General features: G+C 64.2%; 99 protein-coding genes, 2 tRNA genes, 1 other RNA gene and 1 riboswitch (1 of these 103 only partly in view). Of the genes, 62 read left to right on the top strand and 40 right to left on the bottom strand.

Annotated features, from left to right (window positions below; all coding sequences use genetic code 11):
• A protein-coding gene (locus FAS41_RS18040) for an OPT family oligopeptide transporter (RefSeq protein WP_138524607.1) crosses the window boundary here: on the top strand, positions 1–1,846 show its 3' portion. The gene continues 194 nt to the left of window position 1, outside the view; the window shows 1,846 of its 2,040 coding nt (coding positions 195–2,040); the start codon falls outside the window, past its left edge; its stop codon occupies positions 1,844–1,846.
• 105 nt (positions 1,847–1,951) lie between these two features.
• Here FAS41_RS18040 and betT read toward each other — a convergent pair whose 3' ends face one another.
• Positions 1,952–3,910: a choline BCCT transporter BetT gene (gene betT, locus FAS41_RS18035; protein ID WP_138524679.1), complete on the bottom strand. Its 1,959-nt coding sequence runs from the start codon at positions 3,908–3,910 to the stop codon at positions 1,952–1,954.
• Positions 3,911–4,683: 773 nt separating this feature from the next.
• On the opposite strand from betT, the gene FAS41_RS18030 reads away from it, so the two are divergent.
• The gene (locus FAS41_RS18030) at positions 4,684–5,019 is read left to right on the top strand and encodes a hypothetical protein (protein WP_138214175.1); all 336 of its coding nucleotides are present in this window, start codon (positions 4,684–4,686) and stop codon (positions 5,017–5,019) included.
• Between the two features lie 55 nt (positions 5,020–5,074).
• Here FAS41_RS18030 and FAS41_RS18025 read toward each other — a convergent pair whose 3' ends face one another.
• The 3 genes from FAS41_RS18025 to FAS41_RS18015 form a co-directional block, all read right to left on the bottom strand.
• Positions 5,075–6,031, bottom strand: coding sequence for a sigma 54-interacting transcriptional regulator (locus FAS41_RS18025; RefSeq protein WP_138524605.1), 957 nt, complete (start codon positions 6,029–6,031; stop codon positions 5,075–5,077).
• Between the two features lie 19 nt (positions 6,032–6,050).
• Entirely contained in the window at positions 6,051–7,241 is a 1,191-nt protein-coding gene (locus FAS41_RS18020) for a trans-sulfuration enzyme family protein (RefSeq protein ID WP_138524603.1), read from the bottom strand.
• Positions 7,242–7,359: 118 nt separating this feature from the next.
• Positions 7,360–8,139, bottom strand: coding sequence for a MetQ/NlpA family ABC transporter substrate-binding protein (locus FAS41_RS18015; protein ID WP_138524602.1), 780 nt, complete (start codon positions 8,137–8,139; stop codon positions 7,360–7,362).
• A 462-nt stretch (positions 8,140–8,601) separates the two neighbouring features.
• On the opposite strand from FAS41_RS18015, the gene FAS41_RS18010 reads away from it, so the two are divergent.
• From FAS41_RS18010 to FAS41_RS18000, 3 genes are read left to right on the top strand one after another with little or no spacing between them, the layout of a single operon-like run.
• On the top strand, positions 8,602–10,038 hold the full coding sequence (locus tag FAS41_RS18010; protein ID WP_138524601.1) for a cytochrome ubiquinol oxidase subunit I: 1,437 nt from the start codon (positions 8,602–8,604) through the stop codon (positions 10,036–10,038).
• A gap of 3 nt (positions 10,039–10,041) precedes the next feature.
• Positions 10,042–11,049: a cytochrome d ubiquinol oxidase subunit II gene (gene cydB / locus FAS41_RS18005; RefSeq protein WP_138524600.1), complete on the top strand. Its 1,008-nt coding sequence runs from the start codon at positions 10,042–10,044 to the stop codon at positions 11,047–11,049.
• 11 nt (positions 11,050–11,060) lie between these two features.
• Positions 11,061–11,210, top strand: a complete 150-nt coding sequence (locus FAS41_RS18000; protein WP_037007166.1) for a DUF2474 domain-containing protein — start codon at positions 11,061–11,063, stop codon at positions 11,208–11,210.
• 281 nt (positions 11,211–11,491) lie between these two features.
• Here the strand turns inward: FAS41_RS18000 and FAS41_RS17995 are convergent, their stop codons facing one another.
• On the bottom strand, positions 11,492–12,703 hold the full coding sequence (locus FAS41_RS17995; protein WP_138524599.1) for an MFS transporter: 1,212 nt from the start codon (positions 12,701–12,703) through the stop codon (positions 11,492–11,494).
• A 332-nt stretch (positions 12,704–13,035) separates the two neighbouring features.
• On the opposite strand from FAS41_RS17995, the gene FAS41_RS17990 reads away from it, so the two are divergent.
• From FAS41_RS17990 to FAS41_RS17970, 5 genes are read left to right on the top strand one after another with little or no spacing between them, the layout of a single operon-like run.
• Positions 13,036–15,867, top strand: coding sequence for a xanthine dehydrogenase family protein molybdopterin-binding subunit (locus FAS41_RS17990; RefSeq protein WP_138524597.1), 2,832 nt, complete (start codon positions 13,036–13,038; stop codon positions 15,865–15,867).
• Positions 15,860–16,399, top strand: a complete 540-nt coding sequence (locus FAS41_RS17985; RefSeq protein WP_024764769.1) for a (2Fe-2S)-binding protein — start codon at positions 15,860–15,862, stop codon at positions 16,397–16,399. Before FAS41_RS17990 ends, FAS41_RS17985 begins: the two co-directional genes overlap by 8 nt.
• A gap of 2 nt (positions 16,400–16,401) precedes the next feature.
• A complete protein-coding gene (locus tag FAS41_RS17980) occupies positions 16,402–17,613 on the top strand; it encodes a cytochrome c (protein WP_138524595.1) in 1,212 nt (403 codons plus the stop codon).
• A 3-nt stretch (positions 17,614–17,616) separates the two neighbouring features.
• Positions 17,617–18,588, top strand: a complete 972-nt coding sequence (locus FAS41_RS17975) for an XdhC family protein (RefSeq protein ID WP_138524593.1) — start codon at positions 17,617–17,619, stop codon at positions 18,586–18,588.
• Entirely contained in the window at positions 18,585–19,151 is a 567-nt protein-coding gene (locus FAS41_RS17970) for a nucleotidyltransferase family protein (protein ID WP_138524591.1), read from the top strand. Before FAS41_RS17975 ends, FAS41_RS17970 begins: the two co-directional genes overlap by 4 nt.
• Positions 19,152–19,250: 99 nt before the next feature.
• On the opposite strand, the gene FAS41_RS17965 is transcribed toward FAS41_RS17970, so the two are convergent.
• On the bottom strand, positions 19,251–20,114 hold the full coding sequence (locus FAS41_RS17965; RefSeq protein ID WP_246084893.1) for an alpha/beta fold hydrolase: 864 nt from the start codon (positions 20,112–20,114) through the stop codon (positions 19,251–19,253).
• Positions 20,115–20,179: 65 nt separating this feature from the next.
• A complete protein-coding gene (locus FAS41_RS17960; protein ID WP_138524587.1) occupies positions 20,180–21,304 on the bottom strand; it encodes a methyltransferase in 1,125 nt (374 codons plus the stop codon).
• A 343-nt stretch (positions 21,305–21,647) separates the two neighbouring features.
• Between FAS41_RS17960 and FAS41_RS17955 the strand changes: the two genes are divergently transcribed.
• The 3 genes from FAS41_RS17955 to FAS41_RS17945 all read left to right on the top strand — a co-directional run bounded on the left by FAS41_RS17955 (position 21,648) and on the right by FAS41_RS17945 (position 25,318).
• Positions 21,648–22,640: a TRAP transporter substrate-binding protein gene (locus FAS41_RS17955; protein WP_138524585.1), complete on the top strand. Its 993-nt coding sequence runs from the start codon at positions 21,648–21,650 to the stop codon at positions 22,638–22,640.
• A 121-nt stretch (positions 22,641–22,761) separates the two neighbouring features.
• Positions 22,762–23,538 (top strand): ferredoxin--NADP reductase, encoded by a 777-nt coding sequence (locus tag FAS41_RS17950; RefSeq protein WP_138524583.1) that lies wholly within the window; start codon positions 22,762–22,764, stop codon positions 23,536–23,538.
• A gap of 229 nt (positions 23,539–23,767) precedes the next feature.
• On the top strand, positions 23,768–25,318 hold the full coding sequence (locus FAS41_RS17945; RefSeq protein WP_138524581.1) for a TerC family protein: 1,551 nt from the start codon (positions 23,768–23,770) through the stop codon (positions 25,316–25,318).
• Positions 25,319–25,357: 39 nt separating this feature from the next.
• Here the strand turns inward: FAS41_RS17945 and mscL are convergent, their stop codons facing one another.
• A complete protein-coding gene (gene mscL, locus FAS41_RS17940) occupies positions 25,358–25,774 on the bottom strand; it encodes a large-conductance mechanosensitive channel protein MscL (RefSeq protein ID WP_138524579.1) in 417 nt (138 codons plus the stop codon).
• A 185-nt stretch (positions 25,775–25,959) separates the two neighbouring features.
• On the opposite strand from mscL, the gene FAS41_RS17935 reads away from it, so the two are divergent.
• The 3 genes from FAS41_RS17935 to radA all read left to right on the top strand — a co-directional run bounded on the left by FAS41_RS17935 (position 25,960) and on the right by radA (position 27,955).
• The gene (locus FAS41_RS17935) at positions 25,960–26,202 is read left to right on the top strand and encodes an HP1242/YdcH family protein (protein WP_081520069.1); all 243 of its coding nucleotides are present in this window, start codon (positions 25,960–25,962) and stop codon (positions 26,200–26,202) included.
• A 76-nt stretch (positions 26,203–26,278) separates the two neighbouring features.
• Positions 26,279–26,521, top strand: coding sequence for a hypothetical protein (locus FAS41_RS17930; protein ID WP_138524577.1), 243 nt, complete (start codon positions 26,279–26,281; stop codon positions 26,519–26,521).
• A 54-nt stretch (positions 26,522–26,575) separates the two neighbouring features.
• Positions 26,576–27,955 (top strand): DNA repair protein RadA, encoded by a 1,380-nt coding sequence (gene radA, locus FAS41_RS17925; RefSeq protein WP_037015294.1) that lies wholly within the window; start codon positions 26,576–26,578, stop codon positions 27,953–27,955.
• A 63-nt stretch (positions 27,956–28,018) separates the two neighbouring features.
• On the opposite strand, the gene FAS41_RS17920 is transcribed toward radA, so the two are convergent.
• A complete protein-coding gene (locus tag FAS41_RS17920; protein WP_045216617.1) occupies positions 28,019–28,387 on the bottom strand; it encodes a PilZ domain-containing protein in 369 nt (122 codons plus the stop codon).
• Positions 28,388–28,566: 179 nt separating this feature from the next.
• Here FAS41_RS17920 and FAS41_RS17915 point away from each other — a divergent pair, with 179 nt between their 5' ends.
• From FAS41_RS17915 to yjiA, 4 genes are all read left to right on the top strand, one after another.
• Positions 28,567–29,076, top strand: coding sequence for a DUF3015 domain-containing protein (locus FAS41_RS17915; protein WP_138524575.1), 510 nt, complete (start codon positions 28,567–28,569; stop codon positions 29,074–29,076).
• Between the two features lie 188 nt (positions 29,077–29,264).
• Positions 29,265–31,331, top strand: coding sequence for a carbon starvation CstA family protein (locus tag FAS41_RS17910; protein WP_138524572.1), 2,067 nt, complete (start codon positions 29,265–29,267; stop codon positions 31,329–31,331).
• Between the two features lie 12 nt (positions 31,332–31,343).
• A complete protein-coding gene (locus tag FAS41_RS17905; RefSeq protein WP_015478970.1) occupies positions 31,344–31,547 on the top strand; it encodes a YbdD/YjiX family protein in 204 nt (67 codons plus the stop codon).
• A gap of 77 nt (positions 31,548–31,624) precedes the next feature.
• Complete coding sequence (gene yjiA / locus FAS41_RS17900; RefSeq protein ID WP_138524570.1) at positions 31,625–32,623, top strand: GTPase; 999 nt, start codon at positions 31,625–31,627, stop codon at positions 32,621–32,623.
• A gap of 224 nt (positions 32,624–32,847) precedes the next feature.
• Here the strand turns inward: yjiA and FAS41_RS17895 are convergent, their stop codons facing one another.
• A complete protein-coding gene (locus FAS41_RS17895; RefSeq protein WP_088416334.1) occupies positions 32,848–33,534 on the bottom strand; it encodes a GntR family transcriptional regulator in 687 nt (228 codons plus the stop codon).
• A 140-nt stretch (positions 33,535–33,674) separates the two neighbouring features.
• On the opposite strand from FAS41_RS17895, the gene FAS41_RS17890 reads away from it, so the two are divergent.
• The 7 genes from FAS41_RS17890 to FAS41_RS17860 all read left to right on the top strand — a co-directional run bounded on the left by FAS41_RS17890 (position 33,675) and on the right by FAS41_RS17860 (position 41,100).
• On the top strand, positions 33,675–34,745 hold the full coding sequence (locus tag FAS41_RS17890) for an ABC transporter ATP-binding protein (RefSeq protein WP_017516843.1): 1,071 nt from the start codon (positions 33,675–33,677) through the stop codon (positions 34,743–34,745).
• Positions 34,746–34,747: 2 nt separating this feature from the next.
• On the top strand, positions 34,748–35,659 hold the full coding sequence (locus FAS41_RS17885; protein ID WP_171049504.1) for an ABC transporter permease: 912 nt from the start codon (positions 34,748–34,750) through the stop codon (positions 35,657–35,659).
• Complete coding sequence (locus FAS41_RS17880) at positions 35,656–36,447, top strand: ABC transporter permease (RefSeq protein ID WP_038803366.1); 792 nt, start codon at positions 35,656–35,658, stop codon at positions 36,445–36,447. Before FAS41_RS17885 ends, FAS41_RS17880 begins: the two co-directional genes overlap by 4 nt.
• Positions 36,448–36,520: 73 nt before the next feature.
• The gene (locus tag FAS41_RS17875) at positions 36,521–37,573 is read left to right on the top strand and encodes an extracellular solute-binding protein (RefSeq protein ID WP_138524568.1); all 1,053 of its coding nucleotides are present in this window, start codon (positions 36,521–36,523) and stop codon (positions 37,571–37,573) included.
• Between the two features lie 148 nt (positions 37,574–37,721).
• Positions 37,722–38,921: an amidohydrolase family protein gene (locus FAS41_RS17870; RefSeq protein ID WP_138524566.1), complete on the top strand. Its 1,200-nt coding sequence runs from the start codon at positions 37,722–37,724 to the stop codon at positions 38,919–38,921.
• Positions 38,918–40,417: an amidohydrolase family protein gene (locus FAS41_RS17865; RefSeq protein WP_138524564.1), complete on the top strand. Its 1,500-nt coding sequence runs from the start codon at positions 38,918–38,920 to the stop codon at positions 40,415–40,417. Before FAS41_RS17870 ends, FAS41_RS17865 begins: the two co-directional genes overlap by 4 nt.
• Positions 40,418–40,428: 11 nt before the next feature.
• Positions 40,429–41,100, top strand: coding sequence for a flavin reductase family protein (locus FAS41_RS17860; protein ID WP_138524562.1), 672 nt, complete (start codon positions 40,429–40,431; stop codon positions 41,098–41,100).
• Between the two features lie 151 nt (positions 41,101–41,251).
• Here the strand turns inward: FAS41_RS17860 and FAS41_RS17855 are convergent, their stop codons facing one another.
• Complete coding sequence (locus FAS41_RS17855; protein ID WP_138524560.1) at positions 41,252–42,736, bottom strand: APC family permease; 1,485 nt, start codon at positions 42,734–42,736, stop codon at positions 41,252–41,254.
• Between the two features lie 131 nt (positions 42,737–42,867).
• On the bottom strand, positions 42,868–44,361 hold the full coding sequence (locus tag FAS41_RS17850) for an aldehyde dehydrogenase (protein ID WP_138524558.1): 1,494 nt from the start codon (positions 44,359–44,361) through the stop codon (positions 42,868–42,870).
• Positions 44,362–44,657: 296 nt separating this feature from the next.
• Between FAS41_RS17850 and FAS41_RS17845 the strand changes: the two genes are divergently transcribed.
• The 4 genes from FAS41_RS17845 to FAS41_RS17830 all read left to right on the top strand — a co-directional run bounded on the left by FAS41_RS17845 (position 44,658) and on the right by FAS41_RS17830 (position 47,439).
• A complete protein-coding gene (locus FAS41_RS17845; protein ID WP_246084892.1) occupies positions 44,658–45,404 on the top strand; it encodes a FadR/GntR family transcriptional regulator in 747 nt (248 codons plus the stop codon).
• A gap of 91 nt (positions 45,405–45,495) precedes the next feature.
• Complete coding sequence (locus FAS41_RS17840; RefSeq protein ID WP_246084891.1) at positions 45,496–46,290, top strand: cache domain-containing protein; 795 nt, start codon at positions 45,496–45,498, stop codon at positions 46,288–46,290.
• A 61-nt stretch (positions 46,291–46,351) separates the two neighbouring features.
• Positions 46,352–47,023 carry a YceH family protein gene (locus FAS41_RS17835; RefSeq protein ID WP_138524556.1) on the top strand — a complete coding sequence of 224 codons (672 nt, stop codon included), beginning with the start codon at positions 46,352–46,354 and terminating at the stop codon, positions 47,021–47,023.
• A 113-nt stretch (positions 47,024–47,136) separates the two neighbouring features.
• Positions 47,137–47,439 carry a hypothetical protein gene (locus FAS41_RS17830; protein WP_138524554.1) on the top strand — a complete coding sequence of 101 codons (303 nt, stop codon included), beginning with the start codon at positions 47,137–47,139 and terminating at the stop codon, positions 47,437–47,439.
• Between the two features lie 61 nt (positions 47,440–47,500).
• Here FAS41_RS17830 and ssrA read toward each other — a convergent pair.
• From ssrA to FAS41_RS17780, 10 genes are all read right to left on the bottom strand, one after another.
• Positions 47,501–47,858: a transfer-messenger RNA gene (ssrA, locus tag FAS41_RS17825) on the bottom strand.
• Positions 47,859–47,932: 74 nt separating this feature from the next.
• Complete coding sequence (locus FAS41_RS17820; RefSeq protein ID WP_138524552.1) at positions 47,933–48,610, bottom strand: type 1 glutamine amidotransferase domain-containing protein; 678 nt, start codon at positions 48,608–48,610, stop codon at positions 47,933–47,935.
• A gap of 86 nt (positions 48,611–48,696) precedes the next feature.
• Complete coding sequence (locus FAS41_RS17815; protein WP_138524550.1) at positions 48,697–49,710, bottom strand: sodium:calcium antiporter; 1,014 nt, start codon at positions 49,708–49,710, stop codon at positions 48,697–48,699.
• Positions 49,711–49,766: 56 nt separating this feature from the next.
• A riboswitch (yybP-ykoY riboswitch) is annotated at positions 49,767–49,935 on the bottom strand.
• A gap of 37 nt (positions 49,936–49,972) precedes the next feature.
• Complete coding sequence (locus tag FAS41_RS17810) at positions 49,973–53,257, bottom strand: acetyl-CoA carboxylase family protein (protein ID WP_138524548.1); 3,285 nt, start codon at positions 53,255–53,257, stop codon at positions 49,973–49,975.
• Between the two features lie 150 nt (positions 53,258–53,407).
• The gene (locus tag FAS41_RS17805) at positions 53,408–53,674 is read right to left on the bottom strand and encodes a hypothetical protein (protein ID WP_138524546.1); all 267 of its coding nucleotides are present in this window, start codon (positions 53,672–53,674) and stop codon (positions 53,408–53,410) included.
• Between the two features lie 83 nt (positions 53,675–53,757).
• Complete coding sequence (locus FAS41_RS17800; protein ID WP_138524544.1) at positions 53,758–55,161, bottom strand: sensor histidine kinase; 1,404 nt, start codon at positions 55,159–55,161, stop codon at positions 53,758–53,760.
• Positions 55,158–55,835, bottom strand: a complete 678-nt coding sequence (locus tag FAS41_RS17795) for a response regulator (RefSeq protein ID WP_138524541.1) — start codon at positions 55,833–55,835, stop codon at positions 55,158–55,160. The genes FAS41_RS17800 and FAS41_RS17795 overlap by 4 nt, the downstream gene beginning before the upstream one ends.
• Before the next feature lie 180 nt (positions 55,836–56,015).
• Entirely contained in the window at positions 56,016–58,838 is a 2,823-nt protein-coding gene (locus FAS41_RS17790; protein WP_138524538.1) for an FAD-binding and (Fe-S)-binding domain-containing protein, read from the bottom strand.
• Between the two features lie 171 nt (positions 58,839–59,009).
• The gene (lldD, locus tag FAS41_RS17785) at positions 59,010–60,155 is read right to left on the bottom strand and encodes an FMN-dependent L-lactate dehydrogenase LldD (RefSeq protein WP_138524536.1); all 1,146 of its coding nucleotides are present in this window, start codon (positions 60,153–60,155) and stop codon (positions 59,010–59,012) included.
• 159 nt (positions 60,156–60,314) lie between these two features.
• Positions 60,315–61,991: a lactate permease LctP family transporter gene (locus tag FAS41_RS17780; protein ID WP_138524534.1), complete on the bottom strand. Its 1,677-nt coding sequence runs from the start codon at positions 61,989–61,991 to the stop codon at positions 60,315–60,317.
• 356 nt (positions 61,992–62,347) lie between these two features.
• On the opposite strand from FAS41_RS17780, the gene FAS41_RS17775 reads away from it, so the two are divergent.
• Positions 62,348–63,124 carry an FCD domain-containing protein gene (locus FAS41_RS17775; RefSeq protein WP_138524532.1) on the top strand — a complete coding sequence of 259 codons (777 nt, stop codon included), beginning with the start codon at positions 62,348–62,350 and terminating at the stop codon, positions 63,122–63,124.
• Between the two features lie 37 nt (positions 63,125–63,161).
• Here FAS41_RS17775 and smpB read toward each other — a convergent pair whose 3' ends face one another.
• The gene (gene smpB, locus FAS41_RS17770) at positions 63,162–63,641 is read right to left on the bottom strand and encodes an SsrA-binding protein SmpB (RefSeq protein WP_017518965.1); all 480 of its coding nucleotides are present in this window, start codon (positions 63,639–63,641) and stop codon (positions 63,162–63,164) included.
• A gap of 154 nt (positions 63,642–63,795) precedes the next feature.
• Between smpB and FAS41_RS17765 the strand changes: the two genes are divergently transcribed.
• Together FAS41_RS17765 and FAS41_RS17760 are read left to right on the top strand one after the other, a co-directional pair.
• Positions 63,796–64,230 carry a type II toxin-antitoxin system RatA family toxin gene (locus FAS41_RS17765; RefSeq protein ID WP_138524530.1) on the top strand — a complete coding sequence of 145 codons (435 nt, stop codon included), beginning with the start codon at positions 63,796–63,798 and terminating at the stop codon, positions 64,228–64,230.
• Entirely contained in the window at positions 64,223–64,531 is a 309-nt protein-coding gene (locus tag FAS41_RS17760; RefSeq protein WP_138524528.1) for an RnfH family protein, read from the top strand. Before FAS41_RS17765 ends, FAS41_RS17760 begins: the two co-directional genes overlap by 8 nt.
• Before the next feature lie 89 nt (positions 64,532–64,620).
• Here FAS41_RS17760 and FAS41_RS17755 read toward each other — a convergent pair whose 3' ends face one another.
• On the bottom strand, positions 64,621–65,157 hold the full coding sequence (locus FAS41_RS17755; RefSeq protein WP_138524526.1) for an outer membrane protein assembly factor BamE: 537 nt from the start codon (positions 65,155–65,157) through the stop codon (positions 64,621–64,623).
• Positions 65,158–65,253: 96 nt separating this feature from the next.
• Between FAS41_RS17755 and fur the strand changes: the two genes are divergently transcribed.
• Positions 65,254–65,658: a ferric iron uptake transcriptional regulator gene (gene fur, locus FAS41_RS17750; protein ID WP_009613072.1), complete on the top strand. Its 405-nt coding sequence runs from the start codon at positions 65,254–65,256 to the stop codon at positions 65,656–65,658.
• Positions 65,659–65,730: 72 nt separating this feature from the next.
• Here fur and recN read toward each other — a convergent pair whose 3' ends face one another.
• Entirely contained in the window at positions 65,731–67,407 is a 1,677-nt protein-coding gene (gene recN, locus FAS41_RS17745) for a DNA repair protein RecN (RefSeq protein WP_138524524.1), read from the bottom strand.
• 200 nt (positions 67,408–67,607) lie between these two features.
• Between recN and grpE the strand changes: the two genes are divergently transcribed.
• From grpE to FAS41_RS17700, 9 genes are all read left to right on the top strand, one after another.
• Positions 67,608–68,171, top strand: a complete 564-nt coding sequence (gene grpE, locus FAS41_RS17740; protein ID WP_081520689.1) for a nucleotide exchange factor GrpE — start codon at positions 67,608–67,610, stop codon at positions 68,169–68,171.
• 90 nt (positions 68,172–68,261) lie between these two features.
• Positions 68,262–70,178, top strand: coding sequence for a molecular chaperone DnaK (gene dnaK, locus FAS41_RS17735; RefSeq protein WP_045216722.1), 1,917 nt, complete (start codon positions 68,262–68,264; stop codon positions 70,176–70,178).
• A gap of 122 nt (positions 70,179–70,300) precedes the next feature.
• Positions 70,301–71,431 carry a molecular chaperone DnaJ gene (gene dnaJ, locus FAS41_RS17730; RefSeq protein ID WP_038803372.1) on the top strand — a complete coding sequence of 377 codons (1,131 nt, stop codon included), beginning with the start codon at positions 70,301–70,303 and terminating at the stop codon, positions 71,429–71,431.
• Positions 71,432–71,488: 57 nt separating this feature from the next.
• On the top strand, positions 71,489–72,295 hold the full coding sequence (gene dapB, locus FAS41_RS17725; RefSeq protein ID WP_138524522.1) for a 4-hydroxy-tetrahydrodipicolinate reductase: 807 nt from the start codon (positions 71,489–71,491) through the stop codon (positions 72,293–72,295).
• A gap of 188 nt (positions 72,296–72,483) precedes the next feature.
• A complete protein-coding gene (gene carA, locus FAS41_RS17720; protein ID WP_138524520.1) occupies positions 72,484–73,620 on the top strand; it encodes a glutamine-hydrolyzing carbamoyl-phosphate synthase small subunit in 1,137 nt (378 codons plus the stop codon).
• Positions 73,621–73,648: 28 nt separating this feature from the next.
• Positions 73,649–74,302 carry a leucine efflux protein LeuE gene (gene leuE, locus FAS41_RS17715; protein WP_138524518.1) on the top strand — a complete coding sequence of 218 codons (654 nt, stop codon included), beginning with the start codon at positions 73,649–73,651 and terminating at the stop codon, positions 74,300–74,302.
• Positions 74,303–74,321: 19 nt separating this feature from the next.
• Positions 74,322–77,543, top strand: coding sequence for a carbamoyl-phosphate synthase large subunit (carB, locus tag FAS41_RS17710; protein WP_138524516.1), 3,222 nt, complete (start codon positions 74,322–74,324; stop codon positions 77,541–77,543).
• Positions 77,540–78,016 carry a transcription elongation factor GreA gene (greA, locus tag FAS41_RS17705; protein ID WP_015478940.1) on the top strand — a complete coding sequence of 159 codons (477 nt, stop codon included), beginning with the start codon at positions 77,540–77,542 and terminating at the stop codon, positions 78,014–78,016. Before carB ends, greA begins: the two co-directional genes overlap by 4 nt.
• Positions 78,017–78,026: 10 nt before the next feature.
• Entirely contained in the window at positions 78,027–78,431 is a 405-nt protein-coding gene (locus tag FAS41_RS17700) for a DUF4149 domain-containing protein (RefSeq protein WP_171049506.1), read from the top strand.
• Between the two features lie 42 nt (positions 78,432–78,473).
• On the opposite strand, the gene FAS41_RS17695 is transcribed toward FAS41_RS17700, so the two are convergent.
• Positions 78,474–78,788 (bottom strand): YhbY family RNA-binding protein, encoded by a 315-nt coding sequence (locus FAS41_RS17695; RefSeq protein ID WP_015478938.1) that lies wholly within the window; start codon positions 78,786–78,788, stop codon positions 78,474–78,476.
• A gap of 79 nt (positions 78,789–78,867) precedes the next feature.
• On the opposite strand from FAS41_RS17695, the gene rlmE reads away from it, so the two are divergent.
• From rlmE to FAS41_RS17605, 18 genes are all read left to right on the top strand, one after another.
• Positions 78,868–79,491, top strand: a complete 624-nt coding sequence (gene rlmE / locus FAS41_RS17690; RefSeq protein WP_045216738.1) for a 23S rRNA (uridine(2552)-2'-O)-methyltransferase RlmE — start codon at positions 78,868–78,870, stop codon at positions 79,489–79,491.
• Between the two features lie 201 nt (positions 79,492–79,692).
• The gene (gene ftsH / locus FAS41_RS17685; protein WP_045216741.1) at positions 79,693–81,609 is read left to right on the top strand and encodes an ATP-dependent zinc metalloprotease FtsH; all 1,917 of its coding nucleotides are present in this window, start codon (positions 79,693–79,695) and stop codon (positions 81,607–81,609) included.
• A 9-nt stretch (positions 81,610–81,618) separates the two neighbouring features.
• On the top strand, positions 81,619–82,488 hold the full coding sequence (folP, locus tag FAS41_RS17680) for a dihydropteroate synthase (protein WP_138524512.1): 870 nt from the start codon (positions 81,619–81,621) through the stop codon (positions 82,486–82,488).
• Positions 82,485–83,825, top strand: a complete 1,341-nt coding sequence (glmM, locus tag FAS41_RS17675; protein ID WP_138524510.1) for a phosphoglucosamine mutase — start codon at positions 82,485–82,487, stop codon at positions 83,823–83,825. The genes folP and glmM overlap by 4 nt, the downstream gene beginning before the upstream one ends.
• 65 nt (positions 83,826–83,890) lie before the next feature.
• Positions 83,891–84,646, top strand: coding sequence for a triose-phosphate isomerase (tpiA, locus tag FAS41_RS17670; RefSeq protein WP_138524508.1), 756 nt, complete (start codon positions 83,891–83,893; stop codon positions 84,644–84,646).
• Positions 84,647–84,648: 2 nt separating this feature from the next.
• A complete protein-coding gene (gene secG, locus FAS41_RS17665; protein ID WP_081520701.1) occupies positions 84,649–85,041 on the top strand; it encodes a preprotein translocase subunit SecG in 393 nt (130 codons plus the stop codon).
• A 16-nt stretch (positions 85,042–85,057) separates the two neighbouring features.
• Positions 85,058–85,143 (top strand) — tRNA-Leu (locus tag FAS41_RS17660).
• 92 nt (positions 85,144–85,235) lie between these two features.
• Positions 85,236–85,312 (top strand) — tRNA-Met (locus FAS41_RS17655).
• A gap of 127 nt (positions 85,313–85,439) precedes the next feature.
• On the top strand, positions 85,440–85,898 hold the full coding sequence (gene rimP, locus FAS41_RS17650; protein WP_138524506.1) for a ribosome maturation factor RimP: 459 nt from the start codon (positions 85,440–85,442) through the stop codon (positions 85,896–85,898).
• A gap of 45 nt (positions 85,899–85,943) precedes the next feature.
• Complete coding sequence (gene nusA / locus FAS41_RS17645) at positions 85,944–87,425, top strand: transcription termination factor NusA (RefSeq protein WP_017518943.1); 1,482 nt, start codon at positions 85,944–85,946, stop codon at positions 87,423–87,425.
• A gap of 27 nt (positions 87,426–87,452) precedes the next feature.
• Complete coding sequence (infB, locus tag FAS41_RS17640) at positions 87,453–89,987, top strand: translation initiation factor IF-2 (protein ID WP_138524504.1); 2,535 nt, start codon at positions 87,453–87,455, stop codon at positions 89,985–89,987.
• Positions 89,988–90,093: 106 nt separating this feature from the next.
• Positions 90,094–90,480: a 30S ribosome-binding factor RbfA gene (rbfA, locus tag FAS41_RS17635; RefSeq protein ID WP_045216758.1), complete on the top strand. Its 387-nt coding sequence runs from the start codon at positions 90,094–90,096 to the stop codon at positions 90,478–90,480.
• A gap of 3 nt (positions 90,481–90,483) precedes the next feature.
• Entirely contained in the window at positions 90,484–91,398 is a 915-nt protein-coding gene (gene truB, locus FAS41_RS17630; protein WP_138524502.1) for a tRNA pseudouridine(55) synthase TruB, read from the top strand.
• A gap of 98 nt (positions 91,399–91,496) precedes the next feature.
• Entirely contained in the window at positions 91,497–91,766 is a 270-nt protein-coding gene (gene rpsO, locus FAS41_RS17625) for a 30S ribosomal protein S15 (protein ID WP_017518939.1), read from the top strand.
• A 169-nt stretch (positions 91,767–91,935) separates the two neighbouring features.
• Positions 91,936–94,041, top strand: coding sequence for a polyribonucleotide nucleotidyltransferase (gene pnp / locus FAS41_RS17620; protein ID WP_045216766.1), 2,106 nt, complete (start codon positions 91,936–91,938; stop codon positions 94,039–94,041).
• 94 nt (positions 94,042–94,135) lie between these two features.
• A complete protein-coding gene (locus tag FAS41_RS17615) occupies positions 94,136–95,557 on the top strand; it encodes a DUF4013 domain-containing protein (RefSeq protein WP_138524500.1) in 1,422 nt (473 codons plus the stop codon).
• Positions 95,558–95,750: 193 nt separating this feature from the next.
• On the top strand, positions 95,751–96,098 hold the full coding sequence (locus FAS41_RS17610) for a BON domain-containing protein (protein ID WP_138524498.1): 348 nt from the start codon (positions 95,751–95,753) through the stop codon (positions 96,096–96,098).
• Between the two features lie 52 nt (positions 96,099–96,150).
• On the top strand, positions 96,151–96,348 hold the full coding sequence (locus FAS41_RS17605) for a CsbD family protein (protein ID WP_138524496.1): 198 nt from the start codon (positions 96,151–96,153) through the stop codon (positions 96,346–96,348).
• Positions 96,349–96,411: 63 nt separating this feature from the next.
• Here FAS41_RS17605 and FAS41_RS17600 read toward each other — a convergent pair whose 3' ends face one another.
• From FAS41_RS17600 to FAS41_RS17535, 14 genes are all read right to left on the bottom strand, one after another.
• Positions 96,412–97,866 carry a rhomboid family intramembrane serine protease gene (locus FAS41_RS17600; RefSeq protein ID WP_138524494.1) on the bottom strand — a complete coding sequence of 485 codons (1,455 nt, stop codon included), beginning with the start codon at positions 97,864–97,866 and terminating at the stop codon, positions 96,412–96,414.
• A gap of 73 nt (positions 97,867–97,939) precedes the next feature.
• Positions 97,940–98,263: a DUF2845 domain-containing protein gene (locus FAS41_RS17595; protein ID WP_138524492.1), complete on the bottom strand. Its 324-nt coding sequence runs from the start codon at positions 98,261–98,263 to the stop codon at positions 97,940–97,942.
• Positions 98,260–98,550, bottom strand: coding sequence for a DUF2845 domain-containing protein (locus tag FAS41_RS17590; protein WP_138524490.1), 291 nt, complete (start codon positions 98,548–98,550; stop codon positions 98,260–98,262). The genes FAS41_RS17595 and FAS41_RS17590 overlap by 4 nt, the downstream gene beginning before the upstream one ends.
• A gap of 11 nt (positions 98,551–98,561) precedes the next feature.
• Complete coding sequence (locus tag FAS41_RS17585) at positions 98,562–101,690, bottom strand: DUF748 domain-containing protein (protein WP_138524488.1); 3,129 nt, start codon at positions 101,688–101,690, stop codon at positions 98,562–98,564.
• A gap of 100 nt (positions 101,691–101,790) precedes the next feature.
• Positions 101,791–102,405, bottom strand: a complete 615-nt coding sequence (locus FAS41_RS17580; protein WP_045216783.1) for a response regulator transcription factor — start codon at positions 102,403–102,405, stop codon at positions 101,791–101,793.
• A 191-nt stretch (positions 102,406–102,596) separates the two neighbouring features.
• A complete protein-coding gene (locus tag FAS41_RS17575) occupies positions 102,597–103,775 on the bottom strand; it encodes an acetyl-CoA C-acetyltransferase (RefSeq protein WP_138524486.1) in 1,179 nt (392 codons plus the stop codon).
• 98 nt (positions 103,776–103,873) lie between these two features.
• Positions 103,874–104,752, bottom strand: a complete 879-nt coding sequence (locus tag FAS41_RS17570) for an oxygenase MpaB family protein (RefSeq protein WP_138524484.1) — start codon at positions 104,750–104,752, stop codon at positions 103,874–103,876.
• A gap of 82 nt (positions 104,753–104,834) precedes the next feature.
• On the bottom strand, positions 104,835–106,772 hold the full coding sequence (gene acs, locus FAS41_RS17565) for an acetate--CoA ligase (RefSeq protein WP_138524482.1): 1,938 nt from the start codon (positions 106,770–106,772) through the stop codon (positions 104,835–104,837).
• Positions 106,773–107,007: 235 nt separating this feature from the next.
• Complete coding sequence (gene pgi / locus FAS41_RS17560; RefSeq protein WP_138524480.1) at positions 107,008–108,672, bottom strand: glucose-6-phosphate isomerase; 1,665 nt, start codon at positions 108,670–108,672, stop codon at positions 107,008–107,010.
• Between the two features lie 84 nt (positions 108,673–108,756).
• Positions 108,757–109,137, bottom strand: coding sequence for an aspartate 1-decarboxylase (gene panD / locus FAS41_RS17555; RefSeq protein ID WP_017518923.1), 381 nt, complete (start codon positions 109,135–109,137; stop codon positions 108,757–108,759).
• Positions 109,138–109,259: 122 nt separating this feature from the next.
• On the bottom strand, positions 109,260–110,111 hold the full coding sequence (panC, locus tag FAS41_RS17550) for a pantoate--beta-alanine ligase (protein ID WP_138524478.1): 852 nt from the start codon (positions 110,109–110,111) through the stop codon (positions 109,260–109,262).
• Positions 110,111–110,908 carry a 3-methyl-2-oxobutanoate hydroxymethyltransferase gene (panB, locus tag FAS41_RS17545; RefSeq protein WP_081520719.1) on the bottom strand — a complete coding sequence of 266 codons (798 nt, stop codon included), beginning with the start codon at positions 110,906–110,908 and terminating at the stop codon, positions 110,111–110,113. Before panB ends, panC begins: the two co-directional genes overlap by 1 nt.
• A gap of 141 nt (positions 110,909–111,049) precedes the next feature.
• The gene (gene folK / locus FAS41_RS17540; protein WP_138524476.1) at positions 111,050–111,535 is read right to left on the bottom strand and encodes a 2-amino-4-hydroxy-6-hydroxymethyldihydropteridine diphosphokinase; all 486 of its coding nucleotides are present in this window, start codon (positions 111,533–111,535) and stop codon (positions 111,050–111,052) included.
• On the bottom strand, positions 111,532–112,941 hold the full coding sequence (locus FAS41_RS17535; protein ID WP_138524474.1) for a polynucleotide adenylyltransferase PcnB: 1,410 nt from the start codon (positions 112,939–112,941) through the stop codon (positions 111,532–111,534). Before FAS41_RS17535 ends, folK begins: the two co-directional genes overlap by 4 nt.
• Positions 112,942–113,322 lie beyond the last annotated feature (381 nt).

Raw genomic sequence — 113,322 nt, 5'->3', positions numbered from 1 at the left:
CATCCTCGAGAACAACATGGTGCAGACCCAGGCCTCGGCGGCCGGCACCCTGTCCTCGATCATCTTCATCCTTCCGGGTCTCCTGATGATCGGCTACTGGAGCGGCTTCCCGTTCTGGCAGACCGCGGCGATCTGCTCCATCGGCGGCATTCTCGGCGTGCTCTACACCATTCCGCTGCGTCGGGTAATGGTGGTGCAGAGCAGCCTGCCCTATCCCGAAGGCGTGGCGGCAGCGGAGATCCTTCGCGTCGGCAGCCAGGACGAGGAGGAGGAGAAAGCCGGCAAGCCTGCGAAAGCCGGTGGCCCCGGCCTGCGCGACATCATTGCCGGCGGCGTGGTTGCCGCTGCTTTCAGCCTGCTCAGCAGTGGCTTCAAGGTGCTCGCCGAAGGTTTCAGCTTCTGGATCACCGCCGGGCAGGCGGCGTTCCGCCTGTCCACCGGCTTCTCCCTGGCCCTTGTCGGCGCCGGGTACCTGATGGGTATCACCGCCGGCATCGCCATCCTGATCGGCGTGGTCATCGCCTGGGGCGTGGCCGTGCCGCTGCTCTCGGTGAACAGCGTGCTGGCCGCCGGGCAGAGCCTGCCGGAGCTGGCCACCAAGCTGTGGAGCAGCCAGGTCCGCTTCCTCGGCGCCGGCACTATCGGGATCGCTGCGCTGTGGACCCTGGCTACCCTGTTCAAACCCATGGTGCAGGGTGTCTGGTCGTCGCTGAGCGCCGTGCGCGGGCGTGGTGAGGTGAGTGACCTGCGCACCGAGCAGGACCTCTCCGCGAAGTGGATCGTCGCCATCGCCGGTTTCCTGCTCGTGGCGCTGTTCGTGGTGTTCTCCTACTTCCTCGGCGAGGCCGCACCGGACCTCAAGGGCTTCGGCTTCTGGGGCCTGGTGGCGGTCTGCGTGATCTTCGCCTTCTTCTTCGGCTTCCTGATCGCCGCCGCCTGTGGATACATGGCTGGCCTGGTGGGCTCGTCGAGCAGCCCGATCTCCGGCATCGGCATCATCGCGGTGATCCTGGTGTCGCTGCTGATCCTGGGCGTCGGCTCGCTGGAAACCGGCTTCCTCGACCAGCAGGGCGGCAAGCTGGCCATCGCCCTGGCGCTGTTCACGACCTCCGTGGTGATCGCCATCGCGGCGATTTCCAACGACAACCTGCAGGACCTGAAGACCGGCTACCTGGTCGGCGCCACGCCGTGGCGCCAGCAGGTCGCGCTGATCGTCGGCTGCCTCGTGGGTGCACTGGTGATCCCGCCGGTGCTGGAGCTGCTGTTCAACGCCTACGGCTTCACCGGAGCCTTGCCGCGCGAGGGCATGGACCCGAATGCTGCGCTGGCTGCACCGCAAGCGACGCTGATGACGGCGATTGCCAGCGGGATTTTCCACAACGCGCTGAACTGGAACATGATCCTGATCGGCGTGGCGTTGGGCATCGCGCTGATCCTGGTGGACGTGCTGCTGCGCCGCACCGGCAAGGCCAGCCTGCCGGTGCTGGCGGTCGGTCTGGGCATCTACCTGCCGCCGACCATCGGCATGACCCTGGTGGTCGGTGCGGTGATCGGCTGGCTGCTGGAGACCGCGCTGGCCAAGCGCGCCGCGGCAGCCGGTGTCGACGCGGAGAAATTCTCCGACGAGCCCAGGCGCCGGGGCGTGCTGCTGGCCTCCGGCCTGATCGTTGGCGAGAGCCTGATGGGCATCCTGCTCGCCGCCATCATCGGCACCACTGGCTCTGCCTCGCCCCTGGCCCTGGTCGGGGGAAGTTTCGAGGACACCGCGCAGTGGCTGGGGTTGGTGGTCTTCGTGGCGATCTGCGTGCTGTTCTACCGCAAGGTACTGGGCGGCACGCGCGGCTGATCCTTCGCCTCGATGTGAAAAAGGCGCCTGCGGGCGCCTTTTCCATGTGGGTTTTTCGTAGGAGCGAGCAAGCTCGCTCCTACAAGGGCATGTGCAAGTCCGGACCTAGCGCACCAGATGCAGGAACTGCAGGTGGCGCTCGTACTGGTCGAGCATGTCGTTGATGATCTGCTCCTTGCTGTACCCCATCAGGTCGTAGTCCTGGCTGCCTTCGGAGAGGTGCACCTCGGCGCGGAAGTAGCGGCGGTTCTTCAGGTGCAACCCGCCCATGCCGGCACGGGCGAAGGAGGGGGTGAAGTAGCCGCGCATCGAGACCTGGTAGAGGAACGGATGCTGCGCGCCGTGGCCGATCTCCAGGCCGATTTCCAGGTTGCTCAGGTCCAGGTCCGAATCCACCTGCAGGCCTTTCTCGCGGAACACCTCGGAGACCGCGGCGATCGCCGGGCTGACCACGTCGACCATGTAGCGGTACACCTCGTCGCGGGTGGGGAAGTGCACCGCCTGGGAGATGCGCCGCTTCCAGCCGCCGGGCTTGGCCGAGGGCGGCGGCGCCAGCGAGTGGGTGCGCGCGCGCTGGCGCTGGGACTCGAGATAGAACGCCTTGTGCAGGCCCCACATCATCAGCAGCAGGATCAGCGAGAAGGGCAGCGAGGTCAGCACCACGGCGGACTTCAGCGCATCGATGCTGCCGGCGAACAGCAGGCCGCCGGTCACCAGCGCGGTGGCTACGCCCCAGAACACCCGCAGCCATTTCGGACCGTCGTCGTCGGCGCTGCCGCCGTGGGCGGAAAGGGTGGAGAGCACCACGGTGCCGGAGTCCGCCGAGGTGACGAAGAAGACGAAGCTGACCAGTACCGTCACCGCGATCACCACGCGGCTGGCCGGGTAGTTCTGCAGCATCTGGTAGAGCGCCATGGACGGGTCGGCGATGGCCACGCGGCCCAGTTCGCTGAAGCCATGGTTGAGCACCAGGTCCAGCGCGCTGTTGCCGAAGATCGACATCCACGCCAGGGTGAAGCCCAGCGGGATGAATAGCACGCCGAAGACGAATTCGCGGATCGTCCGCCCGCGCGAGATGCGCGCGATGAACAGGCCGACGAAGGGCGCCCAGGCAATCCACCAGGCCCAGTAGAACACCGTCCAGCCTCCCAGCCAGTCGCTGCCGTCCTTGCCGTAGGCATAGAGGTCGAAGCTCTTGGTCGGCAGGGCGCCGAGGTAGTCACCGATGTTCTGGACCAGGGTGTTGAGCAGGTGCTGGGTGGGGCCGGCGAAGAGCACGAAGAGCAGCAGCGCGCAGGCCAGCAGCATGTTGATGTCCGACAGCAGGCGGATGCCCTTGTCCACGCCGGACACGGCGACCAGGATGGCCGCGCCCATCATCAGCGCGATCAGGGTCATCTGCACCGGATGGCTGTGGGCGATGCCGAAAAGGAAGTCCAGTCCTGCGTTGAGCTGCAGCACGCCGAAGCCCATGTCCGCGCCCAGGCCGAACACCGTGGCGATGATGCCGAAGCAGTCCACGGCGTAGCCGATAGGACCGTTGATGCGCTTGCCGATCAGCGGGTAGAGCGCCGAGCGCAACGCCAGCGGCAGGTTGTGGCGGTAGGCGAAGTAGGCCAGCGCCATCGCCACCAGGGCGAACACGCCCCAGCCGTGCAGGCCCCAGTGCAGGAACAGCAGCTGCATGGCCTGGCGCGCCGCCTCCGGGGTCCCGGCTTCACCTTGCGGCGGCTGGGCGAAGTGGGTCAGCGGCTCGGAGACGCAGAAGAAGAACAGGGTGATGCTGATGCCGGCGGCGAAGAGCATGCCGGCCCAGGACAGGTAGCTGAATTCCGGCTCGTCGTGGTCGGCACCGAGCTTGATCTTTCCATAGCCGGAAAGCGCGGTGACCACCACGAAGATCAGGTACAGCGTCATCGCCAGCAGGTAGTACCAGCCGACACTGTCGGCGGCCCAGGACTGTGCGGCGAGCAGCCATTCACCGGCCTGTTGTGGCTGGCTGATGACGATCAGGGCGAAGAGAAGGATCAGCGCAGCCGCACCGTAGAAGACCGGTGGGTTCATGCGCATGGAGGGGAGCGGTGTTACGGACGGAGGCGATTGTGCTGCGGACAAAACGGGCGGGGTTCCTCGACATTTTCCTTGAACAAGCATTCAATGAAAACACGGGAGGGCCCTGGAAAGCCAATCGGCGGGACCGATGGTCCCGCCGCCGGCCCTGTCAAAAGGGCCGAGCGGAGCGGGTACTGCTTTACTTGCGACGGTTCTTTTTCGCCTCACGGATCTCACGGCGTTCCGGGTCGGCCTTCGCGGGCGCGGTCAGGAAAGCGGTGGCGGCGAAGAAGTTAGCAAGAGCGGCAAAGCTGGTCACGATAGTCTCCAATGGCGCCGGGGAAAATGGGTCCCGACCGCCTGATAGCCATTTTCCCTGAAGATTGTGACGAAAAGAAGTGAATGGTCTTGATGATCGGTATTGATCTGGTCGATGAGACTGCTTTTATTTCTATCTGCGGGGAATCATCCTGATTTTGACTTCCTGCTCAGGAATCCCTCCTGCCGACCTGCGAGTCGGCAAAGCCTTTCACTGCGACCATTCGTCGCCAAAGATGAATCGGTTCAGCGTCGCTTCTGGCTTCGGCGCGATAAACGGCTGTCACCCGCGCGAAACAGGTCGGCACATAGCACAGTTCCCGAAGTAGAGCGTGTTCGAGCCTTAAAACTTGAACGGGTGTGCAATATTTAGTGAAAAACATGTGAAACGGCTATGGCGATTGACTTGCCGATTCCGTTAGTCTCCCCCGGCAGGACAAAAAACCACCAACAGGGAGCATCTCGAGATGGACTTCAAACGCATCGCCATTGCCACTGCACTCTTCGCTTCGCTGGCCGGTTGCCAGACCATGACCACCAACCAGGCCATCGTTCCGCTGCAAGCCGCTACCGCTCAGATGATCGGTCTGGCTTCCTCCGACGAGCTGGTTGTCAGCGACGTCAAAGCCGGCCAGCCGGACGCCCTGGGTGGCCAGGAACTCTCCTACGTCGCCACCACCACCAAAGGCCGCATCTTCAACTGCACCTCGCGCATGATGCCGGGCCTGCTGACCGATCCGGCCAAGCTGACCAACCCGTCGTGCACCCCGGTGGTTGCTCACTCGAACACCGCCACCAAGTAACACTACCTCGTTGCATGCTGTCGCCCGTGCGCGGCCCTTCGGGCCGCGTTGGCGACTACAGCGCGGCCTCCGGGCCGCGCTCGTGCTCCAGGCGTTGCAGCAGCGCACGCAGTTGCGCTTCGACGCCGGGCTGGCGCACCAGATGCTCCAGCGCCTCATCGCTGACTTTCGTCACGCCGCCTGACCCCGCTACGCCGCCTGAAAAGTTCAGGTGCTCCGGGCGAATTTCCTCGTCCGGGCTGACCAGCAGGGCGAAATGGATGACGTTCTCCAGCTCGCGAATATTGCCCGGCCACGAATAGCCTTCCAGCGCGCGCTGGGTGTCGCTGGCGATCTGCGGCACCGGCAGTTCCAGGCGTTGCGCATGCACGCCAAGGAAGTACTCGGCCAGTGGCTGGATATCACCGATACGTTCGCGCAGCGGCGGCAGCGTAAGGTTGCCGTCGTGCAGGTACTGCTGTAGCCCCTCGAGGAATTTTCCTGCTTTCACTGCCTGCCCCAGGTCGATGCTGGTGGCTGCGACCAGGCGCACATCCACCGGCACCGGCTCACGGGCGCCAACGCGCAGTACTTCGCGCTCCTGCAGTACGCGCAGCAGTTTCTGTTGCAGCGACAGTGGCAGGTCGGCGATCTCGTCCAGATACAACGTTCCGCCGTTAGCCGAGCCGAACCAGCCGGCGCGGCTGCCCACCGGGCCGTTGTGCGCTCCCGGCGCGTAGCCGAACAGCTCGGCGTCGGCGTAGTTGCGGCTCAGTGCGCTGCAACTCACTGCGACGAACAGGCCGGGACGTTCGCTGGCTCGGTGGATGTGGCGGGCCAGCAGCTCCTTGCCGGTGCCGGTCTCGCCGTGGATCAGCACCGGCTGCGGCAGCGGTGCCAGGCGCTCCACCTCGTCGCGCACCTCATGGGAGCGCGGGTCGAAGAACACCAGCGCCTTGGCGCGGATGCTCAGCGGGCTCTTGTCGGCGTCGGGGAAGGTCAGCAGCGGTAGCGGCGCGTGGGGTGCATTCATGGGGAATCTCCTTCTGTTCCTACAGCGCGTCCAGTGCTTGCAGGAAGTCGCGGACGATGTCCTCGCTGTCCTCGATGCCCACCGAGACACGGATGGTGCCGTCGTGGATATCCAGCGCGGTCAGGGCCTCGGCGGACAGCGCGCGGTGCGAGGTCTTGCCGGGGTGGGTGATGCTGCTGGCGACTCCCGCCAGCGATGGCGCGAAGGCGGCCAGTTGCAACTCGCCGATCAGCGCGTCGACCTGATCGAGGCCACCCTTGAGGGTGAAGCTCAACATGCCCGAATGGCCTTTGCGGAACAGCCGCTGCGCCAGCTCGAAGTCCGGGTGCGAAGGCAGGCCGGGGTAGAACACACGGGCGACCTGCGGGTGTGTTTCGAGGGCTTCGGCCAGCGCCTGGGCGTTCTGCGAGTGGGCCTTCATGCGCAGGGCGAGGGTCTTCGCGCCGCGGAAGTTGAGCCAGCTCTCGAAGGGGCTGGCGCTGCCGCCGGCGTTGATCTGGAAGCGCCGCGCGGCGGCGATCCATTGCGCCTCGCCGACCAGCGCGCCACCCATGGCGTCGCTGTGGCCGTTGAGGTACTTGGTGGTGCTGTGGATCACCAGGTCGGCGCCATCGCGCAGCGGCTGGTAGAGCACCGGCGAGAGGAAGGTGTTGTCCACCAGCAGCTTGAGATCGTGGCGATGGGCGAGATCGGCCAGTGCAGGAATATTGCTGATGCGCACCAGCGGGTTGGAGGCGGTTTCGGTGTAGATCAGCCGGGTGGTTGGCGTGATCGCCGCTGCCACTGCTGCCAGGTCGTTGAGGTCGAGCAGGGTGGCGGCGATGCCGAAGCGCGTCAGTTCCTTCTCGATCAGGCTCTGGGTGGTGCCGTACAGCTCGCGGCTGGCGATCAGGTGATCACCGGCGCCCAGTACACCCAGCAGCGCAGCGGAAATGGCCGCCATGCCGGAGGCGGAGAACAGCGCATCCTCGCCGCCCTCCAGCTCGCGCAGCAGCTCTTCCACAGCGCTGTGGTTGGGGTTGCCGATGCGCGTGTACATGTAGTTGTCGGGATTGCCGGCAAGGAAGTCGTCAACCTGCTCGAGGGAGTCGTAGACGAACACCGAGCTCTGGTAGATCGGCTGGCTCTTGGCGCGGGTGACCATGCGCCGGTCGACATCGTGGCCAGCATGCACGGCGCTAGTGGAGGGGCCTTTGGCGTGGTCGCTCATGGCAAGTCCTTGGGAAAGAAAAACGCCGGTGGAACTTGCCCACCGGCGTCGAAGCGGGTGCACTCGCGGTGCGCCCAGCGTGGGAGTCGTTGCGCCCGGCGCGTGGCCGGGCGACGGGTCAGAAGGCCGGCACCACGGCGCCGTTGTACTTCTTCTCGATGAAGGCTTTGACTTCCGGGCTGGTCAGGGCGGCGGAAAGTTTCTTCAGGGCATCGCTGTCCTTGTTGTCTGGACGCGCCACCAGGTAGTTCACGTAGGGCGAGTTGCGGTCTTCGAGGATCAGGGCGTCCTTCACCGGGTTGAGCTTGGCTTCCAGCGCGTAGTTGGTGTTGATCAGGTCCAGGTCGACCTGGTCCAGCACGCGCGGCAGCAGGGCCGACTCCAGCTCCTTGAACTTCAGGTGCTTGGGGTTCTCGGCGATGTCTTTGGGGGTGGCCAGGGCGTTGCTCGGGTCCTTGAGCTTGATCACACCGGCCTTCTGCAGCAGGAGCAGGGCGCGGCCGCTGTTGCTGCCTTCGTTGGGGATGGCAACGGTGGCGCCGTCAGGCAGCTGGTCGATGGACTTGTACTTCTTCGAGTAACCGCCGAAGGGCTCGACGTGCACGCCGGTCACGGTGACCAGGTTGGTGCCCTTGCCCTTGTTGAAGTTGTCCAGGTACGGCTTGGTCTGGAAGTAGTTGGCGTCCAGGCGCTTCTCGGCGACCTGCACGTTGGGCTGCACGTAGTCGGTGAAGACCTTGATCTCCAGGTCCACGCCTTCCTTGGCCAGGGTCGGCTTGATCAGCTCGAGGACCTCGGCGTGGGGGATCGGGGTGGCGGCGACGACCAGCTTTTCGTTGGCGAAGGCGGAGGAGGTGAAGGCAGCGGCGAGGGCGGTCAGAAGCAGCAGCTTTTTCATTGCGATGTCCTTGTGGGGCAGATGACCGCTGGCGTCCGGGCCGGCCGGGATGGGGCCTTCGTACGGGCGGTGGATTCTTTTTCCGCGGCTCACTCGGCAGCGGTTGCAGCGAAAGTTACCTGCTCCTGTTATTCCAATAAAATATTAATTTTTCATTTTCATATTCGATTTTGTTCATATGGTCGGCCAAGGCGTGACCTGAGACAAGCTGTCGCGCGACACCCCGTCGCGCGGCAACCCACCACTCCAGCCTGCGGGGGGCGGGCGCGTAATATCGATGCAGTTTCTTGAGCGGCGTCAATGCGGATGGTGATCCATTCTGATTGAGCGGCGAAAGAAATCCGAACCGACGAGAGATCGGTGGTCAGAAACACAGACATCACGCAAGAACGCCCTGCGCATGCGCAAGGTACGGTGCTCGACCCTTCCGTGGGGTTGGCGTCAGCCTGAAGAGGAATCGTCATGTTCGGATTAGAGGCGCTCGACCTGGCCCGGATCCAGTTCGCCTTTACCGTGTCCTTCCACATCATCTTCCCCGCCATCACCATCGGCCTCGCCAGCTACCTGGCGGTGCTCGAAGGCCTGTGGCTGAAGACCCATGAGGAGGTCTACCGCGACCTCTATCACTTCTGGTCGAAGATATTCGCCGTCAACTTCGGCATGGGCGTGGTCTCCGGCCTCGTCATGGCCTATCAGTTCGGCACCAACTGGAGCGCCTTCTCGGCCTTCGCCGGGAGCGTCACCGGCCCGCTGCTGACCTATGAAGTGCTCACGGCCTTCTTCCTCGAGGCCGGTTTCCTCGGCGTCATGCTCTTCGGCTGGCACCGCGTCGGCCCGGGCCTGCACTTCTTCGCCACAGTGATGGTGGCGATCGGCACGCTGATCTCGACCTTCTGGATCCTCGCCTCCAACAGCTGGATGCAGACTCCGCAGGGCCACGAGATCGTCAACGGCGTCGTGGTGCCGGTGGACTGGCTGGCGATCATCTTCAACCCGTCCTTCCCCTACCGCCTGATGCACATGGCGATTGCCTCGTTCGTCGCCACCGCCTTCTTCGTCGGCGCCTCGGCGGCCTGGCACCTGCTGCGCGGCCGCGACAACCCGGCGATCCGCAAGATGCTTTCGATGGCGATGTGGATGGCGTTGATCGTTGCGCCCATCCAGGCGATGGTGGGTGATGCCCATGGCCTGAATACCCTCAAGCACCAGCCGGCGAAAATCGCTGCGATGGAAGGCCATTGGGACAACAGCAGCGGCGAGCCGACCCCGCTGATCCTGTTCGGCTGGCCGGACATGGAGCGCGAGGAAACCCGCTTCAAGATCGAAATTCCGGTGCTCGGCAGCCTCATTCTCAATCACAGCCTGACCGAGCCGATCCCGGCGCTGAAGGACTTCCCGAAAGCCGACCGCCCCAACTCCACCATCGTCTTCTGGTCGTTCCGCATCATGGCCGGCTTAGGCATGCTGATGATCTTCGTCGGCCTGTGGAGTGCCTGGCTGCGCTGGCGCAAACGGCTGTTCGAGAGCCGTGCCTTCCTCCATCTGGTGTTGTGGATGGGGCCATCCGGCCTGATCGCGATCCTCGCCGGCTGGTTCACCACCGAAATCGGCCGCCAGCCCTGGGTCGTCTATGGCCTGATGCGTACCGCCGATGCGGTGTCCAACCACAGCGTCACGCAGATGAGCCTGACCCTGGTGATGTTCGTGGTGGTGTACTTCTCGCTGTTCGGCGTGGGCATTGGCTACATGATGCGCCTGGTACGCAAAGGCCCGGTCACCCATGAGGGCCGGGAAGCCAGCCATGGCGGCGCCGGCCAGAAACGCACGGCGGCGCGTCCGCTGTCGGCCACCGAAGAGGGCCTTGACGACGATGACACCACTGAAGCGGGGAGGAGCTGAGCCATGGGAATCGATCTTCCGCTGATCTGGGCGATCATCATCATCTTCGGCGTGATGATGTACGTGGTGATGGACGGGTTCGATCTGGGCATCGGCATGCTCTACCCGTTCTTCAAGGACGAAGGCGACCGTGACGTGATGATGAACACCGTCGCGCCGGTCTGGGACGGCAACGAGACCTGGCTGGTGCTGGGCGGGGCCGCTCTGTTCGGTGCCTTCCCGGTGGCCTATTCGGCCGTGCTCTCGGCGCTGTACCTGCCGCTGATCCTGATGCTGATGGGGCTGATCTTCCGCGGCGTGGCCTTCGAGTTCCGTTTCAAGGCGCGGCCCGCGAAGCGGCACATCTGGGACAAGTCGTTCATTGTCGGCTCCTTGGTGGCGACCTTCTTCCAGGGCGTGGCGCTGGGCGCCTTCATCGAGGGCATCCCGGTGGAAAACCGCGCCTTCGCTGGCGGTGCGCTGGACTGGCTGGCGCCGTTCCCGCTGTTCTGCGGCCTCGGCCTGGTGGTTGCCTACAGCCTGCTGGGCTGCACCTGGCTGATCATGAAGACCGAGGGGCAGTTGCAGGAGCGCATGCATGACCTGGCCAAGCCGCTGGCGCTGGTGCTGCTGGCGGTGATCGGCATCGTCAGCCTGTGGACCCCGCTGGCACACGCGGAAATCGCCCAGCGCTGGTTCAGCCTGCCGAACCTGTTCTGGTTCCTGCCGGTGCCGCTGCTGGTGCTGCTGACCTTCTACAGCCTGCTGCGCTCGGTGGCGCGCAACGACCACGTGAAGCCGTTCCTGCTCACCCTGGCGCTGATCTTCCTGGGCTACAGCGGGCTGGGCATCAGCCTGTGGCCGAACATCATCCCGCCGTCGATGTCGATCTGGGACGCCGCGGCACCGCCGCAGAGCCTGGGCTTCATGCTGGTGGGCGCGCTGTTCATCATCCCCTTCATCCTCGTCTACACCGCGTGGAGCTACTACGTGTTCCGCGGCAAGGTGAAGCACGGCGACGGCTACCACTAGAGGTGCGCAGCATGACTCACGAGGAGCAGGAAAAGGCGCCGCTGCGCAAGCGGCTGGGATGGCTGGTGCTGATCTGGGCGCTGAGCGTCGCTGGCCTGGGCGTCGCGGCTTGGCTGATGCGCCTGTTCATGAGCGCGGCGGGTCTGGGCACGCCGCACTAGTCCGCACAATCGTTCCCATCCGGGCGCTGTTCGCGGCGCCCGTTCCCACATCCCTCGCCGGTGCTTCCAGCGGGGGATTTTTTTGGCTGGGCTTTTCGTGGAAGCGAAGGGGAGCCCAGCTCGTAGGATGGCGTGGAGCGAAGCGATACCCATCGATTACTGCGCGAAAACGCTGATGGGTATCGCAAGCTCCACCCATCCTGCGGCCGGTGGTGTCCGGTGGCTTTAAGAGCGGACTCCGTCCTCGATCAGCTGAGGTTTGCTTGATCGAAGCGGCAACCTCAGTGCAACTTGTCGCGCTTGGCCAGGGTAGGGAACAGCTTCATCCATGCGCCGGTGACGACCAGTGTGCCGACACCGCCGAGCACTACCGCTGGCACGGTGCCGAGCCAGTGGGCGGTGAGGCCGGATTCGAATTCGCCCAGCTGGTTCGAGGCGCCGATGAACAGGCCGTTCACCGCGCTGACCCGGCCGCGCATCTCGTCCGGGGTTTCCAGCTGCACGAAGGCGCCACGGATGACCATGCTGATCATGTCCGCTGCGCCCAGCACCACCAGTACTGCCAGGGAGAACCAGAAGGAAGTCGAGAGGCCGAAGGCGATGGTGGTGACGCCGAACACGCCCACGGCGGCGAACATGATCCGTCCGACGTTGCGCTCGATGGGGAAGCGCGCCAGCCAGAACGACATCAGCAACGCGCCCACCGCCGGGGCCGAACGCAGCAGGCCCAGGCCCCAGGGGCCGGTGAGCAGGATGTCCTTGGCGAACACCGGCAGCAGCGCGGTGGCGCCGCCCAGCAGTACGGCGAACAGGTCCAGGGAGATGGCGCCGAAGATGTCCGGACGACTGCGGATGAAGCGAATGCCCGCCAGCAGCGATTCCAGCGTTGCCTTGCCTTGCGCGGCTGGCGCCTGGCGCGAGGGCAGGGTGAGCACCAGGGTGCAGGCGATGAAGTACAGCACGGCGGTGGGTGTGTAGACCCAGAAGGCGCCGAAAGCATAGAGGAAGCCGCCGAAGGCCGGCGCGGCGATGGTCGCTGCCTGCATGGCCGAGGCGGACGCCGCCACCGCGCGGGGGAACAGCGCGGTGGGCACGATGTTCGGCAGCAGCGCCTGGGTGGTCGGCATTTCGAAGGCCCGCGCGGTACCGAGCAGGAAGGCCATCACGAAGATCATCTCGCGGGTCACGTTGTCGGTGCTGGCGCCCACCACCAGCGCGACGGCGATCAGGCCCTGGCCGATCTGGCACAGCGAGGCGATGCGCCTCCGGTCATAACGGTCGGCGACGTGACCGGTGTGCAGCATGAACAGCACGCGCGGGGTGAACTCCACCAAACCCACCAGGCCGAGGTCGAGCACGTTGTGGGTCAGCTCGTAGATGTGCCAGCCGATGGCCACGGTGATCATCTGGAAGGCGCTGGCGGTGCAGACGCGTGCCAGCCAGAAAGCGAGAAAAGGGCGGTGACGCAGCAGGGACGTGGCTTCGGCGGTCATGGTGGGGTTCGCTGAGGGGGTTCGTTAGCGGGCTAAGCAAAGGCTGCGAAGCGTAGCACGGCGTAACACTTTTCCGCTTGTCGCCGGCGGATTGCGCTATTGGCGAATAGTCTCGACCCGTCGACTAAAATTTTCATCGCCGCGACAAGCTGCCCGATTGACTTTGCTTCGCACTATTGAGGTGCGTTAAAGTTGACAGAAGAGTCAGGTTTTACTGCAGGATCCTTCCTCCGGCGCCAACCCCGAGACGCCCGCGATTCCGCGGCCTCCGAACTCTCTCCAGCACCGAAAAAAACCACATGGGCGGGCCTTCACCGTCCAGAGGATGAACCATGTCCAACCGTGATATTTCCCGGCGCGCCTTCCTGCAAGGCGGGCTGATTGCCGGTGTCAGCGTGACCATGGCGCCGCTCGGCAGCCGGGCCTTCGCTGCCCTGATGGAAAACTCCGTCACCGTCTCCCCCCAGCAGTGGATGGGCCATGACGGCAAGGCGCGTTTCCGTAACGACGCGCTGTCCAAGGTCTGCGGCAACAAGGTGTTCGCCCGCGACATCCGTTCCAAGGACATGCCCGGCTGGCCGCAGCAGCAGGGTCACGCCATGCTGCTCAAGACCATCAAGGCCGACCGCATCTTCGACGGCATCGACCTCGCCTGGCTGGGCGCGGACCTTCAGCCCGACCGTATCGTCACTGCCGAGGACCTGGACAAGGACGGCATCGTCTTCCCCGAGGCCCATGCCCCGGATCCGCTGCTGCCGCGCGGCAAGGTGCCGATGTTCATCGGCCACCCGGTGGCCATCCTGATCTGGAACGACTTCGAGCGCTTCCGTCAGGCCAAGCTGAAGCTGAAGTTCAACGACAAGGCGATCCGCTACGGCGCGCAGGCGCCGCTGTACCAGGGCGATCCCTACGGCAGCTTCCGCTACGTGCGTGTCGGCGGCGCGACTTCGGCCGATCCGGACGAGTTCTCCAGTCTCAAGGACTCGATCCTGTTCCCGATGATCCGCGAGCGCAAACCGGTGTGGAACCAGCAGCCCAACCAGCACGGTGACCTCACCGAGCAGGGTCTGTTCTACGCGCAGAAGATCAAGGACCAGATCGAAAACCCGCCGGAGAACTGGCTGGTCTTCGACGAGCGCTACAAGACCCCCTCCATCGAGCCGGCCGCCCTGGAGCCGGACAACGGCAACGGCTGGTACGACCCGGCGAGCAAGACCCTGCACTTCGTGGTCGCAACCCAGTGCCCGTTCGAAGCAGCCTACGAGACGGCGCACATGATCGCCCCGTCGCGCTTCGGCCTGGCCAAGCTGAACATGCACCCCGGCTACACCGTGGGTTACGGCTCCAAGGACCACAACATCTTCGTCTACTACGCGGCCCTGGCTGCGCTGTACGGCAACGGTGTACCGGTGCGCCTGGCCAATGACCGCTACGAGCAGTTCCAGAGCGGCATCAAGCGCCACCCGTTCGACATCCGTTACCAGCTGGCGGTGGACAAGAAGGACATGACCTTCAAGATCTTCCGCACCGAGATGAGCGTGGACGGCGGCGGCCGCATCAACTACAGCCCCTCCGTGGCCGCTGTGGGCGCCACCGCCGCGCAGTCGATCTACTACATGCCGCAGAACGACCTGCAGGTGACCGCCTACCATTCCCGCGCCGTCGAGGCCGGTTCCATGCGTGGCTACGGCACCCTGCAGAGCATGGCCGCTACCGAGATGATGGTGGACGAGATCGCTGGTCGTCTGGGTGTAGACGCCATCGAGCTGCGCCGCGTCAACGCGCTGAAGTCGGGCATGAAGAACACCCAGGGTGCGATTCCTGCCGGCGCCCTGCGCCTGCACGAGATCCTCGACAAGGCCGCCGCCCACGAGTGGTGGAAGACCCGCGACGCACGCAAGAAAGAGATGGACGCCAAGGACCCGGACCACTGGTACGGCGTTGGCTTCGCCATCTGCCAGAAGGACTTCGGCACTGGCTCCGAAGCGCCCATGGCGAGCATCGAGTTCGATGCACAGGGCAAGGTGCACATGCGCCACATCGGCATCGAGATCGGCACCGGGATGTCCACCTCCCAGGCGCTGGTGGTGGCCGACTTCCTCGGCAAGCCGGCGGACGAGATGAAGACCGCCGAAACCGAGTGGCCGGAACTTCAGCTGCTCAGCGGCGAAGACCCCTACACCATGAGCCAGCCGACCCAGGACGAGAAGCTGCGCAACCCACGCTGGGTCGGCAAGTACGCCTCGGCGTCGTCGGCGACCAACTCGGCCTACTACTTCAGCCACGCCACCCGCGAAGCAGCACGCGTGCTGTTCAACCACGGCCTGTGGCCGGCGGCCCTGGAAATCTGGCGCCGCGGCCCGTTCAACGGCGCGGCCAACCCGCTGGTGGTGCGCCGCGAAGACGCGCACTGGGTGGACGGCAAGCTCACCGCCAACGGCCTGCAGCCGCTGTCGTTCGCCGAGCTGGCCCAGGTCGCTCACGAAAAAGGCCTGGTCACCGGTGCCACCGTCCACGGTTTCAACCGCTGGAGCTGGGCGGAGTGTGATTTCGTCATCGACGGCGTACGCGATCGCCTGCCCCTGGACGCCCTGGCCGTGAAATACGGCGACGGCGCACCGGGTGTGAAGAAAGCGCAGATGAGCAGCGCCGGTTTCCACCTGCTGGATCGCCAGAACGTGGCCTATCCGCCGGTGCAGCTGAACAACGCTGCCGTGACCTACTACAGCCCGGTAGCGACCATCGTCGAGTTGAAGGTGAACAAGGGCAACGGCGAGGTCAGCGTGCTCAACCACCACAGCTGGATCGAGTGCGGCCGCGTCCTGGTGCCGGAGCTGGTGAAAGGCCAGATCGAGGGCGGCACTGCCATGGGTATCGGCCATGCGCTGCTCGAAGACATGCCGCTGTACGAGGGTGGCCCGGGCGAGGGCGACTGGAACTTCAACCGCTACCGTCTCCCGAAGGCGAAAGACGTGGCCGTCTGGCAGCAGAGCTCGGAAATCCTTCCGCCGCTCTCGCCCAGCGACCCGTCCAAGGGCATCGCCGAAGTGGTGATGATCCCGGTGGTCGGCGCCATCAGCAACGCCGTGGCCCACGCCATCGGCAAGCGCGTCCGCGACCTGCCCATCACCCCCGCTCGCATCAAGGAGGCCCTCAATGGCTAACCGTCCGCTCAACCTGACCCTGAATGGTCAAACCGTCGGTCCGGTCGAGGTTCCCGAGGACCTGCCGATGATCGACTACCTGCACGAATACCAGAACCTCACCGGCTCACGCCTGGGCTGCGGCCAGGGCATCTGCCACGCCTGCGTGGTGATCGTCGACAACCCCGACGGCACCAGCGAGGAAGTACGCACCTGCATCACCGGCGCGCACTACTTCGAAGGCAAGAAGGTGCGCACCATCGAAGGCCACGCCAAGCGTGAGGAAGACGGTTCGGTGAAGGAGCTGAACCCGATCCAGCAGAAGTTCGTCGACCGCTTCGCCTTCCAGTGCAGCTACTGCGCACCGGGCTTCGTCAACGCCGCCACCGTGCTGGTGGAGAAGGCCCAGCGCCAGCCGCTGAAGAAGAGCGAGCTGGAATCGACCATCGAAGCGAGCCTCGGCCACCACATCTGTCGCTGCACCGGGTATGTGCGTTACTACGACGCCACCCGCGAAGTGCTGACCGATCTCGGCCTGGTCAAGGAGGGCTAAGCATGCAGCGCATTCTTTCCGGCCTCGCGCTGGCTGCCGGCCTCGGCCTGGCGCTCAGCGCACAAGCTGCCGACCAGGACCTGATCAAGCGCGGCGAATACGTCTCCCGTGCCGCCGACTGCATGGCCTGCCACACCGCCGAGGGCGGCGCGCCGTTCGCCGGCGGTCTGCCGATCCACTCGCCGTTCGGCACCATCTACGGCAGCAACATCACCCCGGACAAGGATTTCGGCATCGGCAACTACAGCGCCGACGAGTTCTTCGCCGCCCTCACCGAGGGTAAGCGCAAGGATGGCGCCAATCTCTACCCGGCCATGCCGTACACCTCGTACCACCTCATCAAGCGCGAGGACAGCGATGCCCTCTACGCCTACCTGATGAGTCAGACGCCGGTGCACCGCGCCGCTCCGGAAACCAGCCTGAGCTTCCCGTTCAACGTGCGCCTGGGCCTGACCGGCTGGAACATGCTGTACGGCAAGAGCGTCCAGCTGGAAAGCACCGAGGGCAAGAGCGACGCGTACAAGCGTGGCCAGTACCTGGTGGAAGTGCTCGGCCACTGCGGCGAGTGCCACACCCCGCGCAACCAGATCGGCGCCCTGGAGCAGGACAAGCGCCTCACCGGCGGCCTGCTCAACGGCTACAGCGCCCCGAGCCTGCTGGCCCAGGATCTGGCCGAGCGCGGTTGGACCAGCGCCGACCTCACCGGCTTCCTCAAGCACGGCATGAGCCCGCAGGGCAGCATGTTCAACGAGATGTTCCCGGTGATGCACCTGAGCACCCAGCACCTGGGTGACCAGGACCTGGCCGCCATGTCCACCTACCTGCTGGGCGATCAGCCACCGCAGGCCAAGGTGGTCCAGGCCGTCGCCGAGGACAAGCTCAGCGACAGCGCCAAGCGCGGGCGCCAGCAGTACCTCAACGTCTGCGCCGGCTGTCACGGCAACGACGGCGAGGGCAAGCCGCACATTGCCGTGGCCATGCAGGGCAACACCACCCTGCGCCTGGCCGATTCGCGCAACCTGGCCAAGGTCATCGTCGAGGGCATCCGCGAGCAGCAGTTCACCGGTTTCGAGCGCATGCAGCCGATGCCGGGCTTCGCCGGCAAGCTCAGTGACGAGCAGCTCACCGACCTGATCAACTACCTGCGTCAGGCCTGGGGTGGCTTGCCGGGTGACATGGGCGTACAACAGGTCGCTCAACTCAAAGCGGAGTGAGTCGTGCAGCATCTCGATCTGCAAGTAGTCCGGCAGGCGCTCCAGTGGTCCAACGCCGGCCAGCGTGTGTGGCTGTGCAGCGTGCTTTTCACCTACGGCTCGGCGCCTCGCGCGCCGGGCTCGCTGCTGGCGGTCAACGCCAGCGGCCAGTGGGTGGGGTCGCTGTCCGGCGGCTGCGTCGAGGATGACTTCCTCGAACGTGTCGCCGAGGGCGAGTTCAGCGAACCGGTGGTCGTTGTGCGCTACGGCGACGGCACCGACACCCGCAGCAATATCCGCCTACCCTGCGGCGGCATCCTCGACGTGCTGGTGGAAAACCTCGCGCCCGATTGCGACGTGCAGGCCCACCTGCGGGAGCTGGAATCGGCACTGCTCGGCCAGCGCCGCCTGCTGCGCGAAGTGAGCCTGCAGGACGGCAGCCGCCGCCTGAGCGACGACCACGAGCACGGCCCGCGGGTCGAGCGCGACGAAGCCCGTGTGTATCTGCGCGTTGGCGCTGCGCAGCGCTTGCTGCTGGCGGGCTACTCCAGCGTCGCGCATTTCTGCGCGGAATTCGGTAAGGGCCTGGGCTTCGAGGTGATCCTCTGCGATCCCCGCGAAGAGGCGCTGGATGGCGTGGTGCTGGATGGCATCGAAATCCGCCGTGAACTGCCGTCGATCTTCATTGCCAACGGTGGCTGCCATGCGGACACCGCCGTGGTCGCGCTGACCCATGATCCGAAGATCGACGACCTGGCCATGCTCGAAGCCGTGCGCACCGAGGCCTTCTACATCGGCGTGATGGGCTCGCGCACCACCTCCGAGAAACGCCGCGAACGTCTGCACCGCGTCGGTGGCCTGGGCGAGACCGAACTGGCGCGCATCCACGCACCCATCGGCCTCAACCTGGGCAGCAAGACACCCGCGGAAATCGCCATGGCGGTGCTCGCCGACATCCTGCGTACCCGCAGCGGCATCGCCCGCGAGGCGCTGTGACGGTCGTGGCGCTGGTCCTGGCCGCCGGTCAGGGCTTGCGCTTCGGCGCGGACAAGCGCCGCGCGATCCTGCCAGATGGGCGCAGCCTGCTGGCGCAATGCGTCGAACGCGCGCAGGTGGTGTTCGATGAAGTCCGGGTGGTGCTGCGTGACGGCGAGCGGGCCGAGGATTTCGACCTGCCCGCCGGCTGCCGGGTTATCCACAGCACGGACGCGGCGCTCGGTATGGGGCACAGCCTGGCGGCCGGCGCGGCGTCGCTGAACGACTCTCAGGCAGAGGCGGTCGCCATCCTGCTGGGCGACATGCCGTGGATCGCCCCGCAAACCTTGCGTGCGTTAACGGAAGCGGCCAGTCCCTCGACCATTCTCTTCCCGCTTCACGATGGCCAGCGCGGCCATCCCGTGTTGTTCGGTCGCGAGTTCTGGCCGGCGTTGACCCAACTCACTGGCGACGAAGGCGCCCGAGCTTTGGTTCAGGCGCATCGCGATCACTGCATCACCCTGGACGTTGCCGACGCTGGCGTGCTGCGCGACGTCGATACCCCTGACGCCCTGCGCTCCTGACAGGTTCGTGAGCAAGCTCGCTCCTACAGGCTGGCGCCGTGGTGCTCTTTGTAGGAGCGAGCTTGCTCGCGAACCCTGGCGGCACTCAGCCACAAGGCTTCAGCGTTGCCCCAGCCACTGCGCAATGCGCGGCCAGACTTCCAGGCTGGCATTGCGCGACAGCAGCAGGCGATTGTGGCTGTAATCCTCCCGCGCGCCGGTCGCCAGCCCGAACAGCTCCAGCGTCGCTTCTGTCCCGCCAAAGGCATTCACCAGCGCCGCGCACCCCGCGATTGGCGCGATGAAGGTATCGCCGCTGCCTGCCACGCCCAGCACCGGCAGCTCGATGCTGCCCAGCCCGGCCATGTAGTCGAAGTCGTCCAGCGAATCGAAACGTCGACGGAAATTCCACTGGCACCACTGGCGCATCAGTCGGGCGCTCTCGGCCTCGGGGCCGACAGACTTGGCGCGGCTGGGCGCGATGCGTCGCCAGCGCAGCATCCAGTCGAACGCCCGGAGCGCCAGCCAGTGTCGCGGGCTGGTCCCGGCCGCCGTGGCCTGGGAGCCGATCAGCACCAGTGAACGCAACCGGCGCTTTGCCAGTGCCGGATGACGCGCCGCCCACATCGAGACGATCAGCCCGCCACCGGAATGGCCGACCCAGTGCAGCGCCGTCTGTCCGGTGCGCTGGCTCACCGCGTCGAGAATCGCTGGCACATCCTGCTCGGCCACGTCGTCGAAGCTATGCAGGAAGTCGTTGCGCCCGCTGTCGCCATGCCCGCGCCAGTCGAACAGCCAGCAGGCGAAGCCCTGGCTGGCCAGGTAATTGGCCAGCCCCAGGCAACTGCGGTGATTGGAGAAGGTGCCATGGGTCAGCACTACCGGTACGCCATCCGCCGGGCCTACTCGGCGCAGGGCGAGATCGACACCGTCGGCGGTGCGGATCGGTTCCGGTGAGAGTGGGGCGGCTTCTTGTGCAGTCATGGCGCGCATCCGGGTGGGGGCGATCCATGCTGCTCCGGCGCGCCGCCCGGAGCAATCCCGGCGGCTTATTTGGTCGCTTTCAGCACCACGAATTTCGGATTTGCCGCCACCTGCTCGACGCCGCGGAACAAGCGCTTGAGCTTGGCGTGATAGCCCAGGTGGCGGTTGCCGACGATCCACAGCTCGCCGCCGGTGACCAGCGCCGCGCGGGCCTGCTGGAACATGCGCCAGGCGAGGAAGTCACCGACCACCTGCTGCTGGTGGAAGGGGGGATTGCACAGGACCAGGTCCAGGGAGTCGGCAGCCTGGCCGGCGAGACCGTCGTCGGGGCGGATATCCACAGGGCGCTCGCCCAGGGCAGCCTGCCAGTTTTCCTGGGCGGACTGCACCGCCATGTACGACTCGTCCACCAGCGTCAGCTCGGCCTGCGGGTTGAGCAGGGCGAAGGCGATGCCCAGCACGCCGTTGCCGCAGCCCAGGTCGGCGGCGCGCACGGCGTGGTGGATCTGCGGCAGGTGCGGGAGGAAGGCACGGGTGCCGATGTCCAGGCCCTCGCGGCAGAACACATTGGCGTGGTTGACCAGTGTCAGGGCCGGCTTGTCCAGGCGATAGCGGCTGGGGTAGGGCGAGGCGGGGGCCGGGCGCTGCTCGGCGCTGGCCACCAGCAGCCGGGCCTTCTTCACCGCCAGCGAGGCCTGCATCGGGCCGATGTACTTTTCCAGCAGGTCGCCGGCGGCGCGCGGCAGGTGCTTGATCATGCCGGCGGCCACCACTTTCGCGCCGGGCGCGAGCTGGCCGTGCAGGCGGATCAACTGCTCTTCCAGCAGCGCCAGGGTCTTGGGCACGCGCACCAGTACGTGGTCGAACGGGCCTTGCGGGGTTTCGCTGGCGGGGACGAAGGTGAGCGGCGCTTCGGCCAGGCCGTTGCGTTCGAGGTTGCGCTCAAGGGCGATGAAGCCCAGGTGCGAATCGCCGCTGCTGGTCAGGCGCACATGGGGCGCGAGGCTGGCGGCGAGGGCGCCGAAGCTGTCGTTGAGCACCAGCACGCGGCTGTCCGCGCCGACACCTTGCTCGTGCAGATGAGCGAGCAGGTACTCGTCGGCCGCATCGAAGGCCTGCAGCGGGTCTTCGCGCTGTTCAGGGTGGCGGACCAGGTCGAGCTGGGCGAAGGGGCTGGCGAGGACGGGCATGGGACTCTCGAACGAAGATAAGGCTGAGAACAGTTGGTACTGGAAGTCGCAATGAGACGAGGCTGATTGCAACGAGATTGTCATCAAACTGCGAAGCAGTTGGCCATCATCTGCTTGTGCAGGGCGACGTTATACCGAAAAATTATGACCTATCCGTCCGCCGTCGTCTTTCCGACGATGCGCGGCGGCTCCCAATAATAACCGGGCGGTCCATGCGACCCGGTAGGGCCCGATCCCGGAGCAGTGCTCCGCCGACCGACGGCCACCACTCCAAGTCTTCACGAATCCTCGACACGCGACGCACGTTCGCGCGCCGGGCTATTGCCATTGCATAAGGATGTCGATGTACAAGTCGTTGCTCGGGGTGGCCCTGTCCGCCCTTTTCCTCGTGGCTCAACCGGCCTTCGCCGATGCGCCCATCGTGATCAAGTTCTCCCACGTCGTCGCCGACGACACGCCCAAGGGCCGTGGCGCGCTGCTGTTCAAAAAGCTGGTGGAAGAGCGCCTGGCCGGCCAGGTGAAGGTCGAGGTGTTCCCCAACTCCACGCTGTTCGGCGACGCCGATGAACTGCAGGCGTTGCAGGACGGCAAGGTACAGATGCTGGCGCCGTCGCTGTCGAAGTTCGAGGGCTACACCAAGCAGCTGGAGGTCTTCGACCTGCCGTTCCTGTTCGATGACCTGGAGGCGGTGAAGCGCTTCCAGAAGCGTGACAAGAGCCGTGAGCTCCTGCACTCCATGGCGCGCTCGGGCATCTACGGCCTGGGTTATTGGAACAACGGCATGAAGCAGCTCTCCGCCAACCGCGAGTTGCGCGCACCGGTCGATGCCAAGGGGCTGGCTTTCCGCATCCAGCCGTCCTCGGTGATCACTGCCCAGTTCGGCCTGCTCGACGCCACGGCGGTGAAGATGCCCTTCGCCGAAACCCTCAAGGCGCTGCAGGACGGCAAGGTGCAGGGCACCGAGAACACCTGGTCGAACATCGGCAGCCAGAAGCTCGATACCGCCCAGCCGTTCATCACCGAGACCAACCACGGTGTGCTCAGCTACATGGTGATCAGCAACCAGAAGTTCTGGAACAGCATGCCGTACCCCGTGCGTACCCAGCTGGAAAGCATCATCGAAGAGGTCACCGTCGAGGTGAACAAGGACGCCGAGGCGCTGAACCAGAAGGAGCGCGACCACGTGGTGGCCAACGGCAAGGCGCGCATCATCACCCTGACCCCGGCCGAGCGCGAGGCCTGGCGTACCGCCATGCAGCCGCTGTGGAAGCAGTTCGAAGGCGAGATCGGCACCGACGTGCTGCGCGCCGCCCAGGTGGTGAACCGCAAGCACTGATCCGTCAGCAGTGATCTGGGACAGGCTTGTGGCGATCTCGCGGGATAGCCACAAGCCTTGCGGGTGTTTCTTCGCGCGCCAATACGGGAAAATAGGCCGGTTCTTGAATTGGGAGCGGACAATGACCGCCAGCGAAGAGAAGTTCACCCGCCAGACCCTGGTGGAGGTGCAGACGCTCACCCCGAGCCTGTTCACCCTGCGCACCACCCGCGACAGCGGCTACCGCTTCCGCGCCGGGCAGTTTGCCCGCCTGGGTGTGTACAAGCCCAGCGGCAGCATCGTCTGGCGTGCCTACTCGATGGTTTCGGCGCCCCACGACGACTTCCTCGAGTTCTTCTCCATCGTCGTCCCCGGCGGCGAATTCACCAGTGAGCTCAGCCGCCTGCGCGTCGGCGACCAGTTACTGGTGGACCGCCAGGCCTTCGGCTTCCTCACCCTCGACCGTTTCCCCGACGGCCGCGACCTCTGGCTGCTGGCGACTGGCACCGGCCTTGCGCCGTTCCTGTCGATCCTCCAGGACTTCGAGGTATGGGAGCGCTTCGAGACCATCAAGCTGGTCTACAGCGCCCGCGAGGAGAAGGAACTGGCCTACCGTGACCTGATTGCCAGCTTCGGCGCGATGGAGCACCTGGCCGAGCATATCCACAAGCTGCAGTTCATCCCGGTGGTCACCCGCGAACAGGTGCCCGGCTGCCTGAACGCGCGGATCACCACGCTGATCGAGAACGGCGAACTGGAACGCGCCGCCGGTCTGGAACTCACTCCGGAACATTCACGGGTGATGCTCTGTGGCAACCCGCAGATGATCGAAGACACCCGTGCCGTGCTGAAGGCCCGCGGCATGAGTCTGGCGCTGACGCGCAAGCCCGGCCAGATCGCCGTGGAAAACTATTGGTGAGCCTCGTTCGATAGATTTTGAAAAGATTGTCTGCTTAGGGTGAAGGCCCTTTGCCCTTAGGATGAGCGTCCGTTTCCCTTTTTTCGGACCTTATGGACAGTCAAAGTACGACGCCGACCCCGCTATCTACCCCTGTAGAGCCGGTGGTCGGCGAACCTCCCCCGGCACCCGCGTTCGCGGATAAGCCTTCCCAGCCTGCCATGGCGCGCACCCAGCGAGGTGAGTCGACATGGAATGGTTGATGGACCCCACGGCCTGGCTTGGCCTGCTCACCCTGATCCTGCTCGAGCTGGTGCTCGGCATCGATAACCTGGTCTTCATCGCGATCCTTGCGGACAAGCTGCCGCCGCACCTGCGCGACCGCGCGCGGCTGATCGGCCTGTCGCTGGCGCTGCTGATGCGCCTGGGCCTGCTGGCGAGCATTTCCTGGCTGGTTACGCTCACCGAACCGCTCATTGAAGTGTTCGGCAAGACCTTCTCTGGCCGCGACCTGATCATGTTGTTCGGTGGTCTGTTCCTGTTGTTCAAGGCCACGCTGGAGCTGCATGAGCGCCTTGAAGGCCGTGTGCACACTTCCAACGGCAAGCGCGTCTATGCCGCGTTCTGGCCGGTGGTCGCGCAGATCGTGGTGCTGGACGCTGTGTTCTCCCTTGACGCGGTGATCACCGCCGTGGGCATGGTCGACCAGCTGGAAGTGATGATGATCGCGGTGATCTTCTCCATCGGCCTGATGATGGTGGCCAGCAAGCCGCTGACCCGCTTCGTCAACGAGCACCCGACGGTGATCATGCTCTGCCTGGGCTTCCTGCTGATGATCGGCTTCAGCCTGACTGCCGAAGGCCTGGGCTTCCACATCCCGAAAGGCTACCTGTACGCTGCCATCGGCTTCAGCCTGCTGATCGAGATGGCCAACCAGCTGGTGCGCTGGAAGCGCCAGAAGAGCCAGCGCGGTCAGCGTGGTTTGCGCCAGCGCACCGCCCACGCCGTGCTGCGCCTGATGGGTGGCAAGGTCGACGCCGATGAGGTGGGTGAGGAGATCGCCGACCTGGTGGGCCCGGACGATGGCGGCGACGCGCCGTTCGACCGCCGCGAGCGGGTGATGATCAGCGGTGTGCTGGGCCTGGCCGAGCGTCCGGTAAAAGCCGTGATGATCGACCGCCAGCGCGTGCATCGGGTGGACGTGGCCGACAGCCCGGAGAACATCCGCCGTGCGCTGCTGGAGTCGCCGTACTCGCGCCTGCTGGTGATCCGTGAAGGCAACATCGACGAGCCGCTGGGCTATGTGCACAAGAAGGAGCTGTTCTCTGCCCTGCTGCAGGGCCGCGAGCTGGACATCCTGCCGCTGCTGCGCGAGCCGCTGAGCCTGCCGGACAGCAGCACGGTGCTGGGCGCACTGGAACAAATGCGTGAGGCCTCTACTCACCTGGCCTTTGTGGTCAACGAGTTCGGTGGCTTCGAGGGCATGCTGAGCATGACCGACGTGCTGGAAGCCATCGCCGGTGAGCTGCCGGACGCCAGCGAGGTGTCCGGTACGGACATCGAGGCGGAGGCGGGCGCCTACCGGGTGGACGGTGCCGTGACGCTGTCGGCGCTGGCCGACAGGGTCGGCTTCCATGCTCGCCCGACAGCGGAGTACCAGACCCTCGGTGGGCTGGCGCTCAAGCACCTTGGCCGCTTGCCGGCCAAGGGGGACACGCTGGAGCTGGGCGGCTGGCGCCTGGAGGTGACGGATGTCAGCGAGCGGCGCATCGGCCGCGTGCTGCTTACGCCGCCGGCCTGACGCCAGGAGGGGGCGCGCCCGGCCCGATCATCGATCTGCTCAAGGAGCGCGGTTGTTCTGCTGCTTGAGCAGGTCGCGGATCTCGGTCAGCAGGGTTTCTTCAGGCGTAGGCACCGGCGGAGCGCTGGGCTCCACGGCTTCCTCGCGCTTGAGACGGTTGATCGCCTTGATGCCCATGAAGATGGCGAAGGCGACGATGATGAAGTCCAGGCAGGTCTGAAGGAATTTGCCATAGGCCAGCACCACTGCGGGCACATCGCCCTCGGCGGCCTTGAGCGTGATGGCCAGGTCGGAGAAGTCCACGCCACCGATCAGCAGGCCGATGGGCGGCATGATCACGTCGCCGACGAAGGACGAGACGATCTTGCCGAACGCGGCGCCGATGATGATACCGACGGCCATGTCGACGACGTTGCCCTTGACCGCGAAGGCCTTGAATTCGCTAAGCAGACTCATGCACTGACTCCTTGTTACGCAAGATAGAGGGGGACAGGCGCAGTTTAGCGGCCTGTCGCCGTCTGAACACCCCGTGTGCGCTCAATTCCAATGGGTTGACCGGCGGCTGTGGGCGGCATCGCGCGGTGGTCTAGGCTTATCGGGCAAGCCATTCATGCCCAAGCATCCACAGAAGGAGGCCCGCCATGCCGCTCGAGCATCATCCCCTGTCCCGCGAATTCCCCGACCAGAAGGCCCTGATGACCCGGTTGCACGGGAAGGACGCGAACTTCACCCGCATGGCCGCCAGCTACGAGGAGCTGGACAAGAAGATCTACGACATCGAGGACGGCCGCCAGGCGATGGACGACCTCGCTCTCAACTCCCTCAAACTGCAACGCGTGGCGCTGAAAGACGAGATTTCCGACCTGCTCAAGCGATCCGGCTGAGCTTGATCAAAGTCAAGGGTGTGTGTCGGAGCGAGGCGTAGGCTCCCGTCATCTCTTTCCAACCGGTGCCACCGCCATGCGTAAAGCCATTTCGTCCTCTGGCAACTCCGTCACCAAGCTCCCCAAACGCAACGCCGATGCCCTGCGCGCGCAGGAGCGACTGGTTCGCCTGAAGCTGCAGTACGAGCTGCTGGACCAGCGAATCGGCCGCGTGGAGGAGGGCATCGAACGCCCCGACTGCACCCTGGCCTCGCTGCTGATGCGCCGCGAAAGCCTCAAGCACGATATGGAAAGCCAGTACCGCCGCCTCGCGAGCTGAAGCGCCTGGCCCGATTGGCTATGATGCGGACTTTGTATTCGACGGAAGTCCCTCATGGCCAAGGCCAAGCGCATGTACGGCTGCACCGAGTGCGGCGCCACCTACCCGAAATGGGCCGGTCAGTGCCCTGATTGCGGTGCCTGGAACACTCTGGTCGAAACCGTCATCGACACCACCCCCACGGGTGGCTCGGGCAGTAGCTCTTCCGGCCGTGGCGGCTGGGCCGGCCAGCAGGCCAACATCAAGACCCTCGCCGAAGTCAGCGTCGAGGAAATGCCCCGTTTCTCCACCGCCTCGGCGGAGCTGGATCGCGCCCTGGGCGGCGGCCTGGTCGACGGCTCGGTCGTGCTGATCGGTGGCGACCCCGGCATCGGCAAGTCCACCATCCTCCTGCAGACCCTCTGCAACATCGCCACGCGCCTGCCGGCGCTCTATGTCACGGGCGAGGAATCCCAGCAGCAGGTCGCCATGCGTGCCCGCCGCCTGGGCCTGCCCGAAGACAAGCTCAAGGTCATGACCGAGACCTGCATCGAAACCATCATCGCCACGGCGCGCCAGGAGCAGCCCAAGGTGATGGTGATCGACTCGATCCAGACCATCTTCACCGAACAGCTGCAATCCGCGCCGGGCGGCGTCGCGCAGGTGCGCGAGAGTGCGGCGCTGCTGGTGCGTTTCGCCAAGCAGAGCGGCACGGCGATCTTCCTGGTCGGTCACGTCACCAAGGAAGGCTCCCTGGCCGGCCCGCGCGTACTGGAGCACATGGTCGACACCGTGCTGTATTTCGAGGGCGAGTCCGACGGCCGCCTGCGCCTGCTCCGTGCGGTGAAGAACCGCTTCGGCGCGGTGAACGAACTGGGCGTTTTCGCCATGACCGACCGTGGTCTGAAGGAAGTCTCCAACCCGTCGGCAATTTTCCTCACTCGCGCCCAGGAATCGGTGCCGGGCAGCGTGGTCATGGCCACCTGGGAAGGCTCGCGGCCGATGCTGGTGGAAGTGCAGGCGCTGGTGGACACCAGCCACCTGGCCAACCCGCGTCGAGTGACCCTGGGCCTGGACCAGAACCGCTTGGCCATGCTGCTGGCGGTGCTGCACCGCCATGGCGGTATTCCGACCTACGACCAGGACGTGTTCCTCAACGTAGTCGGCGGTGTGAAGGTTCTGGAGACGGCTTCGGACCTGGCGTTGATGGCGGCGGTGATGTCCAGCTTGCGCAACCGTCCGCTGGATCACCAGTTGCTGGTGTTCGGCGAGGTCGGGTTGTCCGGCGAGGTGCGGCCGGTGCCCAGTGGCCAGGAACGCCTGAAGGAAGCGGCCAAGCATGGCTTCAAGCGTGCGATCGTGCCCAAGGGCAACGCACCGAAGGAGTCGCCGCCCGGCCTGCAGGTCATCGCGGTGACGCGCCTGGAGCAGGCGCTGGATGCGCTATTCGAGTAATTCATCCTTGTAGGAGCGGGCCATGCCCGCGATCGCGCGCATGGCGCGCTCCTACAGGGGATTTCAATGCTCGCTCAGTAGCGTCAGTTCCCGCTCCAGCAGCGATTCGTCACCCAGGTTCAGCTCCACCAGGCGGCGCAGGTGGCTGATGGAGTCCAGGTCGATGTGCCGGCAGTTGAAGCCCAGCAGGCCTTCACGTTCCCAGGCGAGGTCGGCCTCCATATAGACGTTGACGTCGAAGCCCAGGTAGATGCGCACCTGCACCGGTTCCTGCGCGACGATGCTCCAGTGTTCCGGACGTTGCACCAGCAGCCCCTGAAGGGACAGGTCCAGCAGCGTCACCTTCCAGCGCAGGTCGCCCTGGCTGATCTCGGTGCCGGCGTCAAAGGCGATGCGCTGGAAGCGTCGGCGCTCGTCGTGATCGTCAGTCATGTCGTGGCTCTCCGGCCGTTTCTGCTTCGCCTCACTATAGACGCAAGCCATTGCTGACGCGTCGTACACCGATTGCTGACGTTTCGTCCGTCAGACGCAGCCCGAGCGGGTTTGACAGTCTGCTGACCCTCGCCAAAGCTCCATGTGCGTTTAACCACTACAACTGCGGAGTGCAGAGCATGGACAATAAACTCATCAAGGGTCTGATTTTTGGGGTTATCAGCGTTGCCAGCCTGGCAGCGCACGCGGACGAAGCTGGCCAGAGCGGCAAGGGTTGCGGCTGGGGCAACATGGTCTTCGATGGTCAGCGCGGCCTGTTCCCGCACCTGCTGGCCACCACCACCAACGGTACCTCGGGCAACGCCACCTTCGGCCTGACCTCCGGGACCAACGGTTGCGACGCCAGCCAGCGCATCACCTACGGCGGTCGCTCGATCTTCGCCATGAACGGCATGCTCGACAACATCGCCGAGAACATGGCCCAGGGACACGGTGAAGCACTGGACGCCTACGCCGTCCTGCTCGGTATTCCGACCCAGGATCGCGCCCATTTCGCTCAGGTCACCCAGCAGCACTTCGGTGAGATCTTCACCTCCAAGGACGCCACCGGCGAGCAGGTGCTGAACAACACCCTGGCCGTGATGAGCCGTGACCAGACGCTGGCGCAGTACGCCAAGCAGCCTGCCTGACAATCTGCCGCAGCATGAAAGGGCCCGCCTCAGGCGGGCCTTTTCATTTCCTGACTCCAGGGTCGGAACGCGTTGACCTCCGGCAATAAGCGCGTAACCGCTCTAGACTAAGGTCGTATGAATGGGTCGCTGGAAAAGACTAGAATTTTTCTGCGAATTCTCGCCTTCAAACTGTCGGAAGCCTCGCTATGAACAATAACAACAGCCTGCTACGTCACCTCGCCTGGCTGGCGGTGGCGATAGTCGGTGCATTTGCCTTGGGAGTCGTGGCACTACGTCGCGGCGAAGCCATCAACGCACTGTGGATCGTCGTCGCGGCGGTTGCCATCTACTTGGTCGCCTACCGCTACTACAGCCTGTTCATCGCCACCAAGGTGATGCAGCTGGATGCCAACCGAGCGACCCCCGCGGTCCTCAACAACGACGGCCTGGACTACGTCCCGACCAACAAGCACATCCTCTTCGGTCACCACTTCGCTGCCATCGCTGGCGCCGGCCCGCTGGTCGGTCCCGTACTGGCTGCGCAGATGGGCTATCTGCCCGGCACGCTCTGGCTGATTGCCGGCGTGGTGCTGGCCGGTGCCGTGCAGGATTTCATGGTGCTGTTCATCTCCAGCCGCCGCAACGGGCGTTCGCTGGGTGAGCTGGTCCGCGAGGAAATGGGGCAGGTGGCGGGGACCATCGCTCTGTTCGGCGCGTTCCTGATCATGATCATCATCCTCGCGGTGCTCGCGCTGATCGTGGTGAAGGCCCTGGCCGAAAGCCCGTGGGGCATGTTCACCGTGTTGGCGACCATCCCGATCGCGCTGTTCATGGGCGTGTACATGCGCTACATCCGCCCGGGCCGCATCGGCGAGATTTCGGTGGTAGGCATCATCCTGCTGCTGGGCTCCATCTGGCTTGGTGGCCAGATCGCCGCCAGCCCAGAGTGGGCCCCGGTGTTCACCTTCCATGGCGTGCAGATCGTCTGGATGCTGATCGCCTACGGCGCCATCGCCTCAGTCCTGCCGGTGTGGCTGCTGCTGGCGCCGCGTGACTACCTGTCGACCTTCCTCAAGATCGGCACCATCATCGCCCTGGCCATCGGCATCGTGATCGTTTCGCCGGAGCTGAAAATGCCGGCGCTGACCCAGTTCACCGACGGAACCGGCCCGGTATGGAAGGGCGGCCTGTTCCCGTTCCTGTTCATCACCATCGCCTGTGGCGCCGTCTCTGGCTTCCACGCGCTGATCTCCTCGGGCACCACGCCCAAGCTGCTCAACCGCGAGCCGGACGCCCGCTACATCGGCTACGGCGGCATGCTGATGGAGTCCTTCGTGGCCATCATGGCGATGGTCGCCGCCTCGGTCATCGAGCCGGGCATCTACTTCGCCATGAACAGCCCGCCGGCGGTCGTCGGTACCGACGTCACTGCCGTGGCCGCGACCGTCAGCAGCTGGGGCTTCACCATCACCCCGGAAGTGCTGACCCAGACCGCCAAGGACATCGGCGAGACCACCATCCTGGCCCGTGCCGGTGGTGCGCCGACCCTCGCCGTGGGCATCGCGCACATCCTCCACCAGGTGCTGCCGGGTGAGAACACCATGGCCTTCTGGTACCACTTCGCGATCCTCTTCGAAGCGCTGTTCATCCTCACCGCGGTGGACGCCGGCACCCGTGCCGGGCGCTTCATGCTGCAGGACCTGCTGGGCAATTTCGTCCCGGCGCTGAAGAAGACCGAATCCTGGACTGCCAACATCATCGGCACCGGCGGCTGCGTCGCGCTGTGGGGCTGGCTGCTGTACCAGGGCGTGGTCGATCCGCTGGGTGGCATCAACACGCTGTGGCCGCTGTTCGGCATCTCCAACCAGATGCTCGCCGGTATCGCGCTGATGCTCTCCACCGTCGTGCTGATCAAGATGAAGCGCCAGCAGTACGTCTGGGTGACCGCCCTGCCGGCCGCCTGGCTGCTGATCTGCACCACCACCGCCGGCCTGATCAAGCTGTTCGACAGCAACCCGGCTGTGGGCTTCATCGCCCTGGGCAAGAAGTACTCCGCCGGCCTGGACGCTGGTCAGATCATCGCCCCGGCCAAGGACATCGGCCAGATGCAGCACGTGATGATGAACGCCTACATCAACGCCGGCCTCACCGTGCTGTTCCTGCTGGTGGTGTTCAGCGTGCTGGTGTACGCGATCAAGGTAGGCGCCAGCGCCTGGACCAAGAAGGAGCGCACCGACAAGGAAGCTCCGTTCCAGCCGATCCCGGACGCCTGACGGAGGAGCATCATGTTCAACGACCTCAGCCGCATGGGTAAGTATCTCGGGCAGGCCGCACGCATGCTGGTCGGCATGCCCGATTACGACACCTACGTTCAGCACATGCAGAACAAGCACCCGGACAAGACTCCGATGACCTACGAGGAGTTCTTCCGCGAGCGCCAGGAGGCGCGCTACGGTGGCGGCAAGGGAAGGCCGATCCGCTGCTGTTGATCGCGCGGATGGGTGTATAACGGACGGGCCGCGAGCGATCGCGGCCCGTTTTCTTTTCCGATTGCCTGGAAGTTCCCATGACCGATTCCGCAAGCGCACCGCAGATTCCGGTGACTGTCCTCACCGGCTTCCTCGGGGCCGGCAAGACCACTCTGCTCAAGCACATCCTCAAGGCCGAGCATGGCCTGAAGATCGCCGTGATCGAGAACGAATTCAGCGAGACCCCCATCGACGCTCAATTGCTCGGCGACGAGGCCGTGCAGGTGACGACGCTGTCCAATGGCTGCGTCTGCTGCACCATCAATAGCGACCTTGAGCGCGCGCTTTACGTCCTGCTGGAGCGCCGTGACAGCGGCGAGCTGGACTTCGACCGCGTGGTGATCGAGTGCACCGGCCTGGCCGATCCGGCCCCAGTGGCGCAGACCTTCTTCGTCGACGAAACCCTGCGTGAGCGCTACCTGCTCGATGGCATCATCACCCTGGTGGACGCCGCCAACGCCGAGCGTCACTTGCAGGAGGCGATCGCCCAGGCCCAGGTCGGCTTTGGCGACCGCATCCTGGTGAGCAAGAGTGACCTGGTGTCGCCAGCTCAGTACGAGGCTCTGGCTGAACGCTTGCAGCGCATCAACCGCCGTGCCGAGATCCATGTCGTGGAACACGGCGCCATCGAACTGGAGCGCCTGCTCGATGTACGCGGCTTCAACCTCAATGCCGACGTTGGCCTGCGCCCGCTGCTGCGGCCGGTTCGCCCGGCGGCGGACACCACCGACCGCATCACCACCCTGGTGCTGCGCAGCGACCAGCCGCTGGAAATCGAACGCCTCAGCGAATTCATGGACGACCTGCTGCAATGGCACGGCAACTCGCTGCTGCGCTACAAGGGCGTGCTGAACATCGCCGGCGAGGAACGCCGCCTGGTGTTCCAGGGTGTGCTGCGGCTGTATGGGTTCGACTGGGACACCGAATGGAAGGGCAACGAACAGCGCGAGAGCGTGATCGTCTTCATCGGTGACAACCTTCCCGAAGAGGAAATCCGTCGGGGCTTCGATCGCATTACAGGCGGCCCCACCGCCTGAATGCAAAACGCCCGGCAGATGCCGGGCGTTTTGTCTGGCTCTTCGTAGGAGCGAGCTTGCTCGCGAACCAGCGCTCTCGGCTAACTCCCGTTTTCAACGCTCGCGCCGTACAGTCCTTCTCTCTGAAGGGAGAGGGGGGCCCGGTGCGGTGGCGGGCTTCGGCGTCAGCCGGGAGCTTTTGTTCGCGAGCAAGCTCGCTCCTACCAAACCCTGCCAGCGCGGCGTCAGCCACCAATCAGATGCTTGAGCGGATGGTAATCCGCCTTCAGGTTCCCCGCCGCCTTGAGAATGGCCTGTTCGATCGCATTCAGGTGCATGCAGGTCAGTTCGATGGCCGCCGCCTGGTTACCCGACTCGATGTACTCGATCAGCCGTTGGTGCTCGTTGCCGCGGCAGGTTTCGTGCTGGTCGTCGTCCAGGGTGGTGGCGTAGAGCGAGGCGCGCTCGATCAACTTGCGGAAGAAGTCCAGCAGCACCGGGTTGTTCAGCGCCGCCGCCAGCTTCAGGTGGAACTCGCCCAGCAGATGGACGAACCGTGCGTGGTCCTGGTCGTGGGTTGCCTCTTCCAGCGCTACGTGGTCGCGCAGGTCCTGGATGATCGCGCTGTCCGCGCGGCGGCAGAGTTCGCTGACGATGCCGATCTCGATCAGCCGCCGGGTTTCGAACAGCGAGCGGATCTCCTCGTCGCTGGGCAGTGACACCCATGCACCCTTGTTGAGCGCGCTGGAAACCAGCCCGTCCGCTTCCAGATGTTTCAGCGCCGCGCGCACCGAAGTGCGGCTGACCTTGAACAATTCCGCCAACGCCGCCTCGCCCAGCTTCATGCCGGGGCGCAGGGTGCGCTTGCTGATTGCCTCGTAAACCCCTTGGTAGACGCGTTCCACCGTGGACTCGGGGTGTTTCTCCGTCATGGCCGACTCCGCCTCTTGCTTGACCCGTCAAAGGATGCCGCAAAACCGTCCGTGCAAAACCAGTTGCAGAAGAAAAATACATCAGCTATTTCTAGATTGCATTCAAATATTGCATACAAAAACAAGAGGAATGCACCAAAATGAATCACTCGTCGTCAGTCGAGGTGCGTCGGGTCAGCAAGCGCTACACCGATGATCCCAACGTCGCTCCCGCCCTCAACGAGGTCTCGGTCGACATTGCCCATAACGAGTTCTTCACCCTGCTGGGGCCGTCCGGCTGCGGCAAGACCACACTGCTGCGCAGTATCGCCGGGTTCGAGAACGTCACCTCCGGCGACATCCTCGTCGGTGGCGAGCGGGTCAACGACCTGCCGCCCTACCGTCGCCGTATCAACACCGTGTTCCAGAGCTATGCGCTGTTCCCGCACATGTCGGTGAGCGAGAACATCGCCTTCGGCCTGGAGATGCAGGGCCTGGCGCGTGGCGAGATTCCCGGCCGGGTCAAGGAAATGCTCGCACTGGTGCAGATGGAACACCTGGCGCGGCGCAAGCCGGCCGAGCTGTCCGGCGGCCAGCAACAACGCGTGGCCCTGGCCCGTGCGCTGGCGCCCAAGCCTTCGGTGCTGCTGCTGGACGAACCGCTGTCCGCGCTGGACCTGAAGCTGCGCAAGGAGATGCAGGTCGAGCTCAAGCGCGTACAGGAAGAGGCGGGCATCACCTTCATCTTCGTCACCCACGACCAGGAAGAAGCGCTGACCCTGTCCGACCGCATCGCCGTGATGTCCCACGGCAACATCATGCAGATCGGCACGCCCAACGAAATCTACGAGCGCCCGACCCATCGCTTCGTCGCGCAGTTCATCGGTGACATCAACTTCCTCCCCGGGCAGATGCGCCAGGGCGGCTTCCATCCCAATGCCATGGCGGCGGAAATCCCCTGCGAGCTGCCGGCGGGCCTGAGCAGCGCCAGCGTGCAACTGGCCTTCCGCCCGGAGCGCTCGAAGCTGGTCGACCCCTCGCAACCGCATCACCTGCGCGCGGTGATCGAGACGGTGATGTACGTCGGCACCGCCACGCTGTATCGCTGCCGCCTGCCCGATGCCTCGCAGATCACCCTGCGCGAGAGCAACGAGGGCGGCCGCGCCCGTGACGTCGGCGAGGCCGTGGCGGTGCACCTGCCGCCCCAGGCCTGCCTGCTGATGGAGGCCTGAGCATGAAGGAGTCGCCCACTACCCGACGCCTGTTGCTGCTCAGCCCGGTAGCGCTGACGCTGCTCGGGCTGATCGCCATCCCGCTGGCGATCATGGGTTACATCAGTCTGCTGCCGCGCAACCTCTATGGCGGTGTCGACTGGCACGCCGACTGGCAGATCCAGAGCTACGTGCAGCTGTTCTTCCAGGAAGACTTCGACGGCAACCTGGAGCTCAACTGGGTCTACGCCCAGGCGCTGCTGCGCTCGCTGTTCCAGGCCGGCGGCACCACGCTGCTGTGCTTCCTCTTCGGCTTCCCGGTGGCACTGTGGATGACCAGCCTGAGCGAGCGCTCGCGCAACCTCATGGTGCTGCTGATCACCATCCCGTTCTGGACCAACCTGCTGATCCGCAACTACGCCTGGCTGATCATCCTGCGCGAGCACGGCTGGATCGCCCAGACGGTCAATGCGCTGTTCCCCCAGGCCGGCGGCATCACCTTGCTCTACAACGACTTCGCGGTCTGCGTCGGCCTGGTCTACAGCTTCCTGCCGTTCATGATCCTGCCGATCTACTCGACCCTGGAGAAGCTTGACTGGCGCCTGGTCGAGGCCGCCTACGACCTCGGCGCCAACCGCTGGAAGGCGTTGCGTCGGGTGATCCTGCCGCTGTCCATGCCTGGCGTGATCGCCGGCTCCCTGCTGGTGTTCGTGCCGAGCCTGGGCGCCTTCATTACCCCCGCCATCCTCGGCGGCGGCAAGACCCTGATGATCGGCAACCTGATCCAGCAACAGTTCGGCACTGCGCGTAACTGGCCGCTGGGCGGCTCGCTGTCGTTCCTGCTGCTGGCGATCATGCTGCTCGCGCTGATCGCGTTCGCCCTGTATAGCCGCCGCGCCGCCAAGGCCGTCCATCTGGGAGGAGCCAACGCATGATCGCCCAGCACCTGAAGAAACTCCCCGGCACCCGCGAGACCAGCCTGCTGGTGCTGGCGTACCTGTACCTGCCGATCTTCGTGTTGATCGCCTACAGCTTCAACGCCAACCGTTCGGCCACGGTGTGGACCGAATTCTCCTTTGCCTGGTACGGCAAGATCGTCGCCAACCCGTCGATCCAGGCAGCAGCCTTCAACTCGCTGGTGGTCGCCGGCTTCGCCACCGTGCTGTCCACGGCGATCGCCCTGGCGGCGGCACTGGCGACCTCGCGGCCGTTCTACGGACGGCGGCTGGTGGAGGGCGGCATCAACCTGCCGCTGATCCTGCCGGAGATCGTCATCGCTGTGGCCACGCTGCTGCTGTTCATGTCGCTGGGCATCAAGCTCGGCTTGCTGACGGTGATCGTCGCCCACGTCGGCTTCTGCATTCCGTTCGCCTACCTGCCGATCCGTGCGCGACTGAACGATCTGGACAAGAGCCTGCTGGAAGCCGCCGGCGATTTGTACGCCAGCCCTTACCAGGTGTTCCGCCGCGTGACCCTGCCGCTGCTGTGGCCGGCGGTGCTTTCCGGCGCAGTGCTGGCGTTCGTGGTCAGCCTCGACGATTTCATCATGACCTTCTTCGTTGCAGGCCCCGGCTCGACGACGCTGCCGGTCTACATCTTCTCGGCCATCAAGGCCGGGGTAACGCCCGAGATCAACGCCATCTCGACGCTCATGCTGGTGATTTCCATCGTCCTCGTGGTGCTGTCGTACTGGCTCGGCCAGCGCGGCAAACCGGACGCCTGACTGCCCAGTTTTCGCCTTTGGATCTTTCGCTTTTGGACCCTTTGTTTCGGACTTTTTGTCTCTGGAGAAAGCCATGAAGTTGAATGCCCTGCGTCACGGCCTTGCCGGTTTGTCCCTCGCCCTGCTGGCCGCCGGCAGCGCCCAGGCCGAGGAGCCCAAGCAGTTGTTCTTCTACAACTGGACCGATTACTACCCGGTGGAGCTGCTGGCCAAGTTCGAGAAGGAGACCGGCATCAAGGTCACCATGGATGGCTACGACAGCAACGAAACCCTGCTGGCAAAACTGCAGGCCGGCGGCGCCGCGTACGACGTGATCGTGCCGTCGCACTCGATCATGCAGACGCTGATCAAGCAGGACCTGCTGCGGGAAATCGACACGCCCACGCTGTCGAACTTCCAGTACGTCAAACCGGCCTTCCGCGATCCGGCCTTCGATCCGGGGCGCAAGTATTCGGCTCCCTACCTGTGGGGCACCACGGGCTTCTCCTACGACAGCGCACGGGTGCCGGGTGGCAAGCTGGACGATTCCTGGAAGGAGTTCTTCGAGCCGCGTCCCGAGTTGCAGGGGCAGGTCGCCGCGCTGGATACCCCAAGCAGCCTGATCAACGCCGCCGCGCATTACCTGAACGTCGACGAGTGCACCGAGAACCCGCAGGACGCCAAGAAGATTCTCGAACTGCTGCAGAAGCAGAAGCCCTTCCTGAAGATGTACAGCTCGGACAACACCGTGGACCGCATGGCCTCCGGCGAAGTGGTGCTGATGCAGAACTGGAACGGCTCCACCGCTCGCGCCACCCTGCAGAAGAGCACCATCAAGTATGTCTACCCGCGCGAAGGCGTGGCCTCCTTCCAGGACAACTTCGCCGTGCCGAAAAGCGCTCCGCACCCGGAGAACGCCAAGGTCTTCATCAACTGGATGATGAAGCCCGAGAACGCCGCTGCGGTGACCAACGCCATCGCCTATTCCAATGGCATCCAGACCGACCAGTTGCTCGACGCCAAGTGGAAGGTCATGGACGCCATCAACATGCCCGAGGAGTACGCACAGCGGCTGCGCCTGGAAAAGGAATGCAGCAACAAGTCCCGCGAGCTGCAGGACCGCATCTGGTCCAAGCTCAAGGGCTGATTCTTCACCCGAAGCTCATGCTCGTTATTCGCTCTTCGTAGGATGGGTGGATCGCAGCGATACCCATGCGGCCGGCAAACGATGGGTATCGCAGGCTCCACCCATCCTACAAAGCAGCACCGATCCAATTTTCTGTTCCGAGGTCCCCATGACCGACAGCTACTGGCTGCGCAACATCCGCCCGCTCGGCAGCGCGGCGGAAGATTTCCTGATCCACAATGGCCGCATCGCCGAGCGCCGCCCGGCCAGTGGCGCTGCCATCGAAGCGGACGACATTGACGGTGCCGGCCAGCTCCTGCTGCCGCCGCTGGTAGAGAGTCACTGCCACCTGGACAAGACCCTGTGGGGCCAACCCTGGCGCCCCAACAGTGCCGGTCCCACGCTCAAGGATTACATCGCCAACGAGCGCCGTGTGCTGCGCGAGATCGAAGCTCCGATTGCCGAACGTGCCGGCGCGTTGCTGGAGCAGTGCATCGCCCGTGGCTCGTTGACCTTCCGCTGCCACGTGGACATCGACCCCGAGCTGGGCCTGCGCCATGTGGTCGCGATGCAGGCGCTGCGCGAGCGCTACGCCGATCTGATCGACATGCAGTTCGTGGTCTTCCCGCAGACCGGCCTGGTCAGCCGCCCCGGCACCGCCGAGCTGATGCGCGAGGCGATGGCGCTGGGCGTGGAAAACGTCGGCGGCCTCGACCCCTGTGGCATCGACGACGATCCCATCGCCCAGCTGGATATCGTCTTCGGCCTCGCCGTGGAGTTCGGCCGTGGCGTCGATATCCACCTGCACGACAAGGGTGAGCTGGGCCTCTGGCAGATCGCCCGCATCGCCGATTACACCGAGCGCCACGGCCTGCAGGGCAAGGTGATGATCAGCCACGCCTACTGCCTGGGTATGGCGCCCTGGGAGCAGGTCGAGCCGCTGGCCGAACGACTCTCCGAACTGGGCATTTCCCTGATGAGCTCCGCCCCGGCCGATACCCCGGTGCCGCCGTTCCTCGCCCTGCGCGAAGCCGGCGTGAACCTCTGCCTGGGCAGCGACGGCATCCGCGATGCCTGGTCACCCATGGGCAATGGCGACATGCTCGAGCGTGCCATGCTGCTGGCCTTCCGCTTCGACCTGTGCAAGGACGACGACCTTGCCGCCGCCTTCGCCGCTGCCACTGCTAACGGCGCTCGCGCGCTGGGCCGGGAGCCGGCGCGTATCGAGGCCGGTGCGCCAGCGGACTTTCTCCTGCTGCCGGTCGAAACCCTCGGCGAGGCCGTGGTCGCGCGCCCGGCCCAGCGCCAGGTGTTCAAGGCCGGCAAGCTGATCGCCGAGCAGGGCCGTCTTGTGGAGTCGCGTCTGTGAGCAAGCCCCGCATTGGCCTGAAAGCCAGTTTCGTGGTTGGCTTCGACGGCAGGCAGCACGTGCTCTGGCGCCACGGCGAAGTGGTGTTCGAGGGAGGGGAAATTCTCTTCGTCGGACGTGGCTTTCCCGGTAACGTCAGCCAATGGATCGATTACGGTCACGCGCTGATCGGCCCAGGTTTCATCGACCTCGATGCCCTCGGCGATCTTGATTCCACGGTGCTCACCCTGGATAACGGCGCCGAATGGAACATGGGCCGCGTCTGGTCCGAGGACTATCTGCGCGCTGGCCCGGGCGAGTGCTACAGCCCGGACGAGGAGCTGTTCAAGTACCGCTACGCCTTCACCCAGCTGATCCGCAACGGCATCACCACTGCCATGCCGATCACCTCCATGTACTACCGGCGCTGGGCCGAGCACTACGACGAAATTGCCGGGGTAGCCGAGCTGTCCGGCGAGCTGGGCCTGCGTACCTATCTGGGTCCCTGCTACATGAGCGGGATGACCTACGCCCGCGCTGACGGCAGCGCCGCGCAGCACTGGGACGAAGCCGCCGGCCTTGCCGGGCTGACGCAGGCCGAACGCTTCTTCCGCGACTTCGATGGCACGCAAGGCGGCCTGGTGCACGGCGCGCTGCTGCCGGATCGCATCGAGACCTGCACCCCCGCGTTGCTGGAGCGCACCGCCGCCGTGCAGCGTGAACTGAACGCGCCGCTGCGCCTGCACTGCTGTCAGTCGCGCTACGAAGTGGAGCTGGTGCGTCGCCTGCACGACACGTCCTCGCTGCAGTGGCTCGACCGCTACGGCCTGCTCAATCCGCGCAGCGTGCTGCCCCACGGCATCCTGCACAGCGGTGAGCACGAGCTGCAGCGCCTCGCCGACACTGGCACGAGCCTGGTGCATTGCCCCGTGGTGTTCGCCCGCGAAGGGGATGCGCTGGACTCCTTTGGTGGCTACCGTGCGCGGGGCATCAACCTTGCCATGGGCACCGATACCTTCCCGGCGGACATGCTCGACAACCTGCGCCAGGGCCTGAACATCGCGCGGGTGAAGGAAGGCGATGCCGAACACACGCGCATGCTCGATCTGTACAACGCTGCCACCCTCGGCGGCGCCCAGGCGCTGGGCCGCGATGACCTTGGCCGCCTCGCCATCGGCGCCCGCGCGGACATCACGGTGTTCCGCCTCGGAGACTTCCATCAGGGCCCGTTCTTCGACCCGCTGAAGAACCTGTTCACCGCCGGCCGCGGCGACGACTGTATCGCCAGCTTTATCGACGGCCGCAGCGTGATGCAGGACGGCCAGGTGATCGGCGTCGATTACGCCGACCTGCAGCGCCGTGCCGACGCACTGTTCCAGAAACAGATGCAGCACCACGCCGAGCGTGCATTCGGCAACCCACCGTGGCGCACACTGTTCCGTTCCGCGATTCCCTTTGCCGATTCGTACAGCGCCGGCGCACCACTGCTCGACGCGCGCACACCAAAGGCCCCGTGAAGGATCACCCCATGCTCAGCTTCGACTTCCAGCAGCTCTCCGCCCGCGAAAAATACAAGATCCTCATCGGCAGCGTGGTGCCCCGGCCCATCGCCCTGGTCACTACCATCGACGCCGAGGGGCGCGCCAACGCGGCGCCCTTCAGCTTCTTCAACGCCCTCTCGGCCGACCCGCCGATCCTCGCCCTGGGCGTGGAGAACTACAGCGACCTGAGCCCGAAGGACACCACGCTGAACATCCGGCAGAACCAGGAGTTCACCGTGAACATCGTCTCCGATGCGCTGGTGGAAGCCATGAACGTCTGCGCCGTACCCTTCGAGCCGGGCTTCGACGAACTGGTCGCCGCCGGCCTCACCGCCATCCCCGGCACCCGCGTCGGCTGCCCGCGCATCGGCGAGGCGCCGGTGGCGCTGGAGTGCCGACGGATGATGGCGCTGTCCATCGGCCAGTCGCGGGAGATCATCCTCGGTGAAGTGCTGATGGCCCATGTGCGCGACGACCTGATCGATCCTGCGACGCTCTACATCGACCAGCTCGGCCTCGATGCCATCGGCCGCATGGGCGGGCATGGCTATGCGCGTACACGGGAGTATTTCGACCTGCCGACACGTTCGCTCAAGCAATGGATGGAGGCTCCCGGCGCAGGTCAGCGTCTCTGGCCTGAAACCGAAGAGCTCGCCTGAACCCTTCTAGGAGCGAGCTTGCTCGCGAACCCGCCCAACGCCGAATTTCCCGGTGAATCCATTCGCGAGCAAGCTCGCTCCTACACAAAACGTTCTGCAGAAATGCAAACGCCCGGCATCCTTGCCGGGCGTTTGCATTTCACTCCAACACTTACTGCTGATGCAGCTTCCACGCGTCCCCGTGGGGCGCGGTGCCCTTGTCGTAGGGGCGGAACAGGGTCATGTAGGCCAGGCCCAGCAGGATCACGATGCCACCCACCAGGATGATCCCGTAGTTCAGGTACCAGGGAGCATCCGGCGTGCGCGGCCAGGACATGTTGATGATCGCCAGAACTCCGTAGGTCAGCGCCAGGATGTTCACGAGCCAGCCCCAGTTGCCCAGCGTGAAGGCGCCGCTCGGCTTCCAGCCGCGCAGGCGGGCGAAGAGTGCACCGCCGACGATCATCTGGAACGACAGGTAGATGCCGATGGCGGCGAAGCTCACCACCATGGCGATGGCGTTCTGCAGGTAGAAGCCGGCGCAGACGATCACGCTGGGGATCACGCCGCAAGCGATCAGCGCGGCGACCGGTACGTGGGTGTTGGGCGACAGGCGCTTGAGCAGGCCGCTGCCCATCACCATCTCGTCGCGCGCGTAGGAGTACAGCAGGCGGCTGGCGGCGGCCTGCAGGCTGAGCACGCAGGAAACGAACGAGACAATGATCACCGCCATCACCAGGCGCGCGCCGGTCACGCCGAAGGCGTTGTCGAGGATGGTGGTCATCGGGTCCTTGTCGGCGCCGGAGATCACTGCGGCCATGTCCGGTACCGCGAGGATCAGCGCCAGGGCGGCGAAGATGGCTGCGCCGCCGCCGATCCAGATGGTCATGCGCATGGCCTTCGGAATACGGCGGCTGGGGTTCGGGGTTTCCTCGGCGACGTCACCGCAGGCCTCGAAGCCGTAGTAGAGGAACATCCCCGCCAGCGAGGCGGTGAGGAAGGCCGGCCAGTAGCTACCGTCGATGCGGATGTCGAAGGTGTTGAACAGCACCGAGAACGGCTGATGACGTTCGAAGATCAGCAGGTAGGTGCCGATCACCAGCGCGCCGAGTAGTTCGCAGATGAAGCCGAACATTGCCACGCGGGCCAGCAGCTTGGTGCCGGACAGGTTGAGTAGGGTAGCGATCACCGTCAGCGCCAGGGCCACCAGGGTATTGGTCACCGGCGTCGATTCGAAGCCGAGCAGCGTGGCGATGTACGGCCCTGCGCCAAGAGCCACGGCGGCGATGGTCACGCACAGCGACACCGAGTAGATCCAGCCGACCATCCAGGCCCAGCGCTTGCCCACCAGGCGTCGCGCCCAGGGATACACACCGCCGGAGATGGGGAACTGCGAGACGACCTCGCAGAAGATCAGGCACACCAGCATCTGCCCGATGCCCACCAGCAGGTAGGACCAGAACATCGGCGGGCCGCCGGCGGCCAGGCACAGGCCGAACAGGGTGTATACGCCGACCACCGGCGAGAGGTAGGTAAAGCCCAGGGCGAAGTTCTGCCATAGGGTCATGCTGCGTTCGAAATTGGAGGTGTAGCCCAGCGCGCGGAGTTGCTCCGCGTCGCGGTCCAGGGCGGCGCCTGGCTGGATCGAGCTGTTCATCGTGGATGTCCTGTTTGAGGTTTTCGCGTCGGCAGCCAATCGGGTGCAACGGAAAGCGTTGTTGTTATTGTTCGGCGCGCGGTTCGACCCGCGCGCCGTCTTGCTCCAAACCTCTCGTGTTCCGGATCGCGTTACAGCTTGATCCAGGTCGCCTTCAGCTCGGTGTACTTGTCGAAGGCGTGCAGCGACTTGTCACGACCGTTGCCCGACTGCTTGAAGCCGCCGAAGGGCGCGGTCATGTCGCCGCCGTCGTACATGTTCACCCACACACTGCCGGCGCGCAGGGCGCGGGCGGTGAGGTGGGCCTTGGAGATGTCGCGGGTCCAGACCGCCGCGGCCAGTCCGTACGGGGTGTCGTTGGCGATGCGGATGGCTTCTTCGGCGTCCTCGAACTCGATGACCGAGAGCACCGGGCCGAAGATTTCCTCACGGGCGATCTTCATCGCGTTGCTCACGCCATCGAACAGGGTCGGCTCGACGTAGGTGCCGCCGGTTTCCTCCAGCACCCGCTTGCCGCCGGTGAGGATCTTCGCGCCTTCGTCCTGGCCGGCCTGGATGTAGCCCAGTACCTGCTCCAGCTGGCGGCCGTCGACCAGGGCGCCGACGTTGGTGTCCGGGTCCAGCGGGTGGCCGGCTTTCCAGCCTTTCAGGGCTTCGACCACCAGCGGCAGGAACTTCGCCTTGATCGACTTCTGCACCAGCAGGCGTGAACCGGCGGTGCACACTTCGCCCTGGTTGAAGGCGATGGCTGCAGCAGCAGCTTCGGCGGCGGCCTGCAGGTCCGGGGCGTCCTCGAAGACGATGTTCGGGCTCTTGCCACCGGCTTCCAGCCAGACGCGCTTCATGTTCGATTCACCGGCGTAGACCATCAGCTGCTTGGCGATCTTGGTGGAGCCGGTGAACACCGCGGTATCGACGTCCATGTGCAGCGCCAGAGCCTTTCCGACGGTGTGGCCGTAGCCGGGCAGCACGTTCAGCACGCCAGCGGGCAGGCCGGCCTCGATGGCCAGCTGGGCGATACGGATAGCGGTCAGCGGCGAGCGCTCGGACGGCTTGAGGATCACCGAGTTGCCGGTGGCCAGGGCCGGGCCGAGTTTCCACGCGGCCATCATCAGCGGGAAGTTCCACGGTACGATGGCGGCGACCACGCCCACCGGTTCGCGGGTGACCAGGCCGAGCTGGTCATGGGAAGTAGCAGCGACTTCGTCGTAGACCTTGTCGATGGCCTCGCCACTCCAGCGCAGCGAATCGGCGGCGCCCGGCAGGTCGACGTTCAGTGAGTCGCCGATGGGCTTGCCCATGTCCAGGGTTTCCAGCAGCGCCAACTCCTCGGCGTGCTCCTCCAGCAGGGCGGCGAAGCGGATCATCACGGCCTTGCGGGTGGCCGGCGCTTCACGCGACCAGATGCCGGAGTCGAAGGTGGCGCGGGCGCTCTGTACGGCGCGCTCGGCATCGGCGGCATCGCAGCTGGCGACCTTGGCCAACAGGCGGCCGTCCACCGGGCTGATGCAGTCGAATGTTTCGCCGGAGGCGGAGGCAAGGTACTCACCCTGGATGAAGGCGCGGCCCTCGATCTGCAGGGTCTTGGCGCGGGCTTCCCATTCGGCGCGGGTTGGCTGGCTCATGCGTATCGCTCCTCGTTCTTGCTGTTGTGGGCGGAGACGGCCTGCGGACCGTCGCTGGCAAATACATTTGAAACCATATCTTATGTTTTTGCGGTTGCCAATACAGGTCGAAAAATGAGCGTTGGAAAGGAGTTTTCGTGCGAAATACCCTTGCTGAAAGTCCGGAAAGCGATTTAAAAATATGGAGACATAGTTTTGCGCGGAGCTGCAGCCGGGCTTGCCGGTAGACTTCGCCATGCACTCCAGAACAGGAACATTTCGCGCAGGAAGCGTCCGCGCCCCTCGCCTTGCCGCCTATGAACGAATTCAGGAAAGTCCGCCCCGCCAGCTTCATGCGCCTGCGCCAGGAAGGGCGCACCGAAGAAGTCGCGCGCCGGCTGGTGGAAATGGTCGACCTCGGCCTCTACGCCGAAGGCGAGCAACTGCCCAGTGAGAGTGAGCTGGCGATGCAGTTCGGCGTCGCCACCGTGACCCTGCGCGACGCGTTGGCGGAGCTGCGCGAACGTGGGGTGATCGAGACACGCCGCGGTCGCAACGGCGGCAGTTTTGTTTGCTCGCCGCAGCACACGTCCGAGGACGCCCTGCTGGGGCAACTGCGCCAGATGAGTGCGCTGGAACTGCGCGACCTGGGCGATGAGCATGTCGCCATCGCCGGTGCTGCCGCGCGCTTGGCGGCGCAGCGTTCCACCTCCGATGAGCAGGCGCGCATCGCGCAGTACCTCGATGCCCTGGCGAGCGCCACTACCCGGCAGGAGCAGCGCCGCGCCGATGCGCGTTTCCACATCGAGATTGCCGTGGCCGCGCAGTCCGTGCGCCTGACCCATGCGGAAACCCGGCTGCAGGCGGAAATCGGCGAATGGCTATGGCTGCCCGTGGACGGATTCCCTGGGGCGGCTGCCATCGAGATGGAGCATCGGGCCATTCTCGAAGCGATCAGCGCCGGCGACTCGAACCTGGCCGGCGCGCTGGCCGAAGCCCACGTCACGCGCGGCATCAAGCGGCTGATCAACCTGCGCCTGAGCCTGCTCGCCGACGACGGCTGACTGGCACAGCGCTTGCTGCTTTCACGGCGCGGCCGAGCGGGCGCACAGACTGACTCATCGATCCGACTTTGCGAGCCTCTCTGGCGCGCCCTTGAGCAAGAACAACGACAAGAACAGCGAGGCCCCGGTCATGTCCAGCGAACAACCCACGGATGAACTCCAGCGTTGTGCACAGCGCATCGACGCTTCCATCCGTAACGTTTTCCAGCGTCTCGACGAGTTGGCGGGCGAAGTCGTAGCGATCTGGCGCACGCTGGCGGAGGAGGGCAAGCGCCCGTCCTCTAAGGACCTCGGCGCACTACGCCCGCGCATCCAGCACGACCTCACCGATGACGGCACGCGCCTGCACGGCACCGGCGTGGTGATCGAGCCGGGCGAACTGGCCGACCAGGACATGTATCTGGAGTGGTGGTACCACGGCCGCGGTGACAAGGTCGTGCCCATGAGCCTGAACTTCAACCGGCGCAGCGAAAGCTTCTACAACTACCTCAACATGCCCTGGTTCTCCCGCCCGCGCGCCAGTGGGCAGCCCTCGGTGGTTGGGCCCTTCGTCGACCTCTACGGTACCGACCTGTACATCCTCGCCTTCTCCGTGCCGATCCAGGTGGACGGCCGCTTCATCGGCGTTGCCGCCGCGGACATTGCTCTGCACGAGTTCGAAAGCGTGCTGTTGGGCAGCCTGATGCAGATGGGGCACGAGGCCCTGGTGGTCAATGGAGAAGGGCGTGTTGTCGCAGCCAATACTGCCAACTGGTTCACCGGTGACCTCGCCCGACGCACGCTGGGGCGGGATGCGCAGGGGCGTGAACAGGAGCTGGCGGCGTCGTTCTCGCACTGGTCAGTCATCGAACGACCGCTGAACCGACGCCTGGCCGGCGCTGCCTGAGGCTGCCAAACGCCGCGTAAACGGCTAGGCTAGGGCGGTTCCCTCATCGACGGATACCGCCATGAGCCAGTCGCTCGACACCCTCACCGACTTTGAACCCCTGAGTGCAACGGATGCCCGCGTTCTCGGGTGCCTGATCGAAAAGCAGCTCACCACGCCTGAAGCCTACCCGCTGACCCTCAACGCCCTGGTCACCGCCTGCAACCAGAAGACCAGCCGCGACCCGGTGATGAACCTCACGCCCGGGCAGGTCGGTCAGTCCCTGCGCCACCTCGAAGGCCGCGAGATGACCCGCCTGGTCATGGGCAGCCGTGCCGACCGCTGGGAACAGCGGTTGGACAAGGCACTGGAGCTGGTGAAACCGCAGGTCATTTTGCTCGGCCTGCTGTTCCTGCGCGGCCCACAGACCCTCAACGAACTGCTCACCCGCAGCCAGCGCATGCACGACTTCGACGATACCGAGGAAGTCCGCCACCAGCTCGAGCGCCTCGCCGGCCGCGGCATGGCCTTGCAGCTGGAGCGTCTCAGCGGCCAGCGTGAAGACCGCTACATGCACCTGCTGGGCACCGATGAAGACCGCGAGGCTGCCATTGCCGCCAGCGGTAGCCGTGCTTCCGGCGAGCGCAGCGACAGCGGCGGTCATGACGAAGGCCGTCTGGTCGAACTGGAAGGCCGTATTGCGGCTCTCGAGGAGCGCCTCGCGTTGTTGGAGATGGGCATTCCCCGAGACTGATTCGGAAGATTCCCCCGACAGGCCGACCAAGGTCGGTCTGTCAGCGCGCTAATCCAGCGTTAACATTTGATCCCGATAGTCAGGCTTGACCCCGCTTTACCCCGGAGTACCCCATGAGTCGCAAACCCTCCCAGGCCCAGCTGACCGCCGTGCTCAGCCAGCTCACGGAAACCGACTTCAAATCCATCAGCGATCTTGCCGGCCCCCGCGAAGCCAACCTGTTCGCCATCCGCGAACTGTTCCGCCAGGGGGTAATCAAGGGTGTGCTGATCGACGATCCCTTCGGCGCCGCGGACGAGGACGGTCCATTGCTGTGCAACGCCGAACGCCTGCGCCTGCGCAAACCTTGCGTGGAAGTGGTGGCGGAAGAGCAGGCCGAACCGCTGATGCCGCGGCTGGGCTTCCTGACGCTCTAGGCAAATCGCGGGCAAGAAAAAAGGCGCTGGGCTTGAGGCTCAGCGCCTTTTTCTTTGGATTTGGTGGAGCCGGGGGGATTTGAACCCCCGTCCGCCAGTTCTCCGCTGTCGGTTCTACATGCTTAGCCATCTCTATTAGGTTAACTCCTTGCGGCCCGAGTGGCAGGGCGCTTGGAGCGAGCTGTATGAGTTTTAGCCGTTACGTCTACAGCGAACTTGGCGGCGATCCTGTTCTATATGACAGACCTAATCTTCGGGTTTACAGGCATCCCCTAGGGTCTGCTAGCGGCACTTAGGCTGCTAGGGCGTAGTTGTCGTCGTTGGCAACTATAAAGTTGTGGCAGCTGATTTACGAGAACTGTCACCTACTCGGCATGCCCCTCGAGTTTTGTTACCGGCGTCGAATCCTAATCGGCCCCAAAACCTTTCAAGGTCGGGATTCATTCTACGGGAAAGCCGCCCCGATAGCCACCCGGGGCGGCGCAAGGTGTTGTCAGCTCAGGAATTTCAGCACGGCTTCGGCCACGGCCTCGGAGGACGCGGGGTTCTGTCCGGTGATCAGGCCGCGATCCACCTCGACGTGGCTCTGCCAGTCCGGACCCTTGCTGTAACGGGCTCCGTTGGCCTTGAGCATGTCCTGGACGAGGAAGGGCACCACGTCGGTGAGGCCCACGGCGTCCTCCTCGCTGTTGGAGAAGCCGGTGACGTGTCGGCCCTGCACCAGCGGGCGGCCGTCGAGCCCGTGGGGATGGCGGAACACGGCTGGAGCATGGCAGACGGCGGAGACGGGTTTGCCGCTGGAATGGAAGGCCTCGATCAGCGCCACCGAGGTGCGGTCCTCGGCCAGGTCCCAGAGCGGGCCGTGGCCGCCGGGGTAGAACACGGCGTCGAAGTCGTCTGCCTTCACCTCGCTGAGCTTCACGGTGTTGGCCAACTCGGCCTGGGCTGCGCTGTCCTGGCGGAAGCGCAGGGTAGCCGGGGTCTGTGCGCCTTCCTCGTCGCTCTTGGGGTCGAGCGGTGGCTGGCCGCCCTTGGGCGAGGCCAGGGTCAGGCTGGCGCCGGCATCCTTGAACACGTAGTAGGGCGCGGCGAACTCCTCGAGCCAGAAGCCGGTTTTCTTGCCGGTGCTGCCGAGCTGGTCGTGGGAGGTCAGGACTACCAGGATTTTCATGCTCACTCCTTCGGCGTATCGCTAGTCATGCGGCTGCCGCCGAAACGGCAGCCCGGACTGTCAGTGTAGGCAATGAGCCGTCCGCGTCAGCGCGACAGGGTGATACCCAGATAGGCGGCGTACAGCACGCCGTTGAGCATCAGTACCCAGATTGGCAGGCCGCCGCCGCGCTGGGCGTTGATGCGCAGCCAGAGCGCAGCCCCGAGGGTGACCAGCACGCCGGTGAGCACTTCGATGCGCGGCTGCCAGGGGGTAAGCAGGATACCGATGGCGGGCAGCAGGGTGCCCTGGAACACCATCGCGCCGCTGATGTTGCCGAAGGCCAGGGTGTCCTTGCCACGGCGCACCCAGAGGATGCTGTTGATCTTCTCCGGCAGTTCGGTGGCGATGGGGATGATCAGCAGCGACAGAAGCAGTGCTGAAATCCCCAGGATGTGCGACAGGCCTTCCACACCATGGATGAAGCCCTTGGCGCCCAGCACCAGCAGCACCAGGCCCAGCAGCAGTTGCAGCAGGATGGTGGCGAGGTTGGTCGGCAGGCCCATGCGTGACAGGTACATGCGATGGTCGGCCTCGGTGCCGTGGCCGTCTTCCACCAGGCTCTGCGAAGCGCGGAGGGTCAGCGTGATGTAGCCCACGTAGGTCAGTACCAGCAGCACGCTGAGGGCGACGCGCACGGAGTGCAGTTCAGCAGGCACGAACATGGCGATGGTGGCGAAGCTGAAGGCGACCAGGAAGAAGTTCAGGTCGCGCTGCATGCCCGTGCGCTCGGGGCGGATGCGTCCGAACAGGCCACGAGCGCGCCAGGCGGCGAGCGCCATCAGGCAGGTGGACAGGGTGGAGAGCATCAGCGGTGCGCCGAGGATGGCGCCGACGCCGACTTCTTCGTTGAGATTGACATTGCTGGTGCCGGCGAACAGCGCCAGCAGTGGGATCAGGGTCTCCGGCAGGGCAGTGCCGATGGCGGCGAACAGCGAACCGGTGACGCCTTCGGAGATGCCGAGGCGCTCGCCGAAGTGTTCCAGCGCGTTGGTGAAGAGTTCGGCGGCGATCAGGATCACCAGCAGCATGCCGAGCAGTTCGAGAATGAAGGTCAGCATGCGCGCAGCTCCAGACGGGTGGAGCGAAGAGTGGGGTGGTGCATCACGGTGAAGCTCCCGGCCGGTGTAAGTACCCATGACCACGCATCTCCCCGGCCGTTGCGGAGATCGCGTGGTCAAAGGTCTTGCCAGGCAAAGCTGCTGACGACGCCATGGCCTGCGGGCCAAGTGTGTTGACGTCGCCCCCGTTCGTCGAACGGTCGGCTACTCCCCAATGACGCCGCGCATTCTAGCGGATCGGGCGAGCAGCTCAACCCATGCGTCACCAGGTATCGATCAGCGGACGTTTTTTCCCCTGGCGTGCTGCGGGCTTCGGCGTCGATGCCAGGCCGCGCAGCAACCAGCGGCGGGTGTCGGCCGGGTCGATGACGTCGTCGATCTCCAGATAGCTCGCCATGTTCAGTCCCTTGCCGTTGCGGTAGGCCGCAGCGACCAGCTTGTCGAACAGCTTCTGTCGCTCTAGCGGGTCTTCGATTGCGGCCAGCTCCTTGGCATAGCCGAGGCGGATTGCCCCTTCCAGTCCCATGGCGCCGAACTCGCCGCTGGGCCAGGCGATGGTGAACAGCGCCGAGTGGAAGCTACCAGCGGCCATGGCTTGGGCGCCGAGGCCGTAGCCCTTGCGCAGGACCACGGTGAAGAATGGAACGGTGAGACTGGCGGCGGTGACGAACATGCGCGAGACGTGGCGCACGGTGCCGGTCTTCTCCGCTTCCGGGCCGACCATGAAGCCGGGGGTGTCGCACAGGGAAATGATCGGCAGGTCGAAGGCGTCGCACAGTTGCATGAAGCGAGCGGCCTTGTCGCCGGCCTCGGCATCGATGGCACCACCCAGGTGCATGGGGTTGTTGGCGATCAGCCCGAAGGGCTTGCCTTCGATGCGCACCAGCGCGGTGATCATCCCGGCGGCGAAGTGTCGGCGCAGTTCCAGCACCGATCCGCTGTCGGCCAACTGTTCGATGACCTGACGGATGTCGTAGACGCGCAGGCGGTTCTCCGGCACCGCGTGGCGCAGCAAGCGCTGGTCAGCGCATTCCCAATCAGCGGTGTCGCCCTGGAAATAGGCGAGGTATTGGCGCGCCGTCCGAGTGGCCTCGGCCTCGTCTTCCACCAGTACGTCGATTACGCCGTTGGAGCTCTGTACGTCGCTGGGGCCGACTTCCTCGGGGGCGAACTTGCCCAGGCCGCCGCCCTCGATCATCGCCGGGCCAGCCATCCCTAGGCTGGTATCGCGGGTGGCGATGATCACGTCGCAGCAGCCCAGCAGCGCGGCGTTGCCGGCAAAGCAGCGACCGGAGACCACGCCCACCAGCGGCACCAGTCCGGAGAGTCGCGCCAGGCCGACGAAGCTCATGTTGTCCAGCCCCGCCACGCCGACGAAATCGGTGTCGCCCGGACGCCCGCCGCCACCTTCCGCGTAGAGCACCAGTGGGATGCGCCATTGCTCGGCGAGGTGCAGCATGCGGTCGGTCTTCTTGTGGTTCATCACGCCCTGGGTGCCGGCGAACACCGTGTAGTCGTAGGCCAGCACCAGGCAGCGGGCCTTCTCGTCGCCGAACTGCGCGGCGTTGATGCTGCCCAGGCCGCTGACCATACCGTCGGCAGGGCTGCTGGCGATCAGTTCCTCGACGCTGCGGCGACGACGCTGGGCGGCGATGGCCAGGGCGCCGTATTCGATGAAGCTGCCGTCATCGAGCAGGTCGGTGAGGTTTTCGCGAGTGGTGCGCTTGCCGATCCTGTGGCGCTTGGCGACAGCCTCCGGGCGGCGCTCGTCGAGACCGATGGCGTGACGCTCGAGGACTTCGGCCAGGTCGGCGCGGATCGCGCCCAGGTCGATGGCGTCGTTGCTTTCAGGGCCCTGCGCTTCTATGTCCATCGGTTCGACGAACAGCAGCGCATCGGCTTCGCCGAGGCTATCACCGGGTGTGGCGGCGAGGCTGTGGACGATGCCGCCGGCACTGGCCTTGACCTCGAATTCCATCTTCATCGCCTCGACGACGGCGATGGTCTGGCCCTGGGCGACGGCGTCGCCAGTGGAGACGTTCAGGCTGACCAGCACGCCCGCGCTGGGCGTAGCGAGTGGGACGCAACCAGCCGGCGCTTCGCTGGCACGCTGGGCTTGCGCGGATACGCCAGCGTGGCTGAAGAAGCGATGCGGGTGCGCGTGCTCCTGTGCGCCCAGCAGTGTGGCCAGGTGTTCTTCGATATAGCGGGTGGTGACCTGGTTGTCGGCCACTGCGCTCTGGCGCAGTAGATTGAGCAGCAGCGGTATGTTGCTCGCCACGCCTTCCAGACGGAATTCGCAGAGCGCCCGGTAGGCGCGCTGCACCAGCTGTGGATAACCGCCGTTGCCGTGGACGATCAGCTTGGCCAGCAGCGAGTCGTAGCCGGCGCTGTTGCGGTAACCGGCGTAGCCGTAGCCATCCACGCGCAGGCCGGGGCCGCTGGGCGGCTCGTAGGCGCTCAGGGTGCCGCAGGCGAGGTGGGGCGTGCCGTCGCTGGCGAGGCTTTCCAGGTTGATCCGCAGTTGCAGGGCGTGGCCGCGCGGCGCGGGAATCTCGGCCTGGGTCAGGTTCAGCTCGGCGAGGCTGGCGCCGGCGGCGATGCGCAGTTGTGCCTGGACCAGGTCGATGCCGGTCACCGCTTCGGTGATGGTGTGTTCCACCTGCAGGCGCGGGTTGGCTTCCATGAACACGAAGTCGCCGCTGTCCTCGTCCAGCAGGAACTCGAAGGTGCCCAGGCCACGGTAGTCCACGGCTTCGGCCAACCGCACCGCGGCAGCGAGGATGGCGCCCCGCAGGCGCGGGTGCAGGTTGGGGCTGGGGGCGATCTCCAGCAGTTTCTGGTTGCGCCGCTGCAGGGTGCAGTCGCGTTCCCACAGGTGGCTGACGACACGACCGTCGCCGATCACCTGCACCTCGATGTGACGGGCGCACTGGATCAGGCGCTCGACATAGAGCCGATCATCGCCGAACGCCGCGCGGGCTTCGGCCTGGCAGCGGGCATAGGCGTCAGCGATTTCATCGGCGCGGTGTACCGCACGCATGCCACGTCCGCCGCCGCCGGCGAGGGCCTTGATCATCATGCCGGCGCCGGCGGGCAGTTCGCGGAAGAAGCGTTCGGCATCTTCCAATGATGTGGCGCTGTTGCTTCCGGCTGCGAGGGCTACACCGTGATCACGGGCGAGGTCGCGTGCACGGGCTTTGTTACCGAAGAGATCGAGCACTTCCGCCGAGGGGCCGACGAAGGTAAGCCCGGCGGCTTCGCAGCGGCGAGCGAAATCGGCGCTCTCGGAAAGGAAGCCATAGCCTGGATGCACCGAGTCGCAGCCGTGGGCCAGGGCGATGTCGATGATCTGCTGTTGGTCCAGGTAGGCGCTGGCGCCGCGCCCTTTCAGGGCTGCGGCCTGGTCGGTCCGGCGCGTGTGCAGCGAGGCGGCATCGTCCTCGGCGAAGATCGCCAGCGTCTGGATACCCAGCTCGGCAGCGGCGCGGGCAATGCGGATGGCGATCTCGCCACGGTTGGCGATGAGCAGGCGGGTGACGGGCATGGCGATTCCGGTTGTGATTCTTGTGGTCGGGAATCGCACCATCTTAGGCGGGTGGGGAGAGCGGGGAATCAACTACGGCGTTGCGAATGGCACAGGCTTAGTGGGCCTTATGAGCGGCGACCGGTGAGAGGCCGGCCGCCGCGTGCGGGATCACCCGTTGGCTCCGCCGTCGCCGGCGTTTTTCTTCAGCAGCTGCAGGGCTTTTTCGGTCTGCGCGATGCAGGCCTTGGTGTCACCCGCGGCCTGGGCCTGGGCGGCCTTTTCCTGCAGGCGCATGGCCTGCTCCTGGGCCTGGGTGTTGTTGGTGACGGTTTTTACCGCGTCATCGACTTTCTGGAGATTGTCGCTGCACAGGTCGGCGGCGAAAGCCGGTGACGTCAGCAGGGCGGCTGTAATGAGCAGGGCGGCACGTTTCATGGCAGTACTCCTGTCAACTTGACCGTTGTCGCGGACCGCACGAGCGGACCGTACAGGGTGGACTGCCGTGATTCGCGCGGGGTTCAGAGAATCGGCCCGGTGGTGACCGGGAGTTCGACGCAGACGCCCAGACCGGCACCGTCCAGCCCTTCGTGCAGGGAAATGCGCCCGTGGTGGATTTCCACGATGCGCTTGACGATGGGCAGGCCCAGTCCGCTGCCGTGGCTGCTGGCGACGCTGGGGCTGCGGTAGAAGCGGGTGAAGATCGCTGCCTGTTCGGCCGGGGCTACGCCGGGGCCGTTGTCGCGGACCCAGAGGGTCAGACGGTCGCTCGTGCTCTCAAGGCTGACGGCCACGCGGCCGCCTTCGGGGGTGTAGCGCAAGGCGTTGCCGACCAGGTTGGTGAGCATCAGCCCGAGCCACGCCGCTACGCCGCGCAGCGTGACCTCCTGGCTGTCGAGGGTCAGTTCGATCTGTTTGTCGATGGCTTGCGGCGCGAGATCGGCGATGGTGTCTTCGGCCAGCAGGCGCAGGTCCACCGGGGCGAAGATTTCGTGCAGCTCTTCGGCATCGAGCCGCGCCAGCAGGAGGATCTGCTCCATCAGCGCACTGATCCGTTCGACACTGCGGCTGACCTGTTGTAGCCCATGGGCGTGGGCGGCCGGGTCGGACGAGCGCAGTGCTACCTGGGCGTGGGTGCGCAGGCTGGCCAGTGGCGTGCGGATTTCGTGGGCGGCGTCGCTGGTCAGCCGGCGCTCGGCTTCCATCGCCGAATGCAGGCGCTCCAGCAGCAGGTTCAGTTCGTTGACCAGGCTGTGCACCTCCACCGGTGCGCGACTCAGGGCCAGCGGGTGGAGGCTGTGGGCGCCGCGCTGGTGCACCTGTTCGATCAGGCTGCGCAGCGGCGCCAGTCCCTGGCGCACGCCGAACCAGACCAGTACGCCGAACAGCGGCAGTGCCAGCAGCAACGGGAACAGGGCGCTGAACAGCAGCAGATGCAGGGTCTTGTGGCGGTAGTGCAGGTCCTCGAAGACCCAGATGCGCACTTCATCCGCTCCCGTCGTGGCCATCTGCAGGACGCGCCAGTTGACCCCGCCGCTGAGCAGGTCGGAGAAGCCCGGCGGTTGCGCCTCGATTCCCCCGGGCGGCTTGTGGGTGGCCAGCAGCGGTTGGCCGCGATACCAGATGGCGTAGCCCAGCGTGGCTTCGCGACGGATCAGTGGCAGCCCTTCGATGGCCTTGCGGCTGCGCGCGAGGATTTCCATGGCGTCGCTGGATTGTGGGTCGATGGCGTCGGCGACGTCGACCAGGCTCAGGGCGGCCTGGCCGAAGTCGATCATGTCCTGGTCGTAGAGCCGGTTCACCTGCTCGCGGGTCAGGTGATAGGTGAAGAGGCCGGCTACCAGCCACAGCACGGACACACCGCCGATCAGCGTCAGCAACAGGCGCCGGCTGATGGAACCGGCGCGGGGCGGCGAGCTGCTCAAGCTCGTGCGGCGCCTTCGGGGCGGTCGATGCCGTAGCCGATACCGCGCACGGTACGGATCAGGCCGTTGCCCAGCTTGCGCCGCAGGTGGTGGATATGGACTTCGATGGCGTTGCTTTCCAGGTCGCCGTCCCAGCCGTAGAGGGCCTCCACCAGGCGAGCACGGGACAGTACCTTGCCGCGTTGTTCCAGCAGCAGGCGCAGCAGCGCATATTCGCGTGGTGCCAGGTCAACCGGTGAACCGGCCAGGCTGACCTGGTGAGTGGCCGGGTCCAGTGCCAGTTCGCCGTGTTGCAGCAGCGGTGCAGCGCGGCCGGTGTGGCGGCGGGTCAGGGCGCGGACACGGGCGAGCAGTTCATCGAGGTCGAAAGGTTTGGTCAGGTAGTCGTCGGCGCCGGCGTCGAGGCCGGCCACGCGGTCGGCCACCTTGTCGCGGGCGGTGAGGATCAGCACCGGTGTCATGTCACCCCGGCGGCGCAGGCCGCGCAGCACTTCCAGGCCGTCCTTGCGCGGCAGCCCGAGGTCGAGGACCAACAGGTCGAACTCATCGGTGGCCAGCGCCTGATCGGCGGCCACGCCATCGCTCACCCAGTCCACGGTGTCGCCTTCCAGACCGAGCCCTGCGCGAATGCCATCGCCCAGCAGCTGGTCGTCTTCTGCCAACAGGATTCTCATCGATGCCCCCTCAGCCGGCTCTGTGCAGCAGGATAGCCGGCGTCACCCATTTCGGGCAGAGGGTGGCGGCAGCGGATTAAGGTGCAGTTAACGAGTGAGACGCGTTGTAGGGCGAATAACCTGGAACAGGCTGCCCGCCGTCGGAGGTGGCGGCGGAAAACGCTGGAAGCGTTACCCGCCCTACGGTTGGGTATCGGTTGGGCGGGCGCGGGTCACGCGATCCACCAGGTAGACCACGCCGCGATAGTCGATGCCGCCATGGGCGGACAGGCCGATCTCGCAGGTGCGGCTGGTGGAGATGCCTTCCTCGCAGTACTGCACAGCCTCCTTGAGCGTGCGCAGCGAGTGCGCGTTCAGCTCGGGCGTGGTGAAACCCTTGTCGCCGGCAAAACCGCAGCAGTGGATACCTTCGGGGATCACTACTTCGCGGGTGCAGCGTCTGACCAGGTCGATCAGCGCCTGGCTTTCGCCCAGGTGCTGGGTGCTGCAGGTGACGTGGACGGCCACCGGCTTGTCCTGCGGCTGGAAGTCCAGACGCTCGACCAGGTGCGTGCGGATGAACTTCACCGGGTCGTAGATCTTCAGCCGGTCGTCCGCCAGCTCCTGCACCAGGCGCAGCGTGCAGGGGCTGGTGTCGCAGTAGATCGGGTCGAGGCCGCCACGGCTGGCGCGCAGCAGTTCGGCGAGCAGCTCGTCGCGCTTGGCGTCGGCCTGCTCCTTGTAGCCCTTGGAGGCGAACGGCTGGCCGCAGCAGAGGTTATCGGCGTTGTCCGGGAAGACCACCTGGTAGCCGGATTTCTCCAGCAATTGGCGGGTCTTTTCGATCAGCGGCATCTGCTCCTCGTCCGCCGCCGCCGGGCCCATGGCGCGGGAGACGCAGGCGGTCAGGTAGACGACGCGCGGCTTGCCGTTATCCACAGGTTGCGACGTAGCTGCGAGACGCACCGGCTGCGGCATGGCAGGTGTCCACTGCGGCACGCGGCCCTTGCTGGCGTGGCTGATGGAGGCGCTGATGCGAGCGAGGCGTGGCGCTCCCAGAACGATGCGCGCGCCATTGGCGGCATGCAGCATGAACTTCGCGCCTTTCAGCGCCGTGGCGAAATTGCGTGCCAGCCAGGTGGCGGTGCCGGCGTGGTGCGCTTCCACGCCGCGCAGCTTGCGGATCAGCTCGCCGGTGTTGATGTTCACCGGGCAGCGCTGGGCGCACAGGCCGGTGGCGGCGCAGGTGTCGATGCCCTGGTACTGGTAGTCGCGCTCCAGCTCCGTGGTGTCGACGCCGGCGCGGCGCTTGGCCTGGATGTCGCGCCACAGGACGATGCGCTGGCGCGGGCTGAGGGTCAGTCCCTTGGACGGGCAGACCGGTTCGCAGAAGCCGCACTCGATGCACTTGTCGACGATCTCGTCGGCGGCCGGCAGCGGCTTGAGGTTCTTCAGGTGCAGCTGCGGATCGTCGGTCAGTACCACGCCCGGGTTGAGGATGCCGGTGGGGTCGAGCAGACGTTTCAATTGCCACATCAGCTGGTAGGCGTCATGGCCCCATTCCAGCTCGACGAAGGGCGCCATGTTGCGCCCGGTGCCGTGCTCGGCCTTGAGCGAGCCGCCGTATTCCACGGCGACCAGGTGCGCGACGTCGTCCATGAAAGCCGAGTAGCGTGCTACCTGCTCGGGCGATTCGAAGCCCTGGGTGAAGACGAAGTGCAGGTTCCCTTCCAGCGCGTGGCCGAACAGGATGGCCTCGTCGTAGCCGTGCTTGTCGAACAGCTCGATCAGGCGGTTCACGCCTTCGGCCAGCTGTTCGACAGGGAAGGTGACGTCCTCGATGATCACCGTGGTACCGGTCTCGCGCACCGCGCCGACGGCCGGGAAGGTGTCCTTGCGGATGCGCCAGAGCTGGTTGTAGACCACCGGGTCTTCGCTGAAGTCGACCTGTTTTTCCACCGGGTAATCGGCGATGGAGGTGCTGATCTGCGCGAGCTGTTCATGCAGCAGCGACTGGGTCGCGGCACGGGACTCGATGAGCAGCGCACAGGCGCCTTCGGAGAGACTCTTCACCCACACCGGCATGCCCTGCATGTTTTCCACCGAGCGCAGGCTGCGGCGGTCCAGCAGCTCCACGGCAGACACTGGCTGCTGCTTGAGCACGGTCACTGCCTTGCAGCAGGTCTCCACGTCAGGGAAGACGATCAGCGCGCTGGCCTTGTTCGGGTGGTCCGGCACGGTGTCGTAAGTCACCGCACTGATGAAGCCCAGGGTGCCCTCGGAGCCGACCATCAGGTGGGTGAGGATATCCAGCGGCTCGTCGTAGTCGACCAGTGCGTTCAGTGACAGGCCAGTGGTGTTCTTCAGGCGGTACTTGTGGCGGATTTTCGCGGCGAGCTCGGTGTTGGCGCGGGTTTGCCGGCCCAGTTCGGCGAGGTGGTTGAGCAGCGCGCCGTGGCTTTCGCGGAAGGCCGCGACGCTACCGGGTAGCTCGCTGTCCAGCAACGTACCGTCGGCCAGCAGCAGGCGCATGCCGGCCAGGGTGTGGTAGCTGTTCTGCGCGGTGCCGCAGCACATGCCGCTGGCATTGTTGGCGACGATCCCGCCGATCTTGCAAGCGTTGATCGATGCCGGGTCCGGGCCGATCTTGCGGCCGAACGGAGCGAGCCAGGCGTTGGCCTGGGCGCCGATGACGCCGGGCTGCAGGCGAATCTGCGTGCCGCCCTCGCGGATGTCGCGGCCGTTCCAGTTGTCACCCAGCACCAGCAGCACCGAGTCGCTCACGGCCTGGCCGGAGAGGCTGGTGCCCGCAGCGCGGAAGGTCACCGCCACCTGATTGGCATGAGCGGACTTGAGCAGGGAAGCGACTTCGTCTTCGTTCTCGACGCGGATCACCAGCTTGGGAATCAGCCGATAGAAGCTGGCGTCGGTGCCGAAGGCCAGGGTCGAGAGCGGATCGTCGAAGCGGCGCTCACGGGGGATCAGGTGTTCTACCGTGTCGAGGAAGGCGGCAGGGAGGCTCATGGCGGCTCCATTCATCATCGGTGAGCGTGGGCCGCTGGACGGCCCATCGGTGTTCTTTTATCGAACGCGCCGGAGCGCGCTCTTCCTGTAGGAGCGAGCTTGCTTGCGAACCTGCGCAGCTTCGTGCCGGCCCGGTTCGCGAGCAAGCTCGCTTCTACAAAAGCAGAGCGTTTACTGCCCCAACTCGCGTACCAGCGAGTCGCGGGTGATCTCGCTGATGGATTTGGCGCCAGTGAGCACCATCGCCACGCGCATTTCCTTCTCGAACAGGTCCAGCAGATTCTTCACGCCGGCTTCGCCATGGGTCGCCAGGGCGTAGAGGAAAGCACGGCCGATGAGCACGGTGTCGGCGCCGAGGGCAATCATGCGGACCACGTCCAGGCCGTTGCGGATGCCGGAGTCGGCGAGGATCTTCAGGTCGCCCTTCACTGCGTCGGCGATCGCCGGCAGGGCGCGGGCGCTGGAGAGCACGCCGTCGAGCTGGCGGCCGCCGTGGTTGGACACGACGATACCGTCGGCGCCGAATTTCACCGCATCCTTGGCGTCTTCCGGATCAAGGATGCCCTTGATGATCATCGGGCCGTCCCAGAATTCGCGAATCCACTCCAGGTCCTTCCAGGAGATCGACGGGTCGAAGTTGGCACCCAGCCAGCCGATGTAGTCGGCCAGGCCGGTGGGGTTGCCGCGGTACTTGGAGATGTTGCCCAGATCGTGGGGCTTGCCCAGCAGGCCGACATCGAGCGCCCAGGACGGGTGGGTCATGGCCTGCCAGACGCGACGCAGCGGCGCGTTCGGGCCGCTCATGCCGGCATGGGCGTCGCGGTAGCGGGCACCGGGCACCGGCATGTCGACGGTGAACACCAGGGTCTTCACGCCAGCGGCCTTGGCGCGCTCCAGGGCATTGCGCATGAAGCCGCGGTCCTTGAGCACATACAACTGGAACCACATGGGCCGGTCGATGGCCGGAGCGACTTCCTCGATCGGGCAGACGGACACCGTGGACATCGTGAAGGGGATGCCCTTGGCGGCGGCCGCGCGGGCAGCCTGCACTTCGCCGCGGCGGGCATACATGCCGGTCAGGCCGACCGGGGCCAGGGCGATGGGCATGTTCAGCTTCTCGCCGAACAGCATCGTCTCCAGGCTCAGCTCGGACATGTTCTTCAGCACGCGCTGGCGCAGGGCGATGTTGGCCAGGTCGTCGACGTTGTTGCGCAGGGTGCGCTCGGCGTAGGCGCCGCCGTCGGCATAGTGGAAGAGGAATGGCGGCAGCTTGCGCTGGGCGGCGGCGCGGTAGTCGGTAGAGGCAGAAATGATCATGGGCGTCCCATCGGTGAGGGTCTGTCGATTAAGGCGTCACGGTGACGGCAGGAACCCAGAACAAACTAGACGTTTACCGGGTTCGCTGCAGTCGCGCGTGCCGCTTGGGCCGGCCGCTGCGCCGTTCAACCTGTGAACGGCGCAGCGGCGATGACTCCCTTAGTGAACCAGCATGCCGGTGAAGATGTAGGCCTGGGCCAGGGTGATCAGACCCACCATGGCGGCGAACATCAGGCTGTGCTTGAGGGTGAAGCGGAACAGGTCGGATTCCTTGCCCACCATGCCGGTCGCGGCGCAGGCGACGGCGATGGATTGCGGCGAGATCATCTTGCCGGTCACGCCGCCGCTGGTATTGGCGGCCACCAGCAAGGTGTCATTGACGCCGATCTGGTGCGCGGTGGTGGCTTGCAGCGAGCTGAACAGCGCGTTGGAGGACGTATCCGAACCGGTCAGGAACACGCCCAGCCAGCCCAGGAACGGCGAGAAGAACGGGAACGCCGCGCCAGTGCCCGCCAGGACCAGCGCCAGGGTGGTGGACATGCCCGAGTAGTTGGTGACGAAGGCGAAGGCCAGCACCATGCCGATGGAGAGGATCGGCCATTTCAGCTCGAGCAGGGTTTCCTTGAATGTGGTCAGACCAGTTTTCGCACCGATGCGCAGGATGAACATCGAGATCACGGCGGAGAAGAAGATCGCGGTGCCGGTGGCCGATACCGGGTCCAGTTTGAACACGGCGGCGATCGGTGTCGGGTTGGCGACGATGGGGGCGGTCTTCACCACCAGTTGGTCCAGGTGCGGGATGGAGAAGTTGAACACCAGGTTGTACAGCGCGCCGCCCGGCGCAAAGAGCGCCTTGAACGGTTTCAGGGTCCAGATGGTGACGAGTACCGTCAGCACCAGGAAGGGCGACCAGGCCTTGAGGATCTCGCCGAAGCTGTAGGGCGTCGGCTCGGCGCTGCGCGGGCCGTTGCCGCCCATGACGGCAGTGCCGCCAGCGGCGGCGACCACTTCTCGCTCGCCGGCAGGTTGCCAGACCTTGAGGAAGAGGGTCAGGGAAATCAGGCTGACCAGGGCGGAGGTGATATCCGGCAGTTCCGGGCCGATGAAGTTGGAGGTGAAGTACTGGGTGATGGCGAAGCTGCCGCCGGCAACCAGGGCGGCCGGCCAGGTTTCTTTCACGCCCTTGAAGCCGTCCATCATGAACACCAGCCAGAACGGCACGAGGATCGACAGGAAGGGCAGCTGGCGGCCGGTCATGGCGCCGATCTTGAAGGCGTCGATGCCGGTGACCTGGCCTGCGACGATGATCGGGATGCCCAGGGCGCCGAAGGCTACCGGCGCGGTATTGGCGATCAGGCACAGGCCCGCGGCGTACAGCGGGTTGAAGCCCAGGCCGACCAGCAGGGCGGCGGTGATCGCCACCGGGGCGCCGAAGCCGGCCGCACCTTCGAGGAAGGCGCCGAAGGAGAAGCCGATCAGCAGCACCTGCAGGCGCTGGTCGCCGGTGATCGACAGCACTGAGCTGCGGATCACCTCGAACTGGCCACTCTTGACCGTGAGTTTGTAGAGGAACACCGCCGCGACGATGATCCAGGCGATCGGCCACAGGCCATAGGCGAAGCCATAACCGGCGGCGGCGATGGCCATGTCGGCAGGCATGCCGAAGGCGGCGATGGCGATGATGATCGAGAGGGCGAGGGTGATGCTGCCGGCGACGTGGCCCTTGAGGCGGAACACGGCGAGGGCGAGGAAGAAGAACACGATCGGAATGACGGCGACCAGCGCGGACAGGCCGAGGCTGCCGAGCGGGGTGTAGATCTGCTGCCAGGTTTGCATCTGGTTTGGCTCCCTAATTGTTTTTGGGTGGAGGGCCTGGTTGCCGGTCGGGCGATTCCGATGCGCTTGTGGCGCCTGGGCAGACGGTCGACTGATCGCGGCTTGTGTTTTTGTGAACCTGTTGTCGTGCAATTCGACTTCCGGTAAATTGGTAAGACCAATTTACAAGGCCGAGCGCTCAGGGTAAAAGCCCTGCTGGCGACCTGTCAATTTGCTGCCCTGCGACTTTTGTCGAGCGTGATCGGGAAGGCGAATTGGTCTTGTTGCTGGCGGCGGTACTGGTTAGGCTGCCGCGCGCTGTTCAGGTCGCGGCCTGGAGCGCAGCTCCAGAGTGAGAGGCGAGAGGGTTCACGAGCATGAGTTTTGGTCAGGTCAAGCAGCGCCGTCTGTCGGACGACATCGTCGAGCGGCTGGAGGCGATGATCCTCGAGGGCACCCTCAAGGCGGGCGAACGGCTGCCCGCCGAGCGCGTGCTGGCCGAACAGTTCGGCGTGTCACGGCCTTCGCTGCGTGAAGCAATCCAGAAGCTCGGCGCCAAGGGGCTGCTGGTCAGCCGGCAGGGCGGTGGCAACTACGTCAGCGAAGGCTTGGGCTCGATGTTCAGCGATCCGCTACTGCACTTGCTGGAGAGCAACCCGGAGGCGCAGCGCGACCTGCTGGAGTTTCGCCACACCCTGGAAGGCTCCTGCGCCTACTACGCGGCGCAGCGTGCGACCGAGGTGGACCACCAGCGACTGAGGCAGGCGTTCGATGCGTTGCAGGACTGTTACCTGCGTGTGGGCAAGGTCAGTCGTGCGGAAGAGGGCGCGGCGGACGCAGCCTTCCACCTGGCCATCGCCGAGGCCAGCCACAATGCCGTGCTGCTGCACACCATTCGTGGCCTGTTCGACCTGCTCAAGCGCAATGTGGTGACCAATATCGGCGGAATGTACGCGCAGCGCGACGAGACCCGCGAGCAGCTGATGCGTCAGCACCGCGAGTTGTACGAGGCGATTATCGGCGGGCACGCGGAAGCGGCGCGGGAGATTTCCCAGCGGCATATCGACTACGTGCAGGAAGTGCTGGCCGAGGTCCAGGCGAAGGAGTTGCGCCTGCAACGGGCGCAGCGACGCCAGGGTACGGCAGACGCCTGATAGGCAACGCGCCCTCGTGGGAGGGCGCGAAAGGACTTCAGTCGTCCTTGCCGTGGCGAATGGCGCGCTGGATTTCCCGGTCGGAGTCACGCTCCTTCTCGGTGCCGCGCTTGTCGTACTCTTTCTTGCCCTTGGCCAGTGCGATCTCGCACTTGATCAGGTGCTTCTTCCAGTACATCGACAGCGCGACGCAGGCGTAGCCCTTCTGCTGCACGGCACCGAACAGCTTGCCCAGCTCGCGCTTGTGCAGCAGCAACTTGCGCGTGCGCACCGGGTCGGCGATGACGTGCGTGCTGGCAGTGGTCAGCGGCGTGATGTGGCTGCCCAGCAGCCAGGCTTCGCCATCCTTGAGCAGCACGTAGCTGTCCACCAGCTGCGCCTTGCCGGCGCGCAGGCTTTTCACTTCCCAGCCGGCCAGGGCGACACCTGCCTCGAAGCGCTGCTCGATGAAGTAGTCGTGCAGAGCCTTCTTGTTCTGCGCGATGGTCCCCGAAGGGTGTTTCTTCTGTTTAGCCATAGGCCGCGCATTATAGGGAGTCGCTCGCCGCGCCGCTATCGGGACAGCGTGTGACGGCATGCAAGCTTGAGGGTGTGTGGCTAATCTCGGACAATGCGCGCTGTTTTTTTGAGCAGCGGGCGTATGAAACGCCCCACAACCAAGCGAGACGTCTATGAGCACGCATATCCAGCGTTCGGCGCTGCTGCCCTATCCGGCGAAGGCGCTGTACGACCTGGTCAACGATGTGGCGCGCTACCCGGAGTTCCTGCCCTGGTGTTCCGCCTCCACCGTGCTGGAGGCAAGCGATACGGCCATGCGCGCCGAGCTGACCGTGGCCAAGGGCAGCATTACCCAACGCTTCACCACCCGCAACGTGCTGGTGCCCGGGCAGAGCATCGAGATGAACCTCGAGGAGGGCCCTTTCACCCAGCTGCACGGCGTGTGGACTTTCAAGGCGCTGGGTGACAAGGCCTGCAAGATTTCCCTCGACCTGACCTTCGACTACGCCGGTGCGCTGGTGAAGGCCACCCTGGGCCCGCTGTTCACCCAGGCGGCGAACACCATGGTCGACGCCTTCTGTCAGCGTGCCAAGCAGCTGCATGGCTGAGTCCGCGAACATCGCCATCGAAGTCGTCTATGCCTTGCCGGAGAAGCAGGTGCTGCTGCGCCTGAGTGTCCCTCGAGGGACGCGGATGCGCGAGGCTGTGCTTCTGTCCGGTATTGCCGCGCAATTTCCCGGTCTGGATGTGCAGAGCTGCCCGCTGGGTATTTTCGGCAAGGCGGTAGCCAGGCCCGAGGAGCGTGTGCTGGAGGAGGGCGAGCGGGTGGAGATCTATCGGCCTTTGATCGCCGATCCCAAGGAAGTGCGGAAACAGCGGGCCGCGCGAGCCAAGGCGGCGCGCGGCTGATTGCTGTGCGATGCATGATTCTCATGGGATGAAAGCGCAGGCAACAAAAAGCCCGGCATTGGCCGGGCTTTTTCGTTGGAGCGGATCCCTTACTGCGGATCCTTGTCCAGCGGTTCCGGGGTCGGGACCGGCACGGTTTCCACCTGGTCGACTTCCTTCTGGATCTGTTCTTCCACGGAGCCGGGCTTGGCCGGTTCTTCCTTGGGCTGTTCGGGCTGCTGTTGCGGCGCCTCCGGGGCCAGCGGCGGGGTGACGCCGTCCTTGCCGAGGATAGACTCGTCGCGGCTCACGCCGGGCATGAAGTCGCCGTTGAGGCCGATCAACTGGTCGTTTTCACCGAAGAACAGGCTCATGCGCTCCTGCTGGCGCTGACCGCCGCCCGGCTGGATGCTGTAGAGATAGTCCCAGCGGTTGGGGTGGAAGGTGTCCACGATCAGGGGGTTGCCCATGATAAACCGTACTTGGCGCCGGGTCATTCCGGGCTTCAACTGGTCTATCATATCCTGCGTTACAACGTTGCCCTGCTGGATGTCGATCTTGTAGACCCCCGGGAACGAGCAACCGGCGAGTGCGGCGAGTCCCAGCCCGAAAGCGAGACTGGTCAGCATGAGCTTGGCGTTTTGCATCAAGGGGTGACTTCCACTATCTTGGCTGAGCGACGAAATCCCGATCATACCTGTATTGAGAGATGCTGCGAAGCATTCCGCGCCGAGAAAGCACACATGGTTGAAAATAGCGAACTGCGCAAAGCCGGACTGAAGGTCACACTGCCGCGCGTCAAGATCCTCCAGATGCTCGATTCCGCCGAGCAGCGCCACATGAGCGCAGAGGATGTTTACAAAGCGCTGATGGAGGCGGGTGAGGACGTTGGTCTGGCCACTGTCTACCGCGTCCTGACCCAGTTCGAAGCCGCCGGCCTGGTGGTGCGCCACAACTTCGACGGCGGCCATGCCGTCTTCGAACTGGCCGACAGCGGTCACCATGACCACATGGTCTGCGTCGATACCGGCGAAGTCATCGAGTTCATGGACTCGGAAATCGAGAAACGCCAGAAGGAGATCGTCAAGGAGCGCGGTTTCGAGCTCGTCGATCACAACCTGGTGCTGTACGTGCGCAAGAAGAAGTAAGCGCACGCATCAGCAGAAACGGCGACCTTCGGGTCGCCGTTTTCATTTGCGCGGGTTTCAAATGCTGGCAGGTCAGCCTTGTACGGCCGAGTCCACCATCTTGCGCGCGTGGGCCAGGGATTCCTTGGTCAGATCGACGCCGCCGAGCATGCGGGCGATTTCTTCGATGCGTTCGGCCTTCTTCAGGTTGGCCACGGCGGTACGGGTTTCGCTGGTGTCGCGGTCCTTGTGCACGAACAGGTGCTGGTGGCCCTGGGCAGCGACCTGCGGCAGGTGGGTGACGGTCAGTACCTGGCCGCGATCACCGAGGCGGCGCAGCAGCTGGCCGACCACTTCGGCGGTGGGGCCGCCAATGCCGACATCCACTTCGTCGAAGACCAGTGTGGGAGTGCGTGAGGTCTGCGCGGTGATCACCTGGATCGCCAGACTGATGCGCGACAATTCGCCGCCCGAGGCGACCTTGGCCAGGCCCTTCATCGGTTGGCCGGGGTTGGCGCTGACGAGGAATTCCAGCTGCTCCAGGCCGCTGACCTGAGGTTCGTCCGAGCTGGACTGGCGCAGTTCGATGGCGAAACGCCCGCCGGGCATGCCGAGCCGCTGCATCTCCACTTCCACGGCTTTGGCCAGCTTCGGCGCGGCATCCTGGCGAATGCGGCTGAGCTCGTCGGCCTTCTCCTGATAGTGGCGAGCGTAGGCGGACAGTTCGTCGCCCAGGCGCTCCACGGCTTCGTCGTCGGCGTTCAGCGCTTCCAGTTCGTCCAGTAGGCGTTGCTGCAAATCCTGCAGTTCGTGCGGCTGCACGCGGTGTTTGCGGGCGAGGCTGTAGATGGCGTCCATGCGCTCTTCCAGTTGCTGAAGGCGCATGGGGTCGGCGTCGAAGTGGTCGACGAAGCGGTTCAGCTCGCCGATGGCTTCTTCCACCTGGATCTGCGCACTGGACAGCAGGTTCACCGCCTCGCCCAGCGCAGTTGGTTGGGTCTGGAAGGCTGTGAGGCGGTTGAGGCTGGAGGTCAGTGCCGACAGCACGTTGCCGGCATCGCTTTCACTGCAGAGATCGACGACCTGGCGGCAAGCGGCGATCAGGCTGCCGGCGTTGCTCTGGGTCTTGTGTTCGGCTTCCAGCGACTCCAGTTCGTTGTCGCCCAGGCCGAGGTTTTCCAGCTCCTCGAGCTGGTAGCTGAGCAACTGATGGCGGGCGCGTTGCTCGTCGCCATTGCGCGACAGGCGGTCCAGCTCCTGGCGGGTCTGCCTCCAGCGCTGCGCGGCCAGGTGCACCTGGCGCGCCAGGTCCTGGCTGCCGGCGAATTCGTCGAGCAGGCGGCGGTGGGTGTCGGACTTGAGCAGCGACTGGTGTTCGTGCTGGCTGTGGATATCGATCAGCAGCTCGCCCAGGTGCTTGAGATCGCCCAGCGGGCAGGGCGTGCCGTTGATGTAGGCGCGGGAGCGGCCTTCGGCGGTGATCACCCGGCGCAGGATACACGGACCGTCCTGCTCCAGGTCGCGCTCGGCGAGCCAGTCGCAGGCTTCAGCAATCGCACTGACATCGAAGCTGGCGAGAATGTCTGCCTTGTCGGACCCGGGGCGTACGACGCCGCTGTCGGCTCGGTCGCCGAGGGCGAGACCGAGGGCGTCGAGCATGATCGACTTGCCGGCGCCGGTTTCGCCGGTGATCACGGTCATGCCGGCGGCGAGCTCGAGATCGAGGTGCTCGACGATGGCGTAGTTGTGCACGGACAGATGAACCAGCATGGGCGGCGGCTCCGCAGATAAGTCTGGTTATTTATACAGTATTTTTTGCCGCTGGCAATTCTCCCTCGTCGCCTGTGAGGGGTGTGTCCTTGAAGTCATGCCCTTGAAGTCGGAGAAAGGCGCCCCATATACACGGCAGAGCCGCGGACCATTGGGTTCGCCTTGTTTTCAAAGGCTTATTTTCTTTTTAGGAGAGTGGCATGTCTGACGAACAACAGACTCAGGATTCCCAGTTCAACGAGCAGCCGGACACCGGCGCTACCGGGGATCTGAACGCCCGCGTGCTGGAACTGGAAGAGCAGGTAGCCGCGGCGAAGGACCAGAGCCTGCGCGCCGTTGCCGAGTTGCAGAACGTCCGCCGCCGTGCCGAGCAGGACGTGGAGAAGGCGCACAAGTTCGCCCTGGAGAAATTCGCCGGCGACTTGCTGCCGATCGTCGATACCCTCGAGCGCGCGCTGGAGATGTCGAACCCGGAAGATGAAGTGATCAAGCCGATGCGCGAAGGCATCGAGCTGACGCTGAAGATGTTCCACGACACCTTGAAGCGCTACAACCTCGAGCCGGTCGACCCGCACGGCGAGCCATTCAACCCCGAACACCACCAGGCCATGGCCATGGAAGAGAGCATCCGCCTCGAGCCGGGCAGCGTGGTCAAGGTGTTCCAGAAGGGTTATCTGCTCAACGGTCGTCTGCTGCGTCCGGCCATGGTCGTGGTCAGCAAGGCACCGGAACAAACCCCGCCTTCGATCGACGAGAAGGCTTGAAATCCACCACCCGGTCCCCATCTGGGTAATCAACCGAGCCAAAGACCCGCAACAGGGTCAGCGCGGAATCTAATTTCTGGAGAGTGAACTATGGGCAAAATCATTGGTATCGACCTGGGGACCACCAACTCCTGTGTGTCCATCCTGGAGAACGGTAACGTCAAGGTCATCGAGAACGCCGAAGGCGCTCGTACCACCCCGTCGATCATCGGCTACGCCAACGACGGTGAAATCCTGGTAGGTCAGCCGGCGAAGCGCCAGGCTGTGACCAACCCGACCAACACCCTGTACGCAGTGAAGCGCCTGATCGGCCGTCGCTTCGAAGAAGACGTCGTGCAGAAAGACATCAAGATGGTGCCGTACAAGATCGTCAAGGCTGACAACGGTGACGCCTGGGTCGAAGCCAAGGGCCAGAAGATGGCTCCGCCGCAGGTCTCTGCCGAAGTCCTGAAGAAGATGAAGAAGACTGCCGAGGACTACCTGGGCGAGCCGGTCACTGAAGCGGTCATCACCGTTCCGGCCTACTTCAACGACAGCCAGCGTCAGGCCACCAAGGACGCCGGCCGCATCGCCGGTCTGGACGTCAAGCGCATCATCAACGAACCGACCGCGGCCGCGCTGGCCTATGGCCTGGACAAGGCGAAAGGTGATCACACCATCATCGTCTACGACCTGGGTGGCGGTACCTTCGACGTGTCCGTGATCGAAATCGCCGAAGTCGATGGCGAGCACCAGTTCGAAGTGCTGGCCACCAACGGCGACACCTTCCTCGGTGGTGAAGACTTCGACCTGCGCCTGATCGACTACCTCGTCGAGGAGTTCAAGAAAGAGTCCGGCATGGACCTGAAGGGCGACCCTCTGGCCATGCAGCGTCTGAAGGAAGCGGCCGAGAAGGCCAAGATCGAGCTGTCCTCGACCCAGCAGACCGACGTCAACCTGCCGTACGTCACTGCTGACGCCAGCGGCCCGAAACACCTGAACGTCAAGGTTTCCCGCGCCAAGCTGGAATCCCTGGTGGAAGACCTGGTCACCCGCACCATCGAGCCGTGCCGCGTTGCGCTGAAAGACGCAGGCCTGGACGTGTCGAAGATCGACGAAGTGATCCTGGTCGGCGGCCAGACCCGCATGCCGCTGGTACAGAAGACCGTTGCCGAGTTCTTTGGCAAGGAAGCGCGCAAGGACGTCAATCCGGACGAAGCTGTTGCCATGGGTGCTGCCATCCAGGGCGCCGTACTGGCCGGCGATGTGAAGGACGTGCTGCTTCTCGACGTCACCCCGCTGACCCTGGGTATCGAAACCCTTGGTGGCGTGATGACCGCGCTGATCGACAAGAACACCACCATTCCGACCAAGAAATCGCAGGTGTTCTCCACTGCCGATGACAACCAGGGCGCCGTGACCATCCATGTTCTGCAGGGCGAGCGCAAGCAGGCCGGCCAGAACAAGTCGCTGGGCAAGTTCGACCTGGCCGACATCCCGCCGGCTCCGCGTGGTGTGCCGCAGATCGAAGTGACCTTCGACATCGACGCCAACGGCATCCTGCACGTCGGCGCGAAAGACAAGGCCACCGGCAAGCAGCAGTCCATCGTGATCAAGGCTTCCTCGGGTCTGTCCGAAGACGAGATCCAGCAGATGGTCCGCGACGCCGAGGCGAATGCCGAGGAAGACCGCAAGTTCGAGGAACTGGCCGCTGCCCGCAACCAGGGTGATGCGCTGGTCCACGCGACTCGCAAGATGGTCACCGAGGCTGGCGACAAGGCTACTGCCGAAGAGAAAGCCGCCATCGAGAAAGCTCTCGGCGAGCTGGAAGTTGCCGTGAAGGGCGACGACAAGGCCGAGATCGAAGCGAAGATGAATGCGCTGTCCCAGGCATCCACTCCGCTGGCGCAGAAGATGTATGCCGAACAGCCGCAGCCGGGTGCTGCCGCTCAGGGCGAGGCCGCTGACGACAAGGCTGGCGACGATGTCGTCGACGCCGAGTTCGAAGAGGTCAAGGAGAACAAGTAAGCCGCGTGCTTGCTTCCGCTCCGGCGCACCGACCAGCGTGTCGGTGCGCATGAAACGTCACGCGGGGGCTTGCTCCCGCGTTGGCGTGTCTGGGGGAACGGTTTTTAGAGTGCAGGAAAGTTATGGCCAAACGTGATTTTTACGAGGTACTGGGTGTCGAGCGCGGCGCCAGCGAAGCGGACCTGAAGAAGGCCTATCGCCGGCTCGCCATGAAGTTCCACCCGGACCGCAATCCCGGCGACAAGGAGGCCGAGGATAAATTCAAGGAGGCCAACGAGGCGTACGAGGTCCTGTCCGACGCCAGCAAGCGCGCGGCTTACGACCAGTACGGCCATGCCGGCGTCGACCCGCAGATGGGTGGCGGCGGTGCTGGCTTCGGCGGCGCGAGCTTCTCGGACATCTTCGGTGATGTCTTCAGTGATTTCTTCGGGGGTGGCGGCGGTCGCGGCGGTTCCCGTGGCGGCCCGGCCCGCGGCGCGGACCTGCGCTATACCCTCGATCTCGACCTGGAAGATGCGGTTCGCGGCACCACCGTGACCATTCGCGTTCCCACCCTGGTCGGCTGCAAGACCTGCAGCGGCAGCGGCGCCAAGCCCGGCACCACGCCGGTCACCTGTACCACTTGTGGTGGTATCGGCCAGGTACGCATGCAGCAGGGCTTCTTCTCGGTGCAGCAGACCTGCCCGCGTTGCCATGGCAGCGGCAAGATGATCACCGACCCCTGTGGTTCCTGCCATGGCCAGGGCCGGGTGGAAGAGCACAAGACCCTGTCGGTGAAAGTGCCGGCCGGCGTCGATACCGGTGATCGCATCCGCCTGACCGGCGAAGGCGAAGCTGGCGCTCATGGTGGCCCGGCGGGCGACCTGTACGTGGTGGTGAATGTGCGCGAGCACGACATCTTCCAGCGCGACGGCAAGCATCTGTACTGCGAAGTACCGATCAGCTTCGCCGATGCCGCTCTGGGCGGCGAGTTGGAAGTGCCGACCCTGGATGGTCGCGTGAAGCTGAAGATTCCCGAGGGTACTCAGACCGGCAAGCTGTTCCGTCTGCGCGGCAAGGGCGTTGCCCCGGTGCGTGGTGGTGGTGCCGGCGACCTGATGTGCCGCGTGGTCGTGGAGACGCCTGTGCAGTTGGACAAGCGTCAGCGCGAACTCCTGGAAGAGTTTCGCGGTACCCTGCAGGGCAACTCTTCCAACTCGCCCAAGGCCAGTGGCTGGTTCGAGGGCATGAAGCGCTTCTTCGACGATCTATGATGCAGGGCCCCGGCGATGCGAGTCGTCCGGGGCTTTTTTAGCTGGGAGCTGTTTTATATGCGACGTATAGCCGTAATGGGCGCCGCCGGGCGCATGGGCAAGACCCTGATTGAAGCTGTCCAGCAGACCAATGGCAGCGCAGGCCTGACTGCGGCGGTCGACCGCCCGGACAGTACGCTGGTCGGCGCTGACGCTGGCGAGCTGGCCGGCCTGGGCCGTATCGGCGTGCCGCTGTCGGGCGACCTGGTCAAGGTGGTCGACGAGTTCGACGTGCTGATCGACTTTACTCATCCGACTGTAACCCTGAAGAGCCTGGAAGTCTGCCGCAAGGCTGGCAAGGCCATGGTTATCGGTACCACTGGCTTCTCCGCGGCGGAGAAGGAACTGCTGAGCGAGGCGGCGAAGGATATCCCCATTGTCTTCGCGGCCAACTACAGCGTCGGCGTGAACCTCTGCCTGAAGCTGCTCGACACTGCCGCTCGTGTGCTGGGTGATGACGTGGATATCGAGATCCTCGAGGCGCACCACCGCCACAAGGTCGATGCTCCGTCCGGCACCGCGCTGCGCATGGGCGAAGTGGTTGCCAATGCGCTGGGTCGTGATCTGGAAAAAGTGGCCGTGTACGGTCGCGAAGGTCAGACCGGCGCACGCCCGCGCGAGACCATCGGCTTCGCCACTGTGCGTGCTGGTGATGTGGTGGGTGATCACACGGTACTGTTCGCCGCCGATGGCGAGCGCGTGGAAATCACTCACAAGGCCTCGAGCCGCATGACCTTCGCTCGTGGCGCCGTACGTGCTGCGCAGTGGCTGGAAGGGCAGGCCAACGGCCTGTATGACATGCAGGATGTTCTCGGCCTGCGCTGAGCGGCATGGCCGTACGTCGTGCAAAAGGTGGACCATGATGTCGCATTTCTGTAAACTACAGCTTTAGTGTGTCCACTAAAAGCAGCGCAGCATGAATCACATAAAAAGCGGGATGACTTCTTCTGATGTCATCCCGCTTTTTTACAATCTGCGCACGCCCAGCCAGGCTTGAACTACGGGAGGTCTTCTTGACTAAGCCAGCCATACTTGCACTTGCCGACGGCAGCGTTTTTCGCGGTGAAGCCATCGGCGCCGACGGCCAGACCGTCGGAGAGGTGGTGTTCAACACCGCCATGACCGGCTACCAGGAAATCCTTACCGATCCTTCCTACGCCCAACAGATCGTCACCCTGACCTACCCGCACATCGGCAACACCGGCACCACGCCGGAAGACGCCGAGTCGAACAAGGTCTGGGCCGCCGGCCTGATCATCCGTGACCTGCCGCTGCTGTCCAGCAGCTGGCGCGACAAGCAGTCCCTGCCGGATTACCTGAAAGAGAACGGCACCGTTGCCATCGCTGGCATCGACACCCGTCGCCTGACTCGCATCCTGCGCGAAAAGGGTTCGCAGAACGGCTGCATCCTGGCTGGCGACGACGCCACCGAGGAAAAAGCCCTCGAACTGGCGCGCGGCTTCCCGGGCCTGAAAGGCATGGACCTGGCCAAGGTCGTGTCTTCCACCGAGAAGTACGAGTGGCGCTCCAGCGTCTGGAGCCTGGAAACCGATAGCCACCCGGAAATCGCCGCCGCCGACCTGCCGTACCACGTGGTCGCCTACGACTTCGGCGTGAAGCTGAACATCCTGCGCATGCTGGTCGCCCGTGGTTGCCGCCTGACCGTCGTTCCGGCGCAGACCCCGGCGAGTGAAGTGTTGGCCCTGAACCCGGACGGCATCTTCCTTTCCAACGGCCCTGGCGACCCCGAGCCGTGCGACTACGCCATCCAGGCCATCCGCGAGTTCCTCGACACCGAGACGCCGATCTTCGGTATCTGCCTGGGTCACCAGCTGCTGGCCCTGGCTTCCGGCGCCAAGACTGTGAAAATGGGCCACGGCCACCATGGCGCCAACCACCCGGTGCAGGACCTGGATTCGGGCGTGGTGATGATCACCAGCCAGAACCATGGTTTCGCTGTGGACGAGGCGAGCATGCCAAGCAACCTGCGCGCTACCCACAAGTCGCTGTTCGACGGCACCCTGCAGGGCGTCGAGCGCACCGACAAGGTGGCCTTCAGTTTCCAGGGCCACCCGGAAGCCAGCCCTGGTCCGCACGACGTGGCTCCGTTGTTCGACCGCTTCATTGCGGCGATGGCCGAGCGCCGCTGAGTCCGAGCTCGAAGAGGGAAAGAAGATGATGCCGACCCTGGGAATCACCGACCTCTGGACCTACGTCCTGGGTACGTTGTTCATCGTCCTGCTGCCGGGGCCGAACTCGCTGTTCGTCCTCGCCACCGCCGCCCAGCGCGGCGTGGCCTCGGGCTACCGGGCGGCGAGCGCGGTGTTCCTCGGCGATGCGATCCTGATGTTCCTGTCGGCACTGGGCATCGCCTCGGTCCTCAAGGCTGAGCCCATGCTGTTCCTGGGGTTGAAGTACGTCGGCGCCGCCTACCTGTTCTATCTGGGCATCGGCATGCTCCGTGGTGGCTGGCAGAAGCTGCGCCACCCGCTGGAAGCGGCCGCCGCGCCGTCCAAGGAAGTGGACGTCAACCAGCCGTTCCGCAAGGCGTTGCTGCTGAGCCTGTCCAATCCCAAGGCGATCCTCTTCTTCATTTCCTTCTTCATCCAGTTCGTCGACCCGGGTTACGCCTATCCCGGCCTGTCGTTCCTGGTACTGGGCACGATCCTCGAGATCATCAGCGCCCTTTACCTGAGCTTCCTGATTTTCTCCGGTGTGCGTCTGGCGGCCTGGTTCCGTCGGCGGCAACGGCTGGCTGCCGGCGCTTCTAGCGGCGTCGGCGCCCTGTTTGTCGGCTTTGGCGTGAAGCTGGCCAGCGCAACCCTTTCCTGAATATTGCAACGAGAGTCCCATGCCCAAGCGTACAGACATCAAGAGCATCCTGATCCTCGGCGCCGGCCCGATCGTCATCGGCCAGGCCTGCGAGTTCGACTACTCCGGCGCACAGGCCTGCAAGGCCCTGAAGGAAGAAGGCTTCCGTGTCATCCTGGTGAACTCCAACCCGGCCACCATCATGACCGACCCGGCCATGGCCGACGCCACCTACATCGAGCCGATCAAGTGGCAGACCGTCGCCAAGATCATCGAGAAGGAGCGCCCTGACGCGCTGCTGCCGACCATGGGCGGCCAGACTGCCCTGAACTGCGCCCTGGACCTGGAGCGCCACGGCGTGCTCGAGCAGTTCGGCGTGGAAATGATCGGCGCCAACGCCGACACCATCGACAAGGCCGAAGACCGTTCGCGCTTCGACAAGGCCATGCGTGACATCGGCCTGGCCTGCCCGCGCTCGGGCATCGCACACACCATGGAAGAAGCCTACGGTGTGCTGGAGAAGGTCAACTTCCCGTGCATCATCCGTCCGTCCTTCACCATGGGCGGCACCGGCGGCGGCATCGCCTACAACCGTGAAGAATTCGAAGAGATCTGCACCCGCGGCCTGGACCTGTCGCCGACCAACGAGCTGCTGATCGACGAATCGCTGATCGGCTGGAAGGAATACGAGATGGAGGTTGTCCGCGACAAGAAGGACAACTGCATCATCGTCTGCGCCATCGAGAACTTCGACCCGATGGGCGTGCACACCGGTGACTCGATCACCGTAGCGCCGGCGCAGACCCTGACTGACAAGGAATACCAGATCATGCGCAACGCCTCGCTGGCGGTGCTGCGTGAGATCGGCGTGGAAACCGGCGGTTCCAACGTGCAGTTCGGCATCTGCCCGAACACTGGCCGCATGGTCGTGATCGAGATGAACCCGCGTGTATCGCGTTCCTCGGCGCTGGCTTCCAAGGCCACCGGCTTCCCGATCGCCAAGATCGCCGCCAAGCTGGCTGTCGGCTATACCCTCGACGAACTGCAGAACGACATCACCGGCGGTCGCACCCCGGCGTCCTTCGAGCCGGCGATCGACTACGTCGTCACCAAGATCCCGCGTTTCGCCTTCGAGAAATTCCCGAAAGCCGACGCCCGCCTGACCACCCAGATGAAATCCGTGGGTGAAGTCATGGCTATCGGCCGCACCTTCCAGGAGTCCGTGCAGAAAGCTCTGCGCGGCCTGGAAGTCGGCGCCACCGGTTTTGATCCGAAGCTCGACCTGAGCAACCCGGAAGCCGAGAGCATCCTCAAGCGCGAGCTGACCGTGCCCAATGCCGACCGCATCTGGTACGTCGCCGACGCCTTCCGCGCCGGCAAGAGCATTGCCGAAGTCTTCGACCTGACCCGCATCGACGAGTGGTTCCTGGTGCAGATCGAAGACCTGGTCAAGGACGAAGAGCGCGTCAAGACCCTGGGCCTGTCCGCGATCGACCGCGACCTGATGCTCAAGCTCAAGCGCAAGGGCTTCTCCGATGCGCGCCTGGCCACCCTGCTCGGCGTGACCGAGAAGAACCTGCGCAACCACCGCCACAAGCTCAAGGTGCTGCCGGTCTACAAGCGCGTCGATACCTGCGCCGCCGAGTTCGCCACCGACACCGCCTACATGTACTCGACCTACGAGGAAGAGTGCGAAGCCAATCCGTCGACTCGCGACAAGATCATGATCCTGGGCGGCGGTCCGAACCGTATCGGCCAGGGCATCGAGTTCGACTACTGCTGCGTACACGCCGCGCTGGCCATGCGTGAAGACGGTTACGAGACCATCATGGTCAACTGCAACCCGGAGACCGTCTCCACCGACTACGACACTTCCGACCGCCTGTACTTCGAGCCGGTGACCCTGGAAGACGTGCTGGAAATCGTCCGCGTCGAGCAGCCCAAGGGCGTCATCGTGCAGTACGGCGGCCAGACCCCGCTGAAGCTCTGCCGTGCCCTGGAAGAAGCCGGTGTACCGATCATCGGCACCAGCCCCGACGCCATCGACCGCGCGGAAGATCGCGAGCGCTTCCAGCAGATGGTTCAGCGCCTGAACCTGCGTCAGCCGGCCAACGCCACCGCGCGCAGCGAAGACCAGGCCCTGGAGCTGTCGAAGAACATCGGTTACCCGATGGTGGTTCGCCCGTCCTATGTACTGGGCGGCCGTGCGATGGAAATCGTCTACCAGGAAGAAGAGCTCAAGCGCTACATGCGCGAAGCCGTGAAGGTTTCCAACGACAGCCCGGTGCTGCTGGATCGCTTCCTGAACTGCGCCATCGAAGTCGATATCGACGCAGTGTGCGACGGTGAGACTGTGGTGATCGGCGCGATCATGCAGCACATCGAACAGGCTGGCGTGCACTCCGGTGACTCCGCCTGCTCGCTGCCGCCTTACTCGCTGCCGCAGCACATCCAGGACGAGATTCGTGAGCAGGTCAAGAAGATGGCCCTGGAGCTCGGCGTGGTCGGCCTGATGAACGTGCAGATGGCCGTTCAGGGCGAAGATATCTACGTGATCGAGGTGAACCCGCGCGCGTCCCGTACCGTGCCGTTCGTCTCCAAGTGCATCGGCGAATCGCTGGCGAAAGTTGCGGCCCGCGTCATGGCTGGCAAGTCCCTGGCCGAAGTCGGCTTCACCCAGGAGGTGATCCCGCCGTACTATAGCGTCAAGGAAGCGGTGTTCCCGTTCGCCAAGTTCCCCGGTGTCGACCCGATCCTCGGCCCAGAGATGAAGTCCACTGGCGAGGTGATGGGTGTCGGCGACAGCTTCGGTGAGGCCTTCGCAAAAGCCCAGCTGGGTGCCAGCGAAATCCTGCCGAACGCCGGTTGCGCCTTCATCAGCGTCCGCGAGGACGACAAGCCGCAAGCCGTTCAGGTCGCCCGCGACCTGGTCGCGCTGGGCTTCGAGGTCGTTGCCACCGCCGGCACGGCCAAGGTGATCGAGGCTGCCGGTCTGCCGGTACGCCGTGTGAACAAGGTGACCGAGGGCCGTCCTCACGTGGTCGACATGATCAAGAATGACGAAGTCACCTTGATCATCAACACCACCGAGGGCCGCCAGTCCATCGCTGACTCGTACTCCATCCGTCGTAACGCCCTGCAGCACAAGATCTACTGCACCACCACCATTGCGGCTGGGCAGGCGATCTGTGAGGCGCTCAAGTTCGGTCCCGAGAAGACCGTTCGCCGTCTGCAGGATCTCCATGCAGGGATCAACGCATGAGCAAATTTCCAATGACCGTCCAGGGCGCTCGCGCCCTGGAAGAAGAGCTGAAACACCTGAAGACCGTTCTGCGCCCGCAGATCACCCAGGCCATCGCCGAAGCGCGTGAGCTGGGCGACCTCAAGGAAAACGCCGAGTATCACGCGGCTCGTGAACAGCAGGGCATGTCCGAGGCTCGCATCCGCGACATCGAGGCCAAGCTGTCCAACGCGCAGATCATCGACGTGACCACCATTCCGCACAGCGGCAAGGTGATCTTCGGCACCACCGTCGATATCGCCAACGTCGAGACCGACGAGACGGTGACCTACCAGATCGTCGGCGACGACGAGGCGGACATCAAGAACAGCAAGATCTCGGTCAACTCGCCGATCGCCCGTGCGCTGATCGGCAAGACCGAAGGCGACGCCGTTCTGGTCAAGACTCCGGGTGGTGACGTCGAGTACGAGATCGTTGAAGTCCGCCACGCCTGATCGGCAATCCCTGAACGCAGGCACCATCAGTTGGCTGCTGGCCCAGACATTCTGGGTCGGCGGCCTCTGGCTGCTTCAGTTCGTGGTGTTGCCGGCGCTGGGCAAGATCGGCCTGGCACCTCTGCTGGTGGAGGCCGTCGCCGACGCGCTGAAGCCATTGCTTGTGGGTTTCGCCGGTTTCTGCGTGCTGCTCCAGGCTCTGGTGCTCTGGCAGGCGCGCGGGTTCGCTGCCTTTACCCGAGAAACGCGGGGGCAGTTGTTGCTGACGGTGCTGGTGATGGCGGCAGCCTATCTTGTGGTGCGCCAGGTAGCGCCGGATGCTCAGCGCTGGCTACTGTTCAATTACCTGGTGGTGGCGCTGTGCGGGTTGCTGCTGGTGCTGCAGCCGGCGCCTGGGCGGGACGAACGGAACTGACGCGGCGGAGCCTTGCCGGCTCCGCGTTGCCGGTCTTGACTGTCAGAGACCGCTGAAGCGGCTGATGTTCGACAGGTTCTTGTTCGGCTTGGGGTTGCGACGATAGATCAGCGCCATCTTGCCGATGGACTGAACCAGTTCGCAGCTGCCGTTCTGGCAAAGTTCGTCGATCAGCGCGCGACGGTCGTCGCGTTCGGTGATGCGGAACTGCACCTTGATCAGTTCATGATCGTTGAGCGCACGCTCAAGCTCGGCCATTACACCTTCCGAGAGACCGTTTTCTGCAACGGTCAATACGGGTTTCAGGTGATGCCCGATAGATTTGAACTGCTTTTTCTGCTCCTGAGAGAGCGCCATAATCTGACCCCTGGGAAAAAAGGCGGATATTCTACCCGAGTTTCGGTACGACCGGGATGCCGCTCAGACGAGGTAATACGTGGCCCGTTCCAAGACTAGCCATCGCTGGCTGAAAGAACATTTCGACGATCCTTACGTGAAGATGGCACAGCGCGACGGCTACCGCTCGCGCGCCAGCTACAAACTGCTGGAAATCCAGGAGAAGGATCGCATCCTGCGCCCGGGCATGACCGTGGTAGACCTCGGTGCGGCCCCTGGCGGTTGGTCGCAGGTCACCAGCCGGGTGATCGGCGACAAGGGCACCCTGATCGCGTCGGACATCCTGCCGATGGACAGCATCCCGGATGTCACCTTCATCCAGGGTGACTTCACCGAGGACGAGGTCTTCGCCCAGTTGCTCGAGGCCATCGGAGAAAATCCGGTAGACCTTGTGATTTCCGATATGGCCCCCAATATGAGTGGACTGCCCGCCGTGGACATGCCCCGTGCGATGTTCCTCTGCGAGTTGGCCCTGGACCTGTGCACCCGTGTGCTGCGTCCGGGTGGCGATTTCCTGATCAAGATTTTCCAGGGTGAGGGTTTCGACGCTTACCACAAGATGGTTCGCGAGAACTTCGAGAAGGTGCAGATGCGCAAACCGCTGTCGTCCCGCGACCGTTCGCGGGAGCAGTATCTGCTCGCACGAGGCTTTCGCGGCGCCTAGACTGGAATGATTGGGCAGGCTACTGGTCTATGCCTTGCAGGTTTTGCTTGTACCGGTGAAAGCCGGGGTTCATAAAGGGTTACAGACGGCGTCTGCCTGGCGGCGGGCGTTGTGTAGTAATTTTGGCCGGAAGGAGTCTGGCCGTCGTGAGAAGCGGTTTCCAGGGCGGAGCCGGCTTCAGAGGGTAGTCAATTGAACGACATGGCAAAGAACCTGATTCTGTGGCTGATCATCGCGGCGGTACTCGTCACCGTGATGAACAACTTCTCCAGCCCGAGCGAGCCGCAGACGCTCAACTATTCCGACTTCATCCAGCAGGTGAAGGACGGCAAGGTCGAGCGCGTGACCGTCGACGGCTATGTCATCACCGGCAAGCGCCAGGATGGTGACACTTTCAAGACCATCCGCCCGGCGATCCAGGACAACGGCCTGATCGGTGACCTGGTCAACAACAACGTCGTTGTTGAAGGCAAGCAGCCCGAGCAGCAGAGCATCTGGACCCAGTTGCTGGTAGCGAGCTTCCCGATCCTGGTGATCATCGCGGTCTTCATGTTCTTCATGCGCCAGATGCAGGGTGGCGGCGGTGGGCGCGGTGGACCGATGAGCTTCGGCAAGAGCAAGGCGCGCCTGCTGTCGGAAGATCAAGTGAAGACCACCTTCGCCGACGTTGCCGGTTGCGACGAGGCCAAGGAAGAAGTCAGCGAACTGGTGGAATTCCTCCGCGATCCGGGCAAGTTCCAGCGCCTGGGTGGTCGTATCCCGCGCGGCGTGCTGATGGTTGGCCCGCCCGGTACCGGTAAGACCCTGCTCGCCAAGGCGATTGCCGGCGAAGCCAAGGTGCCGTTCTTCACCATTTCCGGTTCGGACTTCGTGGAAATGTTCGTCGGCGTGGGCGCCTCGCGCGTTCGCGACATGTTCGACCAGGCCAAGAAGCACGCACCCTGCATCATCTTCATCGACGAGATCGACGCCGTCGGCCGCCATCGTGGCGCCGGCCTGGGTGGCGGTCACGACGAGCGCGAGCAGACCCTCAACCAGTTGCTGGTGGAGATGGACGGCTTCGAGATGAATGACGGCATCATCGTCATCGCCGCGACCAACCGTCCGGACGTGCTCGACCCTGCGCTGCTGCGTCCGGGTCGCTTCGACCGCCAGGTGGTGGTCGGCCTGCCGGATATTCGTGGCCGCGAACAGATCCTGAAAGTGCACATGCGCAAAGTCCCGCTGGGCGACAACGTCGATCCGGCCGTGATTGCGCGCGGCACCCCGGGCTTCTCCGGTGCCGACCTGGCCAACCTGGTGAACGAGGCCTCGCTGTTCGCCGCCCGTTCCAACAAGCGCATCGTCGACATGCGTGAGTTCGAACTGGCCAAGGACAAGATCATGATGGGCGCCGAGCGCAAGACCATGGTCATGTCCGAGAAGGAGAAGAAGAACACCGCGTTCCACGAAGCCGGCCACGCTATCGTCGGTCGTCTGGTTCCGGAGCACGACCCGGTCTACAAGGTTTCCATCATTCCGCGCGGTCGTGCCTTGGGTGTGACCATGTTCCTGCCGGAAGAAGACCGTTACAGCCTGTCCAAGCGCGCCCTGGAGAGCCAGATCTGCTCGCTGTTCGGTGGCCGTATCGCCGAAGAGATGACCCTGGGCTTCGAAGGAGTGACCACCGGCGCCTCCAACGACATCATGCGTGCCACCCAGTTGGCGCGGAATATGGTGACCAAGTGGGGTCTGTCCGAGAAGCTCGGTCCGCTGATGTACGCGGAAGAGGAGGGCGAGGTCTTCCTCGGCCGTAGCGCTGGCGGCCAGCACTCGAATATCTCGGGTGAGACGGCCAAGCTGATCGACCAGGAAGTGCGCCGCATCATTGACGACTGCTATGGCACCGCCAAGCGCCTGCTGGAAGAAAATCGCGACAAGCTCGACATGATGGCCGACGCACTGATGAAGTACGAAACCATCGATGCTGATCAGATCGACGACATCATGGCTGGTCGCACTCCCCGGGAGCCGCGTGACTGGCAGGGTGGCAACTCCGGCTCTTCCGGCAACGCCGCCTCGCCGCGCGACGAAGGTCGCCAGGAAAATCCGATTGGCGGGCCCGCCGGCGAACACTGAGAGTACTGAATGAGTTCGTTGTACCACCCGACCCGGTTGCCTTGCGGCAACCGGGTTCTTGATTTAAGCCGCCCGCACGTCATGGGCATCCTCAACGTCACCCCTGACTCCTTCTCCGATGGCGGGCGCTTCAACCGGCACGATGCTGCGTTGCGTCACGCGGCGGAGATGGTCACGGCCGGCGCTACGCTGATCGATATCGGTGGTGAGTCGACCCGTCCGGGTGCGCGCGTGGTTTCACCCACTGAGGAGTTGGAACGTGTCGCACCGGTGGTCGAAGCCATCGCTCGCGAGCTGGATGTGGTGATCTCCGTCGATACCTCCACCCCGGCGGTGATGCGCGAGACCGCGCGTCTGGGAGCTGGACTGATCAACGATGTGCGTTCCTTGCAGCGTGATGGCGCTCTGGACGCTGCTGCTGACTCTGGGTTGCCAGTCTGCCTCATGCATATGCGCGGCGAGCCCGGAGACATGCAGGACGATCCGCGTTATCCGGACATCCTTGAGGAAGTCCGTGGTTTCCTTGAAAGTCGTGTCTCGGCGTGCGAATCCGTGGGCATTGCCAGGGGACGAATCGTGATCGATCCTGGCTTCGGTTTTGCCAAGACCCAGAACCACAACCTCAACCTGTTCCGTCAGATGGAAGCGTTGCTGGATATGGGGCATCCGCTCCTGGTCGGTGTCTCCCGTAAGAGCATGATTGGTCGGGCGCTGGGGCGCGAAGTAGGGGATCGCCTGTATGGCAGCCTTGCGTTGGCTGCCCTGGCAGTGACCAAGGGAGCCAGCATCATCCGTGTCCACGATGTCGCCGAGACCGTGGATGTGGTTCGAATGATTCACGCAGTAGAAAGTGCAATGGAAGAGGGGATGCCCGCATGAGCAGGAAGTATTTTGGCACCGATGGAATTCGCGGTCGCGTAGGCACTCCGCCGATCACGCCGGACTTCGTGCTCAAGTTGGGTTGGGCCGTGGGTATGGCCTTCCGCCAGCAGGGCAAATGTCGCGTGCTGGTGGGCAAGGACACCCGAATTTCCGGTTACATGTTCGAATCCGCACTGGAAGCTGGTTTGTCTGCCGCCGGGGCCGACGTGATGTTGCTGGGCCCAATGCCCACTCCCGGTATCGCCTATCTGACTCGTACTTTCCATGCCGAAGCTGGCATCGTCATCAGTGCTTCGCACAATCCGCACGACGACAACGGCATCAAGTTCTTCTCCGGGCAGGGCACCAAGCTGCCCGATGAAGTCGAGTTGATCATCGAGGAGCTCCTGGATGCGCCGATGACCGTGGTCGAGTCCGCTCGTCTGGGCAAGGTCTCGCGCATCAACGACGCTGCAGGCCGCTACATCGAGTTCTGCAAGAGCAGCGTGCCCTCTAACACCAGCTTCGCCGGGCTGCGCATCGCGCTGGATTGCGCCCATGGTGCGACCTACAAGATTGCCCCCAATGTCTTCCGTGAGCTGGGTGCCGAGGTGTTCGTCATCGGTGCTGAGCCCAATGGCCTGAACATCAACCACAATTGTGGCTCCACTCACATGGGGGCGCTGCAGGAGGCGGTGCTGGCCGAGCATGCCGACATCGGTATCGCCTTCGACGGCGACGGCGACCGGGTGATGATGGTTGATCACACCGGCACCATCGTCGATGGCGACGAGATTCTCTACCTCATTGCCCGAGACATGCTGGATCGCGGCAAGCTGCATGGTGGTGTGGTCGGGACGCTGATGAGCAACCTCGGGCTCGAGCTGGCCCTGCAAGATCTCCATATTCCCTTCGCTCGTGCCAAGGTAGGGGATCGCTATGTGATGTCCGAGTTGCAGTCGCGCAACTGGCAGTTGGGCGGTGAAAATTCCGGTCATGTGGTCTGCTACCAGCACACCACGACAGGGGATGCGATCATTGCGGCATTGCAGGTGCTGATGGCGCTCAAAACCCGCGGCCAGAACCTGGCCGAAGCGCGCATGGGTATTCGCAAGTGCCCACAGGTGCTGATCAACGTGCGCTTCGCTGGCGGTGGCGTCGACCCGCTGGAGCATCCGGCAGTGAAGGAAGCCTGCGCCAAGGTGACCGAGGAAATGGCTGGGCGTGGCCGCGTTCTGCTGCGCAAGTCCGGAACCGAGCCGCTGGTTCGGGTGATGGTCGAGGGTGACGAGGAAGCTCGTGTTCGTGCCTACGCCGAACAGCTGGCAAAAGTCGTTACAGAGGTATGTGCTTGATTTCTCTTGTCAGTTCCCAAAGCGTCGAGTAATATCTGCGCCCACTTTGCTCAGCGAGGTACAGCATGCGTCGACCCTTGGTGGCCGGTAATTGGAAAATGCACGGTACCCGCTCCAGCGTCACGGAGCTGATCAAAGGCCTGCGTCAACTGGCTCTTCCCACGGGTGTCGATGTGGCGGTTTTTCCGCCCTGTCTGTACATCAACCAGGTTGTACAAGGCCTGGATGGAAAGGCGGTTGCCGTCGGTGCGCAAAATTGCGCGGTTGAGCCGATGCAGGGTGCCTTGACGGGCGAGATCGCAGCCAGCCAGCTGGCGGATGCGAACTGCTCCCTGGTGCTGGTTGGTCACTCCGAGCGCCGCTTGATCCTGGGTGAGAGCGATGGAGTGATCAGTCGCAAGTTTGCGGCGGTTCAATCGTGTGGCCTGACTCCGATCCTGTGCGTGGGTGAAACCCGCGAGCAGCGTGAGGCGGGCAAGACTCTTGAGGTTGTCGGGCGCCAGTTGGGCTCGGTGATCGAAGATCTCGGTGTCGGGGCGTTTACCCGCGCCGTTGTGGCTTACGAGCCGGTGTGGGCGATTGGGACGGGGCTGACTGCCTCGCCCGAGCAAGCCCAGGAAGTGCATGCGGCGATTCGCGCGCAGATCTCGGCGGAAAACGCAGAGGTGGCCCGCGGCCTTCGTCTCCTGTACGGCGGCAGTGTCAAGGCTGCCAACGCTGTCGAGCTTTTCGGCATGCCGGATATCGATGGGGGGCTCATTGGTGGAGCTTCCCTGAATGCAGATGAGTTCGGTGCGATCTGTCGCGCCGCAGGAAACTGAAGATGCTGGAAACAGTTGTAATCGTGATTCACCTGCTGATGGCGCTGGGTCTGGTTGTGCTGGTCCTGCTTCAGCAAGGCAAGGGTGCCGACGCTGGTGCGTCGTTTGGTGCAGGCGCTTCGGGTACGGTTTTTGGTAGCCAGGGTTCTGCTACCTTCCTGAGTCGCTTCACCGCTGTACTGGCTGCAGTTTTTTTTATTACCAGCTTGGGTTTAGCGTATTTTGCTAAAGAAAAAGCTGATATGATTCGTCACGCTGGGCTACCTGATCCGGCAGTGATGGAGCAGAAGCAGGAACAAGCTCCGGCAGCAAGTGATGTGCCGGGCGCGCAAGGGCAGCCTCAAGCCCCTGCAGGCGGTAACGGCGACGTTCCGGCAGCTCCTGAGCAGAAGTAAGCAGGCAAGAGTTTTTGCCGAGGTGGTGGAATTGGTAGACACGCTACCTTGAGGTGGTAGTGGCCATAGGCTGTAGGGGTTCGAGTCCCCTCCTCGGTACCATATACGAAAAGGCCCGCAGTGCGGGCCTTGTCGTTTCGGAGTTTCGGTTGACCTTCAAGGGGCTCAACCGTATAATTTCGCACCAGCTTTGACGCGGGATGGAGCAGTCTGGTAGCTCGTCGGGCTCATAACCCGAAGGTCGTAGGTTCAAATCCTGCTCCCGCAACCAGTTTGGCAGAGCCCCTTTTCAGGGGCTTTTTGCTAGCTGGACAGTCCGTGCCGCCAGGTCAGGGCGGTCCTTAAGGGATGGGCGTTTCGCCCATTTTTTGTTTCTACAGCATACGCGAGGCGATCAGGTGTCGAGCAAGCTAGAACAGTTGCAGGCCTTGTTGGCCCCTGTAGTAGAGGCGCTCGGCTATGAGTGCTGGGGCCTGGAGTTCATTTCCCAAGGTCGTCATTCCCTGCTCCGGGTTTATATCGATCGTCAGGAAGGCATCCTGGTCGATGATTGTGAAATTGTCAGTCGTCAGATCAGTGGCATTCTCGACGTAGAGGATCCGATCAGCGGTGAGTACACCCTCGAGGTGTCGTCGCCGGGTATGGATCGGCCGCTCTTCACCCTTGAACAGTTCGCGCTCTATGTCGGCGAGCAGGTGAAGATCAAGCTGCGCACGCCCTTTGAGCGGCGCCGCAATTTCCAGGGCATTCTCCGTGGTGTGGAGGAGCAGGATGTGGTGGTCCTGGTGGATGACCATGAATACCTGCTGCCGGTCGACTCGATCGACAAGGCCAACATCATTCCCCGATTTGAGTGAGCCGCGAGAGCGCGGATTCCAATGGATTGAAAGGCGAGGCGTACGATGAGCAAAGAAGTACTGCTGGTTGTTGAGTCGGTATCCAACGAGAAGGGTGTACCGCCTGGCGTGATTTTCGAAGCGCTGGAGCTGGCCCTGGCAACCGCGACCAAAAAGCGTTTCGAGGACGAGGTTGACCTGCGTGTGGAAATCAACCGCGCCAACGGCAACTACGAAACCTTCCGTCGCTGGACCATCGTCGAGGATGAGGATTATTCCAATCCTGCCTCGGAACTGACCGTCGAAGACGTGCAGGAAGAGCACCCCGGCATGAAAGCCGGCGAGGTCATCGAAGAAAAGATCGAATCCATCGAGTTCGGCCGCATCGCCGCACAGACCGCCAAGCAGGTCATCGTGCAGAAAGTTCGCGAAGCCGAGCGCGCCCAGGTGGTCGATGCCTACCGCGAGAAGGTCAACGAGATCATCTCCGGCACCGTCAAGAAGGTTACCCGCGACAACGTGATCGTCGATCTGGGCAACAACGCTGAAGCGCTGCTGGCCCGCGACCAGATCATCCCGCGTGAAACCTTCCGCGTCGGCACCCGTGTGCGTGCCCTGCTGAAGGAAATCCGCAGCGAGAACCGTGGTCCTCAGCTGATCCTGTCGCGTACCGCGCCGGAAATGCTGATCGAGCTGTTCCGCATCGAAGTACCGGAAATCGCCGAGCAACTGATCGACGTGATGGCCGCTGCCCGTGATCCGGGTTCGCGCGCCAAGATCGCCGTTCGCTCCAAGGACAAACGTATCGATCCGCAGGGTGCCTGCATCGGTATGCGTGGTTCCCGCGTCCAGGCCGTCTCCGGCGAGCTGGGCGGCGAGCGTGTGGACATCGTCCTCTGGGACGACAACCCCGCGCAGTTCGTGATCAACGCCATGGCCCCGGCCGAAGTGGCGGCGATCATCGTCGACGAAGATACCCACACCATGGATATCGCCGTCGCCGAGGACAACCTGGCACAGGCCATCGGCCGCAGTGGCCAGAACGTCCGTCTGGCCAGCCAGCTCACCGGCTGGACCCTGAACGTGATGACCGAGGCCGATATCCAGGCCAAACAGCAGGCTGAAACTGGCGACATCCTGCAGCGCTTCGTCGACGAGCTGGATGTCGATGAAGAACTCGCCCAGGTCCTGGTTGAAGAAGGTTTCACCACCCTGGAAGAGATCGCCTACGTACCGATGGAAGAGATGCTCAGCATCGACGGCTTCGACGAAGACATCGTCAACGAGCTGCGCTCGCGTGCCAAGGACCGCCTGCTGACCAAAGCCATCGCCACTGAAGAGAAACTCGCCGACGCACAACCTGCCGAAGACCTGCTCAGCCTCGATGGTATGACCAAAGAGCTGGCCGTGGACCTGGCGCTGCGTGGCGTAACCACCCGTGAAGATCTTGCCGAGCAATCTATTGACGATCTGCTCGACATCGACGGCATGGACGAAGAGCGTGCCGGCAAGTTGATCATGGCCGCCCGGGCCCATTGGTTCGAGTAAGCATTCGCGGCCTGAGGAGAGAAGTGCATGACGCAAGTCACGGTGAAAGAACTGGCCAAGACGGTCGATACGCCGGTAGAGCGCCTGCTGCAGCAGATGCGCGAAGCGGGTCTGCCGCACAACAACGCCGAGCAGGTAGTGACCGATAGCGAGAAACAAGCGCTGCTGGCCCACTTGAAAGGCAGCCACGGCGATCGCGCGGATGAACCGCGCAAGATCACCCTGCAACGCAAGACCACCTCGACCATCAGGGTCGCTGGCAGCAAGACCGTCAGCGTCGAGGTTCGCAAGAAGAAGACCTACGTCAAGCGTGATCCTGAAGAGCTTGAGGCCGAGCGCCAGCGCGAGCTGGAAGAACAGCGTGCCGCTGAAGAAGCCGTACGTGTGAAGGCCGAGGAAGAGGCCCGTCAGCGCGCCGCCGCGGAAGAGGCCCGTCGTCAGGCGGACGCCGCTCGCCAAGCCACTGATGTTGCACCGGCTGCTGCCGCTCCGGCTGCTGCCGATGCGCCGCGCGCCGCAGCTCCGGCTGCCGCTCCTGCTGCTCCGGCCGCTGCCACTCCTGCTGCGGACGACCGCAAGAAGGACGAAGTGCGCCGCGCGCCGAAGCGCGACGACGAGGACGAGCGCCGTGATCGCAAGCATGCCCAGCATCGCCCGTCGATCAAGGAAAAGGAAAAGACCACTGCGCCGCGCGTTGTGCGCAGCGGTGGCGACGACGACGACAGCTTTGGCCGTCGCGGCGGTGGCCGTGGCAAGGGCAAGCTGAAGAAGCGTAACCAGCACGGGTTCCAGAGCCCGACAGGACCGATTGTGCGTGAAGTGAATATCGGCGAAACCATCACCGTGGGCGATCTCGCTGCCCAGATGTCGGTGAAGGGCGCTGAGGTCGTCAAGTTCATGTTCAAGATGGGCACCCCGGTGACCATCAACCAGGTACTCGACCAGGAGACCGCCCAACTGATCGCCGAAGAGCTCGGCCACAAGGTCAAGCTGGTCAGCGAGAACGCCCTGGAAGAGCAACTGGCCGAATCGCTGAAGTTCGAAGGCGAGGCGGTATCCCGCGCGCCGGTCGTAACCGTGATGGGCCACGTCGACCACGGCAAGACCTCGCTGCTCGACTACATCCGTCGTGCGAAGGTGGCAGCTGGCGAAGCTGGCGGCATCACCCAGCACATCGGCGCCTACCACGTGGAAACCGACCGCGGCATGGTCACCTTCCTCGACACCCCTGGCCACGCCGCGTTCACCGCGATGCGTGCCCGTGGTGCCCAGGCGACTGACATCGTCATCCTCGTGGTGGCAGCGGACGACGGCGTGATGCCGCAGACCCAGGAAGCCGTACAGCACGCGAAAGCGGCTGGTGTGCCGATCGTGGTTGCGGTGAACAAGATCGACAAGCCCGACGCCAACCCGGACAACATCAAGAACGGCCTGGCCGCTCTGGACGTGATTCCGGAAGAGTGGGGCGGCGATGCTCCGTACGTTCACGTCTCCGCCAAGCTGGGTACCGGCGTCGACGAGCTGCTCGAAGCCGTACTGCTGCAGGCTGAAGTGCTCGAACTCAAAGCCACTCCGTCGGCCCCTGGCCGTGGCGTGGTGGTCGAGTCCCGTCTGGACAAGGGCCGCGGCCCGGTAGCCACCGTGCTGGTCCAGGACGGCACCCTGCGTCAGGGCGACATGGTTCTGGTCGGCGTCAACTACGGCCGCGTCCGTGCGATGCTCGACGAGAACGGCAAGCCGATCAAGGAAGCCGGTCCGTCCATTCCGGTCGAGATCCTCGGCCTGGATGGCACTCCGGATGCCGGTGACGAGATGACCGTGGTTGCCGACGAGAAGAAGGCCCGCGAAGTCGCTCTGTTCCGTCAAGGCAAGTTCCGCGAAGTGAAACTGGCTCGTGCCCACGCCGGCAAGCTGGAAAACATCTTCGAGAACATGGGCCAGGAAGAGAAGAAGACCCTCAACATCGTGCTCAAGTCCGATGTCCGTGGTTCGCTGGAGGCCCTGCAGGGCTCGCTCAGCGGCCTGGGCAACGACGAAGTGCAGGTTCGCGTGGTCGGTGGCGGCGTCGGTGGTATCACCGAGTCCGATGCCAACCTGGCGCTGGCCTCCAACGCGGTGCTGTTCGGCTTCAACGTCCGTGCTGACGCCGGTGCGCGCAAGATCGTCGAGTCCGAAGGCCTCGACATGCGTTACTACAACGTGATCTACGACATCATCGAAGACGTCAAGAAAGCCCTGACCGGCATGCTCGGCAGCGATGTTCGCGAGAACATCCTGGGCATCGCCGAAGTGCGCGACGTGTTCCGTTCGCCGAAGTTCGGCGCGGTCGCCGGCTGCATGGTCACCGAGGGTCTGGTGCACCGCAATCGTCCGATCCGTGTACTGCGCGACGACGTGGTTATCTTCGAAGGCGAGCTGGAATCCCTGCGTCGCTTCAAGGATGACGTCTCGGAAGTACGTGCCGGCATGGAGTGCGGTATCGGCGTGAAGAGCTACAACGACGTCCGCGTCGGCGACAAGATCGAAGTGTTCGAGAAGGTCGAAGTCGCTCGTACTCTGTAAGGGTATTCGAGCGTGAACGCAGCGCCCGGGCCGGCTTTCCAGCTGTCCCGGGCGTTTGCCGCTTTCAGACCCGGAGCCTCTCGGCTCGGGTAAGCAGGTTAGAAAAATGGCCAAAGAGTACAGCCGTACCCAGCGTATCGGCGACCAGATGCAGCGCGAACTGGCGCTGCTGATCCAGCGTGAAATCAAGGACCCGCGTCTCGGTCTGGTGACCATCACCGGCGTCGACGTGGCCCGCGACCTGTCCCATGCCAAGGTGTACGTCACCGTGATGGGCCAGGACGACAACGCCGAAGTGGTGAAGCAGAACACCAGCATCCTCAACGATGCCGCCGGTTTCCTGCGCATGCAGTTGGGCAAGGCGATGAAACTGCGCACCGTGCCGCAACTGCACTTCAGCTACGACGCCAGCATCCGCCGTGGTGCCGAGCTGTCGGCGCTGATCGAGCGCGCAGTGGCTGCCGATCGTCGCGGCGGCGATTCCGAGGAGTAACGCGTGGCCCAGGTGAAACGCATTCGCCGTGCGGTCAACGGCGTGCTGATTCTCGACAAGCCGCGCGGCATGAGCTCCAACCAGGCCCTGCAGAAGGTGCGCTGGCTGCTCAACGCCGAGAAGGCTGGCCACACCGGCAGCCTCGACCCGTTGGCCACCGGCGTGCTGCCGCTGTGCTTCGGCGAGGCGACCAAGTTCTCCCAGTACCTGCTCGATGCCGACAAGGCCTACGAGACGGTGGCCCAGCTGGGCGTCACCACCACCACCGGCGATGCCGAGGGCGAGGTGGTTGAGCAACGCGAGGTGACCGTTGGTCGGGAGGCCATCGAGGCCCTGCTGCCGCGCTTCCGCGGCGATATAGAGCAGGTGCCGCCGATGTACTCGGCGCTGAAGAAGGATGGCCAGCCGTTGTACAAGCTGGCTCGTGCGGGAGAGGTAGTGGAGCGCGAGGCGCGTTCTGTTACTATTGCGCGCCTGGAAATGCTCGCGTTCGAGTCGCCCTGTGCGACCCTGGCGGTTTCCTGCAGCAAGGGCACCTACATTCGCACCCTGGTCGAAGACCTCGGCCGCGAACTCGGGTGTGGCGCACATGTCGCCGCCTTGCGCCGGACACAGGCCGGACCGTTCCAGCTGAACCAGTCGGTGACGCTGGAGGAGCTCGAGAAAGTCCATGCCGAGGGTGGCAACGAAGCCCTCGACCGCTTCCTGCTGCCGGTGGATGCCGGCCTGGAACACTGGCCGCTGCTGCAGTTGTCCGAGCACAGCGCCTACTACTGGCTGCATGGTCAGCCGGTACGCGCCCCGGATATGCCGAAGTTCGGCATGCTGCGGGTGCAGGATCATGAAGGCCGCTTCATCGGCATCGGTGAAGTAGTCGAAGACGGGCGCCTGGCGCCGCGTCGACTGATTCGGTCTTAAGGCCGAAACCGAGGGTGGCTGTCAGCAGGCACGGTCACTCCTCTTACTATGAACACAGGGAGAAGTCCCTGGCCTGTTACCTCAGAGGAAGCCCCATCATGGCACTGAGCGTCCAAGAAAAAGCCCAGATCGTTAACGAGTACAAGCAAGCTGAGGGCGACACCGGTTCCCCGGAAGTGCAGGTTGCACTGCTGTCCGCCAACATCAACAAGCTGCAGGACCACTTCAAGGCCAACGGCAAAGACCACCACTCCCGTCGTGGCCTGATCCGTATGGTTAACCAGCGTCGTAAGCTGCTGGACTACCTGAAGAGCAAGGACACCTCTCGTTACAGCGCCCTGATCGGTCGCCTGGGCCTGCGTCGCTAAGACGGCAAGCCTGAAGTGGGAAGCTGGGAGTCCGGGGTCGATGGGCGGTGTAAACCGCTCATCGGCTCTGGCTCCCGGCTTTCTCGCTTTTACAGGGAATGAAATCGGGTCCGACTCCCGGCATTTCCACAATTTCCCCCAAGGCAACTAAAGAGAAGGTAGAAGAACCGTGAACCCGGTAACCAAGAAATTCCAGTTCGGTCAGTCGACCGTAACCCTCGAGACTGGCCGCATTGCCCGCCAGGCCACCGGTGCCGTCCTGGTCACCATGGACGACGTCACCGTGCTCTGCACCGTCGTCGGCGCCAAGCAGGCCGACCCGAGCAAGAGCTTCTTCCCGCTCTCCGTGCACTACCAGGAGAAGACTTACGCAGCTGGCCGTATCCCCGGTGGTTTCTTCAAGCGTGAAGGCCGTCCTTCCGAGAAGGAAACCCTGACCTCGCGCCTGATCGACCGTCCGATTCGCCCGCTGTTCCCGGAAGGCTTCATGAACGAAGTGCAGGTTGTCTGCACCGTCGTTTCCACCAACAAGAAGTCCGATCCGGACATCGCTGCCATGATCGGCACCTCCGCCGCCCTGGCGATCTCCGGCATCCCGTTCGCCGGCCCGATCGGCGCTGCCCGCGTTGGTTTCCACCCGGAAATCGGCTACATCCTCAACCCGACCTATGAGCAGCAGCAGAGCTCCAGCCTCGACATGGTCGTGGCCGGTACCTCCGACGCCGTGCTGATGGTTGAATCCGAAGCCGACGAGCTGACCGAAGACCAGATGCTGGGTGCCGTTCTGTTCGCCCACGAAGAATTCCAGGCTGTCATCCGTGCCGTTGCCGAACTGGCAACCGAAGCCGGCAAGCCGACCTGGAACTGGTCCGCTCCGGTCGAAAACACCGCCCTGGTCAACACCATCAAGGCCGAATTCGGTGCTGCCATCTCTGAGGCTTACACCGTTACCGTCAAGCAGGACCGTTACGCGGCCCTGGACGCCCTGCGCGAGCAGATCGTCGCCAAGTTCGCCGGTGAAGGCGAAGGCCAGTTCTCCGCAGGTGAAGTCAAAGAAGTCTTCGGCCTGCTGGAATACCGCACCGTTCGCGAAAACATCGTCAACGGCAAACCGCGTATCGATGGCCGCGACACCCGCACCGTTCGCCCGCTGCGTATCGAAGTCGGCGTACTGGGCAAGACCCACGGTTCGGCGCTGTTCACCCGCGGCGAAACCCAGGCTCTGGTCGTTGCCACCCTTGGCACCGCCCGTGACGCCCAGCTGCTCGATACCCTCGAAGGCGAGCGCAAAGACCCCTTCATGCTGCACTACAACTTCCCGCCGTTCTCGGTAGGCGAGTGTGGCCGCATGGGCAGCGCTGGTCGTCGTGAAATCGGCCACGGCCGTCTGGCACGCCGCAGCGTTGCTGCCATGCTGCCGACCCAGGACGAGTTCCCCTACACCATTCGCGTTGTTTCCGAGATCACCGAGTCCAACGGTTCCAGCTCCATGGCTTCCGTTTGCGGTGCTTCCCTGGCGCTGATGGACGCCGGTGTTCCGGTCAAGGCGCCGGTTGCCGGTATCGCCATGGGCCTGGTGAAGGAAGGTGACAAGTTCGCCATCCTGACCGACATCCTGGGTGACGAAGACCACCTGGGTGATATGGACTTCAAGGTCGCCGGTACCGACAAGGGCGTTACCGCCCTGCAGATGGACATCAAGATCAACGGTATCACCGAAGAGATCATGGAGATCGCCCTGGGCCAGGCCCTGGAAGCTCGCCTGAATATCCTCGGCCAGATGAACCAGATCATCGCCGCTCCGCGCGCCGAGCTGTCGGAAAACGCTCCGACCATGATCCAGATGAAGATCGACACCGACAAGATCCGTGACGTCATCGGCAAGGGCGGCGCCACCATTCGCAGCATCTGCGAAGAGACCAAGGCCTCGATCGACATCGAGGACGATGGCAGCGTGAAGATCTACGGCGAAACCAAGGAAGCTGCCGAGGCCGCCAAGCAGCGCGTCCTGGGTATCACCGCGGAAGCCGAAATCGGCAAGATCTACGTCGGCAAGGTCGAGCGCATCGTGGACTTCGGTGCCTTCGTCAACATCCTGCCGGGCAAGGATGGTCTGGTGCACATCTCGCAGATCAGCGACAAGCGCATCGACAAGGTCACCGACGTTCTGCAGGAAGGCCAGGAAGTCAAAGTCCTGGTTCTCGACGTGGACAACCGTGGTCGCATCAAGCTGTCCATCAAGGACGTCGCCGCTGCTGAAGCCTCTGGCGTGTAAGCGATCGGTGAAATGAAAGAGGGCCCCTTGCGGGCCCTCTTTTTTTGCCTTGAAAATGCGCTATTCGCCGATCTCGCTCCAAGGATGCCCCGAGATGGACAAGCGTTACTGTCACTACCACAGTGCCCAGCCCGCGACCTGGCATTGCCAGCCCTGCGAGCGTCATTACGGCGACTGCTGCATTCCCCTCAATGCCGATGCTCCGGAGTATGCGCCGGCGTGCCCCCTGTGCCGCGGACACCTGCGTTTCCTTGGCGCGGCCAATACAGCGCAACCCTTCTGGGAGCGCCTGCCGAAATTCTTCGCTTACGGCTTCCAGGCCGGACCGCTGGCCTTCTGCGCCCTGCTGGCACTGGCCTGCGTGTTCATGCCGGCCATGATCGTGCTCTGGGTTGCGTTGCTCAGTGTGGCGACCAAGTACCTGCACAGCGTGATCGAAGCCGCGAGCTTTGGCGGCCAGGACGCTCCGGGCCTGCTCGAAGCCTTCAGTGCCGATAGCCTGCGGACCTTCTTCCAGCAGCTGGCGGTGTTCCTGATCGCCCTGGTGCTGCTATGGCTGGCGGCCGACTTCCACAGCGAGGCCGTCTATTGGGTCGCCAACATCACCATCATGCTGGTGCTGCCGGCAAGCATCATCCGGCTATCCCTGGACAAGAGCCTGGGCGCCGCGCTCAGTCCCAGTGAAGTGGGGCAGGTGATCGCAGCCATGGGTTGGCGCTACCTGATTCTCTGCGTGTTTCTGTTCATTCTCTGGCAGTCGCCCACCTATGTCGGCTGGCTGCTCTCCAACGGGCTGCCGCGAGTGGTGATGGTCCCGGTGGTGGCGGGGCTGACGGGGTATTTCGCCGTGGTGATGTGCGCCATGATGGGCTATGCCGTGTTCCAGTATCAGGGCGAACTGGGCTACGTTTCCGCCGGGGAGGACACTCCCGCCGGCTTTGCTGCGCCGGAATGGCACCGTCGCAAGGCGCTGGCCGAGGCTGAGGTGCGGGTCAAGGAGGGGCAGACCGGTGCCGCCCTGGAGATTCTGGTCGCCGCTCTGCGCGAAGGTCGCCAGGACCTCAAGCTGAACGAGCGTTATCACCAGTTGCTCTTCGCCTTGAACGAGCGCGCCGAGTGCCTGAACCATCTGCCCCACTATCTGAGCCTGGCCGGCCGGCTCAATCCGCAGCTAGCCGCCAGTGCCTTCCTCAATGCCCGGCAGCTGCAGGCAGATTACCTGCCGGAGGACCCAAGCATTTGCGAGCGCATTGCTGAAGTCCTGATCGAACGGCACAAGGCCCGCGAGGGGCTGAGCTTGCTGCGTAACCTGCACAAGCGCTTCCCTGACTACCCGGGTATTCCTCGCGCCTATCTGATGGCGGCACGGGCATTCTCCGAGGAGCTGGGCCAGGTGGAACCTGCGCAGCAGTTGCTGGCCTTCATTCGCCAACGCTATCCGGCGTTCGAGCAGATGGGCGAGGTGGTGCAGCTGGAGGCCGTGCTGGCGAAGCTGGGCAAGAGTGCCAGCGGCTGATCGTGCATCCTGCATGGAGCGCAACGGCAGGCTTTGCAAACTGCAAGCGAATGGTTGCTTTGTGTTTTTTGTAATCTATTGATTTATAAGGTTTTTACTGAATTTAAAAAGCTGGCACAGGCCTTGCGATAGTCCTTGTGCAACTGCTGCCAGGAACGGGCCGCAGTTTTCCAATAATTCAGGAGAAACCGCCATGAAACGTTTCAACAAACTGGCCCTTGCCGCTGCCACTGCTACCGCCCTGAGCTTCTCGTTCGCCAACGCGGTGTTCGCCCAGCCGACGACTCTGGCCGCCAATGACACCGTCCAGAAAACTGAAGAGGCGGTTTCCGATACCTGGATCACCAGCAAGGTCAAATCCAGCCTGATCGCCAACAAGGACATCAGCGGTACCAACATCAAGGTCGAAACCAACAAAGGTGTGGTTTCCCTGTCCGGTAACGTGAAAACCGATGCCGAGAAGGAACTGGCCATCCAGACCACCAAAGGCATCAAAGGCGTGACTGCCGTGTCCGCTGACGGACTGAAGTCGGTCGAGTAAGGGCGCGCGCTCACCCTCGCTTACCCCAACTGACCCTTCGAGGAGAATCGCGATGAACAACGACATCATCAAAGGCAAGTGGAAGCAGCTTTCTGGCTCGCTCAAGGAAAAGTGGGGCAAGCTCACCGACGATGACCTGCAGGCGGCGGATGGACACGCCGAATACCTGGTCGGCAAACTGCAGGAACGCTACGGCTGGACCCGCGAAAAAGCGGAAGACGAAGTCCGCGACTTCAGCCGCCGTCTGTAGCGCCCAGACACAGGGATGACCCAAGCCCCGCCGGTTCGCCGACGGGGCTTTTTCATGGGCGGATCAGGGCGCGAGATGCTGCTGGTAGATCGTCAGTTGTCGGGTTGTATCGGCATCCGGGTAATGCTGGCGGAGGAAGCGTGACAGCTCGCGCACAGCCTGCAAGTCGCCTTTCTGGCCCATCTGCTTGGCCAGTTGCAGGGTCAGGCCGGGCAGCGGTTCAGGCAGTTGGCCGGAGCGCGACAGGCGACGCCAGCTGTTCAGTGCCTGGGCGGACTCATTGCGCTGGAGCAGTTTCCGCAACAGGTGCAGTTGAATCGCCGGGTGGGCCAGCAGACCCGCGTCGCTGGCCGCACTTTCCTCGGCGAGGCGGCGCAGTAGCGCATCGGCTGCGGCGGAAGGCGGCAGGGCGAACAACTGCTTGAGGGTTTCACTCATCAGGGCGCGGTCCTGCCTCCCCTTGGCTACGCCGTACAGGCGTTCGACCAGTACCGGCTGGCCGGGAAACTGCCGTAGCAGCTCCGGGCCGCGTGCGGCCGCCTGGTCGAGGGCGAAGCGGCCGATCTGATCGTCCAGCGACGCCAGGGCGCGTTTGAAGGGAGCTTCCGGGTCCTCTTTGCTCAGGTACGCCTCGTCAACCGGCATTCGCCCCAGCTTGCGCGGCAGCCAGACGGCGAGAAAGCCGGAGATCAATCCGCCGATGTGCGCGTAGTAGTTCACGTGGTCGGCGGCACGGACCAGCCCGAACAGTTCCTTGCCCAGCCACAGCGGCAGGATCCACAGCGCCGGGGCCTTGAGATAGCCCATCAGGGGCCCGAGCCAGTAGAAGAACTGGATGCGCTGCAGGCCATAGACGCCGATGTACATGCCCATCAGGCCGGAAATCGCGCCCGAGGCACCAATGCCTGGCACCCATGAAGGATCGAGCGCCCACCACAGCAGGCCGGAACACAGGCCGCTGAACAGGTAGAGGCCCAGATAAAGGGCCCGGCCCAGTGCCGCCTCGAGGGCGAAGCCGAAGATGAACAGGAACACCATGTTGCCGGCCAGGTGCCAGAAGCTGCCGTGGAGGAACATCGAGCCGAACAGGCCCTGGACGGTGAAGCGCTCGGGGATGAAGCCGAAGCGCAGGCTGCTGGTCTGGTCGCGCGCCGTTTCCGCCTTGAGGCGCGAGGCCTGCCAGGCGGCGTCCTGCTGGAAGGAGGGCAGGGCGCGCAGCTCATGGCCGAACTCCAGGTCCGAGAGTACCAACCAGGCCAACGTCTGACGGGGAAGGGCTTCGAGGGCGCGCTGCTGATCGGCTTCCAGCTGGTCGCGGCGCTCCAGCGAGGCGCTGAACAACGGCCGCTCATGGCTGAGCAGATCCTGTTCGAGGTAGATGCGCACGGCTTCTTCACGCCGGGTGCTATCGCCACCCTGGTAGCCGAAGTAGATCAGGACGTTGAGGATGATCAGCAGCAGCGTGATGACGGGAGGTTTCTTCCAGTCCAGCGGGTGCTCGGCGGGGACGATAACCATGGCGACCGGTCCTTGGCCCGAATGGCGTGAGTGCGTGAGTGGCGGCGAGACTAGCATCTCGCCAGTACGCCTGTCAGTTGCCGCTGCGCTTGCTCTGGATGTCGCTCAGGCGGTTGCCCTCGAAGCGGACGAAATACAGCATGCCGCTCCAGGGCCCGTAGATCCATTCCTCCACGGCCACCTCCATGGACTCGCCATAGCGCGGGCCAGGTACTTGCTTGTAGCCCAGGAAGGAACGGCTGACGGGTTCGCCACAGCGGCTGAGCACATCGCTGGTGACATCGCCGGTGCTGATCAGCTTGCTGCTGCAGCGCAGGCTGGCGGCCTGTGCATCAATGGCGGTGAGGGCGAGGGGCAGCAGCAGGACCGCCAGGCGCAGTACGAGAGGCGTCTTCAATTGCGTTTGAACTCGATGCTTTTGAGCTTGTTGGCTTCGAAGGTGAGGATGTAGCTGGTGCCATTGCGCGGGCCGTAGACCCACTCTTCGACCCGATACTCGCGCCGGTCGTAGCCGCCGAGGGTATAGCCGACTTCATCGCGGTGATCCGGCGCGCCGCACTTCTGCTCGACTTCCCAGGCGCGGTCGCCGGCGTTGATCAGGGAACTGCCGCAGCGCATGCTTTCCGCCTGGGCGCCCGCCGCGCAAAGCAGCAGGGCGCAGGACATCCAGGTCAGGGCTTTCATCGAACGACTCCTTATTCGCTATCCAGGTGCAGCTGGGTGGCCACACTTCCACCATTCTCCGCTTCGCCGAAGCTGACGTCGATGAGGTAGATGCGGTCGTCACCCAGGCCACCCTTGGCGACCAGGTAGTCCTTGATCTGCGTTGCGCGCTCCTGACCGAGCTTGCGCAGCAGCAACTGGCTGTCGCTCCAGGAGTCCAACACGGCCTGGCGCATCTTCGCCGAGCGCTCGTCCTTGCTCAGTTGTTGCCATTCCGCTGGGGGTTGTTTCTTCAGGCGTGCGCGGTAGACACCTTCGAGCAGGATCGGCTGCAGGTCCTCGGGGACCTCGAGTTGGCTGGCATCGCTGGGCACCTTGTCGCCGCGGCGCTGTAACATGCTGTAGTAGTTCTTCTGGTATTCCTGCTGCAGACGCTTGTCGGCCAATAGCGGACCATCGCTGGCAGCAGCGGCGACACCTTCGACCTCCAGTTTCAGGGCCGGGCGCTGCTTGAGGGCCGCGGCCAACTTGTCGAGATTGCCCTGGGCGCTGGCGTCCAGTTCGCTGGAGCCGGCGGCAAACGCCACGTTGCTCAGGTCCGGCCCGCCACCGCCGCTGGCCAGGCCGGCGATGAAGTTGAACGGCGCCTGCACCGCGCGCACCACCAGGTTGCGCAGGGTCTGCCAGACGATAGGCATGACGCTGAACTGCGGGTTGTTCAGATCGCCTTCCACCGGCAGCTGGATGTCGATGTTGCCGTTGGCGTCCTTGAGCAGGGCGATCGCCAGCTTCACCGGCAGGTCAACGGCGTCGGGACTGTCCACCTTCTCGCCCAGCTGCAGGTGTTCGACCAGCACCTTGTTGTCAGCTTTGAGCTTGCCCTGGGTGATCTGGTAATGCAGGTCCAGATTCAGCCTACCCTTGCGGATGCGGTAGCCGGCGAACTTGCCGGAGTACGGCGTCAGGGTGGTCAGCTCGACGCGTTTGAAGCTGGTGGCGATATCCAGCTTTTCCAGCGGCGAGAACGGGTTGAGGCTGCCCTTGATGGTGACCGGCGCGTACTTGTCGACCTTGCCCTTCACGTCCACCGAGGCCGGGGCAGGATTGCGGTTGTCGATGGTGCCGATCTCGCCGCCCAGCTGCTGGATGGCGGTGGCGAAGTCCGGGCGCAGGGTCAGGTCGGCGAAGTTGGCCGAACCGTTGTTGATCTTCACGCCACCGATACGGATGCCTAGCGGCTTGCTATTGCTGCCTGAACCATTGCCTTTGTTCGCCGAAGACGATGCGGATTCGGGTTGTGGAATGATGAGCTCGCTGACGTTGGTGCTGCGGTCCTCGTTGATGATGAAGCGCGCATAGGGCTCTTCCAGCGAGACAGTCTGGATCACCAGGCTGTCGCCATGCTTGTACGCCAGGCCATCGAGGGTCAGTTTGGTCCATTTGACGAAGTCGCGGCTCTTGAGGGTATCGAGCGTGTGCAGCTGGGTGACCTGGGCGCTGCCGTTGACGCTGAAGGCCAGCGGGTCGGTGCCCTTGAGGTCGACGTCCAGGTCGCTGGACAGCAGGCCGCTGCGCAGTTCCAGGCGAATGAACGGATCGATGTAGGCCTGCGCGACGCGCAGGTCGATATCGCGGGTCGAAACCTTCAGTCTGGCGCTGACCGGGTTGGGGATGACCTGGCCGCTGGCTTCGACCTGCCCGCGCGGGCCGAGGCCGGTCTTGAGCTTGAGCTGCAGTGGCGAGGTCAGGCCGCTGTCGAGATTCTGCAGGTCCAGGTCCAGCGGGCCGACTTCAAGGTTTACCGGCTTGCCTGGGACGCGATCAGCCAGGTGTGCTTTGTAGCCGCGCAGTTGGGTGTCGCGCAAAACGACATGCCATGGCTTCGGCGGCTCGGCCGGTTTGCTCTCCTCGGCCGTCTGCGCAGGCTTGTCGGCCTCGGCGACCTTGGCTTCCGGATTGGCCTCCGGTGTGGATGGAACTGCCGGTTTGGATGGCTCGGTTTGGGCCGCCTTGGCAGGAGCGCTGGGCTTGGCTTCCGGTTGCTCGTTCGAGGCCTGCTGTTCCTTCTCGGGCTGCGCAGTCGCCACTGTTGCGGGGGCGGCTTCGGGAGCGGCCTGCGCCTGCGGCGTGGGCTCCTCGGGGCGCTTGTAGGGTTTGAAGGTGGCGAAGAGTTTCTGCCAGTCCAGCTGGCCGTCCTTCTCGCGAGCTGCCCAGGCCTCCAGGCCCTGGCTGCGAATCTGTCCGACCACCACTTCCTGCTTGACGAGGTCCAGGGTCGTTTCGGCCACATCCAGGGTGGCGAGCTTGGCCAGTGGTTTGCCTTCGGGGGAACTGAGGTCAAGATCGCGCAGTTTGATGGCAGCCTTGTCCAGCAGGAGTTGCGTTCCTTTCGAGAGGTCAAGGTGGTAGTCGGAGGCCACGCTGAGGATGCCGTTGTTCAAGTTCAGCGGTGCGTTGTCCCGCACGTAGGGCCACCAGGCCTTCAGCGGCACGCCGTCGAGGGTGAAGCTGCCCTTGGAGGTGAAGGGCACGATGCTCAGGTCGCCTTTCCAGTCGAGCTTGCCACCGTGGGGGCCGGTGGCGACCAGCGTCATTTCCGCGCCGTCCTCCGGCAGGGTGCTGAGGTTGTGCAGCTCGAATCCCATCGGGTCGAAGACGAACTCCACCGGCTCGCTGGGGCGCCGGTCGAGGAAGTGCAGGCTGCCTTCGGCCAGGCGGATGCGGTCGATGCGCAGCGGGAAGGGATCGCTGGGCTCTTCCTGGGCAGGGGCTGGCTCACTGGGCGGCAGCTTGAAGAGCTTGCTCAGGTTCAGCGTGCCGTTCTCGGCGAACAACAGTTCGGTGTGAGGTGCGTCCAGTTCGACGTCGGCGAGGTGCAGCCTGCGTTTCCACAGGCTGTCGAGTTCGAGGTTGGCGTAGAGGCGACGGAAGCGCACCGGTTCCTGCCCATCGTCACCCAGATGCAGGCCCCAGAGGGTGAGCTCGAGGCTGAACGGGTTGAATTCGATACGCTCCAGGCGCGCTGGAACAGTCGAGTAGTGAGCAAGTTGCTGGTTGGCTATCCGCAGGCCAACGCCGGGCAGGATGAGAAAACCCAGCAGGCAATAGAAGAGGACCAACAGCACTACCGCGCCGATGGCGCGTTTCAATCCTTTGGGCATGGCGAGAGTCGTTTCCGTCGTGACGTGCCACAGGAGTATGGCACGGCTGTGATTCTTCGATTCGATAGTCGCCTTCGGACGCGGTTTTCAGTGATGTCAGTCAGTCATTCAGGCGATGGGTGCGGGCGAATTCGACCAGGTCTACGAGGCTTTCCAGGTTCAGCTTCTCAAGAATCCGCGTCTTGTAGGTGCTGACGGTCTTCTGGCTGAGGAACAACTCCTCGGCGATGTCCTTGTTACTCATGCCTCTCACCAGGCTGCGCAACACGACCAGCTCCCGTGGCGTGAGGCTGGCCACCGGATCGGTGTTCTTGTCGATGCTCAGGGCCTTTTCCGGGAAGCAGCGATAGCCCGAAACCAGCATGCGCGCTGCGTTGAGAATGGCACTGGTGTCCTTGTTCTTGCTGACGAATCCATGCGCACCCGCTGCTTCGACCTTGCTCGAGTACAGGCGTTCATCCTGCGAACTCAGCACCAGCAGGCGAATGTTCTCGTCGAAGATATGGATACGCGCGAGCAGGTCGAGACCGTCCATCCCGGGCAGGTTGAGGTCGAGTATTACCAGATCGGGGCGTTCCTTGCGTACGGCATCCAGTCCGCCATGGCCATCGGCTGCTTCACGGGCGACTTCGAACTGCGGATCCTGCTCCAGCAACGAGCGGATCGCCAAACGCATTGCGGGGTGGTCCTCGATCAGCACCACACGCTTCTTCATAACTGACTCCCTGAGTCCGAATAATTGCGCGCATTGATCTTGAAGATAGACCAGTTGTTCAAGCACCTACGGAATATTCCTATGCGTAGGACTGAAAGCATGCGGGGAATCAAGTTGGGAGGGAGTTGCCCTGCCAGCGTGCGCGGAGACTTGCTGCGCAGAGTGAATTCTGCGCAGCAAGCCAGCGGTTGTTACCGCTCCAGAGCCAGCGCCACGCCTTGCCCGCCGCCGATGCAGAGCGTCGCGAGGCCTTTTTTTGCGTCGCGGCGGAGCATCTCGTGCAGCAGGGTGACAAGCACGCGGCAGCCCGATGCGCCGATGGGATGGCCGAGGGCAATGGCGCCGCCGTTCACATTCACCTTTGCGGCATCCCAGCCCAGTTCCTTGCCCACGGACAGTGCCTGAGCGGCGAACGCCTCGTTGGCTTCGATCAGGTCCAGGTCGGCGAGCTGCCAGCCGGCCTTTTCAAGGCAGCGGCGGGTGGCTGAGACCGGACCGATGCCCATGATGGCCGGATCGACACCTGCGTTCGCGTAAGCGGCGATACGGGCCAGTACCGGCAGGCCCAGTTCGGCGGCCTTGGTGGCGCTCATCAACAGCACGGCGGCGGCGCCGTCATTGAGGGTCGACGCGTTGCCGGCGGTAACGCTGCCGTCCTTCTTGAATGCCGGTTTGAGCTTGGCCAGGGACTCGGCGGTGGTGCCGGCGCGCGGCTGCTCGTCGGTGTCGAAGCGCAGTGGTTCGCCCTTGCGCTGGGGAATCTCGATGACGGTGATTTCAGCCTTGAAGCGGCCTGCTTCGATGGCCGCGCTCGCCTTGCGCTGCGATTCGGCGGCGAAGGCGTCCTGCTCCTCGCGGCTTATGCCGTATTTCTCTACCAGGTTCTCGGCGGTGATGCCCATGTGGTAGTCGTTGAAGGCGTCCCACAGGCCGTCCTGGATCATGCTGTCGATCAGTTTGGCGTGGCCCATGCGCAGGCCGGTGCGGGCACCGGGCATGACGTAGGGGGCGAGGCTCATGCTTTCCTGGCCACCGGCGATGACGACGTCGGCATCGCCGCATCGAATCGCTTGGGTTGCCAGGTGCAGTGCCTTGAGACCGGAGCCGCAGACCTTGTTGACCGTCATCGCCGGCACGCTGTTGGGCAGGCCGGCGGCGATCGAGGCCTGGCGCGCCGGGTTCTGGCCGGCACCGGCGGTCAGGGTCTGGCCGAGGATCACCTCGTCGACCCGGGCCGGGTCCAGTCCGGTCTGTTGCAGCAGGGTGCGAATTACCGCGGCGCCCAGCTCATGGGCCGGCAGTGCGGAAAGCGAACCCTGAAAGCTGCCGATGGCGGTACGGGTGGCAGCGACGATGACGACTTCTTGCATGACTCGAATCCTCTGTCGGGAGCGGCGGGGCCGCAGCGAACGGTCATGGTTGCACGCTCGCTGCTGGCTCACCACCCTCCGAACCGGGTAGTCACGTTTCAGCGCAGGGGTGGCAGCCCCATGCGGCGGCGCGCTCGATGGAGCGATCCATTACGCACGGCCCAGCGCAGAAGGGGCACGCTGCGCTTCACGCTGGAGCGGATCAGCTGCCGTTGCAGGCTGCCCAGGCTCAGGCCGAGCTGATCCGTCGCCCAGTCCGGCAGCAGGTCGATACCGGCGCGCATCATCAGCAGGCCGAAGGGTTTGGCGAGGAAGCTGGGTGCGGGGGCGTTGAACAGTACGTTGACTACCTCGCGGGTGCGCTCGTCATAGCGCAGTCGTGGGCGCATGCGTTGCAGATAGGCCGCTACCTCGGCGCGCGAGCGGGGTACTTCCCTCGCGCCGAGTCTCTCGGCGATGAGGGCTATCTCGTTGTAGTAACGGTCCTGCTCTTCGCCGGAAAGGTCCGGGTTCAGGTAGCGCAGGTGCGAGGCGAGGAAGCAGCTGACTTCGGCGACGTGCACCCAGGTCAGTAGGTCCGGGTCGCTGGCCGCGTAGGTCGTGCCGTCGGGCAGGGTGCCGTGGACGTTGTCATGAATGCGGCGCACTCGCTCGATCAACTTCTCGGCGTCGCCGCGCGAGCCATAGGTGGTGGCGGATATGAACTGCCCGGTGCGGCGCAGACGGCCGAGCATGTCGGCGCGGAAGTTGGAGTGGTCCCAGACGCCACCCAGCGCGGCCGGGTGCAGCATTTGCAGGAGCAGGGCGCTGATGCCGCCGATGAGCATCGAGCTGAAGTCGCCATGGACTTTCCAACTGATGGAGTCCGGCCCGAACAGGCCGGGGTCACCCTTGGGCGATTCGAAGTCGACCCCGCCCAGGGCGAGGCCGGTCAGGCTGAGTACCTGGCTTTCGATGTGACGGCGGACGGTTTCCATTGCGGCGGACAGGCCTCGGGGCAAGGACGACAGGTCTGTTCTGTAAACCTAGCATCTTTGCGCCCTTGGCCTGTAGCGCACATCAACGATTGAGGCGGTTGTCGATCAGCCCCTGAACCACGCTGGGGTCGGCCAGAGTCGAGGTGTCGCCGAGGTTTTCCAGCTCGTTGCAGGCGATCTTGCGCAGGATGCGTCGCATGATCTTGCCCGAGCGGGTCTTGGGCAGGCCCGGCGCCCACTGCAGCATTTCCGGCTTGGCGAAGCTGCCGATCTCCTTGCTCACCAGCGCCAGCAGCTCCTGCTTGAGCGCGTCGCTGGGCTCGATGCCGTTCATGGGGGTGACGAAGGCGTAGATGCCCTGGCCCTTGAGGTCGTGCGGATAGCCGACCACGGCGGCCTCGGCGACCGAGTCGTGCAGGACCAGCGCACTCTCCACCTCAGCGGTGCCGATACGGTGGCCGGAGACGTTGATCACGTCGTCCACGCGGCCGGTGATCCAGTAGTAGCCATCCTCGTCGCGGCGCGCGCCATCGCCGGTGAAGTAGTAGCCGGGATAGGGTTTGAAGTAGGTGTCGATCATCCGTTGGTGATCGCCATAGACGCTGCGGATCTGGCTCGGCCAGCTGGCTTTCACGGCCAGCACGCCGGAGCCGGGACCGTCGATTTCCTTTCCCTGCTCGTCCAGCAGCACCGGTTGCACGCCGAAGAAGGGGCGGGTGGCGGAGCCGGGCTTGAGGTCGGTGGCGCCGGGCAGCGGGGTGATCAGGATGCTGCCGGTCTCGGTCTGCCACCAGGTGTCGACGATGGGGCAGCGCTTCTCGCCCACCACGTTGTAATACCACTCCCAGGCTTCCGGGTTGATCGGCTCGCCTACCGAGCCAAGCAGGCGCAGGCTGCTGCGATCGGTCTTCTGCACCGGGGCTTCGCCTTCGCGCATCAGGGCTCGGATCGCAGTCGGCGCGGTGTAGAAGATGTTCACCTGGTGCTTGTCGATCACCTGCCAGAAACGCGAGGCGTCGGGGTAGTTCGGCACGCCCTCGAACATCAGGGTAGTGGCGCCATTGGCCAGCGGACCGTAGACGATATAGCTGTGCCCCGTGACCCAGCCGACGTCCGCAGTGCACCAGTAGATGTCGCCGTCGTGATAGTCGAACACGTACTTGTGGGTCATTGCCGCGCCCAGCAGGTAGCCGCCGGTGGTATGCAGTACGCCCTTGGGTTTGCCGGTGGAGCCGGAGGTGTACAGGATGAACAGCGGGTCCTCGGACTCCATCGGCTCGGGTGCGCAGTCCTCGCTGACTTCGCGTAGCGCCTCGTGGTACCAGATGTCACGGCCCTCGACCCACGGGATCTCGCCCTGGGTGCGCTCGACCACCACCACGGTGGAGACGTTCGGGCAGTCGGCCAGGGCCTTTTCCACGTTCTTTTTCAGTGGGATGTACTTGCCGCCGCGCACGCCTTCGTCAGCAGTGATCACGGTACGGCAGTCGGCATCGTTGATGCGGTCGCGCAGTGCGTCCGGCGAGAAGCCGCCAAACACCACCGAGTGGATTGCGCCGATCCGCGCACAGGCCAGCATGGCGTAGGCGGCCTCGGGGATCATCGGCATGTAGATGCAGACCCGGTCGCCTTTCTCCACTCCGCGGCTCTTGAGCACGTTGGCCAGGCGGCAGACATGGCTGTGCAGCTTGCGGTAGGTGATGTTGGCGGATTCGGCCGGGTTGTCGCCTTCCCAGATGATCGCGACCTGCTCGCCGCGTTGTTCCAGGTGGCGGTCGATGCAGTTGTAGGTGACGTTGAGCTGACCGCCCTTGAACCAGGTTGCCTGGCCCTTTGCCAGATCGCCGTGGTGCACCGAATGCCAGGGCTTGAACCAGTCGAGGAAGGCCGTGGCCTGCTCGCCCCAGAAGGCTTCCGGGTCGGCTACCGACTGCTGGTAGAGGCGCTGGTAGGCGTCGTTGTCGAGGTAGGCACGCTTGCGTACGGCCTCCGGCACGGGGTGAAGGCTGATCTCGTACATGGGGAATCCTTGTTGTTGTTGAGCCGAGATGCCCTCAAGGGTGCATCCAAGGCCTGGCGGGTTCAAGGGTTGTCCATGCAGTTTCGACGCATCGGTAGGGGCGAACGTTCCGGTGGATGAGGTCCCACCCGTTGCTGAGCGTCGGTTCGAGGTGCGGTGCGGGAGACGGGAAGGGGGGGGCTGCGAGGGGAGCGAGCATGGCCGGATGCGCTGGCGCGCACCCGGCCACTGCCTATCAGCCGCGGTGACGGCCGCGGAAGAAATCGATCAGGCCCTGGGTGGAGCCATCTTCGGCGGCGCTTTCCTCGCTGCCGACCAGGCGGCCGTAGACGGCCTTGCCCAGCTCCTTGCCCAGTTCCACACCCCACTGGTCGAAGGCGTTGATGCCCCAGAGGATGCTCTGCACGTAGACCTTGTGCTCGTACATGGCGATCAGCGCGCCCAGGCGGCGGGCGCTGATGCGTTCCAGCACCAGGGTATTGCTCGGGCGGTTGCCCGGGATCACCTTGTGCGGCGCCAGGCGTTGTACTTCGGCTTCGTCCACACCCTTGGCGCGCAGTTCGGCCTCAGCCTCGGCGCGGCTCTTGCCGACCATCAGGGCCTGGCTCTGCGACAGGCAGTTGGCGTACAGCCACTGATGGTGGTCGGCCACCGGGTTATAGCTGGACACGGGGACGATGAAGTCCGCCGGGATCAGGTGGGTGCCCTGGTGCAGCAGCTGGTGGTACGCATGCTGGCCGTTGCAGCCTACGCCGCCCCAGATTACCGGGCCGGTGCCGGCGGACACCGGGCTGCCGTCCTGGCGTACGCTCTTGCCGTTGGACTCCATGTCCAGCTGCTGCAGGTGGTCGGTGATATTCCGCAGGTAGTAGTCGTAGGGCAGGATCGCGTGGCTGCGCGCGCCCCAGAAGTCGCCGTACCACACGCCCAGCAGGCCCAGCAGCACCGGGATGTTCTTCTCGAACGGCGCGGTCAGGAAATGCTGGTCCATGCTGTAGGCGCCGGACAGCAGCTCCTTGAAGTTGTTGATACCCACCGACATGGCGATCGGCAGGCCGATGGCCGACCACAGCGAGTAGCGACCGCCGACCCAGTCCCACATCGGGAAGACGTTTTCCGGGCGGATGCCGAAGGCCGCCGCAGCCTCCTTGTTGCTGGAGACGGCGATGAAGTGACGGTACAGCTCCGCCTCGCTGCCACCCTGGGCCAGGTACCAGGCGCGGGCGGCCTGGGCGTTCTTCAGGGTTTCCAGGGTACCGAAGGATTTCGACGAGACGATGAACAGCGTGGTCTCGGCGTTGAGCTTGGCGGTCATCTCGCGGAATTCGCTGCCGTCGATGTTCGCCAGATAGTGGCAACGTACGCCTTTCTGGGCGAAGGGCAGCAGCGCCTCGGAGACCAGCTGCGGGCCGAGGAAGGAGCCACCGATGCCGATGTTCACCACATCGGTGATCGGCTTTTCGGTGTAACCACGCCACAGGCCGTTGTGCACGGCAGCGACCAGTTCGGTCATCTGGTGCAGCACGCGGTGCACGTCGGGCATTACGTCGACACCATCGACCATCACCTTGTCGCCGATGGGGCGACGCAGCGCGGTGTGCAGAACCGGGCGGCGCTCGGAAGCGTTGATCACCTCACCGCGGAACATTGCCTGAATGGCTTCGCCCAGCTTCGCCTCTTCCGCAAGCTTCACCAGCAGGTCCAGGGTGTCTTGGCGCAGCAGGTTCTTCGAGAAATCCAGGAATAGACCGCAGGCGCTCATGGAGAAGCGCTTGAAGCGCTCCGGGTCCTCGGCGAATGCCTCGCGCATGGTGAAGTTCTGGAGATCCTGGCGGTGGGTGGCCAGCGCCTGCCAGCTCGCCAGTTTGGTGGCATCCAGCGGAGTAAGGTGGTGTTCCATGACATACCTTCGGGTAAGACGTGCGTGTTTGATCGAGGCTTTGAAACCTGGGAAGACCAAGGGGTTCCAAGTCTTCCCAGTGATTCAGGCGAGCTGCACCGGGATGGCGTTGCTGGTGTGGCTGAGTTCGTTGCCAGGCGCCATGTACAGCATGCGTGGCTGGTAGCCTTCCAGCTCGGCGTCGCTGAACTGAGCGTACGCGCAGATGATCACCCGGTCACCCACCTTGGCCTTGTGGGCAGCGGCGCCGTTGACGGAAATCATCCTCGAACCTTCCTCGCCACGGATCGCGTAGGTGGTGAAGCGCTCGCCATTGTCGACGTTGTAGATCTGGATCTGTTCGTACTCGCGGATGCCGGCGAGATCGAGCCATTCGCCGTCGATGGCGCAGGAGCCTTCGTAGTCGAGCACCGCGTGGGTGACTTCGGCGCGGTGCAGTTTGGCTTTGAGCATGATGCTCTGCATGACGTGGCTCCTGTTTTTCTTCTGGTCGAGGAGAGCGGGGCGAGTATGCCCGAGCACCCGAAGCCGCTCAAGGCCGCGACTGGCGCGGCTTCGAGGCGAATATTCGGGTGTCGGGCGAGGAATCAGTCGATGTGGAAGGCGAGGTTGTCGATCAGCCGGGTGGTGCCCAGGAAGGCGGCGACCAGGATCACCAACTGATGGTCCTGCGCCGTGGCCGGGCGCAGGCCGGCGGACTCACGGGCCTCGAGGTAATCGATGCGCAGGCCGGCCGCTTCGATCTGCTGGCAGCCCTCGGACAGCAGCGCGGGGAAGTCACGCTCGCCCTGGCGGATACGCTCGGCCAGTTGTTTCAGCGTCCGTTGCAGGACTGGCGCGAGCGCGCGCTGCTCCTCGGTGAGGTAGCCGTTGCGCGACGACAGGGCCAGGCCGTCCTCGGCGCGCACGGTAGCTTCGCCGAAGATCTGGATCGGCAGGTTCAGGTCGCGCACCAGCTTGCGAATGACCGCCAGCTGCTGGAAGTCCTTCTCGCCGAACAGCGCCATATCGGGCTGGACCATGTTGAACAGCTTGCAGACCACGGTGGCGACGCCGTCGAAGTGGCCCGGACGGCTGCCGCCGCACAGCCCTTCGGAGACGCCGGTGACATGCAGTCTGGTCTGGCCGTCCATGCCGTCGGGGTACATTTCCTCGACGGTGGGGGCGAACAGCAGGTGACAGCCGGCATTGAGCAGCTTCTCCTGGTCCGCCGCCAGGGTGCGCGGGTACTTGTCCAGGTCTTCGCTGGGGCCGAATTGCAGCGGGTTGACGAAGATGCTCGCCACCACGAAGTCGGCGCGCTGGCTGGCCTTGGTCACCAGCGCGGCGTGGCCGGCGTGCAAGTTGCCCATGGTCGGCACCAGCGCGATGCGCTTGCCTTCGCTACGGGCGCGCGCCACGGCGGCGCGCAGCTCGCGGACTGTCTTGACTGTATTCATCAGGCGAAACCGTGCTCCGGGCCGGGGAAGGTGCCGTCCTTCACGGCCTTCACGTAGGCGGCGAAAGCGGACTGGATGTCGGGCTGGCCTTCGAGGAAGTTCTTCACGAACTTCGGCGAACGTCCGGACAACGACAGGCCGAGCATGTCGTGCATCACCAGGACCTGGCCGTCGGTGCCTGCGCCTGCGCCAATGCCGATGACCGGGATCTTCACGGCTTCGGTGATTTCCTTCGCCAGGGCGGACGGCACGCATTCCAGCAACAGCACGGCGGCACCGGCCTGCTCCAGAGCGATGGCGTCGGCACGCAGCTGGCGCGCCTGGTTTTCCTGGCGGCCCTGGACCTTGAAGCCGCCGAACAGGTTGACGGCCTGCGGGGTCAGGCCCAGGTGCGCGCACACCGGGATACCCATCTGGGCCAGACGGATGATCGGCTCGGCGAGCCAGGCGCCGCCTTCGAGCTTGACCATGTGGGCGCCGGCCTGCATGACCTTCACCGAGTCACGCAGCAGCTGGTCCAGCGAGGTGCCGGATTCGAACGGCAGGTCGGTGACGATCAGCGCGCCCTTGTTACCGCGTTTCACGGCGGCAGTATGGTAGGCCATGTCCTCTACGGTCACTGGCAGCGTGCTGTCGTGACCTTGCAGCACCATACCCAGGGAGTCACCGATCAGCAGCATTTCGGCACCGGCCAGACTGGCGGTGTGGGCGAAAGTGGCATCGTAGGAGGTCAGCATCGCGATCTTTTCGCCGCTTTGCTTGAGACCTTGCAGGGTGGTCAGGGTGACATCAGGCATGAAAGTGTCCTCGGTTCTGCGCCGGGCAGGGGCAAACGGGGCCCTATAGTCCGGATCGAAAAAGGCTAAGTCAATTGCAGGTGTTACCGGACTGTTACGGCGTTACTGCCAGTGCGCCCCACGCCTGGGGCGCAGCATGCATCAGGACAGGCGCTCGAGGCCGCTGAACGGACAGGCGGTGAGCAGCTCGGGCAGGGTGCGTCCGTCGGGGAAACGCAGTTGCGGTGCAAGGTCTGCCAGCGGGTAGAGTACGAAAGCGCGGGCGTGCATGTGGTAGTGCGGCACGGTCAGGCGTGGCTCGTCGATCAGTTGCTCGCCGAACAGCAAGATATCGAGATCGAGGGTGCGCGGCCCCCAGCGCTCGTCTTTGCGTACGCGCCCCTGCTCCAGCTCGATGGTTTGCAGGGCGTCCAGCAGGGCGAGCGGCTCCAGGTCGGTATCCAGTGCCGCCACGGCGTTGACGTAGCGCGGCTGGTCGGGCGGGCCCAGCGGATCGCTGGCGTAGAGCGGCGAGACCACCGCCACCTTGGTGGCGGGAATCTGCGACAGCGCTTTCAGCGCGGCTTCCAGCTGCTGGCGCGGCTCGGCGAGGTTGCTGCCGAGCCCGATGTACACGCGCTCGCTCATTCGCTGCTGGCGCCTTCGGTACGTGGGCCGCGGCGACGACGGTTGCTGCCGCCACGGCGGCGTTTGCGCGGTGCGGCGCTACCGCCTTCTTCCTGCTGGCTGGCCAGGTTGCGGATCATGCCGCGGCGCTCGCCGTCGCTGGCTTCCTGGTAGTCGGTCCACCAGTCGCCGAGGCCACCGGTTTCCTCGCCAGCGCTCTCGCGCAGCAGCAGGAAGTCGTAACCGGCGCGGAAACGCGGGTTTTCCAGCAGCAGATCGGCCTTCTTGCCCTGGCGGCGCGGCAGGCGCTCCTGCATGTCCCAGATCTCGCGGATCGGGATGGTGAAACGCTTGGGCACCGCGGTGCGGCGGCACTGCTCGAGGATCAGCTCGTGGGCAGCTTCCTGCATCGCCGGGATCGGCGGCATGCCGCGGTCCTGCAGTTTCAGCACGCGGGCGGGCAGGGCCGGCCAGAGCAGCGCGGCGAACAGGAAGGCCGGGGTGACCGGTTTGCCCAGGCGGATGCGCTCGTCGGTGTTGGCCAGGGCCTGGCGCATCAGCTTGCCAGCGTATTCGGGGTCGTCCTTCAGCGCCTTCGCGCTTGCCGGGAACAGCGGGGCGAACAGCTCGTATTCGTTGAGCAGTTCGAAGGTACGTTCGGCCTTGCCGCTGAGGAACAGCTTGAGGATCTCGTCGAACAGGCGCGCCGAAGGAATTTCATTGAGCAGCGGCGCCAGGCGGCGAATCGGCGCGGCGCTGTGCTTCTCGATCTCGAAGTCCAGCTTGGCGGCGAAGCGCACGGCCCGCAGCATCCGCACCGGGTCTTCGAGGTAACGCTGCTCCGGGTCGCCGATCAGGCGGATTAGGCGGTTGCGGATGTCGCGCACGCCGTGGGCGTAGTCGAGGATACGCTCGCCGGTGACGTCGAAGTACAGGGCGTTGATGGTGAAGTCGCGACGCTGGGCGTCGTCTTCCAGGGTGCCATAGACGTTGTCACGCAGGATGCGGCCGGCCTCGTTGCGGGAGGCATGGGCATTGTTGGTGTCATCGTCTTCGGTGACCGGATGGTTCGCGCGGAAGGTGGCAACTTCGATGATTTCACGACCGAAATGGACGTGGACCAGCTTGAAGCGGCGACCAATCACCCGCGCGTTGCGGAACTCGGCACGCACCTGCTCGGGGGTGGCGCTGGTGGCCACGTCGAAGTCCTTGGGCGGAATGCCCAGCAGCGGGTCACGTACGCCACCGCCGACGATGTACGCCTGGTAGCCGGCCTTGGTCAGGCGCTCCACGACGTTCACCGCGTTCCTGCTGAACTGTTCCCGCCGCAGCGAGTGCTGATGATTGCCAACGACTTCCGGAGTAGTGCGGACAGCGCGCGGACGGCGCAGTGGGGATCGGATGGACTGGATCAGCTTTTTCAGCATGTGTGCACTATCGGGAATAGGTGTATGGATGGCATACGCAGGTCTCGGCAAGCCGCCTGATTACGGCGTTTCCTGGAGGATAGCGGGTGTCTGCCGCTGCCTTGAAACAAATGGCAGCAAATCGAATGCCGTCTGCGCCGCGGCGATTCTAGCATCGTGGGGTGGGATGATGAAGAAAACTGAAGAAAGGGGCTTGCGGGAGGAGAGCGGGAGAGTGTAGCGAAAGCTACTGGGGGAGCCGAGGCTCCCCCCCAAATAGGTGCGTGCTTTGTTTTTATTATGATTACCGGGCTTGTTGTTTTTGTGCATCTCCAGCGTCCTCGTTGTCTTGGTTTGAAGCGTAGTTTCAGGCAGTGAATTTCAAGCAGTAGTCATGCAGAT

It is taken from the genome of Pseudomonas nicosulfuronedens, from assembly GCF_005877905.1.
Taxonomy (GTDB): Bacteria; Pseudomonadota; Gammaproteobacteria; order Pseudomonadales; family Pseudomonadaceae; genus Pseudomonas; species Pseudomonas nicosulfuronedens.
The sequence above is the reverse complement of the archived record's forward strand: the minus strand, read 5'-3'. Positions and strand labels throughout refer to the sequence as shown.

What these genes read in the sequence shown, in the direction of transcription:
- betT (WP_138524679.1), bottom strand. Translation starts at nt 3,910, where the DNA reads ATGAACCCACCGGTCTTCTACGGTGCGGCTGCGCTGATCCTTCTCTTC.
- FAS41_RS18030 (WP_138214175.1), top strand. Translation starts at nt 4,684, where the DNA reads ATGGACTTCAAACGCATCGCCATTGCCACTGCACTCTTCGCTTCGCTG.
- FAS41_RS18025 (WP_138524605.1), bottom strand. Translation starts at nt 6,031, where the DNA reads ATGAATGCACCCCACGCGCCGCTACCGCTGCTGACCTTCCCCGACGCC.
- FAS41_RS18020 (WP_138524603.1), bottom strand. Translation starts at nt 7,241, where the DNA reads ATGAGCGACCACGCCAAAGGCCCCTCCACTAGCGCCGTGCATGCTGGC.
- FAS41_RS18015 (WP_138524602.1), bottom strand. Translation starts at nt 8,139, where the DNA reads ATGAAAAAGCTGCTGCTTCTGACCGCCCTCGCCGCTGCCTTCACCTCC.
- FAS41_RS18010 (WP_138524601.1), top strand. Translation starts at nt 8,602, where the DNA reads ATGTTCGGATTAGAGGCGCTCGACCTGGCCCGGATCCAGTTCGCCTTT.
- cydB (WP_138524600.1), top strand. Translation starts at nt 10,042, where the DNA reads ATGGGAATCGATCTTCCGCTGATCTGGGCGATCATCATCATCTTCGGC.
- FAS41_RS18000 (WP_037007166.1), top strand. Translation starts at nt 11,061, where the DNA reads ATGACTCACGAGGAGCAGGAAAAGGCGCCGCTGCGCAAGCGGCTGGGA.
- FAS41_RS17995 (WP_138524599.1), bottom strand. Translation starts at nt 12,703, where the DNA reads ATGACCGCCGAAGCCACGTCCCTGCTGCGTCACCGCCCTTTTCTCGCT.
- FAS41_RS17990 (WP_138524597.1), top strand. Translation starts at nt 13,036, where the DNA reads ATGTCCAACCGTGATATTTCCCGGCGCGCCTTCCTGCAAGGCGGGCTG.
- FAS41_RS17985 (WP_024764769.1), top strand. Translation starts at nt 15,860, where the DNA reads ATGGCTAACCGTCCGCTCAACCTGACCCTGAATGGTCAAACCGTCGGT.
- FAS41_RS17980 (WP_138524595.1), top strand. Translation starts at nt 16,402, where the DNA reads ATGCAGCGCATTCTTTCCGGCCTCGCGCTGGCTGCCGGCCTCGGCCTG.
- FAS41_RS17965 (WP_246084893.1), bottom strand. Translation starts at nt 20,114, where the DNA reads ATGACTGCACAAGAAGCCGCCCCACTCTCACCGGAACCGATCCGCACC.
- FAS41_RS17960 (WP_138524587.1), bottom strand. Translation starts at nt 21,304, where the DNA reads ATGCCCGTCCTCGCCAGCCCCTTCGCCCAGCTCGACCTGGTCCGCCAC.
- FAS41_RS17955 (WP_138524585.1), top strand. Translation starts at nt 21,648, where the DNA reads ATGTACAAGTCGTTGCTCGGGGTGGCCCTGTCCGCCCTTTTCCTCGTG.
- FAS41_RS17950 (WP_138524583.1), top strand. Translation starts at nt 22,762, where the DNA reads ATGACCGCCAGCGAAGAGAAGTTCACCCGCCAGACCCTGGTGGAGGTG.
- FAS41_RS17945 (WP_138524581.1), top strand. Translation starts at nt 23,768, where the DNA reads ATGGAATGGTTGATGGACCCCACGGCCTGGCTTGGCCTGCTCACCCTG.
- mscL (WP_138524579.1), bottom strand. Translation starts at nt 25,774, where the DNA reads ATGAGTCTGCTTAGCGAATTCAAGGCCTTCGCGGTCAAGGGCAACGTC.
- FAS41_RS17935 (WP_081520069.1), top strand. Translation starts at nt 25,960, where the DNA reads ATGCCGCTCGAGCATCATCCCCTGTCCCGCGAATTCCCCGACCAGAAG.
- FAS41_RS17930 (WP_138524577.1), top strand. Translation starts at nt 26,279, where the DNA reads ATGCGTAAAGCCATTTCGTCCTCTGGCAACTCCGTCACCAAGCTCCCC.
- radA (WP_037015294.1), top strand. Translation starts at nt 26,576, where the DNA reads ATGGCCAAGGCCAAGCGCATGTACGGCTGCACCGAGTGCGGCGCCACC.
- FAS41_RS17920 (WP_045216617.1), bottom strand. Translation starts at nt 28,387, where the DNA reads ATGACTGACGATCACGACGAGCGCCGACGCTTCCAGCGCATCGCCTTT.
- FAS41_RS17915 (WP_138524575.1), top strand. Translation starts at nt 28,567, where the DNA reads ATGGACAATAAACTCATCAAGGGTCTGATTTTTGGGGTTATCAGCGTT.
- FAS41_RS17910 (WP_138524572.1), top strand. Translation starts at nt 29,265, where the DNA reads ATGAACAATAACAACAGCCTGCTACGTCACCTCGCCTGGCTGGCGGTG.
- FAS41_RS17905 (WP_015478970.1), top strand. Translation starts at nt 31,344, where the DNA reads ATGTTCAACGACCTCAGCCGCATGGGTAAGTATCTCGGGCAGGCCGCA.
- yjiA (WP_138524570.1), top strand. Translation starts at nt 31,625, where the DNA reads ATGACCGATTCCGCAAGCGCACCGCAGATTCCGGTGACTGTCCTCACC.
- FAS41_RS17895 (WP_088416334.1), bottom strand. Translation starts at nt 33,534, where the DNA reads ATGACGGAGAAACACCCCGAGTCCACGGTGGAACGCGTCTACCAAGGG.
- FAS41_RS17890 (WP_017516843.1), top strand. Translation starts at nt 33,675, where the DNA reads ATGAATCACTCGTCGTCAGTCGAGGTGCGTCGGGTCAGCAAGCGCTAC.
- FAS41_RS17885 (WP_171049504.1), top strand. Translation starts at nt 34,748, where the DNA reads ATGAAGGAGTCGCCCACTACCCGACGCCTGTTGCTGCTCAGCCCGGTA.
- FAS41_RS17880 (WP_038803366.1), top strand. Translation starts at nt 35,656, where the DNA reads ATGATCGCCCAGCACCTGAAGAAACTCCCCGGCACCCGCGAGACCAGC.
- FAS41_RS17875 (WP_138524568.1), top strand. Translation starts at nt 36,521, where the DNA reads ATGAAGTTGAATGCCCTGCGTCACGGCCTTGCCGGTTTGTCCCTCGCC.
- FAS41_RS17870 (WP_138524566.1), top strand. Translation starts at nt 37,722, where the DNA reads ATGACCGACAGCTACTGGCTGCGCAACATCCGCCCGCTCGGCAGCGCG.
- FAS41_RS17860 (WP_138524562.1), top strand. Translation starts at nt 40,429, where the DNA reads ATGCTCAGCTTCGACTTCCAGCAGCTCTCCGCCCGCGAAAAATACAAG.
- FAS41_RS17855 (WP_138524560.1), bottom strand. Translation starts at nt 42,736, where the DNA reads ATGAACAGCTCGATCCAGCCAGGCGCCGCCCTGGACCGCGACGCGGAG.
- FAS41_RS17850 (WP_138524558.1), bottom strand. Translation starts at nt 44,361, where the DNA reads ATGAGCCAGCCAACCCGCGCCGAATGGGAAGCCCGCGCCAAGACCCTG.
- FAS41_RS17845 (WP_246084892.1), top strand. Translation starts at nt 44,658, where the DNA reads ATGAACGAATTCAGGAAAGTCCGCCCCGCCAGCTTCATGCGCCTGCGC.
- FAS41_RS17835 (WP_138524556.1), top strand. Translation starts at nt 46,352, where the DNA reads ATGAGCCAGTCGCTCGACACCCTCACCGACTTTGAACCCCTGAGTGCA.
- FAS41_RS17830 (WP_138524554.1), top strand. Translation starts at nt 47,137, where the DNA reads ATGAGTCGCAAACCCTCCCAGGCCCAGCTGACCGCCGTGCTCAGCCAG.
- FAS41_RS17820 (WP_138524552.1), bottom strand. Translation starts at nt 48,610, where the DNA reads ATGAAAATCCTGGTAGTCCTGACCTCCCACGACCAGCTCGGCAGCACC.
- FAS41_RS17815 (WP_138524550.1), bottom strand. Translation starts at nt 49,710, where the DNA reads ATGCTGACCTTCATTCTCGAACTGCTCGGCATGCTGCTGGTGATCCTG.
- FAS41_RS17810 (WP_138524548.1), bottom strand. Translation starts at nt 53,257, where the DNA reads ATGCCCGTCACCCGCCTGCTCATCGCCAACCGTGGCGAGATCGCCATC.
- FAS41_RS17805 (WP_138524546.1), bottom strand. Translation starts at nt 53,674, where the DNA reads ATGAAACGTGCCGCCCTGCTCATTACAGCCGCCCTGCTGACGTCACCG.
- FAS41_RS17795 (WP_138524541.1), bottom strand. Translation starts at nt 55,835, where the DNA reads ATGAGAATCCTGTTGGCAGAAGACGACCAGCTGCTGGGCGATGGCATT.
- FAS41_RS17790 (WP_138524538.1), bottom strand. Translation starts at nt 58,838, where the DNA reads ATGAGCCTCCCTGCCGCCTTCCTCGACACGGTAGAACACCTGATCCCC.
- lldD (WP_138524536.1), bottom strand. Translation starts at nt 60,155, where the DNA reads ATGATCATTTCTGCCTCTACCGACTACCGCGCCGCCGCCCAGCGCAAG.
- FAS41_RS17780 (WP_138524534.1), bottom strand. Translation starts at nt 61,991, where the DNA reads ATGCAAACCTGGCAGCAGATCTACACCCCGCTCGGCAGCCTCGGCCTG.
- FAS41_RS17775 (WP_138524532.1), top strand. Translation starts at nt 62,348, where the DNA reads ATGAGTTTTGGTCAGGTCAAGCAGCGCCGTCTGTCGGACGACATCGTC.
- smpB (WP_017518965.1), bottom strand. Translation starts at nt 63,641, where the DNA reads ATGGCTAAACAGAAGAAACACCCTTCGGGGACCATCGCGCAGAACAAG.
- FAS41_RS17765 (WP_138524530.1), top strand. Translation starts at nt 63,796, where the DNA reads ATGAGCACGCATATCCAGCGTTCGGCGCTGCTGCCCTATCCGGCGAAG.
- FAS41_RS17760 (WP_138524528.1), top strand. Translation starts at nt 64,223, where the DNA reads ATGGCTGAGTCCGCGAACATCGCCATCGAAGTCGTCTATGCCTTGCCG.
- FAS41_RS17755 (WP_138524526.1), bottom strand. Translation starts at nt 65,157, where the DNA reads ATGCAAAACGCCAAGCTCATGCTGACCAGTCTCGCTTTCGGGCTGGGA.
- fur (WP_009613072.1), top strand. Translation starts at nt 65,254, where the DNA reads ATGGTTGAAAATAGCGAACTGCGCAAAGCCGGACTGAAGGTCACACTG.
- recN (WP_138524524.1), bottom strand. Translation starts at nt 67,407, where the DNA reads ATGCTGGTTCATCTGTCCGTGCACAACTACGCCATCGTCGAGCACCTC.
- grpE (WP_081520689.1), top strand. Translation starts at nt 67,608, where the DNA reads ATGTCTGACGAACAACAGACTCAGGATTCCCAGTTCAACGAGCAGCCG.
- dnaK (WP_045216722.1), top strand. Translation starts at nt 68,262, where the DNA reads ATGGGCAAAATCATTGGTATCGACCTGGGGACCACCAACTCCTGTGTG.
- dnaJ (WP_038803372.1), top strand. Translation starts at nt 70,301, where the DNA reads ATGGCCAAACGTGATTTTTACGAGGTACTGGGTGTCGAGCGCGGCGCC.
- dapB (WP_138524522.1), top strand. Translation starts at nt 71,489, where the DNA reads ATGCGACGTATAGCCGTAATGGGCGCCGCCGGGCGCATGGGCAAGACC.
- leuE (WP_138524518.1), top strand. Translation starts at nt 73,649, where the DNA reads ATGCCGACCCTGGGAATCACCGACCTCTGGACCTACGTCCTGGGTACG.
- carB (WP_138524516.1), top strand. Translation starts at nt 74,322, where the DNA reads ATGCCCAAGCGTACAGACATCAAGAGCATCCTGATCCTCGGCGCCGGC.
- greA (WP_015478940.1), top strand. Translation starts at nt 77,540, where the DNA reads ATGAGCAAATTTCCAATGACCGTCCAGGGCGCTCGCGCCCTGGAAGAA.
- FAS41_RS17695 (WP_015478938.1), bottom strand. Translation starts at nt 78,788, where the DNA reads ATGGCGCTCTCTCAGGAGCAGAAAAAGCAGTTCAAATCTATCGGGCAT.
- ftsH (WP_045216741.1), top strand. Translation starts at nt 79,693, where the DNA reads ATGGCAAAGAACCTGATTCTGTGGCTGATCATCGCGGCGGTACTCGTC.
- folP (WP_138524512.1), top strand. Translation starts at nt 81,619, where the DNA reads ATGAGTTCGTTGTACCACCCGACCCGGTTGCCTTGCGGCAACCGGGTT.
- glmM (WP_138524510.1), top strand. Translation starts at nt 82,485, where the DNA reads ATGAGCAGGAAGTATTTTGGCACCGATGGAATTCGCGGTCGCGTAGGC.
- tpiA (WP_138524508.1), top strand. Translation starts at nt 83,891, where the DNA reads ATGCGTCGACCCTTGGTGGCCGGTAATTGGAAAATGCACGGTACCCGC.
- secG (WP_081520701.1), top strand. Translation starts at nt 84,649, where the DNA reads ATGCTGGAAACAGTTGTAATCGTGATTCACCTGCTGATGGCGCTGGGT.
- nusA (WP_017518943.1), top strand. Translation starts at nt 85,944, where the DNA reads ATGAGCAAAGAAGTACTGCTGGTTGTTGAGTCGGTATCCAACGAGAAG.
- infB (WP_138524504.1), top strand. Translation starts at nt 87,453, where the DNA reads ATGACGCAAGTCACGGTGAAAGAACTGGCCAAGACGGTCGATACGCCG.
- rbfA (WP_045216758.1), top strand. Translation starts at nt 90,094, where the DNA reads ATGGCCAAAGAGTACAGCCGTACCCAGCGTATCGGCGACCAGATGCAG.
- rpsO (WP_017518939.1), top strand. Translation starts at nt 91,497, where the DNA reads ATGGCACTGAGCGTCCAAGAAAAAGCCCAGATCGTTAACGAGTACAAG.
- FAS41_RS17615 (WP_138524500.1), top strand. Translation starts at nt 94,136, where the DNA reads ATGGACAAGCGTTACTGTCACTACCACAGTGCCCAGCCCGCGACCTGG.
- FAS41_RS17610 (WP_138524498.1), top strand. Translation starts at nt 95,751, where the DNA reads ATGAAACGTTTCAACAAACTGGCCCTTGCCGCTGCCACTGCTACCGCC.
- FAS41_RS17605 (WP_138524496.1), top strand. Translation starts at nt 96,151, where the DNA reads ATGAACAACGACATCATCAAAGGCAAGTGGAAGCAGCTTTCTGGCTCG.
- FAS41_RS17600 (WP_138524494.1), bottom strand. Translation starts at nt 97,866, where the DNA reads ATGGTTATCGTCCCCGCCGAGCACCCGCTGGACTGGAAGAAACCTCCC.
- FAS41_RS17590 (WP_138524490.1), bottom strand. Translation starts at nt 98,550, where the DNA reads ATGAAAGCCCTGACCTGGATGTCCTGCGCCCTGCTGCTTTGCGCGGCG.
- FAS41_RS17585 (WP_138524488.1), bottom strand. Translation starts at nt 101,690, where the DNA reads ATGCCCAAAGGATTGAAACGCGCCATCGGCGCGGTAGTGCTGTTGGTC.
- FAS41_RS17580 (WP_045216783.1), bottom strand. Translation starts at nt 102,405, where the DNA reads ATGAAGAAGCGTGTGGTGCTGATCGAGGACCACCCCGCAATGCGTTTG.
- FAS41_RS17575 (WP_138524486.1), bottom strand. Translation starts at nt 103,775, where the DNA reads ATGCAAGAAGTCGTCATCGTCGCTGCCACCCGTACCGCCATCGGCAGC.
- FAS41_RS17570 (WP_138524484.1), bottom strand. Translation starts at nt 104,752, where the DNA reads ATGGAAACCGTCCGCCGTCACATCGAAAGCCAGGTACTCAGCCTGACC.
- acs (WP_138524482.1), bottom strand. Translation starts at nt 106,772, where the DNA reads ATGTACGAGATCAGCCTTCACCCCGTGCCGGAGGCCGTACGCAAGCGT.
- pgi (WP_138524480.1), bottom strand. Translation starts at nt 108,672, where the DNA reads ATGGAACACCACCTTACTCCGCTGGATGCCACCAAACTGGCGAGCTGG.
- panD (WP_017518923.1), bottom strand. Translation starts at nt 109,137, where the DNA reads ATGCAGAGCATCATGCTCAAAGCCAAACTGCACCGCGCCGAAGTCACC.
- panC (WP_138524478.1), bottom strand. Translation starts at nt 110,111, where the DNA reads ATGAATACAGTCAAGACAGTCCGCGAGCTGCGCGCCGCCGTGGCGCGC.
- panB (WP_081520719.1), bottom strand. Translation starts at nt 110,908, where the DNA reads ATGCCTGATGTCACCCTGACCACCCTGCAAGGTCTCAAGCAAAGCGGC.
- folK (WP_138524476.1), bottom strand. Translation starts at nt 111,535, where the DNA reads ATGAGCGAGCGCGTGTACATCGGGCTCGGCAGCAACCTCGCCGAGCCG.
- FAS41_RS17535 (WP_138524474.1), bottom strand. Translation starts at nt 112,941, where the DNA reads ATGCTGAAAAAGCTGATCCAGTCCATCCGATCCCCACTGCGCCGTCCG.